Origin of the sequence: Streptomyces flavofungini (genome assembly GCF_014650815.1) — a bacterium.
Taxonomy (GTDB): Bacteria; Actinomycetota; Actinomycetes; order Streptomycetales; family Streptomycetaceae; genus Streptomyces; species Streptomyces flavofungini.
Genome location: NZ_BMVR01000001.1, coordinates 690626 through 802149 on the forward strand (window position 1 = coordinate 690626; position 111524 = coordinate 802149).

Sequence of the window (111524 nt, forward strand, 5' to 3'; positions counted from 1 at the left end):
GCCCGGCCGGGCCCACCCGCACCCCGGCCCCGTACGCCACCCGCGAGCACCGGCTCCCGCCGCACCACCGCGGCCCCGAGCGGTACGCCCGTCGTGCCGGACGCCGCCGCCATGTCCTGGGGGTCGTCACGGAAGAGCAGGTGGACGGGGATCTCCATGGTGGCCTCGCTGTGGATCAGGCGGGGCGAGCGGGCGGCCGGTCCCGGGCCCTCGCCGGACTCCGGCGGCCGCTGTGTCGTCGTACTCATCCGTGCCTCCGTCATGAGTTCCGTACCGCACGAGGGCTCCTCATGCGAAGAGCCGCCGCCACGTCTCCGGCCCCGGCATCCCGTCGGCCGCCCCGCCCCGCCACCCCTGCGCCCGCTGGAACGCCTCGACCGCGCGCCGGTCCGCCTCGCCCCAGCGCGGCCCGGGACCCTGCGCGTAGTACTTGCCGAACCCCGCGCGCACGAGCTGCCGCCCGAGCCGGGTCACGTAGGCGTTGGACTGCCCCGGCCGGAAGTACGCCTTGCCCGGGAAGGCCGGAGCGGCCGGGGCTCCGGGGGCACCCGGGGTGCCCTTGGGGGCGGGAATGTCCTTGCCCTTGCCGCCCACCAGGTACGCCCACGTCGTGGGGCCCGGCAGGCCGTCCGCGTCGGCGCCGGACCAGCCCTGCGCCCGCTGGAAGGCCCGCGTCGCGGCCCGGTCGGCCTCGCTCCAGCGCGACCCGGGGCCGGTGCGGTAGAAGCGGGCGCCGCCGCGCGCCACCAGCATCTCGCCGAGCCGGGTGACGTGGTCGTTGTCGGCGCCGGGACCGAAGTACCCGGCCCCGGGGAACCGCGCCGACCCCGGCCCCGAGCCCGCCTGGCCGGTCGGCCGCAGCCCGTTGTAGCGGTACGCCAGATAGCGGTCGCCGTGGTTCCAGTACGCGTACGGCGTGGCCTGCCTGCGGGCGTGCGGGCGGGCCTGTTCGTAGGCGAGGTAATAGCCGCGGGTGTAGTCGGTCCAGCCGCCGAAAATGGTCACGTGCGAACCTCTCTCCGGGTTCGCCGGATTGTGGAAGAGGAGAATGTCGCCGGGCTTCAGTTCTTCCTTGGAGATATGCGTCGCATACCGGTCGAGGCTCCCCGTCCATTCGTTTCCGCCGAGATTCCAGGCCATCGACACAAAGCCCGAGCAGTCCTGCCGGTAACCGTCGGCCGTGAACTTCTGCATGCTGTACGGCACCTTCGCCGCGACCCACCGCTTGGCCCGGGTGATGATCTCGGCGCGGCTGGTCGTGCGGGCCGCGGCGCTCTTGCCGGGCGCTCCGTGCAGGGCGCTCCGTCCGCCCTGCGGGGTGTCGGGGCCGTCCGCTCCCGGCAGGCCCGCGGGGCCCCCGGCCGGGGTGGTGCGTGATGGCTCGCCCGGCTGCGCGGGACGCTCGTCCACCTCTCCCACCTGCTGGGACGCCGCCGCGGGCAGGGTGTGGGCGGAGCCGAGGACGGAACCTGCGGCGGCCGCGAGGACGAGGGCGCGGCGGGCGCCGCGGGCGGCCGGGTGGCCGCCGAGGCGGGGCGGCAGGGCGTGTGTCTTGGAGCGCCGCCGATGCACGCACCCCGGGCAGTCGCAGTCGTTCGCGGGCTCGAATTCCTCGAATACAGGAGCAGCCTCCATGCGATTCCCCTCACACTCCGGCGCATTCCCGATGACGTCGGGGAACGGGCCCGGGAAAGTCTCTCCGCGCGTCTGCACATCCGTCAGCTTCTCAACTGTCGGGAGATGGCGCATGTTGACGGTCCGAATGATGCAGCGGCCGTCCCCGCCACCCGCCCCGGACGCTCCGGCCCCCGCCCCGACGCCTTCCGCGCGCCGCACCCGGGGTGGTCAGGAGCACCCCCGGGAGTCCGGTAGAGTTATCCGCGTCAGCAGGCGCCGCTAGCTCAGTTGGTTAGAGCAGCTGACTCTTAATCAGCGGGTCCGGGGTTCGAGTCCCTGGCGGCGCACGACACCGACAGCGAGGCGTGTCCACGGAAAACGTGGACCGGCCTCGCTGTCGTGGTTTTTGCGCGGCTTCGCCGCGCGTTGTGGGGGCTTCGCCACCCACACCCCCCTCCCGGTCGGCCGGGGTCGACGTGAATCTTTCCGCCGGGCGGGGGCGACGGGGGCCTTTCCGTCAGCCGGGGCGACACAGACCCGTTCCGTCGACCGGGGGCGACGTAGGCCTTTCCGTCGACCGGGGTCGACGCGGGTCTTCTCGTCGGGCGGGGGCGACGCGGGCCTTTCCGTCAGCCGGGGCGACACAGACCCGTTCCGTCGGCCGGGGGTGACGTAGGCCTTTCCGTCGACCGGGGTCGACGCGGGTCTTCTCGTCGGGCGGGGGCGACGCGGGCTTTTCTGTCGGCCGGGGCGACACGGACCTTCCCCCCTGGCGGGAGCCTTCGTGCTGCTCACGCCACCGCTCGGTGCCGCTGGCGCCCCCGCACACCCCTGGGTCCGGGCGGGCCGGGCCGCTACGGTTGCGCCATGCCACGCGACCTCCAGGAGCGGATCAAAAAGCTCATCATCGACCAGCGGCTGCCCTCGGGAGCCGTGCTGCCCACCGAGCCGGAACTGATGGAGCGGCTCGGCGCCAGCAGGAACTCGGTGCGGGAGGCGCTGAAGGCGCTGCAGGCGATGGGCATCGTCGAGATCCGGCACGGCTTCGGCACCTACGTCGGACCGATGTCGGTGGCCCCGATGATCGAGGGCCTGACCTTCCGCACCGTCGCGGGCCACTACCGGGGCGAGGACAGCCTGCTCCAGCTCCTGGAACTGCGCGAAGCCGTGGAGGCCGGACTCATCGCCCGCCTCGCCGGCTCCCTGCCCCCGGCCGACCTCGCGGAACTGGACGCCCTCGTCGACCGCATGGACGCCGAGGCCGCGGGCCCGGACGGCGCCGTGCGCGCCGAGACCGACCGCGCCTTCCACGCCACCCTCTACAGATGCCTGGGAAACCCCCTGCTCGGCGAGGTCCTGGAGGCGTTCTGGGACGCTTTCCACCGAGTTCGCACCGACCTCGTGGACATCCCGCAGGACCCCAAGGTCACCTGCCGCCAGCACCGCGAGATCCTCGACGCGGTGCGCTCCTCGGACGTGCTCCGCGCCGAGCGGGCGATACGGGAACACTTCGGTAACATTCGCACCCGCCTGAGCGCACCCGCCTCAACTGCCCTCCCGCACCCCAGTTATGACCGGTAAACTGCTTGTTTCGCTCTTGCGATCATGCTTAACCGCATAGAACCCTGACGGGAGGCTCGGGCACCGGCCCGGCTCTCAGCAGGCGCGCGGCACGGGGCAGTTGGGGGGCCCGGACGCCGGCGCACGAGAGCCCGCGTGAACGCCTGGACGGGGGTCCCCGCGTTCATGAACGGATGCCGAGGGGGGCATCATGCAACCGGAAGGTCTCCTTTCGCTGTCCTAGGGAAAGGTGGCCTGCCACTGATGCGTCCGCGAAGGTCGAGGGGGACCGGGCGGGCGGAGACCGACGAACACGCGGGCGATCGCGTGCGGGGGGATGACTCATGACGTCGCAGCCGACGGGCCAGGGCCACAACGACCCGTCCCAGACGACCCAGCTCAGGGTCCTCTCGAACCGGACCGGCGGCTTCAGACGCATCAAGAAGTCACTGCCACGGTACGACTACGAGCATTACAGCCGACTCGCGGGTCCCCTCACCCAGCCGGACCCTTCGAAGCCGTACAAGGTCCAGTACCGCTCGCTGCTGTCCCAGGAACCGCACCGCCTGCGCGCCGCGCTCATGCTCGGCGCGGCCCCGCTGCTCTCCCTCGTCCTGCTCGCCTGGCTGCTCCAGCCCGAGCACTGGACGGAGCGCGACTACGTGGCGAACGACTGGCTGCCCGCACTCGACATCGTCATGCTCGTCTCGATCGGCCTGATCGAGTTCTTCCGCTGCATGAACGTCCTTTCGAACGCGCACGCCACCCTCGTCGCCCGCGACCCGGTCCCGGTGGTGCCCGAGAACGGCACCCGCGTCGCCTTCCTCACCTCGTTCGTGCCCGGCAAGGAGCCGCTCGAGATGGTGACGAAGACACTGGAGGCGGCGGTGAAATTGCGCCACCGCGGCCTGCTGCACGTCTGGCTGCTCGACGAGGGCGACGACCCCGCGGTGAAGGAGGTCTGCGCGCGCCTCGGCGTGCACCACTTCTCCCGCAAGGGCGTCGCCAAGTGGAACCAGGCCAAGGGCCCGCACCGCGCCAAGACCAAGCACGGCAACTACAACGCCTGGCTGGACGCGCACGGCGACGGCTACGACTACTTCGCCTCCGTGGACACCGACCACGTCCCGATGCCCAACTACCTGGAGCGGATGCTCGGCTTCTTCCGCGACCCGGACGTCGGCTTCGTCATCGGCCCGCAGGTGTACGGCAACTACGACACGTTCGTCACCAAGGCCGCCGAGTCCCAGCAGTTCCTCTTCCACGCCCTGATCCAGCGCGCGGGCAACGCCTACGGCTCCCCGATGTTCGTGGGCACGTCCAACGCCGTACGCATCAGCGCGCTGAAGCAGATCGGCGGTCTGTACGACTCGATCACCGAGGACATGGCGACGGGCTTCGAGATCCACCGCCACAAGAACCCCGCCACGGGCAAGAAGTGGAAGTCGGTCTACACCCCGGACGTGCTGGCCGTCGGCGAGGGCCCGAACGCCTGGACGGACTTCTTCACCCAGCAGCTCCGCTGGTCGCGCGGCACCTACGAGACCATCCTCAAGCAGTTCTGGAAGGCGCCCTTCTCGCTGCCCCCGGGCCGTCTCTTCAACTACACGATGATGGTCATCTTCTACCCGATGTCCGCGATGAACTGGATCCTCGCGGCCCTGAGCTGCGCGCTGTTCCTGGGCCTCGGCGCGTCCGGCGTGAACATCGACCCGACCATCTGGCTGATGCTGTACGGCAACGCCTCGGCGCTGCAGATCGGCCTGTACATCTGGAACCGCCGCCACAACGTCTCGCCGCACGAGCCCGAGGGCTCCGGCGGCATCGCGGGCATGGTGATGTCGGCGCTGTCCGCGCCGATCTACGCCCGCTCCCTGATGGACGCCGTGCTGCGCCGCAAGTCCTCGTTCGTCGTCACGCCCAAGGGCGACTCGGCGAGCCCGGACACGCTGTTCGGCACGTTCCGCATCCACTTGTTCTTCATCCTGGTCTTCGCCGGGTCGATCGCGGCGGCGTACGTGTACGACCACGCGCATCCGGCGATGATCGTCTGGGCCACGTTCGCGCTGCTCGTCACGGCCGCGCCGATCTTCGCGTGGCGGCACGGCATGCGCCAGGACAAGAAGAAGGCCGCCGCCACCGCGAGCCAGGCCGACCAGCACGTCCCGCAGCCCCGGCACGCCGCCCCGACCGTGTACGCGCCGCAGCCCATACCGCAGCAGGCCGCCCAGCACGGACAACACGGGCAGCACGGACAGCACGCCCAGCCCCAGCAGTCGTATCCGCAACAGCAGTACCCGCCGCACTCCGCGCCACCGCACGCGCGGCCGGCACCGCACGCGCCGCAGCAGAAGCCCAGTTGGGCCTCGAATGACGAGACCATGCAGACCGCCCTCGGGAGCCACGAACAATGAAAGACCCGTCCAGCCGCCGCCGCGTCCGCCGGATCGCTATAGGTACGGCGGTGGTACTGGCCCTGGCCGGAATGAACGGCCCCTGGCTGTGGCGCGTGGGCTCCGAGAAGTACCACAACTACAAGATCAATCAGCCGGAGTACAAGGCCGACAACGGCAAGTGGGAGGTCATCGACTTCCCGGAGGAGTACCGGCAGAACACGATCCACGCGTCGCTGCTGCACACCGGGAAGATCCTGATGGTGGCCGGGTCGGGCAACAACCAGAAGAACTTCGACGACAAGAAGTTCGACACCCGGCTGTGGGACCCGGTCAAGAACACCGTCAAGAAGATCCCGACACCCGTCGACCTGTTCTGCACCGGCCACACCCAGCTCGCCGACGGCAAGCTCCTCATCGCGGGCGGCACCAAGCGCTACGAGAAGCTGAAGGGTGACGTCACCAAGGCCGGCGGCCTGATGATCGTGCACAACGAGAACCCGGACAAGCCGATCACGCTGCCCGCGGGCACCAGGTTCACCGGCAAGAAGAACGGCAAGACGTTCGTGTCGAAGGACGCGGTCGTGGTCGAGCGCGCGAAGAAGGTCTTCGACAAGGAGACCGGCGCGTTCCTGCGCAACGACCCGGGCCTCGGCCGCATCTACGTCGAGGCGCAGCAGAGCGGCTCGAAGTACGAGACCGGCACGCAGGACAACTATCGCGTGCAGGGCCTCAGCGGCGGCGACACCCGCAACACGTACGGCATCGCACAGAAGCTCGCCCTGGACAAGAAGGACTTCCAGGGCATCAAGGACACCTTCGAGTTCGACCCGATCGCCGAGAAGTACATCAAGGTCGATCCGATGAACGAGGCCCGCTGGTATCCCACGCTGACCACGCTCACCGACGGCAAGGTGCTCAGCCTCTCCGGCCTGGACGAGATCGGCCAGCTCGTGCCGGGCAAGAACGAGGTGTACGACCCGAAGACCAAGAAGTGGACGTACACCAAGGGCATCCGGCAGTTCCCGACCTACCCGGCGATCTTCCAGATGGCCGACGGCAGGCTCTTCTACTCCGGCTCCAACGCCGGGTACGGCCCCGACGACGTCGGCCGCAAGCCGGGCATCTGGGACCTGGAGACCAACAAGTTCCAGAAGATCCCGGGCATGAGCGACCCGAACCTCCTGGAGACCTCCAACACCGTGGAGCTGCCGCCCGCGCAGGACCAGCGGTACATGGTGGTCGGCGGCGGTGGCGTCGGCGAGTCCAAGGACTCCTCGTCGAAGACCCGCATCGTGGACCTCAGGGAAACCGCCCCGAGGTTCCGGGACGGCCCGGAGCTGGACAAGGGCACCCGCTACCCGCAGGCGTCCGTCCTCCCCGACGACTCGGTCCTCATCTCCGGCGGCTCCGAGGACTACCGCGGCCGCGGCGCCTCCAACATCAAGGAAGCCCGCCTGTACGACCCCACGTCCAACACCCTCGACAAGGTCGCCGACCCGCTCGTGGGCCGCAACTACCACTCGGGCTCGATCCTGCTGCCCGACGGCCGCGTGATGTTCTTCGGCTCGGACTCCCTGTACTCCGACAAGGGCAACACGAAGCCGGGCGTCTTCGAGCAGCGCGTGGAGATCTACACCCCGCCGTACCTGTACCACGGCTCCCAGCCCACCCTGGGCGCGGGCCCCAAGAAGATCGCCCGCGGCGGCTCCGGAACGTTCCCGACGAGCCACGCCGCCTCGATCAAGAAGGCCCGCCTGATCCGGCCGTCCGCCACGACCCACGTGACGGACATCGACCAGACGTCCATCGCCCTCGACATGAAGAAGACGGCGAAGGGTCTGACGGTCACCATCCCGAAGAACCGCAGCCTGGTCGAATCGGGTTGGTACATGCTCTTCGTCACGGACGACGAGGGCACCCCGAGCAAGGCCCAGTGGGTCCACGTGCCCTAGCCCCGTCCGGGGCCGGGTGACGTACCCCGTAAGGGGAGCGGGGGGTCGCACACTCGGTGTGCGACCCCCCGCTCCCCTTACGGGGCGCCCTACTTACTGGCCTTCGCCAGCGCGAGCGCGTACTCCGGGTACCACTGCCCGGCCTGCGGGCCACCACGGCACGTCCCGTCGGACTCCCCGGGCCGCTTGACCCACACATAGGCGTCGACCAGGTCGTCCCCGGTCTTCGTGGTGGGCGCTTCGCCCAGGGCCCGCCCCGGCGGGTTGCACCAGGGGTCCTTGCCCTTGCCGGTGTACGGCCCGTTGCCGTTGCGGCTGGTGTCGATGATGAACGGCTTGCCCCCGACCTTCGAGGACAAGGTCTTGCCGTAGGCCTTGCTCGCCTCCGTGGTCTGGAAGTTGGAGACGTTGACGGAGAACCCGTCCCCCAGCTCGACTCCGGACCGCTTCAGCGGGTCGTGGAGCGAGTCCGGCTGGGACCACCCCGCGTTGCCCGCGTCGAGATAGACCTTCGTGTTCTTCAGGGACTTGAGCTTGGTGACGGCGCCCTTGAGGAGGTCGTACCGCTCCTCGTGGAACTGCTCGGGCGTGCACTTGTCGACCATGTGCAGGACCGCGTCCGGCTCCAGGACGACCGTGGCGTGCCGGTCACCGATGCCCTTGGCCACGCCGTCGATCCAGGCGCGGTAGGCGTTGCCGTCGGCGGCGCCGCCCTTGGAGAACTGGCCGCAGTCGCGGTGCGGGATGTTGTAGAGGACGAGGAGGGCGTCGCGGTCGGCCTTCTCGGCGGCCTCCGTGTACCCGCGGGCCTCCTCCTCGGGCTTCTCGGGGCCGATCCACTCGCCGACGGGCTGCTCGGCGATCTTGCGGATCTGCTTCGCGTCGTCCTTCTTCCCGTCCTTGTCGTACGCGGCGACCTGCTTGGCGGCGTTCCCCTCGGGGTTGACCCAGAACGGGTCCTTGCCCTTGGGCTGTTGGCTGACTCCGCTGCCGGAGCCCTCCTCGTCCTTGCCGTCGCCGTCCGACGAGCAGCCGGACAGCAGCAGCGCGGCCCCCGCGAGTGCCACGGTCACCGACACCCCCCTGGCCGCGTAGCCCCGCGCGCGACCTGTGTTTTTGCGGTACATCCACTCCCCCTAGGGTGCACTGTCCGGTGCTCAATCCTGACATAACTGCGTGCGGCCCACGAGGCCGGACCGGCGCGGCGACACACCTATTGATGACCTGTTACAGCCTGCCGATGCGGGGTAGGCGAGGAGCCGTGGGGGGCGGGTAAGGAGGGGAGGGTCATGCTGGACCGCACCTCTGCGCGCAGGCTGGCACAGGTCCTGGTGGAGGCCGCCGACACGGCCGCCGACGACTTCGACGCGGAGCGCCACCTGCGCCGCTTCTCCCAGCACTGCGCCGAACTCCTCGGTGTCCTCGGCGCCGGTGTGATGTACGCCGACGCCGGCAGCGCAGTCCGCCTCGCCGTCAGCGACAAGGGCGGTGAGCTGGCCCAGGACCTCCTCGAAGCACAGGCGACGGACGGCCCCTGCCTGGAGTCCTACGGCACCGGCAGCCGCGTGCCGCCCGTCCGGCTCACCACGGCCGACGCGCTCGCCCGCTGGCCGGACTTCACTAAGCGGGCCCGCGCGCGGGGTGTGGTCGCCACGTACGCGGTGCCGCTGCGGGCCCGGAAGCGGGTCCTGGGCGCGCTCAACGTGTTCACGGCACCGGAGCCGAACGGGAACCGACCCGACGGCTCTCCGCAAGAGGGCGAAGACGACAGCGCGTTGGCGCTCGCGCAGGCGCTCGCTGACGCCGCCGGGGTCGGGTTGCACAACCACCGCGCGTACGCCCAGTACCGCGACCTCTCCCAGCAGCTGCAAGCCGCCCTGACCAGCCGCATCCGCATCGAGCAGGCCAAGGGGATACTGGCCGAGCGCTGGCGGACCGAACTCGACGTGGCCTTCGAGGCGCTGCGGCGGCACGCGCGCCGGGAGCGCCTGGTGATGGACGTGGTCGCCGGAATGGTGATCGAAGGTGCCCTGGACGACGCCACGTTGCTCGGCTAGGAGCCGTAACCGCCTTGGACACGTGGTGGACTTGGCGTCAAAGGCCCTCTAGGCCACGGCCGCCTTCCGCTCTAGAGTCTTCCCTACGGCCCAAGCCCCCGGCCGGAGTTGCCTTTTTCCACAGCGTTGGGACCATCCACACCGTTGGGACCATCCAAGGCCTCCCGTGCCGGCGCCGGGTTTCTCCCGCAGCTCGAGCGCGCGCGGTCGAGGACCAGCCCGGTCGACGGCTCCGGGGGGAGCGGGTCGTTGGCCGGGCCAGGTTGCGTCTTGGGCGCGCCGTGGGCGCCGAGGGTATGCGGCGCGTTCTCCGGCGCGTGGGCACGGAGGGGGCGCGAGGTGCCCGTTCACGCTCCGAAGGTGCCTGTCAGGGGCACGAGACCTGGTTGACAGTGTCCATGACCACCTGGGACTCTCCGGGCGACAAGTCCATACATCGAGGCGACGGTTGCCAGGAACCCGGTGCGACTCCGGGACGGTCCCGCCACTGTTACCCCGCGCGAGCCACCGCTCGCCCGCGCGAGGAAGTCAGGAACTGACCCGTCGTCCTCCTGCCATGGGGCGTGGAAACCCCAGAAGGAGAAAAACGGTATGTCCACAGCTACGCCTGCGCACAGCTCGGCACAGTCAGGTACCGCGGCGATACAGTCCGCGACGATCGAGACCCGCGACTGGCTGATCGCCGCGGCCGCCGCGATCGTCGCCCTGATCGCGCTGTACGCCGTCTTCATGGACAACGGTTCGCTGATCTCGGCGACCGGCGACTACCTGCACGAGTTCGCGCACGACGGCCGGCACCTCTTCGGTGCTCCCTGCCACTGATCGGGGCCGCACGCACCATGCCGACGTCCCCGAATTCCCCGAACTCCCCTACCGCTCCCCGCACTTCCCCCTCGTCATCGTCATCGCCATCATCCTCGGCGACCGGCGATTCCCCTGAATCCGCCGAGTCCCCCGACTCCACCAACTCCCCCAAGTCCCCCGACATATCCGACACCCCTGCCCCCTCCGGGCCCGGTGGCTCCCCCGTGCTTCCGCTGCTCGGGCGCGGGATGGTCGCCGGGGCGCTCGGCGGGCTCGCCGCGGGCCTGTTCTCGCTGCTGCTCGCCGAACCCCTGATGGACAAGGCGATCCGCGCCGAGGAGGCCCGTTCGCACGAGCACGAGCCCGCGGGCGGTGCCGTGCAGCACCACGAGGAGCTGTTCTCGCGCTCCACGCAGCACGCGGGCCTGGTGATCGCCCTGGTCGTGGCGGGTCTCGCGATCGGTGTGCTGTTCGCCGTCGCGTACGCGCTCGTGCACCGGCGTGATCCGCGGGGCAACCCGTGGCCGCGGGCGCTCGCGTTCTGCGCGGCCGCGTTCTGCGCCGTCTCCCTGTTCCCCGCGCTGCGCTATCCGGCGGCCCCGCCCGGGGTCGGGGACGCGGGCACGGTCGGCGACCGGCAGGAGATGTGGCTGGGCTCGGTCGTCCTCGGCGTGCTCGGCATGTTCCTGGTGTGGCAGGTGTACGTACGCCTCGCCGCGCGCCCCGTTCCGGTACGGCAGTGCGCGGCTGCCGTGACGGCGGTGGCGGTCCTCGCGCTGCTCTGGGCGCTGCCCGACAACCCCGATCCGGTACCGGTCAGCGCGACGCTGCTGTGGGACTTCCGGATGCTGTCCCTGGCGTCGCACGTGCTGATGTGGGCGGTGTTCGCGGGCGTCTTCGGCGGTCTCGGGCTGCGCGCGCTGCGCACGAAGGCGCCGGTCACGGCCGCCGCGACGGGCTACGCCTCGGCGGCGCCCGTGCGCTGACGGCTACGGCCCCGCGGCCCCCGTGAGGTAGGCGGACACGACGACGTTGGCCGAGTAGGTGCGGCTGGCGCGGTCGAAGGTGCCGCCGCAGGTGATCAGGCGCAGTTCGGCCCGGCCCTCCTCACGGGGGCCGTAGGCCGTGCGCGCGCTGAAGTCGTCGCGGCCGAGGACCTGCACGTCGTCCACCGTGAACTCGGCGATCGAGCCGTCGTCCCTGGTCACGCGCACCTTCTCGCCGGGGCGCAGGGCGCTGAGGTGGTAGAAGACGGCGGGCTTGCTCTCGGTGTCGACGTGCCCCACGAACAGGGAGGTGCCGCGGGCGCCGGGGCGCACCCCGCCCCCGTACCAGCCCACGACGCCCGGCTGCGCGAACGGCGGCGGGTCGATGGCGCCCTCCGCGTCCAGGCCGCGGGCGACGACGGGGGCGCGGACGCCGAGGCCCGGTACGTCGACGCGCTGCGGGCGGGCGGCGGGCAGCGGCTTGTGCGCGGGTGGCAGGTCGACCCCGGCGGGGCGGCCGACGGCGGCGACGTCGCCGGTCGTGGGGTCGGAGAGGCCGCCGCGCACGTCGGTGAGCTCGTTGCCCCACAGCCAGAGGCCCACCAGCAGGAGCGCCCAGGCCACGCCCATGACGAGGCGGCTCGACCCGGGCGGGTGCGGGGCGGCGTCCGGGTCCGGGCCGGTCACCGCGTCACTCCGGGTGGCGGCGGCGGACGCTGCGCAGGGCCACGGCGACGGCCGCGACGCCCGCGAGGACCAGGCCGACGACCGCGTGCCGGGTGCCGGGGCCCGCCTCGTCGGCGGCGGCCGAGGTCAGCGGGGCGGTGCCGCCGCCTCCGGCGCGGACCGGGGCCGTCGGGGTCTGCCCCGTACCCGCCCCCGCGCCCTTGACCTGGACGGTGCCCACGCCCTGGTGCGGGTGCCCGTCACAGGTGACGGTGATCTCGTACGTCCCCGAAACGCCCTGCCGAACGCGGGTCGTCCCCGACAGCACGCCCTTCCCCCCGTCCCGCCCGGTCAGCTCGACGTCCCGCACGAACGCCCCTGACCCCGCCGCGCCGGTGGTCCCGTCGCACCCCTTGACCCGCACGTCGACCCGCGCCCCCGGGGCGGCGCTCTCGGGGGTGACCTGCGCCTTCACCTTGTCCTGATCGTGCGCGAGGGCTGGCCCCTGGGCCAGTGCGGCGACGAGGACGGCGGCCCCCGTGCCACGCACGGCAACCGAACATATACCCATCGTGAACCTCCTGTACCAGCAGGTTCCCGCCCTCCCCGGGCCCACGCATCCCCGAGACGCCCGTCCGGGCAGGGGGCGGCGCGGGGGCGGGGTGGTGCGCCCCGTCAGGGGCGCGGGGAACTGCGCGCTCAGCGCGGGAAAAGCCGCAGACGCGTCTGCGGAGATCCCGGCAGATGCGTCTGCGGCTTTGCGGTGGCTGGTCGCGCAGTTCCCCGCGCCCCTGACGGGGCTCCCCTCAGCCCGAGCGGAAGGGCGCCCCTGACGGGGCTCGGTCAGACGCGGTCGACCAGGTCCGCGATCGAGTCGACCACGTTCGACGGGCGGAACGGGTGCCGGTCGATGTCCGCGCGGGTCGTGAGACCCGTGAGGACGAGGAAGGTCTCCATTCCGGCTTCCAGTCCGGCGAGGACATCCGTGTCCATGCGGTCACCGATCATCGCGCTGGTCTCGGAATGGGCCCCGATCGCGTTCAGGCCCGTCCGCATCATCAGCGGATTCGGCTTGCCCGCGAAGTACGGCTGCTTGCCGGTGGCCTTGGTGATGAGGGCGGCGACGGCACCGGTGGCGGGCAGCGGCCCCTCCGTGGAGGGACCCGTCTCGTCCGGGTTGGTGCAGATGAAGCGGGCGCCGCCGTTGATGAGCCGGACGGCCTTGGTCATCGCTTCGAAGCTGTAGGTGCGGGTCTCGCCGAGGACGACGTAGTCGGGGGCGTGGTCGGTGAGGACGTACCCGATGTCGTGCAGGGCGGTGGTGAGTCCGGCCTCGCCGATGACGTACGCGGTGCCGCCGGGCCGCTGGTCGTCGAGGAACTTGGCGGTGGCGAGCGCGGAGGTCCAGATGTTGTCGACGGGCACGTCGAGGCCCATGCGGTTGAGCCGGGCCTGGAGGTCGCGGGCGGTGTAGATGGAGTTGTTGGTGAGGACCAGGAACGGCTTGCCCGAGTCGCGCAGCTTCTTGATGAACGCGTCGGCGCCGGGGATCGGCACGCCTTCGTGGATGAGCACGCCGTCCATGTCGGTGAGCCACGATTCGATGGGCTTGCGCTCTGCCATGGGGTGCACTCCTGCGGTCTGCGCGAACTGATGCTGCTGGGGGCGCCGGGACGACAGTGTGCCGACGCCCCCAGCCTAATCACGATGCGCTGATCTTCACCCCGTCGATCACCCAGAACCAGTTGTTGCCGCCGGTGTAGCGGAACCGGACCTGAGCGGTCCGCGCGTCCGCGGGGACCTGGAGCCGCAGCGACTCGACGACGGAGGGGGTGTCGGCGGCGTACGTCTTCACGACGACCGGCGTCCCGCCGTCGTAGGAGACGAGCACTTCGCCCTTCTGCGGTGCCTCGTGGCGGTAGAAGGTCGTGTAAGTGAGGGTCGCCGCGGCCCCGCCCCGCACCTCGTACGCGGGGCTGATCAGCGTCGAGTCGAAGGTGCCGGTGACGGCCTTGTCGGACCACTCGTCGCCGTCGGCGACGGCGAAGACGTTCCGGGCGCGGATGTTGAGTTCGCGCTGCTGGTCGCGCTGGGCCTTGGTCCAGAACTCGTCGGTCGTGAACGACCAGCCGCGCCACTCGGTGACCCCGCCGCCGCCCATCCGCGCGTTGTCGACGGACCAGCCGCTCGGCGGGGCGTGCGTGAACCCGATGACCCCGGATCCGATGCCCGTCTCGTCGACGGGCGGCTTCAGACCGGCCCGCAGCGCGTCGAAGTCGTCCGGCGTCGGCTGCTGGACCGGGCGGCCGTCGAGCCCCCAGGCCGGGTCCACCGGGACACCGAGGTGGACGAGCGCGCTGACGGCGACGTCGGGCATCCGCACGTCGTGCCGCACCGACCCGGCCGTCGCCCCGCCCCCGCGCGCGATCAGGAACGTCTGCCGCTCGGGCCAGCTCGACCCGCCGTGCCCGCCCGCGTCGGTGTGCCCGTGGTCGGCGGTGATCATGATCAGCCAGTCCTCGTCGCCGTACGAGGCACGGGAGGTGACGGCGGCGACCAGCTGCCCGACCTGCCCGTCGGCGGTACGGATGGCGTCCAGGTACTGCTGGCTCGCGGCGCCGTCGCTGTGTCCGGCGTGGTCGATGTTGTCGAGCTGCACGAACACGGCGTCCGGGTCGGTGTCGCGCAGCCGCGCGACGGCCCGCGCGGTGGTGCCGGTGTCGTACTCGGCGGCCGGGGTCGACACCCGGGTGTCGACCTTCGGCGAGAAGATCGTGTCGGTGATGGGTGCCCAGGAGGACACGGCGTAGGTGTTCAGGGACGGCTTCGCGGCCTCGGCGCGGGTCATGAAGTCCGGGTAGCGGGCGAGGTCGTGGCCCGTGAAGTCGTTGTTGAGGACCTTGTGCTTGTCGGGCCAGACGCCGGTGAGGAGCGTGGACCAGCCGGGTCCTGACGAGGTGGGCGCGAGCGGGTTGGCGTAGAGGGCGCTGGGGGCGGTGAGCCCGTCGGCCATCAGGGACTTGAGGGTGGGCGCTGCGGCGTCCTTGATCCGGCTGAGGAGTGCGCCGTCGAGGCCGATGATCAGGACCTTGGGCCCCCGCGCACCGGCGTGGGCGACGGCGGCCAGTGGCCCGGTGGAGACGGCGACGGCCGCACCGAGGGAGGCGGCGGAGGCGAGGAGCGAGCGGCGAGACGGACCGTGGGACACGGTTCCTCCAGAGAGGTCGCGACGGGAAACAGCTCGGGAACGGGGCGTGCAGGCATGCCAACGCCCCTGGCGGTGCAGGGGCGTTGGTCCGGACTCGTTGCCGTCGGAGGCGACGGCGGGGGTGTTCAGCTGCCGGTGGCCGACTTCCAGTCCTCGACGTACGACTTGAGGTTCTTGGAGATGTCGTCCCAGTCCGGTTCGAAGACCTCGACGCCGTCCATGAGCTTGTCGAGGGCGATGGCGTTGGCGTCGGTGGCCTTGATGTCCTTGCGGGCGGCGAAGCCCCCGCCGATCTCGCTGACCTGCGCCTGTGCGGTGCGGCTGAGCAGGTGGTCGAGGAACTTCTTGGCGTTGGCGCTGTGCGGCGCCTTGTCGACCAGACCGGCCGCGTACGGCAGCGCGAAGGTGGTGGGCTTCTTGCCCTTCTTCGCCGGGAACCAGATGCCGAGGTTCGGCATGTCCTTGGACTGCGCGTAGTTCATCTGGACGTCGCCGTTGGCGACGAGCAGTTCGCCCTTGTCGACCTTGGGGGCGAGCTTGCCGGTGGAGGCGGACGGGCCGACGTTGTTGGACTGGAGCTTCTCCAGGTACTTCATGGCGGCTTCCTTGCCGCCGAAGTCGTGCATGGCCTTGATGAGGACGGCGGTCCCGTCGCCCGCGACACCGGGCGTGGAGTACTGGAGCTTGTTCTTGTACGTGCCGTCCGTCAGCTCGTCCCAGGTCTTGGGCGCCTCGGCGCCGCCCAGCTCCTTCTTGTTGTGGATGAACCCGAAGTAGTTGTTCACGACGGAGGTCCACTTGCCGTCGGCCGCCTTGTTCGCGCCGTCGACCTGCGCGGACCCCTGGGGCTCGTACGCCTGCAGCAGGCCCTTCTCGTCGGCCTGCTGGATGAACGGCGGGAGCGTGACGATGACGTCGGCCTGGGTGTTGGACTTCTCGCGGACGGCGCGCTGCACCATCTCGCCGGAGCCGCCCTCGACGTACTTGACCTTGATGCCGGTCTTCTTCTCGAAGTCCTTGAACACCTGGTCGTACCAGCCGTCGCCGTTCTCGCCCTTGAGGCCGTCGGCGCTGTAGACGGTGACGACCTTGGCGTCGGACGCGGCGGAGCTGCCGCCGCAGGCGGTGAGCGTACCGGCGAGGACGAGGCAGCCGGAGAGGGCGGCGAGCGCGCGGACGGGGACGCGGGGGTGGCGGGACATGACGTGTCGTACTCCTAACGGGTCGGGGCGGGGCGGTAGTTGGTGACGCGGGGAATCGGGTATTCGGGGAACTGGGGAATCGGGGAGTCGCGGAGGGGTCAGCGGTACGGGGCCTTGGTGCGGATCCGGGAGACGGCGAACAGGACGAGCAGCGTCGCCGTCATGAGGACCACGGCCAGGGCGGCGCCGGTGAAGGTGGCGCCGCGGTCGGTGGCGGCGTAGATCCGCACGGGCAGCGGGGTCCAGTCCGGCGGGTAGAGCATCATCGTGGCGCTCAGCTCACCCATGGACAGGGCGAAGCAGAGCCCGGCGGCGGCGGTCAGGGACGGCAGCAGCAGGGGCAGTTTCACCCGCCACAGGACGTACGCGGGCCGGGCGCCCAGGGACGCCGCGGCCTGCTCGTACGCCGGGTCGAGACGCACGATGGCGGCCGCGACCGACTGGTAGGCGAACGCCGTGACAAGAATGGCGTGCGCGAGGACGACGATCGTGGACGTGCCGTTGAGGATCATCGGCGGCTTGCTGAAGGCGACGAGGACCGCGAGTCCCACGACGACCGACGGCACGGCGACGGGCAGCATGAACAGGGTGTCGAGGGTCCGCCCGCACAGCCGCGAGAGCCGGGTCGTGCCGTCCCCGCGCTGCTTCAGCCGGGCGGCGGCGAGGGCGGCCCAGGTGCCCGCGGTGAGCGCGATGAGGCTGGCGCCGAGGGCGGTGAGCAGGCTGGTGGTGAGGGCCTGGAGGGATTCGCCGCGGGTGGCCGCCGAGTAGTGCTCGCCGGTGAAGCCGGACGGGAACGCCCCCGACCAGTGCCCGGCGAACGACGCCGCGACGATCACGAGCAGCGGCAGCGCGAACAGCGGCAGGAACAGCACGAAGAAGAGGGCCCAGGTCGCCCACTTGCCCTTGCGGCTATGCACCAGCACGACGGCTCACCACCCGGTACAGGCCGTACAGGCCCACGGAGATCGCGATGTTGACGACGGCGACGACGCAGGCCGCCGGGTAGTCGGACTCGAGCATCGCCTTGCTGTACACCAGCATCGGCAGCGTCGTGACGTCCTTCGCCCCGGTGAACAGCACGATCCCGAACTCGTTCAGGCACATCACCAGGACGAGGCTGCCGCCGGCGGCGAGCGCGGGCAGCGCCTCCGGCAGGATGACCTGCCGCACCACCCGCAGGGGCCGTGCCCCCAACGAGGAGGCGACCTCCAGCTGGGCCGTGTCGATCGCCGAGAACGCGGCGAGCAGCGGCCGCATCACGAACGGCGTGAAGTACGTGATCTCGGCGAGCAGCACGCCCCACGGCGTGGTCAGGAACTGGAAGGGACCGTCGCCGGTGGACCCGGTCGCGTCCGTCCACAGCCCGTTGGCCATGCCCTTGGTGCCGTAGATGAACAGCAACGCGAGCGTGATCAGGAAGGACGGGAAGGACAGAAACACGTCGATGAACTTGGCGACGGCCTTGCCGCCCGGGAACGGCACGAACGCGATCACCAACGCGAGCGCGAACCCCAGCACGAGACACCCGACAGTGGCCCCCACCGCCAGCCACACCGTCGTCCCGAGCGCCTCCCGGAACGACTCGGAGGCGAAGACGTCGGAGTACGGCTGCAGCGAGGTCCCGCCGGTATCGGGCTGCACGGACTGCTGCACGACGAGGGCGAGGGGATAGAGAAAGACGAGCCCGAGGAGGGCGACGGGTGGCAACGCCCAGACGAACGCCGGAACCTTCCATCCCCGCTGTGGACAATCGTCCCGCGGGGCGGGCTCCCGACCCTCAACTGCAGCCCCGGGCCGACGGCCACTGTCAATCGAGGGCTCAGCGGGACTACCCATCGGTCACCCCTGCGGCCAGCAGCACGGCGTCCTCCGGCGCGAAGTGCAACGTGACCTCGCTGCCAAGCGCAGGCGGCTCCCGAAGCTCCCGCAGGTCCGCCTTCACGGAGTGCCCCGCCACGTCGACGTACACCCGGTGCGTAGCGCCACGCCACTGCACCTCGGTGACCTTCCCGCCAAGGGAGTTGGGCCCGGCCCCGAGCCCGACAAGATGCGGCCGCACGCACAAGGTGGCAGAAACCCCCGAGGCCACCTCCCCGGTATCGACCTTCAACTCGGCCCCACCCAGGGAAACCGACCCCACCCCCACAGAAACCGGCAGGAGATTCGCATTGCCCACGAACGAAGCCGTGAACTCGTTCCGCGGCCTCCGATACAGCTCCTGCGGAGTCCCGCAGTCCTGCAACCGAGCCCGATCCATCACGGCGATCCGGTCGGCGAGGGTGAGCGCCTCGACCTGGTCATGGGTGACGTACAGAATGGAGACGTCGGGCAACTCCCGGTGCAGCCGGGCGAGTTCGGCCAGCATCCCGGACCGGAGCTGCGCGTCGAGCGCGGACAGCGGCTCGTCGAGAAGCAGCACCCCCGGCCGGATGGCAAGAGCCCGGGCGATGGCGACACGCTGCTGCTGCCCGCCGGACAGCTCACGGGGAAACCGCTTGGCGTAGGCGGCCATGCCGGTCATCTCCAGGGCGTCGGCGACCCGCCCGGGAATCTCGGCCCGCGAAACCTTCTGCGCCTTGAGGCCGAAGGCCACGTTGTCCTCGACCCGCATGTGCGGGAACAGCGCGTACTGCTGGACGACCATGCCGATGCCCCGCCGGTGCGGCGGCAGCGCGGTGACGTCCCGGTCGCCGATGAGCACCCGCCCGGACGCGGGCCGCACGAACCCGGCGACGGCCCGCAGCGCGGTGGTCTTCCCGGAGCCGGAGGGCCCGAGCAGCGCCATGACCTCGCCGGGCTCGACGGTCAGGTCCAGCGAGTCGAGCACTGTGTTCTCGCCGTTCCTGCCGTACGCGACCGACACCGAGTCGAAGCGTATGCCGCTGCTCATCGGCCGAAGCCCCGCAGCAGCGCGGGCAGTTCGACGACCGAGCCGAGGACGTGGGTGGCCCCGGCGTCCGCGAGCGCGGCCGCGTCGTGGGCGCCGGTGAGGACTCCGGCTACGACCCCGGCCCCGGACCGCACCCCGCTGCGCATGTCGTACGCGGTGTCACCGGCGACGGCGATCTCGCGGACGTCGGCGGCGGCGCCGGTGCGCAGGAACGCGGCGAGGACCATGTCGGGGTAGGGCCGCCCGCGGCCGCCCGCGTCGGCGGGGCACAGGGTGAGGGCGACGAGGCCGCGCCAGCCGAGGGCGTCGAGGATGGCGTCCTGGGTGACGCGGGCGAAGCCGGTGGTGAGGGCGACGGTCAGGCCGTCGGCCCGCAGTTCCTCGATGGCTTCGCGCGCCCCGGGGACGGGGGCGATGCGGCCGCCGTCCACGAGCTGCCCGTACGCCTTCTCGAAGGCCACGTTCGCCCGCTGCGCGAGCGTCTCCTCGCCGAACAGGTGCCGGAAGACGGAGATCTTCGACTCGCCCATGGTGGCGCGGACGTACTCCAGTTTCGCGGCGTGGTCGGCGGAGCCCTCCGCGACGCCGAGTTCGCGCGCGGCGGCGGCGAAGGCCTGCTCGACGAGCCCGCCGTCGGCGACGGTGGTCCCGGCCATGTCGAGCACCACAAGTCGGACGTTGTCAGTCACTGTGTTCACCATCCCAGCTCGTCGGCGGTCTTCTCGGCGATGGCGGGCGAGCAGGTCATGCCGCGCCCGCCGGGCCCGGTGACCAGCACGACGCCGTCGCGCACCTGCTCGCGGTGCACGACCCGGCTGGTGTCGACGCACTGCGCGTACACCCCGGCCCAGCGCCGCTGGATCTTCGGCAGCGGGCGGCCCAGGAAGCCCTCGACGACCTCGGTGAGGTGGTCGTAGGGGTCTTCGAAGGTGTCGAAGGCGAAGGGGTGCTCGTACTCGTGGGTGTCGCCGATGGTCAGGCCGCCGTCGGCGCGCTGCACCATGAGCAGCTGCATCTTGTGGGCGGCGGCGGTCGGTGCCTGCGCCTGCCCGGCGTTGAGGGCGTCCAACTCCGGTGATCTGTACGCCGGGTAGTAGCGGAAGCTGTCGGCGTCGGCGACGGACGTGGTGAGGGGCTCGCCGAGCGGGGCGGTCTGCATCATCTGGAGGCGGACGCGGCGCACCGGCAGCTCCGGCGCCAGCTCGCGCACGAGCCCGCCGAGCCAGGCGCCGGTGCACAGCACCACGACGTCGCCGCGGTGCACCTCGCCGTGGTCGTCGCGCACGGCGCCCGCGCCCACGACCTCACGGACCTCGCGGCCCGGCAGGAAGGTGTAGCGGGGCGACTTGAGCAGCTCAGCGCGCAGGTGCAGCTGTGCGGTGCGCGGCTCGACGGCCGCGTCCCGCTCGCACCACAGGGCGGCGGTGAACGCGCCGCGCAGCGCCGGGTTGAGCGCGCGGGCCTCGTCGGCGCCGAGCAGCTTGTAGCCGCGGGCGGCCGCGTCGGGGCGGGCGAGGGCGGCCTCGGCGACGGCCCGCTCGCGCTCGTTGCGCACGAGGGTCAGCGAGCCGATGGCGCGGAAGCCGAGGCCCGGGACGCGGGCGCCGATCTCCTCCCACAGCTCACGGGCGCGCAGCGCCGTGTCCAGCTCCTCGCCGCCCGCGCGGCCGCTGACCCATATCTGCCCGAAGTTGCGGAGCGACGCCCCGCGGGCCTCGCTCTCGCGCTCGATCTGTACGACCTCGTGGCCGCGCTCCACTGCGTGCCAGGCGTGCATGGTTCCCACCACGCCGGCTCCTACGACGATGACTCTCACGACGGCAACGCTCCTGTCGACGGGTGACCCGGCGGGGTCCGGTTGGCAACGGGACGGTGAACGGCCTCTCAAGCTTGGACTAGACCCGTTACCATTCCGTAATCGTCACGGACCAACTGGCGTACGGGAAGGGGCGGTTCGGCCGGTTTTCGGCCCGCGTGCCGCCGGAGCGGGCCGCCGGGCCAGGTCAGCCCTCGCTGGCCAGGTGCGCCGTGAAGGAGAAGCGGTCGCCTCGGTAGAGGGTGCGCACGCGCTCCAGGGGCCGCCCCTGCGTGTCGCGGGACACGCGGTGGATGAGGAGCATGGGCAGCGCGGGCGGCGTCCCGATGAGCAGGGCCTCGCGGGGGGTCGCGAGCACCGTCTCGATGCGTTCGTCGGCGTCGCCGAAGGGGATGCCGAGTTGTTCGCGCAGGTAGGCGTAGAAGGACGAGTCGGGCTCGAAGTCCCGGTCCAGGCGCGGCACCCGCGCCACGGAGACGTACGTGGACTCCAGGCCCACCCGCTCCTCGTCGGCGAGCAGCACCCGCTCCATGTGCCACACGGGCTCGCCGACCGGCACTCCTATGTCGGCGGCGAGCGCGGCCGGGCACGGGAAGCGGTCGAGGGAGATGAGGGTACGGCCGGGGGTGCGGCCCTGCCTGCGGACGCCCTCGGTGTAGCTGGCGAGCGACAGGGGCTGTGCCAGCTTGGGCCCGGCGACGACGGTGCCGCGGCCCTGGCGGCGCAGGCGGCCCTCCAGGAGCAGTTCACGCAGGGCCTGCCGGACGGTCTCGCGGGCGACCTCGTACCGCTCGGCGAGGTCCCGCTCCGTGGGCAGGGTCCGCCCGTCGCCCAACTCGTCGATCAGCTCCGCGATGCGGGCCTTCACGGCGTAGTACTTCGGGATGCGGCCGTGCTCGGGGATGCCGGAGCGGATCGGGGCTCCGGGGGCCTGGTCGCGCAGGTGGTCGGGCGGGGCGGCGTTGGGCTTGTCCACGGGCAGATGTTCGCACGTCGCGGGGGTGGGGGGGCGGCGGGCGTACCCCGCTCCGCGCCCGCGCGACCGGGAGCACGAGGAAGGCCGGGCCCGTGCCGCCGGGTGTTGCTCGGCTGGGGCGGCACGGACACGGCCTTTCCGGAGGCGGCGGGACGGCTGTGTCAGCTCCCTCTGGCCCGAAGGCGCCGAGATCCCACCACAAGGGCCACGCCGCCGAGGAGGAGGGCGGCGGCGGTGACCCCGAGCCCGGGCAGGTGTCCCGGGCCGGTCTTCGCGAGTTCGGCGGCGGTCGGGCCGGTGGGCCCGTCCGCGCCGACGAGGTCGAACGTGTAGTCGTTGGAGGCGCCCACCCAGTCCCCGTCGTCGTCGCGGCGCCGCACCACGGCGGCGCTCGCCACGACCCGGCCGGGCGCGGCGTCGGAGCTGAAGGCGAGCCGGAGGCCGACGGTGCGGGTGCTGCCGGGGGCGAGGGTGAAGCCGGGGCCCGCGTGCGCCGCGTCGCCCCCGCCGAGGACGCCGACGTTCTCGTCCCGGTCCGTCCGCTCGAACCGCACCGGCCGCCGTCGCGTCCCGTCGTCGAACTCCAACTGGACCTGACCGGGCCGCAGGGACTTGGCGCGGTCGACGAGCACCACGACCGGATGGACGTTTCCGCAGGTGTCGTCCGTGGTGTTGGTCAACTCCAGGGACCAGGCGCGGAAGCCGCCGCCGCGCTCGTACGTGTCCGGGCCGCCGCTGATGCGGGTGCTGATCGGGAACCCGTCACCGGCGCCCGTCGCACAGCTCGGCCGCAGCGCGCCCGGACCGCTCGCCCCCGCCGGGTCGCCGACCGCCGCCGCCACCCCGGCCCCGGCGGGCACGAGGGTGACGGCGGCGGCGACGGCGACGCCTGCCGAACGGGAACTGCGAAGTCGCATGGGGGTCCTTGCTGGTGGCCGGGTGCGCGGGGCGCCGGGGACGGCCGAACTGGCGGCGGGACAGCGCCCGTTGAGATGTCCGGCGCACGGCCGGACGGCACAACGGGGCACGGCCCAGACCCTGCCACGCGCGCGCGACCCCGCACCCGCCCCACCGCCACCGGGGACCCGTTCGGCTGGCCGATTCCCCCCTAACAGCCGATTCTTCGTCAAGTCCGATTGGCGGGAAAGGCGGCACTCTCCCGGCCGAACAGCGGGGCGAGGACGAGCTGCGCGGCACCCTCCGCGACCCCCCGGTCACCCCCGGGCGCGACCCGCACCCCGACGGCCGCCCGCGCCCCCTCCCGCCGGGCCCGCTCGGCGACGACGGCACCCACCCCCCGTACGAACAACTCCTCGGCGGCACCGACGGTCCGCCCGCCGAGCAGCACGAGGTCGATGTCGAGCAGCGCGACCAGGTTGCCAGCGGCGGTCCCGAGCACCCGCGCGGCCTCGTCGAGGTCCCCCCGCGCGACGGCGGCCAGGCACAACGCCTCGACACACCCCCGGTCCCCGCACTCGCAGGGCGGCCCGTCCAGTTGCACCACCTGGTGCCCGAACTCCCCGGCCCCGGTCCGCGCCCCCCGGTACAACCCCCCGCCCAGCACGAGCCCGGCCCCGAGCCCGGTCCCCAGATGCAGATACGCGAACGACTCGGCGGCCCCGCCCAGCGCGAGCCCGAGCGCGGCGGCATTGGTGTCCTTGTCCACGGCGACGGGCAGCCCGAGCCGCGAGGCGAGCACGTCCCGCAAGGGGTACCCGTCCCACTCGGGAAACCCGGTGACCCGCTGCAGCACTCCGGCGACGTGGTCGAGCGGCCCGGGGAGGGCGACGCCGACGCCGAGAACTACGCTCCCCGCTGTGGGCAGCCGCTCTCCGGCCGCAACCGCCGTGTTCGCTGTATCCGCTGTATCCGCTGTGGGCAGTTGTTCCGCAGGGCGGAACGGGTGGGCACAGCCCCCGGTGCCGGGTGCCCCTGCTTCCAGGCCCACCAAAGTCCCGCTGACCAGCGCGGTCACCGCTTCCGCGGCAGCCTCGACGACGGCGTCGGCCCCGCCCGCGAAGTCCACCCCGGCCCGCCGCTCGGCGACCACGACCCCACTCAGGTCGACCAGCACGGCCACCAGGGAGTCCCGCTCAAGGTGCACCCCCACGGCGTACCCCGCCCCGGGAACGAGCCGGAGCAGCGTCTGGGGCTTGCCCCCGGTGGAGGCCCGGCGTCCCGCGTCGGCGACCAGACCCTCCTCCCGCAGCCGGGCGACGATCTTGCTGACGGCCTGGGGCGTGAGCCCGGTCAGCGACGCCAGCTCCAGCCGCCCCACTCCCTCGCCCCCGGCCCGCCGCAGGAGATCAAGCACAAGCGCCGCGTTGTGCCCCCGCAGCGCCCGCAGATTCACCCCGGTCCCGCCGGGAACCCCCGGCCTCTTCTCGCTGTTCACACCCCCATTGTGGGCATCGCTTGCACTTTGGCAACACCGTTGCCAAAGTAGAGGGCATGACTCAAGGCACGCATGACCTCCGCGTGGGCCTGATCGGCTACGGCCTCGCGGGCTCCGTCTTCCACGCCCCCCTGATCGCCGCGACCGAGGGCCTGGCCCTGGACACGGTGGTCACGTCGAACGCCGAGCGGCAGGCGCAGGCGCGCGCCGAGTTCGGCGCGGACCTGCGCTGCGCGGCGGACGCCGACGAGCTGTGGGCCCGCGCGGACGACCTCGACCTGATCGTCGTGGCGTCGCCGAACAAGACGCACGTACCGCTCGCCACCGCCGCGCTGAAGGCGGGCCTGCCGGTCGTCGTGGACAAGCCGCTGGCGGGCACCGCGGCCGAGGCCCGCGACCTGGCCGCCCTCGCGGACGAACGCGGCCTGCTCCTCTCCGTCTTCCAGAACCGCCGCTGGGACAACGACTTCCGCACCCTGCGCAAGCTGATCGCCGACGGCGAGCTCGGCGACGTACAGCGCTTCGAGTCCCGCTTCGAGCGCTGGCGCCCGCAGCCGAAGGGCGGCTGGCGCGAGTCCGGCGACCCCGAGGAGATCGGCGGCCTGCTGTACGACCTGGGGAGCCACGTGGTCGACCAGGCCCTGGTCCTCTTCGGCCCGGCGGTGCGGGTGTACGCGGAGGCGGACGTGCGCAGGCCGGGCGCGCAGGCCGACGACGACACGTTCATCGCCGTGACGCACGCGAACGGCGTCCGCTCGCACCTGTACGTGAGCGCGACGACGGCCCAGCTCGGCCCGCGCTTCCGCGCGCTCGGCTCGGCGGCGGGCTATGTGAAGTACGGCCTCGACCCGCAGGAGGCCGCGCTCCGCGAGGGCCGGCGACCGGCGGCCGGGGACCCGTGGGGCGTGGAGCCGGAGGCCCTGTGGGGCCGGGTCGGCTCGGGCGAGTCCCCGCTGACCGGCGGCGGCCGCCCCGAGCCCACGCTGCCGGGCGACTACCCCGCGTACTACGCCGCCGTGGCCGCCGCCCTGCGCGGCGAGGGCGCGAACCCGGTCACCGCGCAGGAGGCCGCCGCGACGCTCGACGTCCTGGAGGCCGCGCGGCGCTCGGCCCGCGAGGGCGTGGCGGTGACCCTGTGACCACGCGCCCCGCCACACCCACGGAAGCCCCCGCCGCCCCCGCCGTCGCCGAACTGGAGGAGCAGGAGCGCCGCCTGACGCTCCCCCGCTTCACGTACGACGACGCCTGGGCGCTCGGCTCCCTCCTGGTGGACATGGCGCGGGAGCGCGAGGCGCCGGTCGCCATCGACATCCGGCGCGGCGGCCAGCAGCTCTTCCACGCCGCGCTGCCCGGCTCGACGCCCGACAACGACGCGTGGATCGACCGCAAGCGCCGCGTCGTCGAGCGGTACGGCTGCTCCTCGTACCTGGTGGGCAGCAGGTTCCGCGCCAAGGGCACGACGTTCGAGGAGTCCTCGCGCCTCGACCCCGACCGGTACGCGGCGCACGGCGGCGCCTTCCCGATCACGGTCGAGGGCGCGGGCGTCATCGGCACGGTGGTCGTCTCGGGCCTCCCCCAGCTCGCGGATCACGCGCTGGTGGTGGCGGCCCTGGAGCGCTTCATCGCGTCCTGACGGCCCGGAGGACCGGGCGGGCCGCCCCGCGCGCTCAGCACACGGGGCGGCCCGCCCGGATCGACAGCTCCTCGGTTCGGTCCGCTCAGTCCGCCTGGTCCTCGGCGCGGCGGCGGATCATCACCACGAACCCGACACCGGTCCCGACGAGGGCCGCGGCGATCGCGCCCACCAGCGCCAGCTCACCGGACGAGGTGCCGGTGTGGGCCATCTCGTCGCTCTTGCTGGGGCTGGGCTGCGGGTGGGGGTGCGTGGGCGAGTCGGACGGGGACGGACTCGGGCCATCGCTGTCCGACGGGGACGGGCTGGGGCCGTCACTGTCCGAGGGCGAAGGGCTGGGCCCGTCACTGTCGGAGGGCGAAGGACTCGGGCCGTCACTGTCGGAGGGCGAAGGACTGGGCCCGTCACTGTCCGACGGCGAAGGACTCGGGCCATCGCTGTCCGAGGGCGAAGGACTGGGCCCGTCACTGTCGGAGGGCGAAGGACTCGGCCCGTCACTGTCCGACGGCGAAGGACTGGGGCCGTCACTGTCGGAGGGGGACGGACTCGGCCCGTCACTGTCGGAGGGGGACGGACTCGGCCCGTCACTGTCGGAGGGTGAAGGGCTCGGGCCGTCGCTGTCCGACGGCGAGGGGGACGGCGCCGTGCACGACGGCAGATCGCCGGTGAACGGGTACGCGTGGATCTCCTGGCCGCCCCCGGCCAGCGAGGTGTGGGTCAGCGAACCCACCGTGAAGAAGCGTCCGTTCATGCCGGGCAGCGTCACCGTCGTCGAGCTGCCGGGCGACCCGACGAGCACGCTCCCCTGGAACTGCCCGCTGCCCCCGAACCGCACCGAGGAGGCGTCCGGCACGTTCCACAGCAGCTTCTCGCGGCTGACGCCGGACAGCAGGCCGCTGTAGGTGCGCACCGTGCGGGCGTCGCCGACGAGGTTGACCAGGACGGTGGCGTCGTCCGGGATGTTCCGGAACGAGATGCCCTGGTCGCCGCCGGTGCGGCTGACCATGTCGAAGTCCACGTTGAAGACCTGGATCTTGGAGGTGCCGTCACCGGTGAAGACGGTCTCGCTGCCGTTGTTGACCGCCGTGCCGGTGGTCTCACGGGGCGAGCCGTTCTCGTACGCGTAGCACTGGCTGGCCTCGGTCAGCTGGGCGGGCAGCATCGCGTACTTGTCGGTGGCGTTGGCGTCGTACACCGGCGCGGGGATGACCCGGCCGCTGAGCACGGCACCGCCGTACCGCACGACCCCGGAGACGCTGCCCTCCTCGGCGAGCAGCCGCTGCCCGGTGGCGACGGTCAGGTCGCCGCCGACCGTCAGGAAGTCCGAGCCGTTGGGCGGCGGCACCCGGGAGCCCACACCGGCGACGCCCACGTTGTAGATCTGCGAGGCCCCGGCGCGCTTGTTCTGGTCGAACTCGCCGAGGACGACGACCTTGCCCTCGGCCTCCGCGGCCGCCTCGCGCACCAGCATGTTCTCGCCGACGAAGACGTTGATGTTCTCGTCCCGGCCCGCCACCGGGCCGTTGTTCACCTCCGGGTACCCGTTCTCCGGACAGGCCGCGCCCTTGCAGGGGCCGAGCCCACCGGGCAGGGGATCGGCGACACCAAGACCGGCCAGACCGCCGACGATGGCGGCGGCCGCGACGGTGACTGCCGCCGCCACATACGCTGAACGTTTTCTTCGCATACTCGGAAATATGCGTAATTAAGACAAAAGTAATGGGAGACACGCTCACCGCTTCCCCCATTGGCCTACGCCCGCGGACGCGACCCGGACCGGACCCGACCCCGGGCCCGGCCCCGGACCGGACCCGGCCCCACGGCACCTGACCGGACGTCAGGCCCCCTTCAGCTCCTGCCGCTGCCGCCCCAGACCGTCGATCTCCAGCTCCACCACGTCCCCGGCCCGCAGATACGGCTTCGGCTCGGGCCGGCCGAGGGCGACCCCGGCCGGCGTACCGGTGTTGATCACGTCGCCCGGGTACAGGGTCATGAACTGGCTGACGTAGCGCACCACTTCCGCGACCGGGAAGATCTGCTGGGCCGTCGTCCCGTCCTGCTTCAGCTCGCCGTTGACCCACAGGCGCAGCCCGAGCGCCTGCGGATCGGGCACCTCGTCGGCGGTGACCAGCCAGGGGCCGAGCGGATTGAAGGTCTCGCAGTTCTTGCCCTTGTCCCAGGTGCCGCCGCGCTCGATCTGGAACTCGCGCTCGGAGACGTCGTGCGCGACCGCGTATCCCGCGACGTGCGCGAGCGCCTCCTCGTGCGACTCCAGATAGCGCGCGGTGCGCCCGATGACGACGGCCAGCTCGACCTCCCAGTCCGTCTTCACCGAGCCGCGCGGTACGAGCACGGTGTCGTCGGGGCCGACCACGGTGTCCGCCGCCTTGAAGAACACCACGGGCTCGGCGGGCGGCTCGGCGCCGGTCTCGGCCGCGTGGTCGTGGTAGTTCAGGCCGATGCACACGACCTTGCCTATGCGGGCGAGCGGCGGCCCCACCCGCAGCCCGGCCGGGTGCAGCGCGGGCAGCGTGCCCGCGTCGGCGGCGGCGCGGACGCGGGCGAGCGCGGCGTCGTCCGCGAGCAGCGCGCCGTCGATGTCGGCGACCGTGCCGGACAGGTCGCGCAGGGTGCCCCCGGCGTCGAGCAGCGCCGGGCGCTCGGCGCCTGCCGTACCGACTCGCAGCAGCTTCATGGTCTGACTCCCTGGGGTCGAGCGGGGTCCCGGATGGTGTGCGGCCATCGGAGGTGTCGCCGATGAGTGTGAGCACCGGCGATTTGGCCGATCCTCCAAGCTCGGCGTCCGCTCCGCAAGACCCCGTTCACGTACTGGACCGTCACACCCCGTGCCCGGTGGGCGTCGCATCCCGGGCCCGGTGGCGTCGCGTCCCGCGCGGCAGAACCGTCACAGCACGGCCGCCGCCCCCATCGCACCGGCCCCGGTCGGCATGTCCCGGTACAGCACGGCCCGCTCGACGGCGCTCCACGTCGTGCTGGTCACCACGTACAGCGCGGCGGCCAGCGGCACCACGGCCACCGTGAACAGCGTCATGAAGGACATGAACGGCATGAACTTGCCCATCGCGGCCATGGCGTTCGCGCCGGGCGCCTGCTCGCCGCCGGGCGCGGCCGGCGGGTTCGCGGCGAGCTGGCGCTTCGTACGCCGGTAGTTGAAGGTCGCGACGGCGGTGACGAGGGCGAACAGGGCGAGGTAGAGCAGCCCGGCCGCGCCGAAGAGGCCGCCGTCGCCGAGGGCGTCCGCGAAACGGCCGCCGAGGGGCGCCGCGAACAGCTTGTGGTCGAGGAGTTCGTTGGCCTTGCCGCCGATGTCCGAGCTGGAGAACAGGTGGTAGAGCAGGAAGAAGGCGGGCAGCTGGAAGAGGCCGGGCAGGCAGCCGGACAGCGGCGAGACCTGCTCCTCGCGGTGCAGCTCCATGACCGCCTTCTGGAACTTCTCCGGGTTCTTGCCGTGCTTCTCGCGCAGCGCGGCGATCTGCGGCGAGAGCTTGGCGCGGGCCTTCTGGCCGCGGGCGGCGGCCCGCGACAGGGGGTGGACGAGCAGGCGCACGCAGGCGGTGACCAGGACGATGGCCGCGGCCATCGCCGAGCCGTGGAACAGCGGTGCGAGCAGGTCGGCGAGGTCGGCGACCAGGCTGGCGAAGAAAGACATGGGTGAGCCCTCCGGGGGTCTCGTCGTGCCGGAATGCCTCAGCGGGAGGCGGACGTGTCGGCATGACGACCCGCGCGGGGTCAGGGAGCCGGACTCGTGGAGGTCCGGAAGATCCGGGAAACCCGGAAGTCCCCTACGCGGCCGTCAGGAGGGGACGGCCGGGTGCTCGCGGCCGGGTGCGGCCGCGGGCGTCGGGGTCGCGCTGCGGCAGGAACGCGGTGCGTTGCTCGCGGTCGCGGATGGCGGTGCGCACCCGGGTGCGGGGCACGGCGGGCGCACAGCGCGCGGCGAGCAGCGAGCACAGGGCGAGGGCGGAGCCCGCGGCGGCGGTCGCGGCGAGCGCGACGGCGGCGGAGAGGCTGCCGGTGTCGGCGAGGACGGTCTCGACGAGGAGGAAGAGGAACAGGGCGGCGGGGCGCAGCGCGGCGAGCCACTTGCCGAGCACCCGCTTGGTCAGATCCTTGACCACGTCGCCACCTCCCCTCGTCCCGTCGCTCGCTCAGATGTCCTGCTGCTGTTTATACAGGATCGATCCGGACGGGCTGAAGGAGCCTGCGCGGTCCGAGCATCGCCCGGCTGACCGGGTCGGCCGGGTCGGGGTCGAGCCCGGGTCCCGGCGGCATCTCCACGTCCTCCAGCGGTACGAGGCCGCCGCACCGCGGGCACTCCCCGGCGAGGCCGAGTTCGGTGCCGCAGGCGGCGGGCCTCGCGGTGGTGGCGGCGGTCAGCGTCGTCCTGCTGCGGGAGCGCCGCCCGGGGCGGGGGTGACGCCTTCGTCGGGGCCGTCCCCGAGGTCCTCGTCGGCCGGGTCCCGCGCGAGCACTTCCCCGTCCGGCCGGGTGTCCCGGTCGGCAGGACCGGCGTACGAAACCGCGAGCGCCACCGCCAGATTGGCCGCGAGCGCGACGATCCCCGCGTTCACGCCGAACACCGGGTCGCGCTCGGTGAAGACGAGCCCGCACACGATCGCCACCCCCACGACGAGCCCGCTCACGGCCCCCACCAGCGTCAGCCGCCGCCAGACCAGGCCGAGCAGCAGCATCGGCAGGAGCTGCGCCATCCCCTCGTACGAGATCAGCGAGAGCCGTACGAGGGTGTTGGGCGCCGCGTACGTCATGACGAGGGCGAGCGCGCCCGCGACCACGACGACGGTCTGCGAGGCGCGCTTCTGCCGCGCGGGCGCCCGCAGCGCCGGCAGCAGCGACAGCACGCTCCGCCCCCACATCGTCCCGATGACCAGCATGAACACGGCCATCGGCACGATCGACGACAGCGCGGCCGCGACCCCGACGAGCCCCACCACCCACGCGGGCAGCGAGTCCACGACCAGCTTGAACAGCGCCAGGTTCGACCCGGCCCCGGTGAGCCCCGGCACCACGAACAGCGCGGCCATGCCGAGCAGCATCGGCACGAACAGCAGGATGTTGTACGCGGGCAGCAGCACGGCGTTGCGGCGCAGCCCGTCGGCACTGCGGGCGCCCAGATAGCCCGCGACGGTGGTCGGGAAGATGACGACGGTGAGCGCGTTCAGGAAGGTGGTCGTGGCGAACCACGCCTGCCCGTACGGACTGTTCCCGCTGCCCGGCAGCGTCAGCCAGTCGCCCTTCTCCCGCACGACCCGGTCGAGGAAGTCCCCGTACCCGTCGAAGTAGTGCAGCGGCACGTACACGACGAGGAACGCGAGCGTGCCGATGACGAGGACGTCCTTGAGCACGGAGACCCAGGCGCTGCCGCGCAGCCCGCTGACGACCACGAACCCCGTGGTGACGGCGAAGCCGATGAAATAGGCCCAGTTGAGGCTGATGGCGCCGTACGAGATCGTCGAGACGACGACGCCCATGCCCGTGATCTGCAACTGGATGTACGGCAGCAGGAAGACCGTCACCATGACGGCGACGGCGGCACCGAGCCACGGCCGCCCGTAGCGGTGCGCCACCATGTCGGTGATGCCGACGAGCCCGTGGCGCCGCGCGTACGCCCAGAGCATCGGCCCCACGACGTACCCCACCGCGTACCCGCAGGACATGTACGCGACGACGTACAGGACGGGCGCGCCGTAGTTGTACCCCCAGCCCGCGGCACCCAGATAGCTGAAGCTGGTGTAGCCCTCACCGGCCATCAGCACCCAGATGAGCACGGTCCCGAGGGAGCGCCCGCCGACGGACCACTCGGCGAGGGCGCCCTTCGGGGAGCTCTCGGCGTCCCCTGCCCTCCGCCCTCGTACGGCCAGCAGCCCGAGGCCGACGGTGGCCACCATGAAGACAGCGAAGATGCTGGTGGCGATGGTGGCGTTCACGAGACCCGCCGCCGCGTGTTCTTGTCCCCGCGGTAGGCGAGCCAGACGGCGACCGGCGTGACGAGGGTGGCCGCGAGCAGCCAGGCGAACAGGAACGGCAGCCCGAGGACGAGGGGCCGTACGCGATTGACGAAGGGCAACGCCCCCACGTACAGCACGAAGGGCACGAGGAGCCACAGGAGGTGGGGGCGGCGCTTGATCACGGGGCAGCAGCTTAATCGGGCCGCTCGGCCTGGGTGGGGGCGCGTCTCCCGGGTGGAGCCGCGTCTATGGGTGAGGCCGCGTCCTGGGTGGGGCCGCGCCTCGCTCAACGGGGCCGCATGGCCGTCAGCTTCCCCCACACCACGAGGCGGTACTTGGAGGTGTACGCCGGGGTGCAGGTGGTGAGCGTGACGTAGTACCCGGCGCGGTCGTACCCGTGCCCCGGCCGGACCGCGCTGCGCGGCACCGGCGCGATGACGCCGCCGTCGCGCGGGCTCGTGCGGTCGAGGGTCTTGTCGACGGTGTACGTGTAGACGGCGTCCCGCGTCCCGACGGTCATCCGGTCACCGGGGCGCAGCCGGTCGAGGTGCCGGAAGGGCTCGCCGTGGGTGTTCCGGTGCCCCGCGAGCGCGAAGTTCCCGGGGCGGCCGGGCCGGGCGGTGCGGGGGTAGTGGCCGACGTACCCCTTGTTGAGCACCCCGCCCTTGCTGACGCCGTCGGCGACGGGGACGCGGAGGCCGAGGCGGGGGATGCGGAGGACGGCGTAGGCGTGCTGGGTGGGGGGTCCGGCGGGGGCGCCGCGGGTGGGGATGTGCGGGGGCGGGGGTGTGCCGGGGGCACCGCGGGGTGTGCCGCGGTCGCGGACGGCACCGCCCTCGCCGGAAGATCCCCGAGCGCGCGCCGCACCCTCCCCCGCCTTCTCCTTCCACTCCCGCTCCAGGGAGTCGGCCTTCTTCTCGGCGGCGGCGCGGGCCTGCCGGTTGGTCCACCAGAGCTGATGGGCGACGAGGAGGAGCAGGACGAGGCCGAGGGTGAGGACGGCTTCGGCGGCGTACCAGAGGAGGCGGGTGAGGGGGCGGCGGGCGGGGGCCTGCCCGTGGACGACAACGGGCACCCGTGTCCGGGCCGGACGTACCACTGGTCCACCTCCCTGCTGGCCGGGCAGCCGCAAGATAGGGCCGGAGCCCGCAACAGACCAGACCCGCGCTCGCCCGGACCCGCGATGACGCGACCGCGCCACACCCCATACACCCCACCCCGGGAACGGCAGTACGGTGTCACCCATGCGCCCCGACACGCCTGCCGACCACGTCGACCACATCGCCGAAGCGGAGCGCCTGGAGCGCACCGCGGGCCTCTATCCGGAGGACGCGGAACACCTGCTGCTGCAGGCCGCGGCCCACCTTGAGCTGGCCGACGCCCGTGACCGCGCGACGACGCTCTACGACGGCCTGCTGTCGCCGTCGGCGTCGCACCCGCCGGAGAACCCGACCCTGATCCGCGCGCTGAAGGCGGCGAACCTCTGGGAGTACGGCCACGAGGCGGAGGCGCGGGCGATCATAGACGGCGTCCGCGGCACGGCGCCGGCGGACGCGGCGCCGTGGGTGATCGTGGCGGAGGCGCTGGAGGCCCACGACGAGCTGGACCAGGCGCACGAGACGTTCACGCAGGCACTGACGCGCCTGCTGCCGCCGGCGAGCGCGGACGCGGGGGCCGAACCGCCTTACCCCACCCACCCGTTGCTGTTCGGTCGCCACCGGGTACGCCGCCTGCTCGGCGCGGAGCACGACGCGTGGGACGGCCTGGCGGACCAGGTGCACCGCTCGCGCGCGGCGGCGTCGGGCCGGGCGCCGGTACCGCTGGACGAACTCCACGACCCGAAGCGGGTCTGGGCCCTCGGCTCCGAGAACCCCGAGGACCTCCGCGCCGAAATCGCCCGCCTCCAGTCCGAGTTGGGCTCGTACCGCGAGGCCCTCTCCCGCCCGTTCCCGGTAGCGGTCCTGCACTGGCCGTCCACAGAACTGACGGAACTCCTCACGGCGTACCCGTCCCTCTCGACGGAATACCCCTCCGAAGAGGCCCACTTGGCGACCATAGAGTCATCGCTGCGCGAGCTGGCAGCCTCCGGCACGCCCAACTTGGGCATCGTGACGGGCACGGTCCCCTCCTACGAGGCTTTCGCCGCCTCGGAGGGCGCCTCTCCCGACGACCCGCTACTGCTGCCGCAGTACGCGACGACGCTGGCTGCGCGGGGGCGGGCTGTGGGGTGGCCGCCGGAGCGGGGGGATGGGTGTTGGTGTGGGTCGGGGCGGGCTTATGGGGAGTGTCACGGGGCTGGGTAGGCGCTGAGGGCGCGAACCCCACGTCCGGTTTCGTCGAGCCCCCGTGCGCACTCGCTGCACAACGGTCAGACTCGCTTGGTTGACCTGCATGGCCACGATTCCCGCCACGGCCATGTCCGCATATGACCGAGGACGTTCATGCGCAGCAGCACACGCACCGGCATAGGCTTCACCCCGTTCCCCCACCAGAAGGACATGCTGGAGCGCTTGGAGGTCGAGCGCGCAGTACGTGGCCGTCGCCGCAACCTTCTCGTCGCCGCGACAGGGACGGGGAAGACGGTGATGGCTGCGCTCGACTACGAGCAGTTGTCGCGCACAGCACGCCGTAGGCTACGACTCCTCTTTGTCGCGCATCGCAGGGAGATCCTGGAGCAGTCACGGGACACCTACCGACGCGTCCTGGGGGACACGGACTTCGGCGAGTCGTTCCACAGCAGCGAACGTCCCGAGGAGTGGGACCACGTCTTCGCCAGCGTGCAGTCGCTCAACTCGCGCGCGTTGGACCGGTTCTCGCCTGACCACTTCGATGTGATCGTCATCGATGAGTTCCATCACGGTACGTCCCCTACGTACCGGAAGATCCTTGACCACTTCACGCCCACGGAACTCCTCGCGCTCACCGCGACACCCGAGCGCATGGACGGAAAGAACATCCAGGACGAGTTCTTCGAGGGGCACATCACAGCAGAGATGCGCCTGTGGGAAGCCCTGGAGAACGAACTACTCAGCCCCTTTCGGTACTTCGGGATCAGCGACGAGACCGACTTGAGCACAGTGGAGTGGAAGCGCGGAGCATACGACTCAGGGCAGCTCAGCAATATACTCACCGGAGACCACGCACGCGCCCGACTGATCGTGAAGTCCGTGCGCGAGAAGGTCACGAATCCGAGATCCATGCGCGCGCTCGGGTTCTGCGTTTCCGTATCGCACGCCCACTTCATGGCCGAGCGCTTTACCAGGGATGACATTGCCGCCGTCGCCCTCTCCGGCGAGAATCACCGCGATGAGCGCAAGCAAGCCCTCGATGATCTCAAGGACGGAAAGATCCAAGTGATCTTCTCTGTCGACCTGTTCAACGAAGGACTCGACATCCCCGACGTCGATACGCTGCTCCTCCTCCGCCCCACGGAGAGCGCCACGCTCTTCTTGCAGCAGCTTGGCCGCGGCTTGCGTCGAACACCGGACAAGGACGTACTAACAGTCCTCGACTTCATCGGCCAGCACCGCAAGGAATTCCGCTTCGAGAATCAGTTCCGGGCGCTGACGAACCTGACGAGGAAGCGCCTACTGAACAGCCTTGAGCATGGGTTCCCCATGCTGCCGTCCCGCTGCCAGATCATCTTGGAGCCCAAGGCCAAGCAGACCATCATCGGCAACATCAAGGCGCAGCTCAAGGTCAACTCAACTACTCTCGTCCGCGAGGTATCCGCGTACGGCGAGTCGCGACTGGCTGCCTACCTGGAAGAGAGCGGCCGGGAGATCAAGGAGATCTACCGCGGCAATGGCAACTCGTGGACCAAGCTCCTACGCGGCGCCAAACTCCTCGCCGATGCTGCACCTGAAGGTGAGTCGAACCTGCTGAAGCGCGTCCCTTCCTTCCTTCACGTCGATGACAAGGAACGCATCGAGGCCTACCAGCGGCTCCTGGTCGACGATGCACCCGCATACGACGCCTTGCCCCCGCGGGAGCAGACATACGCCCGCATGCTCTTCTTCAACATCTGGGACAAGGCCGGTGGTCACTCCACCTACCAGGCCGGGCTCTCCTCACTTCTCAAGCACAAGCCCGTTCGCGAAGAACTCCGCCAGGTCCTTGATCACTGTCTCGCCCACGCGGATCATTTCCCCTTGCCTCTAGAGGGGCCGCACCGCGACCTCCCCTTGAAGGTACACAGCTCGTACAACCGGTCCGAGATCCTCGCCGCCCTCGGCGTAGCCCGCTTCGGCGGCCAGATGCCAGGCTCCTTCGCCCAAGGGGTAGTTGAGGTGAAGGACATCAGCACCGACGCCTTGCTCATCACCCTGGAGAAGGACGAGAAAGAGTTCTCGCCCACCACGCGGTATCAGGACTACGCCATGAGTCCGACCCAGTTCCACTGGGAGTCGCAGAACGCGACCGCCGAAGAATCCGCCACAGGGCGCCGCTACCGCGAGCACGTCCAGCGCGGAAGCCACATTCTGCTCTTCGTCCGCCGCTACAAAAACACCGACATCGGCGGCGCCGAGCCTTGGATGCTCCTGGGGCCCGCGCGCTACGTCGCGCATGAGGGCAGCAAACCCATGGCGATCACTTGGGAGCTTGAGTACGAGATGCCAGCGGATGTGTGGACGTACGCGTCGATCCCATCCAGCTGACTGGCCGAGGCAACTGTTCCCTCAGCTCCCCGCTTCCACCTCCGCCTCGAAGTGGATCTGTGCTCGATCTAGCGCTTCGTCGGGGTCACAGCCGTGAGCCTGGAGCCAGTGCAGGAGGTCGGCGATCAGATCGATCGCCGCCTCCTCGGCCACAGCTACGCCAAGCCGCCCTGAGCGGGAAAACAGCCCAACGCGCTCGGCGCCATACAGGGCGAGATGCCCTTCCACCCGCGCCGCCCGTGAACCTTCGGCATGGCCAGCCGACGGGACAAGGTCTGTCGCCAGCTCACACCACACCACCTTCGCCGCCTCTCGCACAGACACGCCCCAGCGATGGTCAGTAATCGCATCGACGAGGGCCATGCCTCGGCCCGATTCCGCGTCGCGCCCAGGGGCGAGAAGCGTCGGCAGTGCTCGCGCATCAGGGTCGAGCATCTCGATGCGGACGAACGTGCCAGCCATGGAGATCGTGAGCGTTACGGGCGTACCCGCACCCACGTGCTTGATGACATTTGAGGTCAGTTCTGTGACACACGTCTGAGCCGCCTCAACCACTTCCTGCAGTCCCCACAGAGTCAGTTGCATCCACACCGCTCGCCGCAGGCCTGCGACTTCGCGCGGCTCTGCCGTGAAGGACCGCCCCCAGGGGTCCCGCCTGCCGGTTTCGCTGGCGTAGATCATCGCCCCTACCTCCTGCGCACCACGTCGTGCACTGCGTGACCATCGATCACTCTTAGTGAGAGAGTTGCAGCGCTCATCCCGCCGTGCAACATGCATAGCGAGATTCCCCCGATGGAGTGATTGGCCTTTCGCGTCACTTCCGATGAGATAGAACGTCCGCTACAGCAACAGGAGTTGACATGGCAGGCTCCCCCACCGCGCGCCGCCGTCGATTGGCCATCGAACTCAAGAGGCTCCGCGAAGAGAACGGCTTCACCTGCAACCACGTGGGCAAGGAGCTGGACTGGAGCAGCTCCAAGGTCAACCGCATGGAGACAGGACAAGGCCGCGTCCAACCGTCCGACGTCGAAGCTCTCTGCCGCTTCTACGCCACCTCCGACGAACTGCGCGATCTACTCAAGTCCTTGGCCAAGGAGTCGAAGACCAAGGGGTGGTGGCACGCCCACGGGGACGCCGTCCCCTCCTGGTTCTCCGTCTACGTAGGCCTGGAACAGGCGGCATCCAGCCTGCGCAGCTACCAAGGCGAGTTCATCCCCGGCCTGCTCCAGACACCCGCGTACGCAGCGGAGCTGAGTCGAGCCTGGGCCGACCACACACCCGAAGACGTCCAGCGCATGGTCGACGTCCGGATGCGACGACAAGAACTGCTGCGGAGCGACAGTGCACCGGATCTGTGGGTCGTCGTGCACCAGAGCGCGCTCATGCACGTCATCGGATCTCGCCAGGTCATGGCGGGCCAGCTCGAACGTATGCTGGAAATGGCGGAGTTCAGGAACGTGACGGTGCAGACCCTGCCGTTCGACGCGGGCGCCTACCCCACCGCGGGATCGTTCACGGTCCTTGGCTTCCCGGAGCAGGAGGACCCGGACATGGTGTATCGAGAAGGGCTGACAGACTCCGTCTACCTCGAACAACCTCAGGACGTGGACCTCTACGCGAAGGCGTTCGATCACCTCAGGGCGCTGGCCCTGAGTCCGCAACGATCAGCCCTGCTGATCAGGAGAACTCTGGAGGACCACTCCCGATGACGCTGCCCCCAACTATCCGGTGGCGGAAGAGTAGTTACAGCAACGGTATGGGCGGAGAGTGCGTTGAGGTTGCGTTGCTCCTTGGTGACATAGCCGTGCGGGACTCCAAGGCCGTGCCGGGGCCCTGGATCACTGTTGGCACCGGTGCCTGGGAATCCTTCGTGGGCGCTGTCCGCGTGGAGAGCCCCGCCAGAAGCGCGACCAATTGACGAGTCGCGGTTCCTAGACGACGGGCTGGTTGGGGTCGCGAAGAACCTCACCCGCTCGATCAAGGAACTGCGTACGCACGTCAGTTACGTGCTCACTCCTTTCCAACCAGTCCCGCCAACGAGCCTCCGATTCCGCAGCCCCCTGGCCCGCACCCTGCTCCGCGAGCTTCAGCGTTTGCGCCGCATCAGCCGTCGCCGCCCTGAGTACCTGAGCCAACACCACTACGGCTTCCGGTCCCCAGAGGGCGAGTTGGCTCGTACACGACTGCATGGCGGAGACCTGGCCACGGAATGCGTCCCGTTCAGCAACGGGGAACTCGTCACCTCTGCGTATGGCAACGGCCGCCCGCTTCAGCGTGTCCTCGGCCGCTGAGTGCGCATCCAGCAGCTTGGCGCAAGCCTGCTGTCGCTGCTCCTTGACCCACTGCTGGTGCCCAGTCGCGGCTTGTCGATCTGCTTGCGCAAGCGCCGCTTCCACGCCCGCCTCACCACCAATGCGTGCACCGCGCACACTGGCGAGCCCACCTACAGCCGCTCCGCCCAGCGCACCGGCCACCCCAATAGCTGCGGCAACTATCGCCGCCATTCCGCCATCCATACGGCCATCATCCCGCACAGCCCCTCCCCCTCACGGGCAACCGCAAGAGTCTCAGGCACATCAGGCGAGTTGAGGTGCTACGTGTCAACGCCGCCTACTAGCCTGTGCACATGTCAACTGTTGCTCCCTCCTTCCAACCTGGCGACATCCTCACGCGAGCGGAAATTCGCAAGGAGTTGGGAGGCAGCCCGCAGGGCGGCATCTGCCCATCTGTGGAGAAGAAGACGGTAGTCCTCTACTCCGACATCAAGTCGGGGGAGCAGTACGGCTACCACGACGGCTGGCGCCGGGAAGAGGATCGACTGGGTCCCATCTTCGAGTACACCGGAGCCGGAACCGAGGGGGACCAGACGTTCACTGGCGCCACTGGTACGGGCAACGCCGCGATACTCCAGCACACTCTTGACGACCGCACTCTCCACGTGTTTATCGGACATGGGAAAGTCCCTGGCACAGGCATTAGGACGCATCGCTACATAGGGGCTTTCGAGGTGGACCACGAACGCCCCTATGTCATAAGACAGGCCCGTGACAAGTCCCAACAGGATCGCGACGTCATCGTCTTTCGGCTGCGCCCACTTGGGATTTACCAACGCTCCGAAAGTGATGTAATACCGCCGGTCGCTCAGACTAACGTCAGGTTTGTTCAGTCTGGAACCAGGCGGCGCCCAGAGGCTCCAGCTCGCCTCCGGGAATCATGGGAACGAGATCGATCGGCAGCAAGGGCGACCTACCGGCGCGAGCAAATAGCAGCCGAGTTCGGCGACGTACTCACCAACCGCCAACACCGCGTCGGCCGGTTGGAAGTGCAGGTGAGAGGCATGGAGGAGGCAATGGAAGCAACCCTCTACGACCAGAGCGAACGCACCATCTATGAGCCAGCAGACAGCAACTCACGGCAAGCGCTGAGGGATGCCCTGATGCAACTCATGGACCTCAGAATGCACTTGAGCAGGATAGAGAACGGCATGCCGATCCGCTGCATGGTGCTCGCACCTGGGATACCCAGCGAGGATACGCGCCAGCTGCTAACAGAGTACGGCGTGGGAATTGTCTACCGTAACGCAAACGGTGACTTCAGCGAGCTGCCAGGAGAAGGACAGAACCCTCCGGCGGACGGAGTACCGAGCCGCTTCCCTTGCGCCAACTGCCCATCCCGATCGATCTAAACGAGCCATTCCGAAGCCAGCCCCTGGAGCGAAATCGCCAACATGGAGGGTGCTGGGGAAATGATCGGTTCCGGCCCCGTGGAAAGCCCTCGTTCAGACGCGGCGTAGCCTCGGATCCGACCATACTCACGACGGAGGTTGTTGACGCCATGGCCCGTACACGACGCATTCCCAGCACCCCCATCGCTGCTGCCGGGCTCGTCGGCGGGTACGCCGTCGCCCGGTTCACGAAGAACCGCCCCCTAGGCGGAGCCGTCCTCGCCCTCGCCGGAGCCGCCGCCGCGTACCAATGGCGCCAGCAGGCCGGGCCGAAGACCGCCGCCGCGCTCAGCGCCGCGTACGTCGCCGGGTTCGCCGGGTCTCATCCGTTGGCCAAGAAGGTCGGCGCCTGGCCCTCCGTCCTCGGGGTCGCCGGGAGCGTGGCGCTCGCGTCCTGGGTGGTCGTCGACCGGCGCCACAGCTGACGCAAGCCGCCACAGCCGCCGCACGCGCCGCACACCGACGCACGCCGCCGCACACCGAGGCACGCCGCCGCACGCCAACGGCCCCGCACACCACCCGGTGTGCGGGGCCGCGCCTCCCCCAGGACGCCAGGACCTCAAGACGCCTGGCCGTCAGACCGTCACGCCGACTCGAACAACCACTTCTGGTTCCGCTCTCCCACCCACTCCTCCAGGTTGAGCTGCGTGCCCTTCCTGTTCGACGGGAGGGTGATGACGCCGTTGGCGTAGACGAAGGCGATGCGGAACAGGTTTTCGCCGACTGGTTCGATCGACCACTGGAGCGGGACGGGCTGGCCCGCGATCAGGGGCGGGTAGATGCGGATGTCGCTCTGCGAGATGAACGACTCGCCCGCGGCGCTCTTGATGATGTACTGGTTCACGCCGTTGGTGGTCGTGACGCGCCACTTCTGGTTGGCACCCTTGTGCAGCTCCCAGCCGCTGATCGGCGTGTTCGGGGCGGTGGAGCTGCCGCTCAGGTCTATGTACAGATCCTCGAACGCCGCGTTCCTGATCCAGTAGTCGCCGTCCGGGATGATCGGAGCCATGCGTCAGCCTCCGTACGAGTTACGAGATACGAGAGAGGGGCGGCGCCCAAGCGGGCAACGCCCAGCGGGCGGACCTCAACGTAGGCGGCGCACACGGGTCATGTAACGGGCCCTTCCGGTCGTAGCGCGGGACTTGGGGACGGCCTGGTCATCGCGGTACATGTCCAGCCATTCGGCCAGAGGTGGGCGTAGGGGTGTGAGGTGGGCGGGGTGCCCCTCACCTCGTCGGGGCCGGGACCTTTCCTGGTACGGGAGCGCCGTGCGGGTGGACGGGACGCGGCGGGGTCGGCAGGGGCGCCGGTCTCGGATTCGTCAACTGCCCTGAACCGTAGGCCCCGTACGCCCCCGGGCAGCCACACCCCCGCGTCACCCGGCGGCCGACCCTAGGCCACCCGCCCGTCCCCCCGGAACTGCCGCGCGAACCCCGCCACCGCCAGCACCACACCACCCCCGGCCATCACCATGACCAGCCACGCCACCGGCCAGGCAGCAGCGAGCTCGGTGCGTTCATGTGTACGGCGGTTACGGTCCCGGCGCGACCGTGCCCGAGTGCGCGTACTCAGCCGCCTATGCGTACAGGGCCACGGTCACCCACGTGTGCCCAACCGCCCCCTGAACGTCGCCCGATACGCCCCCGGCGACACCCCCACCCCCGCCTGGAAGTGCGCCCGCAGCGACGCCCCCGTGCCGAAGCCGCACTCCGCCGCGATGCGGTCGACCGTATGGTCGGTCTCCTCCAGGAGCTGGCAGGCGCGGTCCACGCGGCGCTGGGTGAGCCACTGGACCGGGGTGAGGCCCGTCTCGTCGCGGAAGCGGCGGCTGAAGGTGCGGACGCTCATCGATGACTGGGCGGCCAGTTCGGCGAGGGGCAGGGGCTCGGCGAGGCGGGTCAGGGCCCAGGCCCGCGCCGCGCCCGTCGATGTCGACTCGGGCTCCGTGACCGGGCGTTGGATGTACTGGGCCTGGCCGCCCTCCCGGTGCGGCGGCACCACCGTCCGGCGTGCCACGGCCGCCGCGACCGCCGCCCCGTGGTCCCGGCGGATGAGGTGCAGGCACAGGTCCACCCCGGCCGCCTCGCCCGCCGAGGTCAGGACGGCGCCCTCGTCGACGTACAGGACATCCGGGTCGACCGTGACGGCGGGGAAGGCGCGGGCGAAGAGGTCCGCCGACAGCCAGTGCGTCGTCGCCCGGCGGCCGTCCAGGAGGCCCCCGGCGGCCAGGACGAACGCGCCCGTGCAGATCGAGGCGATACGGCGCGCGGAGGAGGCCAGGGCCAGGGCCTCGGCCAGGGGGGCGGGCAGTTCCCCGGGGCGCAGCGACTCGTCCTCGCGGTGCGACGCGGGCACGATCACCGTGTCCGCGCCCGCCAGGACCTCGGGGCCGTGCGGCGCGCGGATCGGGAAGTCGGCGTCCGTGTCGACCATGCCGGGGCGCAGGGCGCAGGTCAGGGGCGTGTAGAGGGGAGCGCCCGCGGCGTCGCGCGCGCTGCCGAACAACTGGTGGACCAGGCCGAGTTCCATGGGCAGGACGCCGTCGCGGACGAGGACGGCGACGGTGCGCCGCTCTGTTTCCGGTTCCCCGGCCGCGTATGCCTCCTGGATCGCCATGGCCAGATACTTGCACATCCTGGCCATCTGGCCACTCGTCGCGATCACCCCGGCGGACGGACGCTCGGTTCATGAGTACGTCGCCGAGCACGCCGACCAGGGGGACCGGGCCGACGGCCACGGGGAACACGGGGCGAACACCCCGCCTCCCCCGCACCCCTTGGACCATCGCCGCCACCGCCGCCCTCGCCATCATCACGGCGGGTGCCTTCACCACCCTCGCCGGACTCCTCGTCGGCCCGCTGCACGCCGAACTCGGCTGGTCGCGCGGCGCCATCGGGGTGGGCAGCGCGGTGAACATGGTCGTGTACGGGGCCACCGCGCCGTTCGCGGCCGCGCTGATGGACCGGTTCGGGATGCGGTACGTGACGACGGGCGCCCTCGGCCTCGTCGGCGTCGGGGCCGTGCTCACCGCCACCGCGATGACGGCGGCCTGGCAGTTCGCGCTCTACTGGGGCGTCCTGGTGGGGCTCGGCACCGGCGCCACGGCGATGGCGTTCGCGGCCACCGTCACCGAGCGGTGGTTCGTGGCGCGGCGGGGCCTGGTCACGGGGCTGCTCACGGCGGCGAGCGTGGTGGGGCAGTTCGTGTTCCTGCCGGTGCTTTCGGAGGTGGTGGGGCGGTACGGGTGGCGGGCGGCGGCGCTGACGCTCGCGGGCGCGGCCGTGCTCGCCGCGCCGCTGGTGTGGCTGACGCTGCGGGACCACCCGGCGGAGGTGGGGCAACGCCCGCACGGGGCGGTGGAGTTCGTGCCGCGGCCCGCGCCGGTCCGGGGAGCGGCACGGCGCGCCGTCCGCGTCCTGCTCCGCGCGGCCCGCACCGGCCCCTTCTGGCTGCTCGCCGGGACCTTCGCGATCTGCGGGGCATCGACGAACGGCGTGATGTGGACGCACTTCGCGCCCGCCGCGCACGACCACGGCATGCCGATGACGGCCGCCGCGTCGCTCCTGGCGCTGATCGGGATCTTCAACGTGGCGGGCACGGTGGCCTCCGGTTGGCTCACCGACCGCCGGGACGCGCGGCGGCTGCTCGCCGCGTACTTCGCCCTGCGCGGCCTCGCCCTCCTCGCGCTGCCGCTGCTGCTCACCGCGACCGTGCGGCCGCCGCTGGTCGCCTTCGTGGTCGTCTTCGGGCTGCTCGACGTGGCGACGGTGCCGCCGACGATCGCGCTGTGCCGCGCGCACTTCGGGCCCGACGCGGCCGTCGTGTTCGGCTGGGTCAACTCCGCACACCAGGTGGGCGCGGGCACCGTCGCGTTCCTCGGCGGCGCGGCCCGGGACGCGTTCGGATCGTACGACCTGGTGTGGGTGGGGACGGCGGCGCTGTGCGCGACGGCGGCGATGCTGTCGCTGGCGAGCCCCGGCGCCCACCGGCCGGACCGGCGCTAGCCCCCGAGCGCCCGCGACACCGTATAGATCAAAAGCCCCGCCAACGACCCGACCACCGTGCCGTTGATGCGGATGAACTGCAGGTCACGGCCGATGTGTGCCTCGATCTTCTTCGAGGTGTGCTCGGCGTCCCAGCCGGCGACGGTGTCTGTGATGAGGGAGGTGATCTCGTCGCGGTACGTCGTCACGACGTACACCGCGGCGCCCTCGACCCAGCCGTCGACCTTCTCCTGGAGGCGGGCGTCGGTGGCCATGCGCTGGCCGAGGGAGAGCAGGGCGGCGCGGACGCGCAGACGCAGTTCGCTGCGCTCGTCCTCGGCGGCGGCGACGATCATCTGGCGGACCGCGGACCAGGCGGAGGCGATGAGGTCCTGGACCTCGCCGCGGGCGAGGACCTCGCGCTTGAGGTGCTCGACGCGGGCGCGGGTGTCCGTGTCGGACTGGAGGTCGGAGGCGAAGTCGGTGAGGAAGCGGTCGAGGGCGCCGCGGGCCGGGTGGCCCGGCATGTCGCGCATCTCGGTGACGAAGCGGAGGAGTTCCTTGTAGACGCGCTCGCCGACCTTCTTGTCGACGAAGCGCGGGGTCCAGCCGGGGGCGCCGCCCTCGACGGCGTCCATCACCGAGTCCGCGTGCACCACCAGCCAGTCGTGGGCGCGTACGCAGACGAGGTCCACGACGCGCTTGTGGCCGCCGTCGGTGACGACCTTCTCCAGCATCTTGCCGATGCCGGGTGCGATCTCCTGGGCGTCGGCGCGGCGCGTGATGGCCTCGCCGACGACGGCCTGGACGTCCGAGTCGCGCAGGACGGTGAGGGCGCCGCGCAGCGCGGTGGCCAGCTCGGCGGTGACGCGGTCGGCGTGCTCCGGCTCGGCCAGCCAGGTGCCGAGGCGGCTGCCGATGCCGACGGCCCGCAGGCGCTGGCGCACGACCGTGCGGGAGAGGAAGTTCTCGCCGACGAATTCCCCGAGGGAGACGCCGAGCTGGTCCTTCTTCTTCGGGATGATCGCGGTGTGCGGGATGGGGATGCCCAGGGGGTGGCGGAACAGGGCCGTCACCGCGAACCAGTCGGCGAGCGCGCCGACCATGCCCGCCTCGGCGGCCGCCGCGACATATCCGGCCCAGGCGCCGGCGCCCGTGTTCTGCGCCCACTTCGCGAGCACGTACACGACCGCGACGAACAGCAGCAGGCCCGTCGCGGTCAGCTTCATCCGGCGGACGCCGCGCTGCTTCTCGGCGTCGGCCTCACTGAAGGCGCCGGGTCCGGCGAAGCCGCCGCCCGCGTTCGGGGAGCGGCCGTCGCGGGCATGCTGTTCCCTGCCCGCCTCGGCCGTTTCCTCCGTGTTCGTACCTTGCATTGCTGAAGCCCCGTTTTCGCGTCGCTGTCGGTGCGCGTACCTCGTGATCCGTACGCCCTCGTCATACGCCTCGGCCGTACGCCTGCGCCGTACGTCCTAGCCGTACACGTTCGTCGAGCGCGTCACTCGTACACATCGCCCGTACGCATTGTCTCTTCCAGTCCTACTCCTGGAACGAACCACAAGTTCCCGGCGTCTGAGTGAGCGGAGGGGGGCAGTGTCGGCCCTCTCGCGGCCCATGACGCATCATGGGGTGTTCACACCGGAGCCTCGGGCTCCCCCTGCCCGAGGAGAAACAGCCCGCATGACCAAGCGTCACGGTTATGCACTGCTGGCCGCCGTGCTCGCGGTCATCGTGGTCGTCTCTGCGGCCATATACATCGGCGTCACGGGCGCCGACGACGACACGAAGGACCAGCTCAGCGCCTCTCCGCGCGGGCCGCGCAACTCCGCGGCGCCGGCCTCGTCGGGCACCTGGGTGGGCACCTGGTCCGCCTCCCCCGCGGGCGCCGAACCCGGCACCGAGGCGCGCGGCATGGCGGGCCGTTCCGTACGCAACGTGGTGCACACCAGCGTCGGCGGCGAGAGCACCCGGATCACCCTGTCGAACCTGTACGGCACCCGGCCGCTCACCGTCACGCACGCCTCCGTCGCCGTGGCCACCGCCTCGAACAACCCGACGGCTGCCGCCGGTACGCTGCGGCGGCTCACCTTCCGCGGTGACACGTCCGTGGTGATCCAGCCGGGGCAGCAGATCGTCAGCGACGCGGTCCGGCTGCGCGTGCCGCACGACTCCGACCTGCTCGTCACGACGTTCTCGCCGACGGCGTCCGGGCCGGTGACGTACCACCCGCACGCGCGGCAGATCTCGTACGTCGCCGACGGTGACCACACCGAGGACCCGAGCGGGTCGGCGTACCACGAGCAGAGCCCCTACTGGCGGTATCTCGCCGCCGTCGACGTCCTCAGCAGCGAGACCGACGGCACCGTCGTCGTCATCGGTGACTCCATCACCGACGGCATCACCTCCACCATGGGTGCCAACCGGCGCTGGACCGACGTCCTCGCCGACCGGCTCCGCGAGGACTCCGGCGCGCCGCGCTACAGCGTCGTGAACCAGGGCATCAGCGGGAACCGCGTCCTGTCCGACGGGAGGCCCGGCGCGCGGGGCGGGCCCGGGGCCAACCCGAGCGGGCTCGCCCGGTTCGACCGGGACGTCCTCGGGCGCACCGGCGTGAAGGCCGTCGTCATCGCCCTCGGCATCAACGACATCCTGCGCAATCCGCAGGAAACCGATCCCCGGCGCATCACCGAGGGGCTGCGGGAGCTGACCCGGCAAGCCCACGCCCGTGGGCTGCGGGTCGTCGGGGCGACCCTGATGCCCTTCGGTGGACACCGGGGCTACACGCCCGCCCTGGAGGGTGTGCGGCAGGCCGTCAACAAGGAGATCCGCTCCGGCAAGGTCTTCGACTCGGTCGTCGACTTCGACAAGGCGCTGCGGGATCCGTACGACCCCCGGGCGCTGCTCGACCGGTACGACTCCGGGGACAACCTTCACCCCAGCGACGAGGGGTTCCGCCGGATGGCCCAGGCGTTCGACCCGGCCGACCTGAAGGGGTCGTCGGCCGCGGAGCTCTAGCCCGCCGGGGCGCGCGCCGGACGGGCTGAAACCCGGCCCGTCCGGCGATTGGGGACGAGGCGCGAAGCGCCGATCAGCCGGGGTCCAGGGGGCGCGGCCCCCGGTTTCGGAGAAGGGGCGGGCCCGGGGCGCCCCGCGAAGGTCAGTTCGGCCGCCGCCGTTCCTCCCTGCGCCGCTCATGCAGCGCGCGCCACTCGTCCCTGCGCTGCTCCTGCAAGGCACGCCGTTCCTCCCGCCGCCGCGCCTGCAGCTCCCGTCGCTCGGCCTTGAGCCGCGCCCGCTCCCGCTTGCGCAGCTTCCGTTCGACGCCGACCCCGCCCATGAGGGCGAAGCCGGTGACGACGACGCGCGGCGACCCCGGTGTGCCGGGCCCGGTGGCCTCGTCGCTGAAGCCGCCCATGATCCCGAAGCCCTTGACGGTGACGTTGAGTTCGGGCGGCACGGTGACCTGGATGCCGCCCATGAGGGCGAAGCACCGGATGACGACGTCCCGCTCGGCGAACCGCGCCTCGCGCAGGTCGATGTCCCCGCCGCCCCACATCGCGAAGGACGTGAAGAGGCGCCCGACGGTCCAGCCGCCCTTGCGGTTGAACCCGCCCCAGATCGCGATGGCCCCGCTGGACGAGGGCTCGCCGCCGACGATCCGCTCGTCCCAGTCGATCTCGTCGCTCTCCTCGCCCTCGGAGCGCTTGACCATGGACACCTTGGGCGCGGGCGCGACGGCGGACGGCAGGTCGCGGGTGAGGGGGGCGAGCTCGCCGTAGGTCCGGGCCTGGAGCGCCGCGTCGAGGCGCTCGCCGAACTCCTCCATGTCGAGCCGCCCCTCGGCCAGCGCCTCGCGCAGCGCGTCGGCGACCTTCTCGCGGTCGGCGTCGGAGGCGCGCAGCTCGGCGGGGCTCAGCTCGGCGGACGGCCTCGGAGCGGCGGCGGAGGACGGCTCGGCGGTGGAGGACGGCTCGGCGGCGCCGGAGGGTGACCCGGAGGCGGCGGAGGGTGACCCGGGGGCGGCGGGCGGCCCAGCGGTGCCCCGCCCGGCAGCTTCGGGCAGTTTGTTCGGCGGCGTGGGCTCGGCGTCCGTCATACCAGCAGCCTACGAGGTCCCCCGGTCCGCGTACATCTTGGCAATCACGGCCTCGATGTCGGGCTCGCGCACGGAGAGGTCCACGAGCGGATAGCGCGCGGCGATCGCGGCGAGCAGCGGCGCGGCCGACGCGGCGGCCGGGAACGCCAGCCACTGCCGGGGCCCGTCGACCTTCACGACCCGCGCCGACTCGACCTCCAGGGGCGGAAGTTCGCGTTCCAGGTCGACCACGAGGGTGCGCTCGCTCTCACCGACCTCGTGCAGCCCGGCCAGCGGCCCGTCGTACATGAGGCGCCCGTGGTCGATGACCATCACGCGTTTGCAGAGCTGCTCGATGTCGGTGAGGTCGTGGGTGGTCAGCAGGACGGTCGTGCCGGACTCGGCGTTCAAGTCGCGCAGGAACGCGCGGACCTTCGCCTTGCTGACGACGTCGAGGCCGATCGTGGGCTCGTCGAGGTACAGCACCTCGGGGTCGTGCAGGAGCGCCGCCGCGATGTCGCCGCGCATCCGCTGCCCGAGCGAGAGCTGCCGCACGGGCACGTCCAACAGCTCGCCCAGGTCGAGGAGTTGGACGCAGCGGTCGAGGTTCTCGGCGTAACGCCTGTCGGGGATGCGGTACATGCGGTGCATCAGCCGGTACGAGTCGATGAGCGGCAGGTCCCACCACAGGGTGGTGCGCTGGCCGAAGACGACGCCGATGCGGCGGGCGAGCCGGGTGCGCTCCCGGGCGGGGTCGACGCCCGCGACCCGGAGGCGGCCGCCGCTGGGGGTGAGGATGCCGGTCAGCATCTTGATCGTGGTCGACTTGCCCGCGCCGTTGGGGCCGATGTAGCCGACCATCTCGCCGCGCGGCACCCGGAAGGTGATGCCGTCGACGGCGCGCACCTGGTGCCGCTCGCGGCGCAGGAAACCGGTCTTCCGTCGCACGTCGAAGATCTTCTCGACGCCATCGAGGGCGATGAAGTCGGCGTCCACCACGTCGGCCGCGGTCTCCGTGTGCTCCATGGCGTATCAGCTCCCTGTGCTGCGGTACGAGCGGAGTCCCGCGCGCCACGCGAGGCCCGCGAGCGCGCAGCACGCCACGGCCACCAGCGGCGGCGTGAAGGCGGCCCACGACGGCAGGCCGAGCGGATAGGGGCGGCCGAGCACGTACAGGCCGGGCAGCCAGTTCACGAAGGCGATGGGGACCAGGAAGGTGGCGCCGCGCACCAGGTCCTTGCCGAAGACGGACGGCGGGTACTGCAGAAGCGTGTTGCCGCCGTAGGTGAAGGCGTTCTGCACCTCGGAGGCGTCCTGCGCGACGAACTGGAAGGCCGCGCCGACGACGAAGACGGCCATGAAGATCCCCGCGCCGCTGACCAGCATCACCGGGACCAGGAGGACCTTCAGCGGCGTCCAGTCGACGTCGACGGCGGTGACGGCGTACCCGAGGACCAGCAGCCCCTGCACCACCCGGCCCAGCCTGCGCAGCGCGAACTGGTCGGCCGCGACCTGCGCGAGCACCGGCGCGGGCCGCACCAGGAGGGTGTCGAGGGTGCCGTCGCGCACGCGTCTGCCGAGCCGGTCCATGGAGCCGATGGCGAGATCGGCGATCCCGAAGGCGCAGGCCGCGGCGCCGTACAGGAAGGCGACCTCGGGGAGCCGGTAGCCGCCGAGGACGTCGACCTGGGAGAACATCAGCAGGATCGCGGCGAAGTCGAGAGCGGTCGCCGTGAGGTTGCCGAGGGCCGTCATGACGAAGGACGCGCGGTAGGCGAGGGTGGAGCGGATCCACATCGCGGTGATCATCCGGTAGGCGCGCAGGCCGTCCCGGACGCGGTCCACCGGCCCGTCGGAGGTGCCTTCGCGCAGGCCGGACGGACGCGCCGGACCGGCCGGGCCCATCGGACCCCCGCCCCGCCCGTCCCCGCGGTCCACCGGACCCGCACCCCGCCCGTCCCCGCGTCGGCCCTTTTCAGCCACCTTGCACCACCACCCGGCGCGTGGCCACGGCCTGCAGCAGCCGCCCGGCGGCGAGCAGCACGACGGCCCACCCGGCCTGGAACGCGTACGCCCCCGCGAGATCCGCGCCCGAGCGCTCGCCCAGCAGCACGTCGGCGGGCACCTGGATCAGCGCCGACCAGGGCAGCGCGCGGGCGATCTCGCCGAGGGCGCCGGGGAAGACGCTCAACGGCAGCAGCATCCCGGAGAAGAACGTGCTCGCGAGCCACGAGATCTGCGCCACGCCCGTGCCGTCGAGCAGCCAGAAGGCGCTGAGCGCCACCAGGAAGCGCACCGCGAAGCTGACGACCACCGCGAGCAGCACGGCGAGCGCCGTGGCGAGCCACGTCAACACGTCGCCCGGAAGAGCCAGTTGGAAGAGGAGCGCGCCGAACATCATGGGCGCGGCGCCGCGCGCCAGGAGCTGGAACAGCGCCCGGCCCAGGTCGCCCGCCAGCCACCAGGCCTGAAGATCGGCGGGGCGGTACAGGTCGATGGCGACGTCGCCGGTGCGGATGCGCCGCATCAGTTCGTCCTCGAAGCCGCCGCCCATCACCGCGACGGTCGTCAGGAGCGCCTGCCCGAGCCACACGTACGTGAGAGCCTGCGCCTGGTCGTATCCTCCAAGTCCAGGCTTCTCGTCCCACAGGGCAATATAGGTGTAGGTCAGGATCACTCCGAAGACAGTGTTGGTGAACACACCGGCCAAGGTCGCGATCCGGTACGTGGCGTATCGCCGGAAGCTGCCGGCGGCGACGGCCGCGTACAGGCGGAACCGTCCTGATCTCACGAACATCCCTTTCAGAGGGCCTCGTACCGCTCCAGGCCACCGCGCCCGGGCTCGTGCCCGGACCAAAGCGCAGGAGCCTAGTGCGGTCAGGGCCGCCCGTGCCAGGCAATTTCGCCCCACGGAGCGTGCCTGGCCGGAAAGGCATACGGCGACAGTGTGCAATGGGTCGTACGAGGCGTACTGGATGTATGAGGCGTACGAGATGTACGACGCGAACTGGGAGTTCCGCGAGACATGAGCAGCGACGAGCCACAGCGGCAGCCGGGCGACGGGCCCGAGGAGCCCACCGCCCGGCCGAGCGAACCCGCTGCCCGGCAGGACGGGCCCGCCGAGGGACCGGACGAGCGGGCCTCCCGGCCGAGTGATCCCACACCGGGCCGCGAGCCGGGCGACCGCGCTCCGGACAGCCACCCGACCCCTCCGAAGGGCGCCCCCGGCGTCCCCGACGGCGGCCCCTCCACGACGCAGCTCCGCCCGGTCGGCCGCCCGAAGGCCCCCGACCCCTCCACGCAGCAGCTCCGCCCCATTCCCCCGGGACCGGGGCAGGGCCAGAGCCAGAGCCAGGGTCCGGGTCAGGGGCAAGGTCCGAGCCAGGGCCAGCAGCACCAGGGCTGGGCCCCGCGCGAGCCCGAGCAGGGCGCCGCGGGCGCTGCCGCCTCCGTGGCCGCCGGTACCGCGGGTGACGGCGCACCGGGCGCGCCGGGCGGCGCGCCGACGAAGAAGGGCAAGAAGAAGCGCCCCAAGCGCAAGGGCTGGCGGCGCCTCTTCCCGACCTGGCGGATGGTGCTCGCCGGGTTCATCTTCGTGGTCCTGCTGCTCGCGGGCGGTTTCACCGCGGGCTATCTGCTGATCGACATCCCGCCCGCGAACGCGCTCGCCACCAAGCAGGCCAACGTCTACCTGTACGCCGACGGCAGCGAGCTGGCCCGCGACAGCAAGGGCGCGAACCGCGAGAACGTGCCCCTGTCCAAGGTCCCCAAGCACGTGCAGCACGCCGTGCTCGCCGCCGAGGACCGGGACTTCTACGGGGAGTCCGCCGTCGACCCGAAGGCGATGCTCCGCGCCGCCTGGAACACGGTCACCGGCAAGGGCAAGCAGTCCGGCTCGACGATCACGCAGCAGTACGTGAAGAACTACTACCTGGGCCAGGAGCAGACCGTCACCCGCAAGGTGAAGGAGTTCTTCATCTCGATCAAGCTGGACCGCGAGGTGAGCAAGGACGACATCCTCGAGGGCTATCTGAACACCAGCTACTTCGGCCGCAACGCGTACGGCGTGCAGGCCGCGGCCCAGGCGTACTACGGCAAGGACGTCGAGGACCTGTCCGTGGCCCAGGGCGGGTACCTCGCGACGCTCGTGAACTCCCCGAACGCGTACGACGTGGCGACGCACCCAGAGAACAAGGCCGCCGCGCAGGGCCGCTGGAGCTACGTCCTGAACGGCATGGTCAAGGAGGGCTGGCTGCCCGCCGCCGACCGCAAGAAGCAGAAGTTCCCGATGCCGGACCAGGCCAAGGGCACCCAGGACCTGTCCGGGCAGCGCGGCTATGTGGTCAAGGCCGTCGAGGACTACCTCATCGAGAACAAGATCATCGAGGAGGACGCCCTCAGCAAGGGCGGCTACCGCATCACGACCACCCTGCAGAAGCCGCGCCAGAACGCGTTCGTGAAGGCCGTCGACGACCAGGTGATGTCGAAGCTCGACAAGAAGGCCCGCAAGATCGACCGGAACGTGCGCGTCGGCGGCGCGTCCGTGGACCCGAAGACCGGCAAGGTCGTCGCGATGTACGGCGGCATCGACTACACCAAGCAGTTCGTGAACAACGCCACCCGACGGGACTACCAGGTCGGTTCGACCTTCAAGCCGTTCGTGTTCACCTCGGCCGTGCAGAACGGCTCGACCACGCAGTCCGGCACCCCGATCACGCCGAACACGATCTACGACGGCAACAACCGGCGTCCGGTGCAGGGCTGGGACGGCGGCCAGTACGCGCCCGCCAACGAGGACGACGGCCAGTACGGCGACATCACGGTGCGCGAGGCCACGGACAAGTCGGTGAACTCCGTGTACGCGCAGATGGCCGTCGACGTGGGCTCCGACAAGGTCAAGGACACCGCGGTCGCGCTCGGCGTGCCGCCGAAGACCCCGGACCTCACCGCGTCCCCGTCGATCGCGCTCGGCCCGTCCACGGCGTCCGTGCTCGACATGACGGAGGCGTACGCGACGCTGGCGAACCACGGCCAGCACGGCTCGTACACGCTCGTCGAGAAGATCACCAAGAACGGCGAGGACGTCGCGCTGCCGGAGCGGGGCGAGAAGACGGCGGTGAGCCGCGAGGCCGCGGACACCACCACGTCGGTCCTGCGCAGCGTCGTCGACTCCGGCACGGGCACCGAGGCGCTCGCCGCGGGCCGCCCGGCGGCCGGCAAGACCGGCACGGCGGAGGAGGACAAGGCGGCCTGGTTCGCGGGCTACACGCCGGATCTGGCGACCGTCGTCTCGATCATGGGCGCGGACCCGGCCACGGCCAAACAGACCCCGCTGTACGGCGCGCTCGGCGAGCGGCGCATCAACGGCGGCGGCTATCCGGCGCGGATCTGGGCGCAGTTCACCAAGGACGCCCTTGAGGGCAAGCCGGTCAAGGAGTTCGACCTGGAGCTAGAGCCCGGCGCGGACGTGCCGGTGCAGCCGGACCCGTCGGACAGCGCCGAGGCACCGGACCCCGACGAGGACACGGGCGGCGCGACCGACGGCGCCACTGACGGCGGCGCGGCCGACGGCGGTGCCGCGGACGGCGGCGCCGACCAGGGCGGCCAGAACCAGGGGCAGAACCAAGGCCAGAACCAGGGTCAGAACCAGGGCCCGACCGGCGGCCAGGACCAGGGACAGACCCAAGGCCCGACCGGCGGTCAGGACCAGGGGCAGACCCAGGGCCAGGACCAGGGGCAGACCCAGGGTCCGACCGGCGGGGCCGACGGGGGTGCCGACGACGGCGGCGCCGACCAGGGCGGCCAACAGGGCGCCCTGGCCGGGCTCACTCAGGGGACGACCACCGGGCCACGCGGCCGCGGCGACTGACCCGGCCGGGTCTCACCGACCCGGTCGGGCCGCGGTGCCCGCTCGTCGCCTCAGTGACCGCTCGTCGCCTTCAGGCCCACGACGGCGACGAGCAGCAGGCACACGAAGAAGATCCGGGCCGCGGTGGCGGGCTCGCCGAGCGCGACCATGCCGACCACCGCGGCTCCGGCCGCTCCGATGCCGACCCACACGCCGTAGGCGGTGCCGATGGGCAGGGTCTTGGCGGCGTAGGACAGCAGCAGCATGCTGGCGACGATGCCCGCGCCGGTGAACACACTCGGCCACAGACGGGTGAACCCCTCGGTGAACTTCATGCCGATCGACCAGCCGACCTCAAGCAGACCGGCGACGACGAGCAGGACCCAGGCCATGACGGCACCTCCGAAAATGGGACTTCAGGGGTGCGTCGTCTTTGCGGATCCCGGTACGGCGCGTCTCGTCGGGTTCCTTCCAAGGTAGCAAAGGGCACGCACAAGGGGCTGGTGACGATGGTCACCAGCCCCTTCTCGGCTGCGGCGGACCCGGGGCACCAGGGCCCCGGGGTGTTACAGGTACAGGCCGGTGGAGTCCTCGGACCCCTCGAAGCGGTCCGCGGCCACGGCGTGCAGATCGCGCTCGCGCATCAGGACGTACGCCACGCCCCGCACCTCGACCTCGGCGCGGTCCTCGGGGTCGTACAGGACCCGGTCGCCCGGCTCCACCGTGCGCACGTTCTGCCCCACGGCGACGACCTCGGCCCAGGCCAGGCGCTTGCCGACGGCCGCGGTCGCGGGGATCAGGATGCCGCCGCCGGAGCGCCGCTCGCCCTCCGCCGTGTCCTGGCGCACGAGCACGCGGTCGTGCAGCATCCGGATCGGCAGCTTGTCGTCGTGGGTCCTTGGTTCAGATGTCTTGGCGCTCACGCCCCGAACCTACCTGCCTCCGCGCGTCCTGTACGCCTCCGGGTCAGCCCTTGCGGCGCTTGGAGCCCGCCGCGAGGAGCCCCACGACGCCCACCACGACCAGGGCCACCGGCACGATCCGCTCGAGGCGGGGCGCGCCGTCCTCCGCGACGAACCGGCCCTTCACCTCGGAGACGAAGCGATTCGCCCCGACGTAGGCCCGCCCGAGCGACTGGTCGACACTTGAGGCGATCTTGGCCTTGGCGTCCCCGACGATCGTCTTCGGGTGGACCCGCACCCCGATCTCGTCGAGTGTCTCGGCGAGCTGGTCGCGCCGGAGCTTGATGTCCGCCTCGATCTGCGCAGGGGTCCTGGCATCCGCATCCGACACCGCGCTGCCTCCGTGGGTGTGTTCCGTGTACTGGGTACTGGTCGTCCACAGTCTGTCAGCTTCGCCCCCGTCGCACCCCATGGCACCCCCATTACCCTCGACTCCGTCACCACACCCCTGTGCGTGCGCGCCCCCGCGCGCGCTGTTGCGAGGAGACCGTAAATGAGCGAGCGACTTCAGCCCGGCGACACCGCCCCCGCCTTCACCCTGCCCGACGCCGACGGCAAGGACGTCTCCCTCGCCGACCACAAGGGCCGCAAGGTCATCGTGTACTTCTACCCGGCCGCCCTGACCCCCGGCTGCACCAAGCAGGCCTGCGACTTCACCGACAACCTGGACGTGCTCGCGGCCGCGGGCTACGACGTCATCGGCGTCTCCCCCGACAAGCCGGAGAAGCTCGCCAAGTTCCGCGAGAAGGAGAACCTGAAGGTCACCCTGGTCGGCGACCCGGCCAAGGAGACCCTGGAGGCGTACGGCGCCTTCGGCGAGAAGAAGCTGTACGGCAAGACGGTGACCGGCGTGATCCGCTCGACCGTCGTCGTGGACGAGGCGGGCAAGGTCGAGCACGCCTTCTACAACGTGAAGGCGACCGGCCACGTGGCCAAGATCATCCGGGACCTGGGGGTCTGACGTTCCCTGGCCCCGAGCCCTGCGCCCCCACCGCCTCGGCCCGCCCGGAGCAAACCGCTCCGCATTCTGTGTGTAACCGTACGATATTCGGTTCGTCACTCCGTGCGAGACCGCGAACGCGCGGCCGGAAACGGAGGGGAACCGATGGGGCCGAGCCCATACACACAGGAACGGCTGGCCGAGGCGGCGGCGTCTTCGCGGACGCTGTCGGAGGCGTTGGGGAAGTTGGGGGTTGATCCGAAGAGTTCGCGACGCGCTTACATCAGGGAGCGGATGAAGAAGCTGGGGGTGGACACTTCGCACTTCGTGCGGGAGAACGGCACACGCCGCATCAAGGCGTACGGAATCGATACATCGCACTTCGTCGAGCAAGCACGGACGGAGGCAATGCGGGACAACCGCAGGAGGCGGTCCCCCTCAGAGATCCTGGTCATCGACGCCCCCAGACGCGTGCCCAGCACACGGCTCAAACGGGCCATGACAGAGCTGGGCGCTGCCGAGCAGTGCGCGCTGTGCGGAATCGGACCGACTTGGCTGGGCGAGCCGTTAACCCTTGAGGTGGACCACATCGGTGGCGACTGGCGCAACAACCGGATCGAGAACCTGCGGCTGCTGTGCCCCAACTGCCACAGCACCACGGACACGTACCGAGGACGCGCCAAGAGGCGGCGGTCATGACGGAGCGGCCGGTCCGCTACACCCGGGAGCTGCTGGCGAAAGCGGCTGAGAGCTGCTCATCCATCGATGACGTCATCACATTCCTGGGGACGCGCCCTTACGAGAACCTCCGCCGCTACCCCGTTGGTGTGCTTGGCCGAGGAAATGGGAGACAGGTGCGGGACCCCGCCCGAATGGAACGGGAAGCCCATGACGCTGGAGATCGACCACATCAACGGTGACTGGAGCGACAACCGGCGCGAGAACCTGCGATTGCTGCGCCCCAACTGTCACGCGATCACCAGCACGTGGTGCGGAGGTGGACGTCGACACACCAGCGGCTCACGCGGCCCAGTAAAGTAGACGGAGCTGCGGGCCCGTACCCCAGCTGGTAAAGAGGGCGCCGGTTTAGGTCCGGTGTGTCGTGGGTTCGAGTCCCACCGGGCCCACCGTGAAGAGGCCCGGCTCGCGCACCCCGCCAGCCGGGCCTTCGCCGTACGGGCACGGGTTCAGCCCAACAACTCACGCACCACCGGCACCAGCGCCCTGAACGCCTTGCCTCGGTGGCTGATCGCGTTCTTCTCGTCGGCCGTCAGCTCGGCGCAGGTGCGGGTCTCGCCCGCGGGCTGCAGGACCGGGTCGTAGCCGAAGCCGCCGGTGCCCGCCGGGGCGTGCCGGAGGGTGCCGAGCAGCCGTCCCTCGACCACCCGCTCGGTGCCGTCCGGCAGCGCGAGGGCCGCCGCGCACGCGAAGTGGGCGCCGCGGTGCGGGTCGTCGATGTCGCCGAGCTGGGCGAGCAGCAGGTCCAGGTTGGCGCGGTCGTCGCCGTGGCGGCCCGCCCAGCGCGCGGAGAAGATGCCGGGGGCGCCGTTCAGCACGTCGACGCACAGGCCCGAGTCGTCGGCGACGGCGGGCAGTCCGGTGGCCTCGGCCAGGGCGTGCGCCTTCAGGAGCGCGTTCTCGGCGAAGGTGACGCCGGTCTCCTTGACGTCGGGGATCTCCGGGTAGGCGGCCGCGCCGAGCAGCTCGTGGTCGAGCCGGGCGGCGGCGAGGATCGCCGTCAGCTCGGTGAGCTTGCCTGCGTTGCGGGTGGCGAGGATGAGGCGGGTCATGGGACCAGTATCGCGGCCCCGTGACCGGCCGTTCGCGCGGTGCCCCGTCCCGTCCGGCGTGCCACGCCGTGCCGCCCGGAACGGGGCGCGCCGCGCGGTTGCGGTCAGTCGGTGCAGACCTTCGTCAGCTCCTTGGCCGCGTCGACGGCCGGGCTGAGGTCGGGCGACTTGTCGCCGCCCTCCTTGGAGGCGTCGCGGATGTTGTCGACGGCCTTCTCCAGGTGGTCGAGGGCCTTGTCCACGTCGGCGTCGTCGGACTTGTCGCGGATGTCGTCGAGGTTGTCCTCGACGTCGTCCAGGGCGTCGTCCGCCTTGCTCGGGTTCAGCGCGGCGTCCTGCGCGGCGTCCTGCATGTCCTGGACGTTGTCGTGGATCGCGTCGGCCGTCTTGACGCAGTCGACGGCCTTGTCGACGGGGTCGCAGGCCACGAGGCCGGAGACCGCCGGAACTGCGATCAGAGCGGTGATGATGGCGGTAACGGTACGGCGGTGGCGCGCGGCCATGCGGAATTCCCTCCCCGTTGCGGACGGACGCACGGCTTGGCCCGTACGCCCGCATCCGTAAGAACGCCCGTCCGGGCCCCGAGGGTTGCTTCCCCTGCTGGCAGGACCGAACCGCGAATCGCCCGCACTCCCACTCAACCCGCCCGCACCGCGCGCCACTTGGGCCGCGCCGGCGCCACGCCCTACTGGTCCGCCACGACCGCTTCGAGCGCTTCGCGCTGGTACGCGGCGAGGCTGGCGCAGCCGCCGACGGCCAGGTCGAGCAGCGCGTTCAGCTCCTCGCGGGCGAACGGCTCGGCCTCGGCGGTGCCCTGCACCTCGACGAAGCGGCCGTCGCCGGTGCACACCACGTTCATGTCGGTGTCGGCCTTCACGTCCTCCTCGTAGCAGAGGTCGAGCAGCGGTACACCGCCGACGATGCCGACGGAGACGGCGCTGACGGTGCCGGTGAGCGGCTTGCGCCCGGCCTTGATCAGCTTCTTGCCCTGCGCCCAGGCGACGGCGTCGGCCAGCGCGACGTAGGCGCCGGTGATGGCGGCGGTGCGGGTGCCGCCGTCGGCCTGCAGGACGTCGCAGTCGAGGACGATGGTGTTCTCGCCCAGGGCCTTGTAGTCGATGACGGCGCGCAGGCTGCGGCCGATCAGCCGGGAGATCTCGTGCGTACGGCCACCGATCTTGCCGCGCACCGACTCGCGGTCGCCGCGGGTGTTCGTGGACCGCGGGAGCATCGAGTACTCGGCGGTGACCCAGCCCTCGCCGCTGCCCTTGCGCCAGCGGGGGACGCCCTCCGTGACGGAGGCCGTGCAGAAGACCTTGGTGTCGCCGAAGGAGACGAGGACGGAGCCCTCGGCGTGCTTGCTCCACCCGCGCTCGATGGTGACGGGGCGAAGCGTTTCGGGGGTACGGCCGTCGATACGTGACATGCGCTTGAGCCTATCGGGACGGACACCCGCCTCGGGCCGGACGGGGGGCACCCCCGATCGGCCTGCGGCCTCGTCCGCAAACGCCGGACGTGCTGCTCCCCGTCCGAGGGCGAGCGGTGATCGGCGGCGCCCACGCACACGTGAGGGCTCCGCTCCGGGAACCGGAACAGAGCCCTCACGAGTCATGCACAGCGCAAGCGCTACATCATGTCCTCGATGTCCGCGGCGATGGGGTCGGCGTCCGTCCCGATGACCACCTGAATCGCCGTCCCCATCTTCACGACCCCGTGCGCCCCCGCGGCCTTGAGCGCGGCTTCGTCGACCAGGCTCGGGTCGTTGACCTCCGTGCGGAGACGCGTGATGCAGCCCTCGACCTCTTCGATGTTGTCGATGCCGCCGAGCCCGGCAACGATCTTCTCAGCCTTGCTGGCCATGGTGTTCTCCCTGCTCTGAAAAGGACGCGGCCACGACACCGTAGGTCCGCTTTGTCACGGTAACGCACGGTTGGCCCATCTTCGCGGGCGGTCACGGCACTCGTACCCAATCATGACGATCAAGGTGTCACCCCTTGCGGGGGCGGTGCCGACCACCGTCCACAACTGGTCTACACCAGTTTTCAACGACCGCCAAACCTGGCTGGTTCCGGGAGGAACGCCGATGAGTTCCACTGCCGCCGCGATACCCCAGAAGAAGTGGTGGAACGGCCTTTTCCAGGGCCTGCAGAAGATGGGCCGCAGCCTCCAACTGCCCATCGCCGTCCTGCCCGCCGCCGGCATCCTGAACCGGCTCGGCCAGCCGGACGTCTTCGGCGACGACGGCCTCGGCTGGACCAACGTGGCCAAGGTCTTCGCGGCGGCGGGCGGCGCCCTGCTCGACTCCTCGCTCGGCCTGCCGCTCCTCTTCTGCATCGGCGTCGCGATCGGCATGGCGAAGAAGTCGGACGGCTCCACCGCGCTCGCCGCGGTCGCGGGCTTCCTCGTCTACTACGCGGTCCTGCGCGCCTTCCCCGACGACTGCCCGGCGGGCGCCGACTTCGCGGGCGCCGGGATGTGGAGCGGGGTCTGCGTGGCCGAGGACGGCACCCCGGCGCAGGCCGCGTACCAGAATCCAGGGGTCTTCGGCGGCATCGTGATGGGCCTGCTCTCGGCCTGGTTCTGGCAGCGCTACCACCGCGTGAAGCTGGTGGACTGGCTCGGCTTCTTCAACGGCCGCCGCCTGGTGCCGATCATCATGGCGTTCGTCGGCCTGGTCTTCGCGGGCCTGTGCGTCTGGGTCTGGCCGCCCATCGGTGACGGCCTGACCAGCTTCTCCAAGTGGCTGGTCGACCTCGGCTGGCTGGGCTCGGGCATCTTCGGCGTGGCCAACCGCGCGCTGCTGACCGTGGGCCTGCACCAGTTCCTGAACACCTTCGTCTGGTTCCAGTTCGGCGACTACACCAAGGCGGACGGCACGATCGTCCACGGCGACATCAACCGCTTCCTGGCGGGCGACCCGACCGCGGGCCAGTTCACCTCGGGCTTCTTCCCGATCATGATGTTCGCGCTGCCCGCCGCGGCCCTCGCGATCACGCACGCGGCCCGCCCGGAGCGCCGCAAGGTGGTCGGCGGCATGATGCTCTCGGTCGGCCTGACGTCCTTCGTCACCGGCATCACCGAGCCGATCGAGTACTCGTTCCTGTTCATCGCGCCCGCGCTGTACGCGATCCACGCGCTGCTCACCGGCGTCTCGATGGCGGTCACCTGGGGGCTCGGGGTGAAGGACGGCTTCAGCTTCTCGGCGGGGCTCATCGACTACGTCATCAACTGGAGCCTGGCCACGAAACCCTGGCTGATCATCCCCATCGGGCTCGCCTTCGCGGTGGTCTATTACTTCTTGTTCCTCTTCGTGATCAAGAAGTTCGACCTGGCCACTCCGGGACGCGAACCGGAAGAGGAGGCAAAGGTGTTGGACGAGGAGCAGACCAAGGCGTAGGCACGGAAGCGGAACCTCCCGCGATACCCTTTGGCAGGCCCCCGGACCCTTCGGTCCGGGGGCCTTTCGCCGTGGCTGCGGTGTTATGGCCGACCCCACAGGAATCGCGGGTTCCTTATGTCGCCTTAACCGTGTTACAACAGGTCTACACCACTGAGTGGTGTAGACCACCTGGATGCTGTCGCACCCCTGAACTGTCCCCTGACAGCACCCGCACATGGAGGAAGTCATGAGTACGGCCACCGCCAAGGCGGCGCCCGCGAAGAAGCGGGGCTCAAGTCTGTTGCAGGGCCTGCAGAAGGTGGGTCGCAGCCTGCAGCTGCCCATCGCCGTCCTGCCCGCGGCCGGCATCCTGCTGCGCCTCGGCCAGCCGGACGTGTTCGGCGCCGACGGCCTCGGCTGGGGCAAGGTCGCCACGGTCTTCGCCACCGCCGGTGACGCCGTCTTCGCGAACATGCCGCTGCTGTTCTGCATCGGTGTCGCGATCGGCTTCGCGAAGAAGGCGGACGGCTCCACGGCGCTGGCCGCGCTCGTCGGCTTCCTGGTCTACAAGAACGTGCTGACCGCGTTCCCGGTCACCGAAGCGAAGATCACCAAGGGTGCGGACGTCGCCGCGACGTACAACGACCCCAAGGTCTTCGGCGGCATCATCATGGGCCTCATATCCGCCGTCGTCTGGCAGCGGTTCCACCGCACCAAGCTGGTGGACTGGCTCGGCTTCTTCAACGGCCGCCGCCTGGTGCCGATCCTGATGGCCTTCATCGGCACCGCCCTGGGTGTCGTCTTCGGCCTCGCCTGGGGCCCGGTCGGCGACGCCATCACCAACTTCGGCGAGTGGATGACCGACCTCGGCTCGGTCGGCGCCGGCATCTTCGGCGTGGTCAACCGCGCGCTCCTGCCGGTCGGCATGCACCAGTTCGTGAACACCGTCGCCTGGCAGGAGATCGGCTCCTTCACGGACTCCGCCGGTGGCGTCTGGCACGGCGACATCCAGCGCTTCATGCACGGCGACCCGACCGCGGGCCAGTTCATGTCCGGCTTCTTCCCGATCATGATGTTCGCGCTGCCCGCCGTGGCCCTGGCCATCACCCACACCGCCCGCCCCGAGCGCCGCAAAGTCGTCGGCGGCATGATGATGTCCCTCGCGCTGACCTCGTTCGTCACCGGCATCACCGAGCCGATCGAGTTCGCCTTCATGTTCATCGCGCCGGTCCTCTACGTGATCCACGCGATCCTCACCGCCGTCGCCATGACCGTCACCTGGGCCCTGGGCGTGCACCACGGCTTCACCTTCTCCGCGGGCGCCATCGACTACTTCCTGAACTGGAAGTTCGCCGAGAAGCCCTGGCTGATCATCCCCATCGGCCTCGTCTTCGCAGCGGTCTACTACGTCGTCTTCCGCTTCGCGATCGTCAAGTTCAACCTCCCGACCCCGGGCCGCGAGCCCGAGGAGGAGGTCGAGGACCTCACGAAGGCGTGAGCCTCTCCTGACGCAATGACGTGGGCCCCGGAACCGTTCGGTTCCGGGGCCCACGTCATGAGGAGGCGACTGACGCCTGCCATCCCTTCCGTCCCTGTCGTCCCTGCCATCCCTCAGATCTCGTACGTCGCCCCCGCGGCGGCGAGCTCCGTCGGACCGGTGGTGAAGACCTCCCGGGCGTCGGCGAGATTCACCGCCGGGTCCGTCCACGGCGGGATGTGCGTGAGCACCAGGCGCCGCGCGCCCGCGCGGCGGGCGGACTCCCCGGCCTCGCGGCCGTTGAGGTGCAGGTCGGGGATGTTCTCCTTGCCGTGCGTGAAGGCGGCCTCGCAGAGGAAGAGATCGGTGCCGGCGGCGAGTTCGTCGAGGGCCGCGCAGGTGCCGGTGTCCCCGGAGTACGTCAGCGACCGGCCGCCGTGCTCGACGCGGATGGCGTACGCCTCGACGGGGTGGCACACCTTCTCCGTACGCACGGAGAAGGGGCCGATGTCGAAGGCCCCCGGCTTGACCGTATGAAAATCGAAGACCTCGCTCATCGACGACGCGGAGGGCGTGTCGGCGTACGCCGTGGTCAGGCGCTGCTCGGTGCCCTCGGGGCCGTAGACCGGGATGGGGGCGCAGCGGCCGCCGTCATGCCGGTAGTAGCGGGCCACGAAGTACGCGCACATGTCGATGCAGTGGTCGGCGTGCAGATGGCTGAGGAAGATCGCGTCGAGGTCGTACAGACCGATGTGGCGCTGCAGCTCGCCCAGGGCGCCGTTGCCCATGTCGAGCAGCAACCGGAAGCCGTCGGCCTCGACGAGGTAGCTCGAGCAGGCCGAGTCCGCGGACGGAAACGACCCCGAGCAGCCGACGACGGTGAGCTTCATAGAGCTGGAACCTCCACGCTGGCGATCGGGGGAAACGGGGGCGTGCGGTCCGTCGAGCGTAAAGCGCGAAAGGGCGCCTCGCTCCTCCGTCGTGGGCCGTTGTGGGCGAAGTCACCGGTCACGTCACTCTTCCCCCGTAGTTCCACGGGGCGAGCGGCACTCTTCGCGCCCTGAGTCAGCACCGGGTCTCGGCAGCCCCAGGGAGCTGCGTCTCGTCCACGGCGGCGGACGGCACGGCCGGAAGATCAGCCCCCCCCGGAACGGGGACTCGCCGATGCCCCGCCCGGGAGCACTCGGGGGGCGCGTAGAGGCGAACGCCGATGACAGGGCATCCGGCCTCTGCTCTATTGAGGGCCTGCAAGGCGGGAGGGGCTTGGAGATGAGCGGTCACACATGCCCTGAGTGTCAACTGAATGACCGGGTCGCCAAGGTGTCGGCCATAGTGGCCGCCGGCACGAGCACGACCACAGGTTCCACAACAGGTTGGAGCCCAGGGATCTCCGCTGACGGGGACTTCACGTTCTCCCTGCCGTTCGGCAGCTCTGACCAGGTCACAGCGACGGAGCTGAGCCGGAAGCTGAGGCTGGCGGAGGAGCGCGGGGACGGCGCCGACGCCTTCGGAGCGTTCCTGTTCTTCGCGCTCTCCACGGGGCTGGTGGTGCTCTTCGCGTGGGGCGTCGGTGAACCCGATTTCAAAGCCTCGACGGCAGCTGTCGTGCTCCTCTCCGCTCTCGGGTGCCTGACCCTCTCGGTCATGCTCGCCGTGATTCATGACAAGAGCAGCCAGCGAGCCAAAGAGCGCAACCAGCGGGCCCGTGCCGTCTGGGAAACCCTCTACTACTGCCAGCGAGACGACGTCGTCTACGTCCCCCGTCAGCCGAGCAGGTGCGTTCCCTCTGACCGCATGTCTGATCTCTGGCGGGATGGGAATTGACCGTCAGTGGAATGGGCGAACGAATCCCCGGCCCAGGGACTGGGGTGCGGCGGCGCGGAGCGGGGGGCGCCGGTACCGTCGGGGCATGGACACGTCGTGGTGGCCGGCGCTGGCCGCCGTGGTGGTACTGGCCCTTCTCGTCGCCCTCGTGGACGGGTGGGCCCGCTCCGGGCGGCCGGCTCGGCGGCGTCGGCCGCCCGGGCGGCCGACGGGCCGGGAGCGGGGCGGGAAGCGGGGTGGGCGGCCGCAGGCCGGGGAGATCTGGTGGGCGCGGGTGCCCTATGAGGAGGGGGGCGGGGAGAAGGACCGGCCGTGTCTTGTGCTGGCGGTCCACGGGGACAGCGTGCGGGTCGCGAAGATCACCAGTAAGTACCGGGACGAGCGGGCCGGGGTGATTCCGTTGCCGCCCGGGGCCGTCGGGGACGCGCACGGGCGGGCCAGTTTCCTGGAGACGGATGAGTTGCGGGAGGTGCCGGTGTGGGACTTCCGGCGGCGGGCGGGGGTGGTGGATCCGGTGCTGTGGGATCAGGTGCGGTATCTGGCTGGGTAGCCCTGGCGGGGCATTCCCCAGTCCCGCCCCTTCCCGAAACCGGGGGCTGCGCCCCCGGACCCCCGCTGATCGGCGCTCCGCGCCTCGTCCTCAAACTCCCCCAAGCTCTTAAGGAGCAGGGGGACTCCCATGACGGGCTGATTTCAGCCCGTCCGGCGTTTGAGGCGCGGGGCTCCCAGCCTGGCTACGCCCATAGCTGCCCCTGCACCGTCGCGATGGCCTCCTCGTCCGTCGCCGCCGTGTAGACGCCGGTCGAGAGGTACTTCCAGCCCCCGTCGGCCACGACGAAGACGATGTCGGCGGGCTCGCCCGCCTTGACGGCCTTGCGGCCGACGCCGATCGCGGCGTGGAGGGCGGCGCCGGTGGAGACCCCGGCGAAGATGCCCTCCTCGCGGAGGAGTTCCCGGGTGCGGGTCACCGCGTCGGCGGAGCCGACGGAGAAGCGGGTGGTGAGGACGGAGGCGTCGTAGAGCTCGGGGACGAAGCCCTCGTCGAGGTTGCGCAGGCCGTAGACGAGGTCGTCGTAACGCGGCTCGGCGGCGACGATCTTGACGTCGGGCAGCTGCTCGCGGAGGTAGCGGCCGACGCCCATGAGGGTGCCGGTGGTGCCGAGGCCCGCCACGAAGTGGGTGAGGGACGGCAGGTCGGCGAGGATCTCGGGGCCGGTGGTGGCGTAGTGGGCGCCCGCGTTTTCCGGGTTGCCGTACTGGTAGAGCATCACCCAGTCGGGATGTTCGGCCGCCAGTTCCTTGGCGACGCGTACGGCCGTGTTGGAACCTCCCGCCGCGGGCGAGGAGATGATCTCCGCGCCCCACATGGTCAGCAGGTCGCGCCGCTCCTGGGAGGTGTTCTCCGGCATGACGCACACGATGCGGTAGCCCTTGAGCCGGGCCGCCATGGCGAGGGAGATGCCGGTGTTGCCGGAGGTGGGCTCCAGGATGGTGCAGCCGGGCGTCAACCGGCCGTCCTTCTCGGCCTGTTCGACCATGTGGAGCGCCGGCCGGTCCTTGACGGAGCCGGTCGGGTTGCGGTCCTCCAGCTTGGCCCAGATGCGGACCTCGGCGGACGGCGACAGACGCGGGAGGCGGACCAGCGGCGTGTTGCCGACGGCCGCGAGCGGGGAGTCGTAACGCATCGGTGAGCCGGGGCCCTCAGGCCATGCCGCCGGCGACGGCCGGCAGGATCGTGACGCTGTCGCCGTCGGCGAGCTTGGTGGAGACGCCGTCGAGGAAGCGGACGTCCTCGTCGTTGAGGTACACGTTCACGAAGCGGCGCAGCGCGTTGCCCTTGTCCTTGTCGATGAGCCGGTCCTGGATGCCCGTGTGCCGGGACTCGAGGTCGGCGAAGAGGGCGGCGATGGTGTCGCCGTTGCCCTCGACGGCCTTCGCGCCGTCGGTGTAGGTGCGGAGGATGGTCGGGATGCGGACCTCGATGGCCATGCGGAGGGCTCCTGTCGGGGAGTGGTTCTGGGGTGCGTTCGTGGATGGTGCGGCGGTGCGGGGTGGTGCTGCGCGGTGCGGGGTGGAGCGGGGTGGAGCGGTATGAGGCGGGGCTCTGCGGGAGTCCCGGTGGGGATGGTGGCACGGGGCGCGCCGGGCGGGGCGCGCGGCGGGGTGTGGGGCCGCGGGTACGGCGCCGCTGCTCACCGCCGCGCTGCGGCGGGCGGGGCGGCGCCCGTCAGGGCCGACAGATGGCGCTGGCGAGGCGGCACAGGTCGACGTGCAGCCGGCCGACGAGCAGGGCGCCCGGCGTCGTATCGATGCTCACGTCGTTCGAAACCATGCGGTCATCGTAACGATTCCCGGTCCGGGACCCGGAATGTGATCTCGGATGCCGGACGGATCGCGTTCGGTGGCCGGACGGGGTGGGGTGTTCCGGCCGTTCACGGCCCGCCTCAGCCCACCGCCCCCGGCAGATACGTCACCGTCGGCGCCCCCGTGGCCGGATGCACCGCCACCTCCGCCGCGACCCCGTACACCTCCGCCAGGAGCTCGCCGGTGAGGACCTCCCGCGGGGGCCCGGACGCGACGACCCGGCCCCCGTCGAGGACGTACAGGCGGTCGCAGTAGTACGCGGCGAGCGTCAGGTCGTGCAGGGCGAGCAGGTTGGCCGTGCCGAGGCCGCGGACCAGGCCGAGGATCTCCAGCTGGTAGCGGATGTCGAGGTGGTTCGTCGGCTCGTCGAGGACGAGTACGGCCGGTTCCTGCACCAATGCCCGTGCGGTCAGGACGCGTTGGCGTTCGCCGCCGGAGAGCCGCGCGAACGACCGCCCGGCCAGGGCGGCCGCGCCCACCCGCTCCAGGGCGTCGTGGACCAGCTCCTCGTCGGCGGCCGTGTCGCCCTCCCAGAAGCGTTTGTGCGGGGAGCGGCCCATGGCGACGATCTGGCGGACGGTGAGTTCGAAGCCCGTCTGGCCGTCCTGCGGGACCGTCGCGATCCGGCGCGCGCGGGCCTTGACGCCGGCGTCCGCCAAGTCGTCGCCGTCGAGCAGGACGCGGCCGCCGGTGGGCGTGAGCGCCCCGTACACACAGCGAAGGAGCGTCGTCTTGCCGCTGCCGTTGGGGCCGACCAGTCCCACCGTCTCGCCCGCGGAGACGCTGAGTGAGACGGCGTCGACCAGGCGGCGGCCCGAGCGGATCTCGTACGTCAGGTCCTCCGTGCGCAGCCTCATGCCGCCTCCTCCCGCGTCCGCCCCCGCCGCAGCAGCCACAGGAAGAACGGGCCGCCGGTGAGCGCCGTGAGCACGCCCACCGGGATGTCCTGCGGCGCCGCCACCGTGCGGGCCGCGAGGTCCGCCACCACCAGGAACACCGCGCCCATCAGCGCCGCCACCGGAAGCAGCGCCCGGTGTGCCGCGCCCACCAGCATCCGGGCCGCGTGCGGCACCATCAGGCCGACGAAGCCGATGGCTCCGCTGTGCGCGACCAGTACGCCCGTCACCAGCGAGGTGAGGACGAACACGGCCGCGCGGAACCGGGCCGTGTCCAGGCCGAGCACGGTCGCGCCCTCCTCGCCGACCAGGAGCAGGTCCAGTGGGCGGGCCAGCGCGATCAGCAGGGCCGTGCCGACGGCCAGGACCGTCAACGGCACCGCGAGCATGTCCCAGCGGGCGCTGCCCAGGCCGCCGAGGGTCCAGTACAGGACCTCCTTGAGGTGGTCGGCCCGGGCCGAGACGACCAGGATCAGGCTGGTCAGGGCGGCCAGGACGTAGGAGACGGCGACGCCCGCGAGGATCAGGCGGCTGGTGGTGAAGCCGCCGCCGGGCTCGCGCGCGAGGGCGTACACGACGAGCAGCGCGAGGAACGCCCCCGCGAAGGATGCCGCCGGGATCGTGACCGTGGTCGCCATGCCCGCGCCGATGCCCAGCACGATCACCGCTACGGCGGCGGCCGAGGCGCCGGAGGAGACGCCCAGCAGGAAGGGGTCCGCCAGAGGGTTGCGGACCAGGGCCTGGAGGGTCGTGCCGACCACGGCCAGGCCCGCGCCCACGGCTGCGCCCAGCAGGACCCTGGGGAGGCGGACGTCCAGGACGATCGTGCGGTACGGGGACGGGTCCGCGTTGCCCGTCAGGATGTGGACCACGTCCGCCGCGGGAATCCTTACGGAGCCCCAGGCCAGCGCGGCGATGGCGGCGGCCGCCAGGGCCAGGGTGAGCGTGGCCATGACGGCTGCGAAGCGGAGGCCGGTGCGTCCCTCGGGTGGCACGGGCCCCCGCCGATCGGCCTGCGGCCTCGGCCTCGTCCTCGAACGCCGGACGGGCTGGTCGGTCACCGCAACTGCTCCGCCAGCTTCCGCACCGCCCCTGGTGCCCGCACCCCCAGCACCACGTCCGACAGCGGCAGTACCGCGAAGCGCTTGTTCTTGATGGCGGGGACGTCCTTGAGGGCCGGGTCGTCCAGGAGGCGCTTCTTCTTCTGGGCGACCGTGGACGCGCCGTAGTCGTAGATCACGATGACGTCGGGGCGGCGGTCGACCACCGTTTCCCAGGAGGCGTCGCCGAAGGGCTTGTCGAGGTCGGCCATGATGTTGCGGCCGCCCGCGCGCTCGATGATGTCGTTGCCGATGCCCCGGCCGCCCGCGGTGAACGCGGTCTTGTCGCCGCTGTCGTAGACGAAGACGGCGGGTGCCTTGCCGCCCTTCGCCGACTTCTCGGCGGTGGCGGCCAGGTGCGCCCTGGCGTCGCGCACCCACTTCTGCGCCCGGTCGCGGACGCCGAAGGTGGCGCCCGCCTCGCGCACCTCGCGGTAGACGTCGTCCATCGTGACGGACTTCTTGGCGCAGCCCTCGATGTTGAGGCGGCTCTTGATGCCGGACTTGGCCAGGGCCTCGCGGGAGCGGCCGTCGCCCGCCGCGAAGGCGCTCGCGTAACCGCCGTAGACGAAGTCGGGGTTGGCGGCGAGCAGCTTCTCGTAGGAGGGGTACTCCTTGGCGAGGACCGGGCGGGAGTCGTACGCCTTCTTGTACTCGGGGAGCACCTTGTCGTCGAGGTAGGCCGTCCCGGCTATGCGGTCCTTCAGGCCCAGTTCGAGGAGGATTTCCGTCACGTGCTGGTTCATGGTGACCGCGCGCTTCGGGGGTGCCTCGTATGTCGTCTTCGTACCGCAGTTGGTGACGGTGTACGGGAATCCGGCGGCGTGGGAATCAGCTGTCCCGGAGTTCTCGTCGTCGGACGACGAGGACGACGAGCACGCCGTCAGGGGCAGCAGGATCGCCGCCGCGGCGAGCAGGGCGCGGGTACGCATGGGGATGCGGGCCTCCTCCAGGGGATTTCCGCGTCCCCTGTGCGAAGTGGAGGAGGCGGCAGGTCAGTTCCTGACTCCCGGGCGCGCGCCGCGGCCGGTCACAGTGGCGGGACCGCGCCGGATTTCCACCGGCTTCCTGGGTCCTGCCGCCTCGAAGGTCGGCATCAGTATGCCTGTACGACCTGGACCTCTTCCTCGGTGACCGTCCCCGCCACGATCCGGAACGAGCGGAACTGGAAGGGACCCGCTTCGTCGGTGTCGGCGGTGGAGACGAGGACGTAGTGGGCGCCGGGCTCGTTGGCGTACGTGATGTCGGTGCGCGAGGGGTAGGCCTCCGTGGCCGTGTGCGAGTGGTAGATGACCACGGGCTCCTCGTCGCGGTCGTCCAGGTCGCGGTAGAGCTTGAGCAGGTCGGCCGAGTCGAACTCGTAGAACGTGGGCGAGCGGGCCGCGTTCAGCATCGGGACGAACCGCTCGGGGCGGTCGCTGCCCGCCGGGCCCGCGACGACGCCGCACGCCTCGTCGGGGTGGTCCTGGCGCGCGTGCGCGACGATCTGGTCGTGGAGGGCCTGGGTGATGGTCAGCATGTCGGCCAGGATAAGCAGCAGGGCGGCCCCGTACCGAAGTGTGGTACGGAGCCGCCCGCATGCTGGACGAGGCCCGGTGCGGCCCGGGTCAGTCCTTGGTGACCGGGGCGGCCTGGCCGGCGTGCACGCGCTTCTTGAAGGCGGCGGCGTCCGGGTTGCGGCTCTTCAGGACCAGGTAGGACACGCACAGGATGGCGGCCCAGATCGGCGCGCAGTAGAGCGAGATCCGCGCGTCCTTGTCGATGCCCATCATCACGATGACCATGCCGATGAAGGCGAGGGCGAACCAGCTCGTGTACGGGGCGCCGGGCGCCTTGAAGGTGGACTGGGGCACCTCGCCGCGGTCGGCCTTGCGGCGGTAGTTGATCTGGGAGACCAGGATCATGATCCAGGCCCACATGCCGGAGATGGTCGCGAAGGAGACGACGTAGTTGAACGCCTCGCCCGGCCACTGGTAGTTGATCCACACGCCGACCAGCATCAGCGCGGCGGAGGCGGTGGTGCCGACCAGCGGCAGGCCGTTCTTGGTGAGCTTGGTGAAGAACTTCGGGCCCTGGCCGTTGAGCGCGAGGTCGCGCAGCATGCGGCCGGTGGAGTACATGCCCGAGTTGCAGGAGGAGAGCGCGGCGGTGAGGACCACGAAGTTCACGATCGCGGCGCCGACGCCGAGGCCCATCTTCTCGAAGGCGGCGACGAACGGCGAGACGCCCGGCTGGAAGGACGTCCACGGCACGACCGAGAGGATCATGATCAGGGCGCCGACGTAGAAGACGGCGATGCGCCACGGCACGGTGTTGATCGCCTTGGGCAGGGTCTTCTTCGGGTCCTTGGACTCGCCCGCGGTGACGCCGACCAGCTCGACGGCGAGGAAGGCGAACATCACGATCTGCAGGGTCATCAGCGTGTTGCCGATGCCGTTGGGGAAGAAGCCGCCGTTGTCCCACAGGTGCGAGACGGACGCGGTGTCACCGGCGTCGGAGAAGCCGATGGTGAGGATGCCGGCACAGATCAGGATCATGCCGATGATCGCGGTGACCTTGACCATCGAGAACCAGAACTCCAGCTCGCCGAAGAGCTTCACGGAGATCAGGTTGGCGCCGTACAGGATGACCGTGAAGATCAGTGCGTACGCCCATTGTGGAATGGAGTCATGTGTCCAGTACTGCATGTACTGGGCGGCCGCGGTGACTTCGGTGATGCCGGTGACGACCCAGAAGAGCCAGTACGTCCAGCCGGTCACGAACCCGAAGAACGGGCCGACGAATTCACGGGCGTACTCCGAGAACGAGCCCGACACGGGCCGGTACATCAGGAGCTCGCCGAGCGCGCGCATGATGAAGAAGATCACGAGGCCCGCGATGGCGTACGCGAGGATGAGGCTGGGCCCGGCCTTGTGGATGGCCTTGCCCGCACCGAGGAACAGGCCGGTGCCGATGGCACCGCCGATCGCGATCATCTGGATCTGCCGGGCTCCCAGCCCGCGCTGATAACCCTCGTTGTCGCCGGACGAGCCCTCCGTGGCCGCCGCGGCCTCATTGCCGTCGTGGTGTTCTTCGACCTGCACTGAGGTCATGGTGACGCCTTTCTCCATGCTGATCCGCGCCGCGAACTGCGGTTTCGCCGCGGACCAGGTCCTGATCCCCCCGGATGGTGATGGAGTGCCACCGGCGGTCTGCCGGCCTGAGCGCCCCCGGTGACATGGGTGGCGTCACCGAGCGGTCGTGAAGATTTATCACGACCGTCACAGTGATCGAATGAGTCATATGTGGCATACGACACAGGAAGAAGCGGACAAAAACGCCCTGCCGATATAAAGAGGGCGTGAAGGTGACAGGATCGTTATCCGGATTTGAGCGTCCGTTGAGCGAACGCTCATGATCTTCAAATCAACGTCACGCGAAGGTCAGAGAACCGTCACGGCATCAGCGTCTCGACGAGCGTCTCCTGCAGCCCGCCCAGCCACAAATAGGCCATCACCATCGGCTTGCGCGGATCGGAATCGGGCAGCCGGTAGAGGAGGTCGGCGTCCTCCTCGTCGGCCACGTCGAGCCGGGCGCCGATCGCGAGCCGCAGGTCGTTGAGCGCGCCGAGCCAGCTCCGCGACTCCTCCGCGGACAGTTCCAGGACGGCGCCGCCCTCGCCCGCGACGGTGAGCGCGTCCAGGGAGCGGATCACGGCGAGCGCGTCGTCGCGCTTGCGGGCCCGCAGGTCGTTCTCGGTGAAGCGCCGGAACTCGGCGGAGTACGCCCGCAGCTCGTCGGCCTTCTCCAGGGAGCTCGGCTCACTGCCGGGACCGCCGTACGCGTCCGGGAGCAACCGCTTGAGCACCGGGTCGGCGGGCGGCTCGCTCGGGCCCTCCGCGAACAGCTCCGCGAACAGGTCGCCGTCCTCGCCGGCCGGCTCCTCGCCCGGGCCGATCAGCTCCAGGAGCTGCACGGCGAGCGAGCGGATGATCGAGATCTCGACCTCGTCGAGGGCGACGGCCGCGCCGCCGCCCGGGATCGGTTCGAAGTGTCCTGGCATCAGTCGCGTCGCTACTTCCGGTCCTGCTGGAGCGTTGCCCACAGCCCGTATCCGTGCATCGCCTGCACGTCCCGTTCCATCTCCTCGCGGGAGCCGCTGGAGACGACGGCCCGGCCCTTGTGGTGCACGTCCATCATCAGCTTGGTGGCCTTGTCCTTCGAGTACCCGAAGTACGTCTGGAAGACATAGGTCACATAGCTCATCAGATTGACCGGGTCGTTGTGCACGAGCGTGATCCACGGAACGTCCGGCTCGGGGACCGCGAAGGTCTCCTCTTCCGCGTCCGGGCGTGTGATCTCTACGGGAGCAGCGCTACTCACTTGCCCCATGCTGCCACCCGGGGCGGCCCACCGCACAAACGGACCCCCGAAATCGTCAGAGTGACGAGATGCGGGGTAGCATTCTTGTCATGAACTCTGGGGAGCATGACCTGGGGCTGCCGGTGGACGTACCGTCCACAGCGCTGTTCACAGATCACTACGAGTTGACGATGCTGCAGGGCGCGCTGAAGTCGGGCACCGCCGACCGGCGCTCGGTCTTCGAGGTGTTCACCCGCAGACTGCCCGAGGGCCGCCGCTACGGCGTCGTGGCCGGGACCGGGCGGGTCCTGGACGCCGTCGAGAACTTCCGCTTCGACGCCGACGTCCTCGCCTTCCTGCGCGAGCGCGGCGTCGTCGACGAGCCGACGCTCGACTGGCTGGCCTCGTACCGCTTCAGCGGGGACATCTGGGGCTACCCGGAGGGCGAGACGTACTTCCCGGGCTCGCCGATCCTGCGGGTCGAGGGCTCCTTCGCGGAGTGCGTGCTCCTGGAGACGGTGATCCTCTCCATCCTCAACCACGACTCGGCCATCGCCGCCGCCGCCTCCCGCATGGCCTCCGCCGCGGGCGACCGGCCGCTGATCGAGATGGGCGCCCGCCGCACCCACGAGCTGGCCGCCGTCGCCGCCGCCCGGGCCGCGTACATCGGCGGCTTCACCACCACCTCCGACCTCGCGGCCGGGTTCCGGTACGGCATCCCGACCGTCGGCACCTCCGCGCACTCCTTCACCCTCGCCCACGACAGCGAGCGCGACGCCTTCCGCGCCCAGGTCGACGCCCTCGGCCGGGGCACCACCCTGCTCGTCGACACCTACGACGTCGGCGAGGCCGTCCGGATGGCCGTCGAGATCGCCGGGCCCGAGCTCGGCGCCGTCCGCATCGACTCCGGTGACCTGCTGCTCGTCGCCCACCGGGTACGTCAGCAGCTCGACGAGCTGGGCGCCACCAACACCAAGATCGTGGTCACCTCCGACCTGGACGAGTACGCCATCGCCTCGCTCGCCGCGGCGCCCGTCGACGCGTACGGCGTGGGCACGCAGCTCGTCACCGGCTCCGGGCACCCCACCTGCTCCATGGTCTACAAGCTCGTCGCCCGCGCCCGCTCCGCCGACCCCAAGGCCCCCCTGGAACCCGTCGCCAAGAAGTCCCTCGGCGGGAAGTCGTCCCTCGGCGGCCGCAAGTGGGCCGCGCGGCGCGTCGACGACGCCGGGATCGCCGAGGCCGAGGTCGTCGGCACCGGTGCCGTGCCCGGCGACCTCGCCGACCGGCAGCTCCTCGTCGAGCTGGTCAAGGGCGGGGACGTCGTCGCCCGCGAACCCCTCGACGCGGTCCGCGAGCGGCACGCCGCCGCACGCGGGCGGCTGCCGCTCTCGGCCACCCAGCTGTCGCGCGGGGAGGCGGTCATTCCCACCGAGTACCTGGCCTGAGTGCGCCGCCCGCCCTCTCCCGCAACGGAGTGGAAGTCTCTACGCTCGGTTCATCCAGCTAGCTGAAGGAAACCCGCCATGCGTCGCGCCCTGATCGTCGTCGATGTACAGAACGACTTCTGCGAAGGGGGCAGCCTCGCGGTGTCCGGCGGAGCGGATGTGGCTGCCGCCATCACCGAACTCATCGGCCAGGCCTCCCCCTGCTACCGCCACGTCGTGGCCACCCGGGACCACCACGTCGACCCCGGCGACCACTTCTCCGCCGCGCCCGACTTCGTCCGGTCCTGGCCGCCGCACTGCGTGGCCGGGACGGAGGGGGTGGGGTTCCATCCGAACTTCGCGCCCGCTGTGGCGTCCGGGGCGATCGACGCCGTCTTCGACAAGGGGGCGCACTCCGCCGCCTACAGCGGGTTCGAGGGGGTCGACGAGAACGGGGTCTCCCTCGCGGAGTGGCTGCGGGCCCGGCAGATCCAGGAGGTCGACGTCGTCGGGATCGCCACCGACCACTGCGTGCGGGCCACCGCGCTCGACGCCGTACGCGAGGGTTTTCGCACCCACGTCCTCCTCGACCTCACCGCCGGTGTCGCCGAGGAGACCACCCACCGGGCCCTGGACGAGCTCCGCGCGGCGGGCGCGGAACTGACCGGCAAGCCGGTGGTGTAGCCCTGGCGGGGGCGCCCCGGGCACGCCCCTTCTCCGAAACCGGGGGCTACCGCCCCCTGGACCCCCGCTGTCGGCGCTCCGCGCCTCGTCCTCAAACTCCCCCAAGCTCTTAAGGAGCAGGGGGGACCCCCACGACGGGCTGAGATCAGCTACGCGGCCGCGCTCCGCCTGAGCAGCGCCCGGATCGGGTGCCACAGCTCCGCCGCCGCGTCCGGCGCCGTGCGCCATATGAGGCCGTCGGGATGGTGCAGGACGGCGGTCACCTCGTCCGGAGTGGGAGGCTCCGCGTTGCCGCGGAGGTAGACGGCGCGCAGGCCGAGGTTGCGGAGGCGGGTCAGGGCACGGGCCCGGTTCGCCGCCCGTACGAGCACCCGCACACTGCCGCCCCCGGCCCCGGGACTCGGCAGGGTCAGCGCCACCACCACACTGCCGTTGGGCAGCTTGCAGAAGCCTCCTGCGGCCATGGTCTGTCACACCCCCGTGAGACGTCGTGTCAATAAGAGAACCACAGCACGCACTCAAACACGATCGGCCGCCGCCCGCTAGAGGGCGACGGCCGATCGGCCAGAAACAGGCGCTTGACCTGCGTCAATGAGATTTACTTGGCGGACTTGCCCACCTGGAGCGTGATCGTCGAGCCGTCCTTGGGCTGCTTGAGGATCTTTATCCGGGTGTTGGTGTCAGTGACCTTGACACTTCCGGTGGGGTTCTCCGCGTACCAGTAGGTGCCCTTGCGGTCGTCGAAGACCGAGACGCCCTTCTGAGACTTGATCTTGAGCGCGACGTCGGCGTTGTGGAGCGTGAGCGCGTCGGTCGCGTACTTCGAGAACGGCGCGTCGAACGGCTGGATCTTGTTGCGCAGGAGCGAGCCGTCCTTCCACTTCAGCGGCTTGGCGTGGGCGTCGATCGGGAGGATCAGACCCTTGCCGGGGTGCTGGCTGACGTTGTTGTCCTTCTGGGAGGTGTCCCACTGCCAGATCATCAGGCCGGTCTGGTAGGGGTAGTGCTCGACCCAGTCGGGACGGGAGTTGGCGAAGCCGAAGTTGTACGGGCCGACCTTGAGGGTCTTGTCGTACGACACGTACTGCCGGTTCTCCGCGAGGTAGTACTGCTCGTACTGCTTGGTGAAGGACTCGCCGATGCGCGAGAAGCCCTTCGTCTTCCAGCCGTTGTCGTCGGCCTCGGCGCCGTCCTCGAAGAGCTTGGCGCCGTCCGCGGTCAGGGTGATCGCGTCGGCGGTGAAGCCCTTGAGCGCGGTGCCGCCGTCGGTGGCGTAGCGGAAGCGGACGTCGATCTTCTTGCCCGCGTAGGCGTCCAGCGGGAAGACCAGCTTCTGGTACTTCTTCGAGGAGCCGGTCAACGCGGGCTTGTCGCCGGCGTCGCGGGTGATCTGCTTGCCGTCGGCCGTGCCGTCGACGGGCGTCCAGTTGGCGCCGTTGTCGGTGGACACCTCGGTGTAGAGGTAGTCGTAGCTGGACTCGATGTCCCACCAACCCTGCAGGGACAGCTCGGCCTTGGCCTTGCCGGTGAGGTCGACGCTGCGGGTGAGCGTGTTCTTCAGGTCGTCGTCCTGACCGCTCCACCACTGCTTGGTGCCCTCGGCGGGCTTCACGACCGTCGTGGTGACCGGCTTCTTGGGCAGGTCGACGAGGAGCGCCTGGCGGTGCCGGGTGTTGTACTCGGACACGCCGAGCTTGTGCTCGGAGGTCGTCGCGGCCTTCGCCCGGTCGTAGTTGAGCCAGCCGAGCTGGAACTTGTCCCAGGCGGTCATGTCGCCGGGCAGGTCACCGATGGAGCCCTTGCCGGTGCCGAGCCAGGAACCGGCGGACATCAACGACCAGAAGCCCACGGAGTTCTCGGCCTTGCCGGTGGTGTCGTACAGGTCGGGCAGGCCCAGGTCGTGGCCGTACTCGTGGGCGAAGACGCCGAGGCCGCCGTTCTCGGGCTGCATCGTGTAGTCGCCGACCCAGATGCCGGAGTCACCGATCTGCGTGCCGCCCGACTTGTTGTCGGCGGGGCCGGTCTTGCCCGCGTCGTTGCCGTACGCGTACCAGCGGTGCGCCCACAGGGCGTCCTTGCCCTCGGCGCCGCCGCCCGCGGACTCGTCCTCGCCCGCGTGCACGATCTGGAAGTGGTCGATGTACCCGTCGGGCTCGTTGAAGTTGCCGTCGCCGTCGAAGTCGTAGCGGTCCCACAGGTCGTACTTGGCGAGGTCCGCCTTGATCTGGGCGTCCGTGCGGCCCTTGGCCTTCTGGTCCTTGACCCAGGCCGTGGTGCCGTCGCGGACCGCGTCCCAGACGTTGGCGCAGTTGGACTCGCCGCACCAGTTGGAGCCGTAGCGGGCCTCGTTGTAGTCGACCTTGACCCAGTCGGAGACCTCGCCGTCGACCGAGTACCGGCCCGACGACGTCTTCTCGTAGTAGGTCTTCAGGGAGTGCTTGGGCTTGCCCTTGCTGTCCTTGCCCGCACCGAAGTACAGGTCCTTGAAGTGCTTCTGGTTGTAGTCCGCCTGCCAGGCCGTGCTGTTGTCCTTCGCACGGTCCGGCTTGGCTATTTTGTTGTGCGCGGGGCCGGGCTTGCCGCCGTATTTCTTGATCGGCTGCTCGGGGCCGTCAGGACCGTCGGGGTCGTACATGGTGGTGTCGTCCACCTTGTCCCCGAACTCCACGAGAATCGTGAAGATCTTGTCGGTCTTCTCCCGGCCCAGCTCGACGTATTTCTTGTCGTCGAGCTTGACCACGTTCGACCCGCCGCGCTTGCGCACCTTGGCGTCGCCCGCGACGACCTGTTCCAGGGCGGCCTTGCGCTGCTGGGCCTGCTGCTTGCTGAACGGCCCCTCGAGGTCGTGGTCGGCGTGGGCCTTCGCGTCCGCCGGGTCCCGGCGGTCGATGGCGGCTGCCTTGCCGGTCGCGGACGCCTTGTCGCCGCTCCCGCCGTCTTCGGCCGCCGCCACTGAATACGCGGAGAACGTCGCGGTCGCCGCCGCGAGAGCGACCGCTGCCGCGGTTGCTCTGAACGTCCGTCTCTTGATGGTCACTTGATGCTGTCCTCCCCCGCGCCCGCATCACGGACCGAAATTCCCGGTCGAGGAGGTCCGCGCGCGATATGCGCGTCACAAGTGACGACATTCGACCGGAGAGAGGGAAGAAAAGACAGACCTTGACTTGAACAGGCCAAGTGCTCTATGCAGACTCGACCGACCGCTATCCGAACATGATCACGCGCGGGTGCGGCGGCGCACGCGCGTCATCCCCCGTCTCCTCAACAGGCGCGCCCCGCCGTCCAATTGGCGGGACGCATGAATCCATGCGCCCCCTGTGCACCGGCACCGTGGGTTAGGTCACGCTTACCGCACGTTCCCGTCGGGCATGCAGGCGAATAGAGTCATTTCGACGGTGCGCACGGGTACTCGGCGAAGCTTCCAAGTCGCCACCTTTGAGCACCCTTTGATTCGTATACGTCCACATCGTCTTGGATCTCCCCCGCATCTGCTGTCCCGAGGACGGATCACGCCATGCCTCGCCCCATGCCTCGTCCGACCGTCGCACAGCTCACCTACGGTTCCGCGACCGTCATCTGTTCGGCGCTCGCCATGCTGCTGCTCTCCCAGGCGAGTTCCGCGCCCGGTATAGCGGTCATCGCCCTCGCCGCGCTCGGCCTCGGCCTGCTCGTGGCGCTGACGGTGCCCCTGCCCAAACCGACCCCGGAGCCGCTGGGGACGCCGGCGGCCGCCACCGCGGTCCCGGTCCCGGCCGCGGTCCCCGCCTCCTCCCCCGTGGAGGAGCGGATCCCGGTCCAGCGCACGGTGATCGCCCCCGACTCCACCACCCCGCACGCCCCCGTGCCCGTACGCGAACCGGCGGGCCCCTGAGCGTCGCATGCCCTCGCATGTGACGCCCACGGACCCGCCGCAGGTACCGCCCGGCGCCGCCGCAGCGCCGGGCCGTACGCCTGCCTCCGTACCGCCCGGTCCGGGCCTCAGCCCACGCTGACCACCACGGTCTTGGCCGCCTTGTCGTGCAGCCCTTGCTTGTACGGCTTGTCGAAGAAGCTCCAGCCGCCGCAGATCGCCGTCCAGATGCAGGCACAGCAGAACGCGAACGGGATCCACAGCACCGCCGCGCGCACGAGCGCCGTCTGCAGCGTCGGGTTCGCCCCGTCGTTGAGGTTCGCCACCCGCAGCCCGAGCCACTTCTTGCCGAGCGTCTGCCCCGTCTTCGAGATCAGATAGCTGTCGTACGCCATGTACAGCACCGCGGCGAGCAGCGACTGCCCGAACGACCGCCCCGCGTCCACCTTGTCCGGGTCCAAGTCGTACTCGTTCGTCCCGAACAGCAGGGTGAGCAGGACGACGACCACGCCGATGAGGACCATGTCGATGATGCGGGCGAGGACGCGCTTGCCGCTGTCGGCGAGCGGGGGCATGCCCGCGAGGGGGTCCTGGCCGCCGGCACCGGCGCCGCCGTAGGGGTCGCCGCCGTAGGGCGGGGGTGGGGTGCCGCCGCCGAAGGGGGCGCCGCCGCCCGCGCCGTACGGGTCGCCGCCCGCGCCGGGTGGCGTCGGGCCGCCCGCACCCGGCGGGGGCGGGTCGTAGGGGGAGCCCGCGCCCGGGGGCGGGGAGCCCTCGGAGGACGGCGGATGCTGCTTCTTGAAGGGGTCGTTGTCGTCGGGGTCCGGGGGGCCGGGGTATTGCGGCGGTTCGGTGCTCATGGGGTGAGTGCACCTCGAAGTGGAGTGCGCCGCATGCGACGAGCGGCTGTCCGGGTTACGGCCCCCTGCGGGGACCTCTACCGAAACTAGGCCCGCGTCCGGCCCGGCGACAGCCCACAGACAGGCCGCACCCGCGCGGGCCCGGCCGCACCGGCGCGGCCCGGACAGGCCCTAGCCCGCCACGAACGTCCCCGCCGCCTTGTCGTGCCAGCACTGGCGCCAGGGCCGGTCGAAGAGGCACCACAGCACCCCGACGACCCCGACGAGCAGGACCCCCGGCACGCTGTACACCAGCCAGCGCCGCAGCGCCGCCCCGAACGACGGCGCCCCGTGCTCCTCGATGTCCCGCACCTCGATGCCGCACACCTTCTTGCCGAGGGTGCGCCCCCACTTGGCCGTGGGCAGCGCCTCGTACAGCACCCCGAAGAGCAGCAGCACCCCGAGCACGATCCCGAGGTACCCGGCCGTCGTCCCGTCGAGCAGCCACACCGTGGCCTTCTCGCCCGACAGCTTCGCCGCGTCGATCTTGCTGTCGATGTGGTCCGCGGCCCGCGTGCCGAGCGGCAGCGCGGCCCCCGCGGTCACCGCGGCGAGCACCACCGTGTCGACGAGCCGCGCGGCCAGCCGCTTGCCGAGCCCGGCGGGCCGCGCCTCCGACTGCGCCTGCACCACGGCCGCGAACGGGTCCGCCGCCACCGGCTTCCACGGCAGTACGGGGCCTTCGCCGCCCGGCGCCGACTGGCCCTGCTGGGGCGACTGGGCGAGCTGGTGCACCTGCTGGGCCCAGGAGGCCGAGCCGCCACCGGGGCCCGACGTCAGCGGGGAGGCGACCCCGGCCTGCGGGGGCACGCTCTGCTGCTGGACCTGGGCCTGCGGCGGCAACCCCTGCTGCGGGGGCACGGCCTGCTGCGGCACCACCGGCGCCTGCGCCGCAGCGGCAGGCGCAGAAGCAGCAGACGCGGAAGGAGAAGCCGCCGAAGCCGCAGCCGGAGAACCAGAAGAGCCCGCAGCCGTGCCGGAAGTGGTGCCGGTCTGCCCCGACTTGGGCCGCAAGGCCCGAATCGCCATCGTCCCCTCGGTCCCGCCGTCCGCGTCCGGTGTCCCGGCTCCCGCCGGCTTCACCGGTCCTGTCGGCCGCCGGAAGGTCACCGTTCCCTCGGTGGTGGCGGGTTTCGGTACGCCGGGCTTGACGGCCCGGATCGTCACCGTGCCCGGCCCGTCCGCGTCGGCCTCGTCAGGTCGGCCACCGGCCGCCGGAGCCTGCTCCCGCTGCCCCGGCTCCTGCCGCGCACCGGACTGCTGTTGCGCCGGTACGCGCCGCGCACCGCTCTCGGCCGCGCTCCCCGCGGCCGCCCCCGCCGGGGCCGCCGCGCCGGGCGCCGCCCCCTCGCCCCGCGCGCGCGGGTCCCGGGGGTCCGCCTGCCCGGGCGCACCGGTCGCCCCGGCCGATCCCCACGACACCCGCTGGTCCTGCTCGCCGCCGAGCCCCGTCTGCCGGGCCGCGTCCGCCTGCCAGGCCGAAGCGGGCTCGGGCTTGGCCCCGTGCTGCCCGTCCCCGGCGCCGACCCCGGCACCCGAACCAGCACCCGAAGCGGCCCCGGCGCCAGCCCCGGTGCCGCCGACGTCATGGCCGGGCCCGAAGCCCGGTCCGACCCCAAGACCGATGTTCGTGTCCGTGTCGGGCCCGGTCTGCGTCACCCCTCCCGGCTCCTCGTCGAAGAACACCGGCCCGGTCTCCTCGGCGGCCGCGGGCGCCGGGGGCGGGGTGGCCGAACGGGGCGGCGCGGGCAGGGGTTCGCCGTCGGACGGTGCGGGACGGCTCGTACCGGGCACCCAGGCCGCACCGTTCCAGTACCGGACATATCCCGGAATGGACGGATCGGGGTAGTAGCCTTCGCGGGGCCTGTCGTCGCCGGGGGCCGGGGTTGGGGCGCTCATGTCCGTCGTCCCGTATCTGCTCGGGGGTCTTGTAAGGCTCCACATCTATCAGACCCGCGCGCCGCGTCGGGCGGCTCCCGCCGCACCGCCCCCTTCCGTGCACGGTTCCTCCCCGCCGCCCGAACACGGTCTCCCGCCCTCTTGTCGTACCCGGCGAAAAAATCTTCCCGAAGTCGCGTAATGCCTGGCCGTCCGCACGCTCTCACTCTCTGCGGGCCCGAAACGGGTCCGGTGCACGGACCCGGTCCCGGGCCGCGTACAGAGCGAGAGAAAGGAAGCACACGCGCTATGCACACCGTGGTGGAACGCGAGCTGGAGCTCAAACTCGTCCTCTCGCCGGAACGGGCGATCCCCGTCCCGGCCCGGCTCAGCTACCGCACCGACGATCCGTACGCCGTCCACATCGCCTTTCACATCGGCTCCGAGAACCCGGTGAACTGGACGTTCGCCCGTGAACTCCTCGTGGAGGGGGTGTTCAGGCCGTGCGGCCACGGCGATGTGCGGGTGTGGCCGACGAAGGTCGACGGCCGGTCCGTCGTCCTGATGGCGCTCAGCTCGCCCGACGGCGACGCGCTCCTGGAGGCGCCGGCGCCCGCCGTGTCCGCCTGGCTGGAGCGCACCCTGCGGGTGGTCCCTCCGGGCTCTGAGGCCGAGCGGCTCGGCATCGACGACGGCCTCGCCGAGCTGCTCGCCCCCACCCCTGGCCGCGCGGACGAGCTGTGGCTGCGCGACCCGTGGCCGAGTGACGAGTCGAAGGACGGTGAGTGAGCACTGAGCACACGGGGGGTCAGAAGAGCTTGCCTGGGTTGAGGAGGTGGTGCGGGTCGAACGCCGTCTTGACGGCGCGCTGCATCTCCACGCCCACCGGTCCGAGCTCGCGTGCCAGCCACTCCTTCTTCAGGACGCCGACGCCGTGTTCACCGGTGATGGTGCCGCCGAGTTCGAGGCCGAGGGCCATGATCTCGTCGAAGGACTCGCGGGCGCGCCGCGACTCATCGGGGTCTGCCGCGTCGAAGCAGACGGTGGGGTGGGTGTTGCCGTCGCCCGCGTGCGCGCAGACCCCGATGGTCAGTCCGTACTTGTCGGCGATGCGCTCGACGCCGTCGAGCATGTCGCCGAGCCGGGTGCGCGGTACGCACACGTCGTCGATCATCGTCGTGCCCTTCACCGCTTCGAGTGCGGTGAGGGACAACCGCCGTGCCTGGAGGAGGAGTTCGGACTCGGCCGCGTCCTCCGCCGGGACGACCTGGGTCGCGCCCGCGGCCTCGCACAGGGCGCCGACGGCGGCGAGGTCGGTGGCGGGGTCCGGGGTGTCGAAGGCGGCGAGGAGCAGCGCCTCGGTGGTCTCCGGGAGGCCCATGTGGGCGATGGCGTTGACGGCGCGGATCGTCGTACGGTCCATCAGCTCCAGGAGCGACGGCACATGACCGCCCTCCATGATCTTGCAGACGGCCGCGCAGGCGGCGGCCGCCGAGCCGAACTCGGCGGCGAGGACGAGCTGTTGGGGCGGTTGCGGCTTGAGGGCGAGGACGGCGCGGACGACGATGCCGAGGCTGCCCTCCGAGCCGACGAACAGGCGCGTCAGGTCGTATCCGGCGACGCCCTTGGCCGTACGCCGTCCGGTGCTCAGCAGGCGCCCGTCGGCGAGGACGACGTCGAGGCCGAGGACGTACTCCGCCGTCACCCCGTACTTCACGCAGCACAGACCGCCGGAGGCCGTGCCGATGTTGCCGCCGATGGTGCACATCTCCCAACTGGAGGGATCCGGCGGGTAGAAGAGGCCGTGCTCGGCGACGGCGCGGGAGAGCGTGGCGTTGATGACGCCGGGCTCGACGACGGCGATCCGGTCGACGGGGTTGATCTCGATGATCCGGTCCATCTTGACGAGTGAGAGGACGACGCAGCCCTCGCTCGCGTTCGCCGCGCCGGACAGGCCGGTGCGGGCGCCCTGCGGGACGACCGGGACCTTCAGCTCGGTGGCGGTCCGCATGACGTGCTGGACCTCTTCGACGGTGCGCGGCAGGACCACGACGGCGGGCGTTCCCGCCTCGCAGAAGCTCGCCATGTCGTGGGCGTACGAGGCCGTGACGTCCGGGTCCGTGAGGAGCGCGTCGGCGGGGAGCCCGGCGCGGAGGCGGTCCAGGAGGTCGGCGGGTGCGGCGGGGGTGCCCGGCTTGCTGTGCGTGCCACTGCTCATGATCACAGCCTCGCACTCGGGGCCATCGGTGTGAACCCGTGTGCGACGCCGTTCACGTGCCGGGATGTGCTCTTCGTATTGACGCACAGTGAGCGCCATGGAGACCGAGAGGACGCCCCAGCACTCACCCCAGGACCCACCTGAGGCTTCGGCCCGGTCCGTGCCCGAGGCGTCGCCCGCCGCCCCGTCGACGGCACCGGCCGTGCAGAGCTCGGACGGCGTACGGATCCCTCGGCACGCGCGGACGTCACTGACCGCGGGGACCGCGCTCGGTGGCGGTCCCGGTCCGCGCCGCTCCCCCGCCCTGCGGCGCGCGCTCGTCGCCGCCGTCGCGGGCGGTGTCGTGCTCGGCGGGGTCCTGGTGCTGCTCCCCGACCGGAGCCGGGACTCCGCGCCGCCCGCGCTCGGCCCGGCCGGGCGGGCGGCGGCCGCGGTGGGCGCCGGGGCACCGGCCGCGATGCCCGACCTGACGGTCCTCATCGGTGCGCGCGAGGCGCATCTGCGGGCGCACCCCGGGGACGACCAGTCGTGGGCGGTACTCGGATCCGCCTACGTCGAACGGGGCCTCCGGACGGCCGACTCCGCGTACTACCCGAAGGCCGAGAACGCCCTGCGTACGTCGCTCCGCACCCGGCCCGAGCGGAACGTGGCCGCCCTCACCGGGCTCGCGAACCTCGCCAACGCCCGGCACGACTTCCGCGGCGCGAGGAAGTGGGGCGAACAGGCGGTGCGGCTCGCGCCGCGGCGGTGGGCGGCGCACGCGGCCCTGCTCGACGCCTACCGGGGGCTCGGGGACGCCAAGGGGGTCGGGCGGGCGCTGGCGAAGGTGCGGAAGCTCCGGTCCGGGGCGGCCGTCCGGATCCGCTCCGGCGCCGTCTACCGGGACCGGGGCTGGCGCGAGGACGCGGCGGCGGCGCTCACGGACGCGGCGGCGCTCGCGGAGACGCCCGCCGAACGGGCGGCGTGCCTGTACCGGGTCGGGGAGCTGGCCTGGGAGCGGGGTGAGCCCGGCGACGCGCTCCGCCACTACGACGCGGCGCTCGCGGCCGACCCCGACCTGCACCCCGCGCTGGCCGCGAAGGGGCGCGCCCTCGCCTCGGTCGGCCGGACGTCGGACGCCCTGCGCGCGTACCGGGCCGCGCTCGCCCGCCGCCCCGCGCCCGAATACGCCCTGGAACTGGGCGAGTTGTACGAGTCCCTGAAGCTGCGGCCCGCCGCGACCGCCCAGTACGACCTGCTGCGGGAGCGGGTGCGGCAGGGGGGTCTCGGCGGGGTGAACGACGAGCGGGTGCTCGGGGTGTTCGAGGCGGAGCACGGGGATGCGGGGGCGGCGGTGCGGAGGCTGACCGCGGAGTTCAAGCGGCACGCGTCGCCGGAGAACGCGGACGCGTTGGGGTGGGCGCTGCATCGCTCCGGGGAGTCCAAGGCGGGCCTCAAGCACGTCGAGTCCGCTGTGAAGAAGGGCCCCCGCAGTGCCCTGTTCGCCTACCACCGCGGCGAGATCGAACGCGCCCTCGGCCGCTACGGCGCGGCCCGCCGCCACCTGACGGAGGCCCTCCGCATCAACCCCCACTTCTCGCCTCTGAGGGCCCCAGCGGCCCACGCCGCCCTGAAGTCCCTGGGCGACCCCCCAGAGGGCGGCCCGGCCCAGGTGTACGCCCCCCGCGGGGCCCCCATCCCCAAACTCCCCCGCCCCACCAAGCCCTCCAGACAGTCCGACTGACCCCCCGTCACGGGCACCGCCGACCGGGGCTGTGCCCACCCTTCCCCAAGCTCTCGGCTTCGCTCAAGCAGGGGAGACCCCTGTCGCCCTGCGGGACGATTGCCCACAGGGTTGGGGGGTGGGGCGGCAGTCACCGGCAAGTCCCGCGCGCCTCAGTGACGCCAGAGCACCTGTCGCGGCACCGGTGCCCCGGGTGACCCGCAGGAGAGGCGGGCGGCCATCACGGATGCGGCCCGAGGCGCCGCGGTAGCGGCGGGGGCCGGGGCACCCCCGCCCCCGCCGCAGACGAAGGCGAAACCCCGGACTAGAGGTTGCCCCGCTTCTCCTGCTCGCGCTCGATCGCTTCGAACAGCGCCTTGAAGTTGCCCTTGCCGAAGCCCATCGAGCCGTGCCGCTCGATCATCTCGAAGAAGACGGTCGGCCGGTCCTGGACCGGCTTGGTGAAGATCTGGAGCAGGTACCCGTCCTCGTCCCGGTCGACGAGGATCTTCTGCTCGCGCAGGGTCTCCACGGGCACCCGGGTCTCACCGGCCCACTCGCCGAGGGTGTCGTAGTAACTGCCCGGCACGTCGAGGAACTCGACACCCGCGGCCCGCATGGCCTTCACGGTGGCCACGATGTCGTTGGTGGCGAGCGCCATGTGCTGGACGCCGGGACCGCCGTAGAACTCGAGGTACTCGTCGATCTGCGACTTCTTCTTCGCGATCGCCGGCTCGTTGATCGGGAACTTGACCTTCTTGGTGCCGTCCGCGACGACCTTCGACATCAGGGCGCTGTACTCGGTGGCGATGTCGTCGCCCACGAACTCCTTCATGTTCGTGAAGCCCATGACCTTGTTGTAGAAGGCGCACCACTCGTTCATCTTGCCGAGTTCCACGTTGCCGACGCAGTGGTCGATGGCCTGGAAGGTCCGCTTGGCGGGGGGCTCCACGATCGGCTGCGCGGGGACGAAGCCGGGCAGGTAGGGGCCGTCGTAGCCGGCGCGCTCGACGAGGGTGTGGCGGGTCTGGCCGTACGTGGCGATGGCGGCGCGGACGACGGTGCCGTGCTCGTCCTTCGTCTCGTAGGGCTCCTCGAGGCCGGTGGCGCCGTGCTCGACGGCGTAGGCGTACGCGGCGCGCGCGTCCGGGACCTCGATGGCGAGGTCGACGACACCGTCACCGTGCTCCGCGACGTGGCCCTCGAGGAAGCGGCCCCAGTCGGTGGAGGCCTTGATGACGGAGGTGAGGACGAAGCGGGCGGCACCGCTCTCCAGCACGTAGCTGGCGGTCTCGCGGCTGCCGTTCTCCGGTCCGGAGTAGGCCACGAGTTTCATGCCGAACGCCGTGGAGTAGTAGTGCGCGGCCTGCTTGGCGTTGCCCACGGCGAAGACGACCGCGTCCATTCCCTTCACCGGGAAGGGGTCGGCCTCGCGCGCGGTTTCGGGGGTGGTGTGTGTGGTCTGAGTCATAGAGGGAGGCTCCCGCCGAAGCGCAGGATGCGCAATAGTTCGCGTATTCGCTGGGCAATATGCGCAGCAGAACACCCAATCCAGCGGGCGTTCTGTACACGATGCTCATCATGGAGGCGGCATGGCGATCGATCATTTGGACGGCAGGCTCATCGTGCTGCTCGCGCGGGAGCCGCGGATCGGCGTCCTGGAGGCGTCCCGGCGCCTGGGGGTCGCGCGGGGCACGGTGCAGGCGCGGATGGACCGGCTTCAGTCGAACGGAGTCATCCGGGGTTTCGGCCCGGACGTGGATCCGGCGGCGCTCGGCTATCCGGTGACGGCGTTCGCGACGCTGGAGATCAAACAGGGCCAGGGCGCCGACGTACGGGCGCATTTGGCGACGGTGGCGGAGGTCCTGGAGCTGCACACGATCACCGGTCACGGGGACATGCTGTGCCGTCTGGTGGCCCGCTCGAACGCCGATCTCCAACGTGTGATCGACCGGGTGGTGGGTTTTGATGGCATCGTCCGGGCCTCCACGGCGATCGTCATGGAGAACCCGGTTCCGCTGCGCATCATCCCGCTGGTGGAGCAGGCGTCCGACGACACGGAACCTGGGTAGGGACGACGAGTACGGCACGCGGGTGCCGGGAGCCTCCCGGCGCCGTCCGAGCGCTCCCGGCGAGGTGAACGGCACAGATGAACTTCTGGGACTACCTCGGCAACCGTCACCAGCAGTTGCTGATGGACGCGTACCAGCACGCGAGCGCCGTCTTCCAGTGCATGGTCGTGGCCACGGCCATCGGCGTACTGATCGGCGTCCTGACGTACCGCAGCGAGTGGGCGGGGAACCTCGCCACCACCCTGACGTCCACGATCCTCACCGTCCCGTCGCTCGCCATGATCGGTCTGCTGATCCCGATCGTGGGTCTGGGGGTGGCGCCGACGGTGACGGCGCTGATCCTGTACGGCCTGCTGCCGATCGTGCGCAATTCGATCGTCGGCCTGCGCGGGGTCGACCCGACGCTGGTGGACGCGGCGAAGGGCATCGGGATGTCGCGGCTGCACCGGCTGGTCAGGATCGAGCTGCCGCTGGCGTGGCCGCCGATCCTGACGGGCATCCGGGTGTCCACGCAGATGCTGATGGGCATCGCCGCGATCGCCGCGTACGCCTCCGGTCCCGGCCTGGGCAATGAGATCTTCCGCGGCATCGCCTCGCTGGGCAGCAAGAACGCGCTCAATCAGGTGCTCGCGGGCACGCTGGGGATCATCGTCCTCGCGCTGCTCTTCGACGCCGCGTACGTCCTGATCGGCCGGCTGACGATTCCGAGGGGTATCCGTGTCTGAGACGTCCGATACGACCGCCGCCACACCCGAGGACCCGGCGCCCGCTCCCGCGACCACCACCGGCGCGACGATCGATCTTGAGAACCTCACCAAGCGCTATCCGGGCAGCGGCGACCCGGCCGTGGACAGCGTGAACATGGAGATCAAGGCGGGCGAGATCGTCATCTTCGTGGGCCCCTCGGGCTGCGGGAAGTCCACCACGCTGAAGATGATCAACCGCCTGATCGAGCCGACCAGCGGCCGCATCCGCATCAACGGCGAGGACGTCACGGACATCGACCCGGTGAAGCTGCGCCGCAAGGTCGGCTACGCCATCCAGTCCTCCGGGCTCTTCCCGCACATGACGGTCGCTCAGAACATCGCGCTGGTACCGAAGATGGTCGGCTGGGGCAAGTCGAAGATCAAGTCGCGGGTCGAGGAGATGCTGGACCTGGTGGGCCTGGACCCGGCCGAGTTCCACGGCCGCTATCCGCGCCAGCTCTCCGGCGGCCAGCAGCAACGCGTGGGCGTGGCGCGGGCGTTGGCCGCCGACCCGCCCGTGCTCCTGATGGACGAGCCGTTCGGCGCGGTCGACCCGATCACCCGCGACCACCTCCAGGACGAGCTGATCCGGCTCCAGCACGAGCTGCACAAGACGATCGTCTTCGTCACGCACGACTTCGACGAGGCCATCAAGCTGGGCGACCGCATCGCCGTCCTGCGGGAGCGCTCGCACATCGCGCAGTTCGACACCCCAGAGGCGATCCTCACCAACCCGGCCGACGACTTCGTGTCGGGTTTCGTGGGCGCGGGCGCGGCCCTGAAGCGCCTGAACCTGACGCGCGTACGCGATGTGGAGATGGCGGACGTGCCGACGGTGACCGTCGACGACCCGCTGCAGGAGATCTTCGACAAGCTGCGCGCGAGCGGCACCAACGAGCTGCTCCTGCTCGACAAGCGCGGCCGCCCCTACAAGTGGCTGCGCCGCGGCGACCTGATGCGCGCCAAGGGCTCCCTGGCCCGCGCGGGCACCCTCGTGCACGACACGGTGACCCGCGACGCGACCCTGCGGGACGCCCTGGAGGCGGTCCTCACCGACAACGCCGGGCGGGTCGCCGTCACCGGGCGGCGGGGCGAGTACACGGGCGTCGTCGACATGGAGACCCTGATGAACTCCGTGCACGAGATGCTGGAGGCCGACCGCCTCGAAGCGATGGAGCACCAGCACGAACTGGAGGAGCAGCGCGCCCAGTTGACGCAGGCGGCGCAGGAGGGCACCGCCGGGGAGGCGAAGGCGTGAGCCCGCCGCCCGGGGGCGAGCCCCGCATCCCCGAACGCAAGGCGGCGGCCAAGGCACCCGCGCGCCCGCGGGGCGAGCACGAGGTCAAGGGCCTGGCGTTCCGCGACGAGGGCGAGGCCGAGCAGGAGGCCCCCGCGCCCGCCGTCGCGGCGCGGCCGGCGCGCCGGATCACCTGGCAGAAGCTGACGGTGCTGCCCGCGGTCCTGGCGGCCGTGCTGCTCGCCACCTGGCTCTGGTTCGAGCAGGCGGACCTGGACTCGATCTCCGAGAACGCGCTGTCCAACGGGCAGGTCGGCAAGGCGCTGCGGCAGCACGTCGAGCTGACGGCGATCTCGACGTTCTTCGTCCTGATCATCGCGATCCCGCTGGGCATCCTGCTGACCCGGCGCGCCTTCCGCAAGGGCGCCCCGGTGGCGATGGCGCTGGCCAACATGGGCCAGGCGACACCGGCGATCGGTCTGCTCGCGCTGCTCGTCATCTGGCTGGGCATCGGCGAGAAGGCGGCCCTGACGGGCATCATCATCTACGCCGTCCTGCCGGTCCTCTCCAACACCATCGCGGGCCTGCGCGCCAACGACCCGACGCTCCTGGAGGCCGCGCGCGGCATCGGCATGTCCCCCCTGGGCGTCCTCGGGAAGGTCGAACTCCCGCTGGCCGTACCGCTGATCCTCGCGGGTGTGCGCACCGCCCTCGTCCTGAACGTGGGCACGGCGACGCTCGCGACCTTCGGCGGTGGCGGCGGCCTCGGCGTCCTGATCACGACGGGCATCACCAATCAGCGGATGCCCGTCCTGATGCTCGGCTCGATCCTGACGGTGGTCCTCGCCCTGCTGGTGGACTGGCTGGCCTCGCTGGCCGAGCTGGTGCTCAGCCCGCGCGGCCTGGAGGTGCGGTCATGAGGGTCGAGACACGCAGGCGTACGGGCAGGCGTACGTCCAGACATACCCGGACGAAGGCGCTCGTGGCCGTGGGCGGGGTGCTGCTCGTGGCCGCCGGGTGCGGTCTGACCAGCGGCTCGCCGATGGTGGACGACGTGAAGCCCGGCATCGTCGGGCAGGGCAAGCCGCTGGCGGGCGCCGACCTCACCGTCACGTCCAAGGAGTTCACCGAGCAGCTCATCCTCGGCGCCATCATGGGCATCGCCTTCCAGGCGGCGGGGGCGGACGTCCTCGACCGGACCGGCATCCAGGGTTCCATCGGGGCGCGCGAGGCGGTCAAGGGCGGGGACGCGGACGCCATGTACGAGTACACGGGCACGGCCTGGATCACGTACCTCGGCAACTCCGCCCCCATCCCGGACCCGCAGCAGCAGTGGGACGCCGTCCGGAAGGCCGACGCGAAGAACGGCGTGACGTGGCTGGCGCCCGCGGCCCTCAACAACACCTACGCCCTCGCCCTGAACGAGTCCAACCTCAAGAAGTACGGCACGAAGACCCTCTCCGACGTCGCCGCCCTGTCGAAGTCCGACCCGAAGGCGGTCACGCTCTGCGTGGAGGGCGAGTTCGCCAACCGCGCCGACGGCCTGCCCGGCATGCAGAAGAAGTACGGCATGAAGCTGCCGTCCGGGAACATCACGCAGATGGACACCGGGATCATCTACACCCAGGCCGAGAAGGGCAGTTGCACCTACGGCGAGGTCTTCACCACCGACGGCCGCATCAAGGCGATGAACCTGACGCCGATGGCCGACGACAAGCACTTCTTCCCCAACTACAACGCCGCCCCCGAGGTCAACAGCAAGGCCCTGAAGAAGTACCCGGCGATCGCCGAGGTCCTGGCCCCCGTCACCAAGAAGCTCGACAACAAGGTGGCTCAGGAGCTGAACGCGAAGGTGGACGTGGACGGGGAGGACCCGCACGAGGTGGCGAAGGACTGGATGGTGGCGGAGGGCTTCGTCAAGGAGTAGCCGCGCCGACCGCCCGGGGCAGGGCCGGGCAGCACTCCCACCCACGTACAAAGACTTCGTTGCAAAGAAAGTGTTGCAACGGAGTCTTTGCATGCGTAGGCTGCGGAGCATGACGGAAGAACAGCAGCCCGAGCCGGACGCACAGGCGCGCAAGGTCTTGAATCTCGACCCGCGCTCGCTGCGCGGGATCGCGCATCCGCTGCGGATGCGGCTCCTCAGCTCGCTGCGCCTGGACGGGCCCGCGACGGCCTCCCAACTCGCCCAGCGGCTCAGCGAGTCGAGCGGAGCCACGAGCTATCACCTGCGGCAGCTCGCGGAGTACGGATTCGTGGAGGACGACCCGGAGCGCGGCAAGGGGCGCGAGCGGTGGTGGCGCGCCGCCTATGCGGGCACGTATCTGGACAGCGAGCTCGGCCGGGACGCGGACCCCGCCGTGCGCGGCGCCTACAGCACCTACCTGCACCAGCACGCGACGAACCACGCCGAAGAGGTCTCCACCTGGATCGCCACCCGGCACGAGTGGTCCCAGGAGTGGGCCGAGAGCTCGGACATCAGCGACTTCACGCTGCGCCTGACGCCCGACAGCGCCGCGGAACTCAGCGCGAGGATGCACGAACTCATCGAGGAATACCGGACGTTGACGCCGGCGGAGGGCGCCCCCGACGCCGCCAAGGTCCGCCTCCACACCCACCTGATCCCGACCCGCCACACGGACTGAGAGGAAGCTGCGGCATGCACCCCGACGCACACCTGTACGTGCACCACGCCCGCGCGGCGGAATTACAGCGCGCGGCCACCGGCCCCCGACAGCCCCGGCATGCCCCGGTCCGCGCTCAACTGGGCTGGACGCTGGTCGAGTTGGGCCTGCGTCTGATCAGCAGCTCGGGACCTTCGCGCCCTTGTCCAGGGCTCGCAGCGCGTCGACCGTACTCGCCAGCGTAGTCACCGGCACGAGCCGGAGCCCCTTCGGCTTCTCGGCCTCGGCGTCCGAGCACTCGGCCTCGGGCACGAGGAAGACCGTGGCGCCGTCGCGGGCCGCGGCCTGGGTCTTCATGGAGACACCGCCGACCGGGCCGACCTTGCCGCTCGCGGAGATGGTGCCGGTGCCCGCGATGGTGCGGCCGCCGGTCAGATCGCCCCCGCTGCCGTCGCCGTCCAGCTTGTCGATGATGCCGAGCGAGAGGAACAGGCCCGCGCTCGGCCCGCCGATCTTGCCGAGGTCGGCCTTGACCTTGATCTTGCCGGTGCCGTCCACGCCGTTCGCCCGCAGATAGCCCAGGGCCGCCTTCGTGGCGTCGTCCTGCGACTCCCGCATGTCGCCGAGGTTGTGCTCCTCGACTTCCTTGACGTTGTCGCCCTCCGGGTAGACGGAGTCCTTCGGCATCACGGCCCGGTCCGTACGGAACCAGCCGTCGATGACGTCACCGAGCCGCACGTCCATCTGCGGCCCGGTCGCCACGATGGTCGTCATCCGCAGCTCGCCCTTGGTCTCCCGGGTCGGCGCTCCGCTGATCGTGAGGACGGTCTTGCCCTCGTACGTCCCGAGCACGTCGGCGGTGCCGCCCGGCTGGGCGACGGCGAACGGCAGCGGCGCGAGCCCGACGACGGCGAGCAGGCCGACGAGGGGTACGGCGGCGACAGCCAGGGCCTTGGGGCGGCTCAGACGAGCGAGACGAGACAGCACACGTCCAATCTAACGCGAGCCGAAGACGAGCCCGCGCGGCCTCAGCGCAACGCGTCGGCCACTTCCCGTGCGGCGTCCACCACCCGCGGCCCCACCCGCTCCGGCACGGAGTCCGCCAGCATGACGACCCCCACGCTCCCCTCTATCCCGGTCACCCCGACCAAGGGGGCCGCGGCGCCACTGGCCCCGGCCTCCAGCTCGCCGTGGGTGAGGGCGTACCCCGGGTCGGTCACCTGGGCCTGGCGTGCCGCCAGAATCGCCTTGCCCGCGGCGCCCCGGTCCAGCGGGTGCCGGAAGCCGGTGCGATAGGCCACGTGGTAGTCGGTCCAGGTCGGCTCGACGACCGCGACGGCGAGCGCCTCGGTGCCGTCGACGAGGGTGAGGTGCGCGGTGGCGCCGATGTCCTCGGCCAGGGCGCGCAGCGCGGGCAGCGCGGCCTCGCGGACGAGCGGGTGGACCTGCCGGCCGAGCCGCAGCACGCCGAGGCCGACGCGGGCGCGGCCGCCCAAGTCACGCCGCACGAGGGCGTGTTGTTCGAGCGTGGCGAGCAGGCGGTACACCACGGTGCGGTTCACACCGAGCTTGTTGGACAGCTCGGTGACGGTCAGACCGTGGTCGGTGTCGGCGAGCAGCTTGAGGACGCGCAGTCCTCGGTCGAGCGTCTGAGATGTCTCCGCTGTCACGACGCCCACTCCTTTAGTGGTGAGGGTCGACGGCCCCCTCTGGCGGCGGGCACCGGACGCGCTCCGGGGCGACGCTGCCACGGGGCGTTGTGTAGCGGGGACAGTAGCGAGGGCGTCCCGCTCAGCGGAAGACTCCGTCCAGAATCCGGTCAAGGGGAGGGAAAGAGAGACCGGAATGCCCCGATAGATCCCGTGCCATATGGACGCTGCGTACACAACGTCTACACGCGGAGCGCACGATTCCCCAGGAGGCGGAGTACGGACCCTTACGGGCGGGTGTACGCGCGGCGGTACGGGCGGGCGTACCGGCCGCCGCAGGGGCGGCCGCACCGGCCGGGCTACCGCATGCGGGTGGCCCACTCCTGCACCTTGGCGACCCGCTGCCGCAGCTGCCCGGCCGTGGCCTCCGCGCTCGGCGGCCCGCCACAGGTGCGGCGCAGCTCGGTGTGGATCACGCCGTGGGGCTTGCCGCTCTGGTGGGAGTACGCGCCGACCATGGTGTTGAGCTGCTTGCGCAGTTCGAGCATCTCCTTGTGGGAGACCACGGGCCGCCGCTCGGCGGGCAGTTCGAGGAGGTCGGCCTCCTCGGCGGGCTTCTTCTTGCTGTGGGCGATCTGCCGGGCCTGCCGCTTCTGGAGCAGCATCTGCACCTGGTCGGGTTCGAGGAGCCCCGGAATCCCCAGGTAGTCCTGCTCCTCCTCGCTGCCCGGGTGCGCCTGCATGCCGAACTCGGCGCCGTCGTAGAGGACCCGGTCGAAGACGGCCTCGGACTCCAGGGCCTCGAAGGAGAACTGCTCCTGCTCCCCAGTGTCCTCGTCCTGCTGCTTGTTGGCCTCGTCCATCTCCTGCTCGGACTCGGCGTAGGGGTCCTCCTCGCCGTGCTTCTTCGGCCTGTCGAGCACGTGGTCGCGCTCGACCTCCATCTCGTTGGCGAAGCCGAGCAGGTCGGGCACGGTGGGCAGGAAGACGGAGGCGGTCTCGCCGCGCCGCCGGGACCGCACGAAGCGCCCCACCGCCTGGGCGAAGAACAACGGCGTCGAAATGGTCGTCGCGTACACACCCACCGCGAGCCGCGGCACGTCCACGCCCTCCGACACCATCCGCACCGCGACCATCCACCGCTGGTCGCTGCCGCTGAAGTCGTCGATGCGTTTGGAGGCACCGGCGTCGTCGGAGAGCACGAGGGTGGCCTTGGTGCCGGTGATCTCGCGGATGAGCTTGGCGTAGGCGCGGGCGGAGTCCTGGTCGGAGGCGATGACGAGGCCACCGGCGTCCGGGATGGCCTTGCGCACCTCGCCGAGGCGCCGGTCGGCGGCCTTCAGGACGTTCGGCATCCAGTCGCCGCGCGGGTCGAGGGCGGTGCGCCAGGCCTGCGAGACGGCGTCCTTGGTCATGGGCTCGCCGAGCCGGGCGGCGATCTCGTCCCCGGCCTTCGTGCGCCACCGCATGTTGCCGCTGTACGACAGGAAGATCACGGGCCGCACGACGCCGTCGCCGAGGGCGCTGCCGTAGCCGTACGTGTAGTCGGCGGAGGACCGCCGGATGCCGTCGTTCCCCTCCTCGTACACGACGAAGGGGATGGGGTTGGTGTCGGACCGGAAGGGCGTACCGGTGAGGGCGAGCCGCCGGGTGGCGGGCTCGAAGGCCTCAAGGCACGCCTCGCCCCAGGACTTGCTGTCCCCGGCGTGGTGGATCTCGTCCAGGATCACCAGCGTCTTGCGCTGCTCCACCCGGTTCCGGTGCAGCATGGGCCGCACGCCGACACCGGCGTACGTGATCGCGACGCCCTGGTACTCCTTGCTGAGCGGCCCCGCGCTGTACTCGGGATCCAGCTTGATCCCTATCCGCGCGGCCGCCTCGGCCCACTGCTTCTTCAGATGCTCCGTGGGCGCGACCACGGTCACCTGCTGCACCACGTGGTGGTGCAGCAGCCAGGACGCGAGCGTCAGCGCGAACGTCGTCTTGCCGGCACCGGGCGTGGCCACGGCGAGGAAGTCGCGCGGCTGCTCCTGGAGGTACTTCTCCATCGCACCCTGCTGCCAGGCGCGCAGCTTGCTGGCGGTGCCCCAGGGGGCGCGGCCCGGGAAGGCGGGGGAAAGGTGGTGTGACGAGGAGGCGGCGGTAGTAGTCACGGTCTCCGGTTCGTTCGGGCTCGGCGGCACGGCTACGTATGACAACCGGGCCACCTTACCGGTGCGACCCCGGGGCACCGGGTTGACGACCCCGGGGACGGACAGGTGGGACACGTCTCACACCCGAGTACCGATTCAGCCCGTCCGGCGCTTGAGGACGAGGCGCGAAGCGCCGATACGGGGGTCCGGGGGCGGAGCCCCCCGGTTACGTGAAGGGGCGCCCGCGCGCGAAGCGCGCTAATGGACACTGCGGGGGCTGCGCAGCCGCGTCCCCAGCCACGCCCCCGCCAGAGCGACCACCGCCATCGGCAGGAACACGGCGGTGAACGCGGCCGGGTGGGACCCCGTCGCCTCGGCGGCGTGGGCGCCGCCGGTCAGCCCGCCCCCGAGGGCGGCGAACGCGGCACCGCCCGCAGCGAGGAGCAGGGCGTTGGACAGGCCGTCGGATATCTGGAGGGCGGCGGAGTTGGAGCCCGCTTCCTCGGGCGCCGAGAGGCGCAGCAGCAGGACGCTGGTCGAGGCGATCACCATGCCCATGCCGAGGCAGCCGAAGGCCCACGCGACGGCGATGGTCCACACCGGGACGGCGTCGATGAGGACGCTGGGCGCGGTGGCGATGGCGGCGGCCACGAGCACCATCCCGGTGACCACCAGCTTCTCCCGGTGCGCCTCCATGGCGGGCCGCGACTGAACGTACGAGCCGAGCGCCCAGGTCGCACCGCCCGCCGCCAGCGAGAGCCCGGCGAGCGTCGGCGAGAGGCCGCGCTCGGTGACGAGCATCAGCGGTACGAAGGACTCGGCGGCGATGAACGAGCCCGCGGCGACGCCGCGAAGGAGCACGACGGACGGAAGGCCGCGCGCCGCCCGGTAGGTGCCACGCGGCAGCAGCCCGAGCACGGCGGGCACGAGGACGGCGGCGCCGAGCACGGCCGGGAGCAGGGACAGCCAACGCAGCTCCTGCCCCGCGTACTGCAGCAGCGCGGCGCCGAGCGAGATGCCGAGTGCGAGGCGGACGCGGCGCCGGTCGAAGGCCTCGACGGGGGCGTCCGGGTCGACCGGCCCCGACGCCGTCCGCCGAATCGCGGGCAGGGCGAGTGCGAGCGGGACGGCGACGAGGGCGGGGATGCCGAGGAACACCCAGCGCCAGCCCGCGTGTTCGGTGACCGTGCCCGCGATCAGCGGGCCGATCACCGACGGTATGACCCAGCTCGCGGCGAACGCCGCCAGGATGGACGGCCGCAGCGCCTCCGGGTAGGCCCGGCTGACCACCACGTACAGCGCCACGATGACGAGCCCGCCACCGAGCCCCTGCACCGCGCGCCCCAGAATGAACTGCCACATCGCTCCCGCGGTGCCCGCGAGCAGCAGCCCCGCCGCGAACGCCCCGATCCCGCCCGCCAGCGCTCCCAGCGGCCCGCGCCGGTCGGCCCACTGCCCCGCCAGCACCATCCCGAACAGGCTCGTCGTGAAGTACGCCGAGAACGCGAAGGCGTACAGCGGGATCCCGTCGAGCTCCCGCGCCGCGACGGGCATCGCCGTCCCGACGGCCGTCGCCTCGAAGGCGATGAGGAAGACGACGGACACGATGCCGATGCTCAGCGCGCGGTGGGGTTTGCCGAGGACACCGCCTTGCGGCTCCGGCGATCCGGTCTCCACGGACAGGGCTTGGGCGACATCGGTGTCGCTGGGGTCGAGGGTGGTCATGCGAGCCACGGTAAGGGCCACGACCGAGTTTGACCCCTGTCCGGAGGAGGCCGCCCGCTGGTCCCTTGGTCGTACGACCCGGGGCCGGTGACGGGCGGGCACCGACTCCGCGCGCTCAGATCCCCTGGGACCCCGGGTCGCCGGAACCGGACCCCCCGGTCCCCGACCCCCCGGACCCGGAGCCGCCGCTCCCCGCGTCGCCCCCGCCCGCGCCGTCCTCCGACCAGTCCAGGAACCGCTTGTACGTCTCCTTCCCGGTCCTGCCCTGGTCCCAGGTGACGGTCAGGGTGTCGCCGCCGGAGAAGACGAGGTTCCCGTAGATCTCCTTCTTGTCGCGCTCGCACAGCAGCCCGATCCGGTACGAGCGGCCCGCCTCGATCACGCGCCGCAGGCCCGTGCAGCGGCCGTCGTCGAGCAGCGACACCGACGCCTTCTTCGGCTTCGTCGTGTCCGGGCTGTCCCGCAGCCCGAGGATCCCGCCGCCCGGCTTCTCCGACCGCCAGAACCCGACGAGGGTGGTCCCGGTGGGCCCGCCGCCGGGCTCGTCCTCGCTCTCCCCGGAGTCGGGGTCGGCGTACGGGTCGTCGGACTCCCCCGCGCCGTCCGACTCCTCCGCGCTCGGCGTCCCGCTGGGCCGGGGCTCGGCGTCGGCGGTCCCGCCGGCCTTGGCGGCGGGCTTCTTCGACTCCCCGTCGTCCCCCTTGCCAACCGCGAACCAGACCCCGCCGCCGATGACGGCTAACGCGGCCACGGCGGCGGTGACGGCCAGCCACCGCTTGGGCTTCGGACCGCCGTCGCCGAGGGTGGGGAACTGAGGCGGGTAACCGCCGTAGGGCGGTTGGGGGTTGGGGTGGGCGTAGGGCTGGGCGCCCGGCTCCGCGTAGGGCTGCGCGTTCGGCTGACCCCCGGGCTGCGCATTCGGCTGGCTCCCCGGCTGCGCGTACGGATTGTCGGCCGACGGCTGCTGTGCGCCGTACGGCCGCAGTCGTGGCGGCGCGTAGGGCCCCTGTGCCGCCGGAGGCGGCCCGAATCCCCCGCCCTGCCACGACTGCGGCTGGCCGGGCTGCTGCCCGGGCGGCTGCGTCATCTGTGGTTCCTCCCCCGTCACTCCGACAACAGACTGTCCAGCCAAGCGGCCGGTGTACGTACGTTGCAAGTGCAATTTGAGCCAGCCGGAACGCGCCTGCCCGCGCCCGGTTCAGGTCAGCGCCACGCTCGCCAGCACGTCGTCCACCGTGTCCTCGTCCAGCGGTCCCCTGTCCGCGTTCGGACCGGTGCCCAACCCCGGCGTCGCGATCCCCAGCAGGAACGCGGACCGGCCGCCGTCCAACGAGACGAGCGTCATCCGCAGATGGGCGGTGCCGCCCTCGCCGTCCCGCACCGCGAGCGCGACCGTGTGGGCGGGGCGGCCACCGACCGTGGTCGCCTCGGACTCCTTGACCTCCGACGATCCGTCCGGGTAGAAGAACTCCGCGTTGGAGCGCGCGGCCCGCTCCGTCTCGCTCTGCAGCGCGGACTCGGGCACCGCACCCGACCGCCCCGCGAGCGCGAGACCGCCGCGCTCCTCCTTGTTGCCTTCCTCCGCCGAGTCCCCGAGCCCCCTGCCCTTCGAGGCGATCGACGACGTGAACGCGCCGATCAAGTCCCCCTCCTTGTTGTTGCGTTCCCACCCCCCGGGAATCCCGTACGACACTCCCGCCCGGGCGTCCGTCACCCGCGGCCTGCCCGCGAGCGGCCCCTCGTCGCCGTCCCGCGTCCACCACCAGGCGCCGAGGCCCGCGGCGACCACCGCGAGGACCACGACCACGACGACCAGGGCGGTCCTGCCCCGGTGGCCACTGACAGGCCGCGGCGGCTGCGGGTACTGCGCGTGCGGCTGCGGGGGCGTCGGCGGAACCGGGGGCGTCGTAGTCATGCGCCAAGACTCGCCGCCCGGCCCCGCCCCCTCCTGAGTACGCCTACTCAAGGCCCTACTCACTCGCACACATACACCACGCACACCAGTCCCGTGCAGCTCTCGGACGGCAAGTTTTCCGGCCAGCTTTCCCCTGTGACCAGGCGCACCCGCCGTGGAGCAGACGTGAAGATCTTTCACGCTATCCTCACGTAAGGCGCAGGATTTGCGGTCTGAGCACCGCCAGGACGCATGGACAGCAGAATCCTGCTCGTCCAACTCTGCACTATTTACCCGCAGTTGTCCGTAATAAGGGGCAACTCTTCCCGCCGATTACGGCGCCGCGCCTTCCCCCCTGTACGCATGGCCTGGGCAGTCCGGCCGACCACCGGAACCGCCCCTTCACCACGCTCACTTGGGGGTTTTACGCATGTCCGGAATCACCCGCCGCCGGGCCATCGGCGCCGCGGCGAGCGCCGCCGCCGGTCTCGCCGTCGTCGGCGCCACCCGTGCCGCGGCGACGGCGGCCGAGCCGCACGCCCAGGCCCACCCGGGCGCCGAGCCCGACGCCTTCGACGAGGTGTACCTCGGGCGCCGCATCCAGGGCGGGCCGTCCCACGGCGGCGGCCACCACGCAGCCGGGCACGGGGGCCACGGCACCGGCTACTCCGTCCGCATAGACGGCGACGAACTCCACCTCATGCGCAACGCCGACGGCACCTGGATCAGCGTCATCAACCACTACGAGCCGCAGGCGTCCCCCCGCACCCTCGCCCGCGCCGCCGTGGTCGAGCTCCAGGGCGCGAGTCTCGTCCCGCTCGCCCCGCCCGCGCCCTCGTCGTCCCCGTCCGCCGCCTGACCCGGAGCCCCGCCGCCATGACCGTACGCAAGAACCAGTCCCAGCTCACCGCCGACGAGAAGCGGCGCTTCATCGGCGCCCTGCTCGCCCTCAAGCGCGACGGGCGCTACGACTCCTTCGTCAGCACCCACAACGACTTCATCATGAGCGACACCGACAACGGCGACCGCGTCGGCCACCGTTCGCCGTCCTTCCTGCCCTGGCACCGCCGCTTCCTCATCCAGTTCGAGCAGGCGCTGCAGTCCGTGGACCCGTCCGTCGCCCTGCCCTACTGGGACTGGACCACCGACCGCACCCCGGCCGCCTCCCTCTGGGCCCCCGACTTCCTCGGCGGCACCGGGCGCAGCCGCGACAGCCAGGTCACCGACGGCGCGTTCGCCTCGTCCGGCAGCGGCTGGCGCATCAACGTACGCGTGGACGGCCGCGACTTCCTGCGCCGCAGCCTCGGCGGGGGCGGCCGCCAGCTCCCCACCAAGGCCGAGGTCGACTCCGTCCTCGCCATGTCCACGTACGACATGCCGCCGTGGAACAGCGCCTCCGACGGCTTCCGCAACCACCTCGAAGGCTGGCGCGGCGTCAACCTCCACAACCGCGTCCACGTCTGGGTCGGCGGCCACATGGCGACCGGCGCCTCCCCCAACGACCCGGTCTTCTGGCTCCACCACGCGTACGTCGACAAGCTGTGGACCCAGTGGCAGTCCCGCCACCCGAACTCGCCCTACCTGCCCGCCTCCGGTACGCGCGACGTGGTCGACCTGAACGACACGATGCGGCCGTGGGGCGACGTCACGCCCGCCGACATGCTGGATCACACGCGGTACTACACCTACGACGTGGCCGCCTGAACGAAGTCACGCCAGGCCCCCGCCGCGAACGCGAGGTGGGGGCCTTGGCGGTTTTTGGAGTCGCGTACGTGGATGGTGGTGGGGGTGGAGGCGACTTCGACGCAGTCGTTGCCGTCACCGCTGCTGCTGTAGCTGCTCTTGGTCCACTCCAGCGCGACCTCGACGCAGTCGCCGGGTTCATTGCTGCTGCTGTAGCTGCTCTTGAACCAATTCAGCTCGCGGGCGTCCCTGGCAGTGGGCTTGAGGGTCATGTTTCTCCCAGCACTTCCTCGATGAAGGCCAGCGACTCCGGTGGCGTCAGAGCCTGGGCCCGGATCATGCCGTACCGCAGCTCAAGGATACGGAGTTGCTTGGGGTCCGACACAGGACGGCTGTTGAACGCACCCTCGGAGCGTCCGATCGCCGAGCCGTCCTCGAACTTCAGCACTTCGATCAGGCCGCCCATCCCGGCGTGCTCCTCACGGTCCGTAGGCATCACCTGAAGGGCCACGTTCCGCAACCGCCCCACCTCCAGCAGATGTTCGAGCTGTCGGCGCCATACCGTTTCGCCGCCGAGCGGGCGTCGCAGCGCCGCCTCTTCCAGGACGAAGCCGAACGCCGGGGCCGGTGACCGCTCGTAGATGGACTGTCGGCTGAGTCGCGCTTCCACCTCACGATCCACCACGTCCTCCGTGAGCGCAGGCTGCCTCATGTCGTAGAGAGCCCGCATGTACTCCTCCGTCTGCAACAACCCGTGCAAGTTGTGGTTGCAGTACAGGAGCAGCTCAACCGCCCGCTCCTCCATCTTCGCCAGCTCCCGGACCTTCTTCGGGTACCGGGCCTTGGTCATCTCCTCCTTCATCGCCGAGATGAACCCGCCCGCCCCGAGGACGCGGTCGGCCGCGTCCAAGTACTCCGGGCGCGGGATACGCGCCCCGCGCTCGACCTTGCGGACAAGGTCCTCCCCGTACCCGATCGCCTGGCCGAAATCCCCCGCGGTCAGCCCGGCCGCCTCGCGCCACCGCTTCTGCTGGTGGCCCAGCGCCTCGACCACCGAGGCGATCTCGTCCTCGGGCTCGACGTCCCAGCCCGCCTCGTCCACACCTTCGCCGTCCGCACTCATCATGCCCACCTCCGAAAAGCGCCGCCCCGCTCCAACGCGCAGCCGTACCCGTAAGGCACTCCGGACAGCCGGGACAGCACCGGACAGCGACCGGACAGTCACCGTACGTGCACCGCGCATCACGGTGCAGGGGAAGCGGCCGGCGTCACGCTGAGGTGCATGGACACGGAGACCACGCAAGCCCCCGCCGCCGTACGGACGTTCAGCATCCGGCTCTCCTCGACGCCGAGAGGCGCCCGCCTGGCGCGCAGAGCGGCGGTGGGCCAACTCCACGCGTGGGGTGTGCCGTTCGAGCCCGCGCAGCACATCGTGGCGGAGCTGGCGAGCAACGCGGTGCGGCACGGTCACGTACCGGGCCGGGACTTCCGCCTGACGCTGCGGCTCACGGCGGGCGGGGTGCTGCGCGTCGAGGTGACGGACACGTGCACGGAGCGGCTGCCCCGCCCGCCGGGCCCGGTGGCCCCGGACGCCGAGTCGGGCCGGGGCCTGCTCCTGGTCGAGGCACTCGCCACGCGCTGGGGCACCGAGGTGGGGCCCGCGCCGGGCAAGACGGTGTGGGCGGAGGTCGGCGACGGCTGAACCGTGCGGCTCAGGAGAAGGAGAGCTCCTGCGTGCGCAGGGTTCCCCCGCGTCGGCCGGGCGCTTCCTGGCGGTGCCAGTAGAGGTTGGTGTGCGCGATCACCAGGTCCGGGGACGGGGCACCGTACCCGCTCAGGTCCTCCGTGGTGTGGGCGTCGGCCACGAGGGTCGCGTCGTAGCCACGGGTGAGGGCGCCGTGGAGGGTGGAGCGGATGCAGACGTCGGTCTGGGCGCCGGTGACGACGAGGTGGCCGACGGCGTGTTCGGCGAGGACGGACTCCAGGTCGGTGGCCTCGAAGGAGTCGCCGTAGAGCTTGTGGACGAGGGGCTCGCCGTCCCGGCGGACCAGCTCGGGGACGTAGGCCCAACTCTCGCTGTCGCGCGGGAGTTCGTCGTCGGAGTGCTGGACCCAGATCACGGGCACGTCCGCCGCGCGCGCCTTGTCCACGACGGTGGCTATGTTCGCGATGACGGCGTCACGCTCGTGCGCCTCGGCCACCACACCGTTCTGCATGTCGATGACCAGCACGGCGGTACGGGTGCGGTCGGGCAGGGTTGTCATGGGGGTCTCCAGTTCCACGGTCCCCGGTCCACGGGGTCGCTGTCGCGGCGTTCCCTGTTTCGTGAACGCCGCATGGCAGTCGCGTTGCGGCGGCGGCCCGGCGCTTGAACGGCGCGGGCCGTGCCGCCTACGGTCGATACGTCACGTACGGCGAGAGCGTACGACGTGGCCGTGTGCCCGAGTGGCTTAGGGATTCGCCTGCAAAGCGAAGCACACCGGTTCGATTCCGGTCACGGCCTCCAAGCCCCCGTAAGAGATCACGCGTTCAGGGCGCTGCCCGCTCGCCACTCGTCCCACGAGACGTTCCAGTCGCCGTAGCCGTTGCCGGGGGCCACCGTCTCCTTGGAGCCGGTCACGCGGATGACGTCGCCGGGGATCACCTCTTCGTAGAAGCGGCGGGCCGTGCCGTCCGTGGCGAGGCCTATGCAGCCGTGCGTGACGTTGGAGTTGCCCGCGTACGTGTTGGCCTTCGGGTTCTCGTGGAGGTACGTGCCGGACGTGGTGAGGTGGACCGCGTAGCTGTAGTAACCGGCGTACGCGTCCGCGTAGCCGACCGTGCGGGAGTCCATGAAGACGCGGCGCTGCTTGTCGGAGACCACCATCGTGCCGTTCCAGGTGTCCATGCCGGGCGCGCCCGCGGTGATCGGCACGCGGCGCGTCACGCCGTCCTTGACCACGGTCATCGTGTGGCTGCGTACGTCGACGGTGGCGACCAGGGAGCGGGCCACCGTGAAGCCGCGGTCGATGCCGGAGCCCACCCGGACGGTGACCTTCGTGCCGGGCTTCCAATACGCCTTGGGGCGGTAGTCGACGCGCTGGCCCTCGTGCAGGTTGCGGTCCTTGACCCAGCTCCAGGAGCCCGTCGTCGGCGTGCTCGCGCGCACCTTCAGGCGCCGCTCCACCGCGGCCCGTTCGGCCTTCGGCACAGGGCGGTCGAAGGTCACGGACACCGGCATGCCGACGCCCACCCGCTGCCCGTCCGCCACGTTCACCCGCACCCCGCCCCGGCGCAGCGCCGCGGGCTCCACCACCGGCTTCGCCCGGGGCGAGGGCGTCCCGGCCGAGGCGGGCTTCCGGTCGTCCTCCGTCGGCGCCGCCGACCCGCTCTCACCACCCACCGAGCAGCCCGCGAGGACACCCGCGCAGAGCACGGCGGCCGCCGCCCCGCGTACGACGTGACGGATTCTGGTGCGCCTGGCCATCGGGTCCCCCTGTGTGGTGTTCCGGCCGGGGCCGGTGTGTTTCCATGTACGCCACCCATACGCACGGCGGAGACCGCCGGGTTGCATGGGGCGTGCGGGAGAAATTCGGGGCTGGTTGCGACGGGGCGCGGCGTGGGCGGCGGACGGTCGCGGTCGTGGACAGGAACGGCGGGGGCATGACGGAGGACGAGTTCGACGCGTTCTACGCGTCCGCGTTCCCGCGCGTCGTCGGCCAGGTCTACGCCTTCACCGGCGACCACGGACAGGCCCAGGACGTCGTCCAGGAGGCGTTCGTACGCGCCTGGGACCGGCGGCGCGACCTCGCGGCCGTGCACGCGCCCGAGGCCTGGGTCCGCACGGTGGCCGTGCGGCTCGCGGTGAGCCACTGGCGGCGGGCCCGGCGCTGGCTGGAGCTGGTCCGCAAGGAGCCGCCGCCCGAGCACACGGCGGGGCCCGGACCCGAGCACGTGACGCTCGTCGCGGCACTGCGGAAGCTGCCCGAGGCACAGCGGCTCGCGATCGTGCTGCACCACCTGTGTGACCTCAGCGTGGAGCAGGTAGCCTCCGAGACCGGCGCCCCCACCGGCACGGTCAAGGCGCGGCTCTCGCGCGGACGCGCGGCGCTGGCCAAGCACCTGTCCGGGGACGACGGAGGCGACGGGGGCGATGGCGTCCTCGGCGGGACGAGCAACGGGAAGGAGGGGGATCGGGATCATGTCCGATGAACCCTCGGCCCCCGGCCCGGCCCCCGACTCCGACCTCTCCGCCGCCCTGCACGCCCTCGCCGTCGACGCCCGCTCCCCCGCCCCCGGCCCCGGCGCCGCCGTCCGCCGCCGCGCCGTGTCCCGGCGCCGCCGCAGGCACGCGGCCCTCGTCGGCGGTGGCGCCGTCGCGGCGGCGGCCCTGGTGGTCGGCCTGGTCGTGGGCCTCGGCGACGACTCCGGCTCCCGGCCCGCCCCGCCCGCCGCCCCCACCACGTCCGCCGGGCCGACCGCGCCCGCCGCCACCGCCGACCTCGGGCGCCGTGAGCTGTCCGTGGCGGGCCGGAAGCTGCCCCTGTCGTCGGGCCGCGCGAAGTACCCGACGAAGCCCGGCCGCATGACGGTCGTGGCCAAGCACCGCTCGACGAAGCTGTCCGGCAACACCGTCGGCCTCGGCGAGACGTACGACGTGTACTTCCACTGGGTCCTCGAACTGCGCGACGCCGACGGCCGCACCAACTACGTCGTCGCCCTCACCTTCGACGAGGCCTCCGTCGGCAAACGCGATGTGACCCACGGCTGGCTCGGCCTGCGCGCGGCGGACGCCAAGTGGCTCTACGGGAAGCTCAGTCCGGGCTCGGTGGTCACCATCGAGGGGAAGGCGCCCGGGGCCTCGGGCTGACGCGAGCCGCCCGCGCCCGCGGCGTCCGCGGGCACGCGAAGAGGGGCGGTCCCCTGAAGGAACCGCCCCTCCGATACCGCCGGGATCAGCCCCAGCCCGTGTCGTTGTCATCCCCCATGACACATCTCCCCCGTAGTGACCGAGTTGTTCGGGACTCTTCGATGGTGCCCTGCAACTGGCCCTACCTAAAAGGGATTTATGGGCGGATCACATGCCTGGAGCGTCATCGCGACCCGACCGGCACCGGTCGGAGACATTCCACTCTCAGGCCACGGCCGCCTCGCGCAGGCGCGACAGAATCGCGTCCACCGTCTGATCCACCGTCAACTCCGAGCTGTCCAGCCACAGTCCGATACGTGGCGTGGTGGCACGCATCCCCTCGTCCAGGGCCTCTACCGTCCACTCGCCGTAGCCCGTCTTGCCGCGGGCCGCCTCGCGCTCGGCGACGGCGGTCGGGCGGGGGGCGAGCACGACCACGTGCAGCGGGCGCGTCCGCACCAGGTCGGCGTACCGCTTCAGCTCCTCGCCGAGGATCACGTCCTGGACGATCGCGGTGAAGCCCGCCTCGGCGTACGCGTCGGCCGTCGACGCCGACAGGCCGTAGCGGAGCCGGAGTTGGGCCTCCGCCTCGGCGCCCGCCCCGGGCTCGTACTCCTCCCGCCCGGAGACGACCATGCGCCGGAAGACGTCGCCCCGCACGTGTGCGGCGCGTGGGAGCCGTTCGGCGAGGGCCTGTGCGACCGTGGACTTTCCGGCGGCCATGATGCCGGTGATGACGATGACCCCTTCGGGGGTGGTGGGGGCGCTCATCTGCGCGAAGTTACCGGAGCCGGGGCTGGAGTTCCTCCCGGTTTTCCTGGGGTGGGGTGCGTGGGGGGGGGCCGCGTGGGACGCCCCAGTCCCACCCCTTCCCGAAACCGGGGGCGCTGCCCCCGGGCCCCCGGGGGGGGTGGGGGTCCCGGGCGGGTGGGACGGCCCCCGCCTCATCGCCGCTGCGCGGCTCGTCCTCAAACGCCGGACGGGCTGGAATAGGTGGGTGTCCCCTGCGGGTGGGACAGGCTGGAATAGGCGGGTGCCCCCCGCGGGTAGGACAGGCCGCCACCGATCGACCTTCGGCCTCGTCCTCAAACGCCGGACGGGCTGGAATAGGCGGGTGTCCCCTGCGGGTGGGACAGGCCGCCGCCGATCGGCCTCCGGCCTCGTCCTCAAACGCCGGACGGGCTGAAATCCCTCACGCTGCGCCGGACGGGCTGAATTGCCTCACGCTGCGCCGGACGGGCCGAGTCCCCTCATGCCAGTTCCGCCCCCACCGCCGCCTGCGGGCGGATCGGCAGGCGGTTCACGGGGCGGCCCGTCGCCGCCCGTACCGCCGCGGCGATCGCCGCCGGGGACGTCACCACCGGCACCGCGCTCGCGGCCTTCGCGCCGAAGGGGGCGACTACGTCGCGTTCCTCGACTAGTTTCACGATGCGGATGTCGGGGGCGTCGAGGGCGGTGGGCAGGGCGTAGCCGGTGAGGTCGGGGTGGCGGACGAGGCCGCGGGGGGTGCGGAGGTTCTCGGTGAGGGCGGCGCCGACGCCCTGGGTGACGCCCGCCTCGATGCGGACGCGGAGTTGCGCGGGGTTGAGGATGCGGCCGACGTCCTGGGCGACGGCCAGCTCCACGACCCGTACGGAACCGATCTCGATGTCCACGTCCACGACCGCGCGGACCGCGCAGAAGGCCATGCCCACGAAGGCGTCGCCCTGGCCGTCCGCGTCGAGCGGCTCGGTGGGGTGCGGGCGGCACTGCGCCGTGGCCCACAGCTCCTTGCCGTCCATCGCCTCCTCGACGGTGGTGGAGAGCACCCCGTCGTACGAGGTGATCTTGCCGTCGGCGATCTGGAGCAGTTCGGTCGACATGCCGAACTTGTGCGCCAGGGGCTGGAGGAGCTGGGTGCGCACCATCTTCGCGGCGCGCTCGACCGCGCCGCCGGAGACCCAGGTGTGGCGGCCGTGGCAGCTCGGGCCCGCGGGCGGCTGGTCGGTGTCGACGGGGGCGACGCGGACGTCGTCGATGCCCAGGGTCTCCTGGACGATCTGGCGGGCGAGGGTGGTGAAGCCCTGGCCGGTCTCGACGGCCGCGCAGATCACCGTGGCGATGCCGTCGTGCACCTTCACGGTGGCCGTGGACACCTCGTCGGTGCCCTCCGCGCCGAGGAGTTGGACCATGCCGAGGCCGTAGCCGACGCCGCGCCGGACGGCGGCGGGTTCGCCCGCGCCCTCGGGTCCGCCGGGCAGCAGCCAGTCCTCCTGCGGGGTGTCCTTGGGCAGGCCGGGCAGCGGGAAGTCCCGTACGGCACCGAGGAGTTCGGCGACCGGGGCCGGGCAGGTCACGGTCTGCCCGGTGGGCAGGATGTCGCCGGTCGCGAGGGCGTTGCGCAGCCGCAGGTCGGCCGGGTCGACGCCGAGCTTCTTGGCGAGCTTGTCCATCTGCGCCTCGTAGGCGGCGCAGACCTGGAGGGCGCCCTCGCCGCGGACGTGGCCGGACGGCGGGTTGTTCGTGCGGACGGCCCAGCCCTCGATGAAGGCGTTGGGGACGACGTAGGGGCCGCAGGCGAAGGAGACGGCCGCCGCGAGGGCGTCCGCCGAGGTGTCCGCGTACGCGCCCGCGTCGAGCAGGATCTGCGCCTCCACCTTCACCAACTGGCCCTCGGCGTCCGCGTGGTGGCGATAGCGCAGCAGAGTCGGGTGGCGGTGGGCGTGGCCGAGGAAGGACTCCTCGCGGGTCGCGGTGAGCTTGACGGGACGGCTGGTGCGCAGGGCGAGCAGCCCGAGCGGCAGCTGGAAGCTCGCGTCCTCGCGGTCGGCGCTGGCCCCGGGCACGCCGGTGACGACGACCTTGACCTGCTCGGGCGTGAGGCCGTAGCAGGCGGCGGCCATGTCCCGGTCGCCGTGCGGGTCGGTCGAGGCGATGTACAGCTCGACGCCGCCGTCCGGGCGCGGCACCGCGAGCCCGGCCTCCGCGCCGATGGGCGCCGGGTCCTGGCGCCCGATGCGGTACAGGCCCTCGACGACGACCTCACCGGCCGCCTCCGGGTCGCCGTGGCGCAGCGGGATGTGCCGGATCAGATTGCCGTCGGGGTGCAGCGGCGCGGCCTCGAAGGCCTGCTCGGGGTCGGTCACCGGGTCGAGCACCTCGTACTCGACGATGATCGCGGCGGCGGCCATCCGGGCCGTGTCCGGGTGGTCGGCGGCGACGGCGGCGATGGCCTCGCCGTGGTGGCGTACGACATCGGACGCGAACAGCGGCCGGTCCGCGGTCTTGCGGCCGTGCCGCGGCTTGCCCGGCACGTCCTCGTGGGTGATGACGGCGCGGACACCCGGCATGTCCTCGGCGTGCGTGACGTCGATGGACACGATGCGCGCGTGCGCGTGCGGCGAGCGCAGCACCGCCGCCCACAGCAGCCCCTCGGCCCACAGGTCGGAGGCGTACGGGAACGTGCCCTCCGTCTTGGCCCTGATCTCCGCCGACGGCAGCGACGAGCCGATGCCGTGCGGCAGTTGCTCGGCCCCCGGCGCGGCGGCTGTCTCGTTGCTCACGCCTGGGCTCCGTCCTGGCCGTACGGGCCCGACTGGTGCGGTACGCGGGGTCCGCCGGCGTCGGACTCGTCCCGCTGCTCGGCCGCGGCGCCCTTCGCCTCGCGCTCGGCGACCACGTCGCGGACCGCGTCGAGCACGCCCCGGTAGCCGGAGCAGCGGCACAGGTTGCCGCAGAGCGCGCGGCGGGTCTCGAGGTCGCTGGGTGCCGGGTTGCCTTCGAGCAGGTCGTGCAGGGTCATCGCCATGCCCGGTACGCAGAATCCGCACTGCACGGCCCCGCAGTTGGCGAGCGCGCGCTGCACGTCGGAGGGTCGGCCGTCGACGGCGAGGCCCTCGACGGTGCGCACCTCGCTGCCCGCCGCGGTGGCCGCGGGCACCAGGCAGGACGCCACGAGCCGCCCGTCCACCTGCACGTTGCAGGCCCCGCACTCACCCTGCGAGCAGCCGTCCTTGGCCCCCGCGAGCCCGAGCCGCTCCCGCAGCACGTACAGCAGCGACTCGCCGATCCAGGCGTCGGTGACGGGCCGGTCGGCGCCGTTCACCCGCAGGACGTAGGAGACGAGGGGGTGTTCGTCGTGCGCGAGAGCTGGCTCCTGAGCCTTGGCCGGGACGTCGGCGGCCGGGACGTCGGCCTCGACCCCGGCGGGGTCCGCCGCTGCGGGGTCCGCCTCCGGGGCGGAGTCCGGCTCGGAGGCCTCCTCCGGCTCGGAAGCCGGGTTCAGCTCGGCCGGTTCGTCCAGCTCCGGCGCGTCGTCCGCCTCGGGGGCGTCGTCCGCCTCGGGGGCCTGCTCCGCCGCTGCGGGGTCCGGCTCCGGGGTGTGGTCCGCCTCGGGAGTCGGGTCCACGGCGGGGATCGGCTCGGGCGCCGGGACCGCCTCGGCGGCGTGCGGCTCGGCCGCCTGCGCGGGGGCCGGTACGTGGGCGGGGTCGGCCTCGTGCGGAGGGATCGCGGCGGGGGCCGCGAGGCCGAACGAGGTCGCGGGTGCGGGCTCCGCCGGGTGGACGGGCTGCGGCGCGAGCGCCGGGTCCGGCTCGGCCACCGGGACCGCCTCCACGGCGTGCGGGAACGCGGGCGCGGGCGCGAGGCCCGCCGTCTGCGGGGGGTGCACGTCGTACGGCGCGTGCTCGTCGTACGCCGGGCCGTCCTCGTACGCGGAGTCCGGCG

107 protein-coding genes, 3 tRNA genes, 3 pseudogenes and 3 riboswitches (2 of these 116 running past the window's edge) are annotated in these 111524 nt (G+C 71.2%); of the genes and pseudogenes, 43 read left to right on the forward strand and 70 right to left on the reverse strand.

Annotation, left to right across the window (positions count from 1 at the left end):
- Positions 1 to 248: the start of an SPFH domain-containing protein gene (locus IE274_RS02865; RefSeq protein WP_190113896.1), read on the reverse strand. Its footprint begins 1027 nt before the window's first position; only the first 248 of its 1275 coding nucleotides appear in the window; it begins with the start codon at positions 246 to 248; the stop codon falls past the left edge of the window.
- A 40-nt stretch (positions 249 to 288) separates the two neighbouring features.
- A complete protein-coding gene (locus IE274_RS02870; protein ID WP_190113897.1) occupies positions 289 to 1635 on the reverse strand; it encodes a peptidoglycan-binding protein in 1347 nt (448 codons plus the stop codon).
- Between the two features lie 255 nt (positions 1636 to 1890).
- On the opposite strand from IE274_RS02870, the gene IE274_RS02875 reads away from it, so the two are divergent.
- The 4 genes from IE274_RS02875 (at position 1891) to glxA (ending at position 7525) form a co-directional block, all read left to right on the forward strand.
- Positions 1891 to 1964, forward strand: a tRNA-Lys gene (locus IE274_RS02875).
- Between the two features lie 520 nt (positions 1965 to 2484).
- Positions 2485 to 3198, forward strand: coding sequence for a FadR/GntR family transcriptional regulator (locus IE274_RS02880; RefSeq protein WP_190113898.1), 714 nt, complete (start codon positions 2485 to 2487; stop codon positions 3196 to 3198).
- A gap of 323 nt (positions 3199 to 3521) precedes the next feature.
- Positions 3522 to 5591, forward strand: coding sequence for a glycosyltransferase family 2 protein (locus IE274_RS02885; protein ID WP_190113899.1), 2070 nt, complete (start codon positions 3522 to 3524; stop codon positions 5589 to 5591).
- Positions 5588 to 7525: a radical copper oxidase GlxA gene (gene glxA / locus IE274_RS02890; RefSeq protein WP_190113900.1), complete on the forward strand. Its 1938-nt coding sequence runs from the start codon at positions 5588 to 5590 to the stop codon at positions 7523 to 7525. Before IE274_RS02885 ends, glxA begins: the two co-directional genes overlap by 4 nt.
- 89 nt (positions 7526 to 7614) lie before the next feature.
- Here glxA and IE274_RS02895 read toward each other — a convergent pair whose 3' ends face one another.
- The gene (locus IE274_RS02895; protein ID WP_233103797.1) at positions 7615 to 8652 is read right to left on the reverse strand and encodes a glycoside hydrolase family 6 protein; all 1038 of its coding nucleotides are present in this window, start codon (positions 8650 to 8652) and stop codon (positions 7615 to 7617) included.
- A gap of 162 nt (positions 8653 to 8814) precedes the next feature.
- On the opposite strand from IE274_RS02895, the gene IE274_RS02900 reads away from it, so the two are divergent.
- From IE274_RS02900 to IE274_RS02910, 3 genes are all read left to right on the forward strand, one after another.
- The gene (locus IE274_RS02900) at positions 8815 to 9582 is read left to right on the forward strand and encodes an ANTAR domain-containing protein (RefSeq protein WP_190113901.1); all 768 of its coding nucleotides are present in this window, start codon (positions 8815 to 8817) and stop codon (positions 9580 to 9582) included.
- A gap of 408 nt (positions 9583 to 9990) precedes the next feature.
- Positions 9991 to 10140: riboswitch (cobalamin riboswitch) on the forward strand.
- A gap of 33 nt (positions 10141 to 10173) precedes the next feature.
- Positions 10174 to 10404 (forward strand): CbtB domain-containing protein, encoded by a 231-nt coding sequence (locus IE274_RS02905; RefSeq protein ID WP_190113902.1) that lies wholly within the window; start codon positions 10174 to 10176, stop codon positions 10402 to 10404.
- Positions 10405 to 10610: 206 nt separating this feature from the next.
- Positions 10611 to 11372: a CbtA family protein gene (locus tag IE274_RS02910; protein WP_229909108.1), complete on the forward strand. Its 762-nt coding sequence runs from the start codon at positions 10611 to 10613 to the stop codon at positions 11370 to 11372.
- 3 nt (positions 11373 to 11375) lie between these two features.
- On the opposite strand, the gene IE274_RS02915 is transcribed toward IE274_RS02910, so the two are convergent.
- The 13 genes from IE274_RS02915 to IE274_RS02975 form a co-directional block, all read right to left on the reverse strand.
- A complete protein-coding gene (locus IE274_RS02915; protein ID WP_190114122.1) occupies positions 11376 to 12002 on the reverse strand; it encodes a class F sortase in 627 nt (208 codons plus the stop codon).
- 61 nt (positions 12003 to 12063) lie between these two features.
- Complete coding sequence (locus IE274_RS02920) at positions 12064 to 12588, reverse strand: hypothetical protein (protein ID WP_307822194.1); 525 nt, start codon at positions 12586 to 12588, stop codon at positions 12064 to 12066.
- Positions 12589 to 12881: 293 nt separating this feature from the next.
- The gene (locus tag IE274_RS02925) at positions 12882 to 13661 is read right to left on the reverse strand and encodes an HAD-IIA family hydrolase (protein ID WP_190113904.1); all 780 of its coding nucleotides are present in this window, start codon (positions 13659 to 13661) and stop codon (positions 12882 to 12884) included.
- Positions 13662 to 13740: 79 nt separating this feature from the next.
- Positions 13741 to 15246, reverse strand: a complete 1506-nt coding sequence (locus tag IE274_RS02930; RefSeq protein ID WP_190113905.1) for an alkaline phosphatase family protein — start codon at positions 15244 to 15246, stop codon at positions 13741 to 13743.
- A gap of 125 nt (positions 15247 to 15371) precedes the next feature.
- Positions 15372 to 16448, reverse strand: coding sequence for a 2-aminoethylphosphonate ABC transporter substrate-binding protein (locus IE274_RS02935; protein ID WP_190113906.1), 1077 nt, complete (start codon positions 16446 to 16448; stop codon positions 15372 to 15374).
- A 98-nt stretch (positions 16449 to 16546) separates the two neighbouring features.
- Entirely contained in the window at positions 16547 to 17374 is an 828-nt protein-coding gene (locus IE274_RS02940) for an ABC transporter permease (protein ID WP_190113907.1), read from the reverse strand.
- The gene (locus IE274_RS02945; RefSeq protein WP_190113908.1) at positions 17361 to 18287 is read right to left on the reverse strand and encodes a 2-aminoethylphosphonate ABC transporter permease subunit; all 927 of its coding nucleotides are present in this window, start codon (positions 18285 to 18287) and stop codon (positions 17361 to 17363) included. Before IE274_RS02945 ends, IE274_RS02940 begins: the two co-directional genes overlap by 14 nt.
- The gene (locus IE274_RS02950; RefSeq protein WP_190113909.1) at positions 18280 to 19341 is read right to left on the reverse strand and encodes an ABC transporter ATP-binding protein; all 1062 of its coding nucleotides are present in this window, start codon (positions 19339 to 19341) and stop codon (positions 18280 to 18282) included. The genes IE274_RS02945 and IE274_RS02950 overlap by 8 nt, the downstream gene beginning before the upstream one ends.
- A complete protein-coding gene (locus tag IE274_RS02955; protein ID WP_190113910.1) occupies positions 19338 to 20042 on the reverse strand; it encodes a phosphonatase-like hydrolase in 705 nt (234 codons plus the stop codon). Before IE274_RS02955 ends, IE274_RS02950 begins: the two co-directional genes overlap by 4 nt.
- Positions 20036 to 21157, reverse strand: a complete 1122-nt coding sequence (locus IE274_RS02960) for a TIGR03364 family FAD-dependent oxidoreductase (RefSeq protein WP_190113911.1) — start codon at positions 21155 to 21157, stop codon at positions 20036 to 20038. The genes IE274_RS02955 and IE274_RS02960 overlap by 7 nt, the downstream gene beginning before the upstream one ends.
- A gap of 187 nt (positions 21158 to 21344) precedes the next feature.
- Positions 21345 to 22133 (reverse strand): GntR family transcriptional regulator, encoded by a 789-nt coding sequence (locus IE274_RS02965; RefSeq protein WP_190113912.1) that lies wholly within the window; start codon positions 22131 to 22133, stop codon positions 21345 to 21347.
- 161 nt (positions 22134 to 22294) lie between these two features.
- Complete coding sequence (locus IE274_RS02970; protein ID WP_190113913.1) at positions 22295 to 23050, reverse strand: hypothetical protein; 756 nt, start codon at positions 23048 to 23050, stop codon at positions 22295 to 22297.
- Positions 23051 to 23259: 209 nt separating this feature from the next.
- On the reverse strand, positions 23260 to 24528 hold the full coding sequence (locus tag IE274_RS02975; RefSeq protein ID WP_190113914.1) for an ROK family transcriptional regulator: 1269 nt from the start codon (positions 24526 to 24528) through the stop codon (positions 23260 to 23262).
- 56 nt (positions 24529 to 24584) lie between these two features.
- On the opposite strand from IE274_RS02975, the gene IE274_RS02980 reads away from it, so the two are divergent.
- On the forward strand, positions 24585 to 25667 hold the full coding sequence (locus IE274_RS02980; RefSeq protein WP_190113915.1) for a Gfo/Idh/MocA family protein: 1083 nt from the start codon (positions 24585 to 24587) through the stop codon (positions 25665 to 25667).
- Complete coding sequence (locus tag IE274_RS02985; RefSeq protein WP_190113916.1) at positions 25664 to 26161, forward strand: heme-degrading domain-containing protein; 498 nt, start codon at positions 25664 to 25666, stop codon at positions 26159 to 26161. Before IE274_RS02980 ends, IE274_RS02985 begins: the two co-directional genes overlap by 4 nt.
- 85 nt (positions 26162 to 26246) lie before the next feature.
- On the opposite strand, the gene IE274_RS02990 is transcribed toward IE274_RS02985, so the two are convergent.
- From IE274_RS02990 to IE274_RS03020, 8 genes and pseudogenes are all read right to left on the reverse strand, one after another.
- Positions 26247 to 27824 carry a choice-of-anchor A family protein gene (locus tag IE274_RS02990; protein WP_307822193.1) on the reverse strand — a complete coding sequence of 526 codons (1578 nt, stop codon included), beginning with the start codon at positions 27822 to 27824 and terminating at the stop codon, positions 26247 to 26249.
- A 174-nt stretch (positions 27825 to 27998) separates the two neighbouring features.
- Positions 27999 to 28856, reverse strand: a complete 858-nt coding sequence (locus IE274_RS02995; protein ID WP_190113918.1) for a fumarylacetoacetate hydrolase family protein — start codon at positions 28854 to 28856, stop codon at positions 27999 to 28001.
- 210 nt (positions 28857 to 29066) lie between these two features.
- A complete protein-coding gene (locus tag IE274_RS03000; protein ID WP_190113919.1) occupies positions 29067 to 29831 on the reverse strand; it encodes a YidC/Oxa1 family membrane protein insertase in 765 nt (254 codons plus the stop codon).
- Between the two features lie 133 nt (positions 29832 to 29964).
- The gene (locus tag IE274_RS03005) at positions 29965 to 30300 is read right to left on the reverse strand and encodes a DUF6412 domain-containing protein (RefSeq protein WP_190113920.1); all 336 of its coding nucleotides are present in this window, start codon (positions 30298 to 30300) and stop codon (positions 29965 to 29967) included.
- 49 nt (positions 30301 to 30349) lie between these two features.
- Positions 30350 to 30538 (reverse strand): annotated as a pseudogene (locus IE274_RS39235) (winged helix-turn-helix transcriptional regulator); the annotation flags it as partial.
- A 17-nt stretch (positions 30539 to 30555) separates the two neighbouring features.
- Complete coding sequence (locus tag IE274_RS03010; RefSeq protein WP_190113921.1) at positions 30556 to 32127, reverse strand: sodium:solute symporter family protein; 1572 nt, start codon at positions 32125 to 32127, stop codon at positions 30556 to 30558.
- The gene (locus tag IE274_RS03015; protein WP_190113922.1) at positions 32124 to 32330 is read right to left on the reverse strand and encodes a DUF3311 domain-containing protein; all 207 of its coding nucleotides are present in this window, start codon (positions 32328 to 32330) and stop codon (positions 32124 to 32126) included. The genes IE274_RS03010 and IE274_RS03015 overlap by 4 nt, the downstream gene beginning before the upstream one ends.
- A 104-nt stretch (positions 32331 to 32434) precedes the next feature.
- A complete protein-coding gene (locus IE274_RS03020; RefSeq protein ID WP_190113923.1) occupies positions 32435 to 33223 on the reverse strand; it encodes a class E sortase in 789 nt (262 codons plus the stop codon).
- Between the two features lie 169 nt (positions 33224 to 33392).
- Here IE274_RS03020 and IE274_RS03025 point away from each other — a divergent pair, with 169 nt between their 5' ends.
- Positions 33393 to 34451: an SEC-C domain-containing protein gene (locus IE274_RS03025; RefSeq protein ID WP_190113924.1), complete on the forward strand. Its 1059-nt coding sequence runs from the start codon at positions 33393 to 33395 to the stop codon at positions 34449 to 34451.
- Between the two features lie 144 nt (positions 34452 to 34595).
- A pseudogene (locus tag IE274_RS03030) lies at positions 34596 to 36806 on the forward strand (DUF3427 domain-containing protein); the annotation flags it as partial.
- 21 nt (positions 36807 to 36827) lie between these two features.
- Here the strand turns inward: IE274_RS03030 and IE274_RS03035 are convergent.
- Complete coding sequence (locus IE274_RS03035) at positions 36828 to 37487, reverse strand: ATP-binding protein (RefSeq protein ID WP_190113926.1); 660 nt, start codon at positions 37485 to 37487, stop codon at positions 36828 to 36830.
- Between the two features lie 179 nt (positions 37488 to 37666).
- Here IE274_RS03035 and IE274_RS03040 point away from each other — a divergent pair, with 179 nt between their 5' ends.
- On the forward strand, positions 37667 to 38515 hold the full coding sequence (locus IE274_RS03040; protein ID WP_190113927.1) for a helix-turn-helix domain-containing protein: 849 nt from the start codon (positions 37667 to 37669) through the stop codon (positions 38513 to 38515).
- The gene (locus IE274_RS03045) at positions 38512 to 38724 is read left to right on the forward strand and encodes a DUF397 domain-containing protein (RefSeq protein ID WP_190113928.1); all 213 of its coding nucleotides are present in this window, start codon (positions 38512 to 38514) and stop codon (positions 38722 to 38724) included. Before IE274_RS03040 ends, IE274_RS03045 begins: the two co-directional genes overlap by 4 nt.
- Positions 38725 to 38737: 13 nt before the next feature.
- Here IE274_RS03045 and IE274_RS03050 read toward each other — a convergent pair whose 3' ends face one another.
- The gene (locus IE274_RS03050) at positions 38738 to 39322 is read right to left on the reverse strand and encodes a hypothetical protein (protein WP_190113929.1); all 585 of its coding nucleotides are present in this window, start codon (positions 39320 to 39322) and stop codon (positions 38738 to 38740) included.
- Between the two features lie 110 nt (positions 39323 to 39432).
- Between IE274_RS03050 and IE274_RS03055 the strand changes: the two genes are divergently transcribed.
- The gene (locus IE274_RS03055; protein WP_190113930.1) at positions 39433 to 40491 is read left to right on the forward strand and encodes an SRA domain-containing endonuclease; all 1059 of its coding nucleotides are present in this window, start codon (positions 39433 to 39435) and stop codon (positions 40489 to 40491) included.
- 149 nt (positions 40492 to 40640) lie between these two features.
- The gene (locus IE274_RS03060) at positions 40641 to 40955 is read left to right on the forward strand and encodes a hypothetical protein (protein ID WP_190113931.1); all 315 of its coding nucleotides are present in this window, start codon (positions 40641 to 40643) and stop codon (positions 40953 to 40955) included.
- Positions 40956 to 41113: 158 nt separating this feature from the next.
- On the opposite strand, the gene IE274_RS03065 is transcribed toward IE274_RS03060, so the two are convergent.
- Together IE274_RS03065 and IE274_RS03070 are read right to left on the reverse strand one after the other, a co-directional pair.
- Complete coding sequence (locus IE274_RS03065; protein ID WP_190113932.1) at positions 41114 to 41539, reverse strand: RICIN domain-containing protein; 426 nt, start codon at positions 41537 to 41539, stop codon at positions 41114 to 41116.
- Positions 41540 to 42126: 587 nt separating this feature from the next.
- Positions 42127 to 43146 carry a GlxA family transcriptional regulator gene (locus IE274_RS03070; protein ID WP_190114123.1) on the reverse strand — a complete coding sequence of 340 codons (1020 nt, stop codon included), beginning with the start codon at positions 43144 to 43146 and terminating at the stop codon, positions 42127 to 42129.
- Positions 43147 to 43217: 71 nt separating this feature from the next.
- Between IE274_RS03070 and IE274_RS03075 the strand changes: the two genes are divergently transcribed.
- Positions 43218 to 44534 (forward strand): MFS transporter, encoded by a 1317-nt coding sequence (locus tag IE274_RS03075; protein WP_190113933.1) that lies wholly within the window; start codon positions 43218 to 43220, stop codon positions 44532 to 44534.
- On the opposite strand, the gene IE274_RS03080 is transcribed toward IE274_RS03075, so the two are convergent.
- A complete protein-coding gene (locus IE274_RS03080; RefSeq protein WP_190113934.1) occupies positions 44531 to 45889 on the reverse strand; it encodes a DUF445 domain-containing protein in 1359 nt (452 codons plus the stop codon). The genes IE274_RS03075 and IE274_RS03080 overlap by 4 nt on opposite strands.
- A 304-nt stretch (positions 45890 to 46193) precedes the next feature.
- Here IE274_RS03080 and IE274_RS03085 point away from each other — a divergent pair, with 304 nt between their 5' ends.
- The gene (locus IE274_RS03085) at positions 46194 to 47528 is read left to right on the forward strand and encodes an SGNH/GDSL hydrolase family protein (protein ID WP_190113935.1); all 1335 of its coding nucleotides are present in this window, start codon (positions 46194 to 46196) and stop codon (positions 47526 to 47528) included.
- A gap of 142 nt (positions 47529 to 47670) precedes the next feature.
- Here the strand turns inward: IE274_RS03085 and IE274_RS03090 are convergent, their stop codons facing one another.
- The 4 genes from IE274_RS03090 to IE274_RS03105 all read right to left on the reverse strand — a co-directional run bounded on the left by IE274_RS03090 (position 47671) and on the right by IE274_RS03105 (position 51385).
- Entirely contained in the window at positions 47671 to 48609 is a 939-nt protein-coding gene (locus IE274_RS03090; protein WP_307822192.1) for a DUF1707 SHOCT-like domain-containing protein, read from the reverse strand.
- 9 nt (positions 48610 to 48618) lie between these two features.
- Entirely contained in the window at positions 48619 to 49614 is a 996-nt protein-coding gene (locus tag IE274_RS03095) for an ABC transporter ATP-binding protein (protein ID WP_229909109.1), read from the reverse strand.
- Positions 49615 to 49620: 6 nt separating this feature from the next.
- Positions 49621 to 50493 carry an ABC transporter permease gene (locus IE274_RS03100; protein ID WP_190114126.1) on the reverse strand — a complete coding sequence of 291 codons (873 nt, stop codon included), beginning with the start codon at positions 50491 to 50493 and terminating at the stop codon, positions 49621 to 49623.
- Between the two features lie 70 nt (positions 50494 to 50563).
- On the reverse strand, positions 50564 to 51385 hold the full coding sequence (locus IE274_RS03105) for an ABC transporter permease (protein WP_190113936.1): 822 nt from the start codon (positions 51383 to 51385) through the stop codon (positions 50564 to 50566).
- Positions 51386 to 52159: 774 nt separating this feature from the next.
- Between IE274_RS03105 and IE274_RS03110 the strand changes: the two genes are divergently transcribed.
- Positions 52160 to 54457, forward strand: a complete 2298-nt coding sequence (locus IE274_RS03110; RefSeq protein WP_190114127.1) for a transglycosylase domain-containing protein — start codon at positions 52160 to 52162, stop codon at positions 54455 to 54457.
- A 50-nt stretch (positions 54458 to 54507) separates the two neighbouring features.
- Here the strand turns inward: IE274_RS03110 and IE274_RS03115 are convergent, their stop codons facing one another.
- The 3 genes from IE274_RS03115 to IE274_RS03125 all read right to left on the reverse strand — a co-directional run bounded on the left by IE274_RS03115 (position 54508) and on the right by IE274_RS03125 (position 55729).
- Positions 54508 to 54828 (reverse strand): DMT family transporter, encoded by a 321-nt coding sequence (locus IE274_RS03115; protein ID WP_190113937.1) that lies wholly within the window; start codon positions 54826 to 54828, stop codon positions 54508 to 54510.
- Positions 54829 to 54857: 29 nt separating this feature from the next.
- A riboswitch (guanidine-III (ykkC-III) riboswitch) is annotated at positions 54858 to 54927 on the reverse strand.
- Positions 54928 to 55002: 75 nt separating this feature from the next.
- Positions 55003 to 55305, reverse strand: a complete 303-nt coding sequence (locus IE274_RS03120) for a GroES family chaperonin (protein WP_106967814.1) — start codon at positions 55303 to 55305, stop codon at positions 55003 to 55005.
- A gap of 97 nt (positions 55306 to 55402) precedes the next feature.
- On the reverse strand, positions 55403 to 55729 hold the full coding sequence (locus IE274_RS03125) for a DUF3618 domain-containing protein (RefSeq protein ID WP_229909112.1): 327 nt from the start codon (positions 55727 to 55729) through the stop codon (positions 55403 to 55405).
- Positions 55730 to 55891: 162 nt separating this feature from the next.
- Here IE274_RS03125 and bcp point away from each other — a divergent pair, with 162 nt between their 5' ends.
- From bcp to IE274_RS03145, 4 genes and pseudogenes are all read left to right on the forward strand, one after another.
- Entirely contained in the window at positions 55892 to 56359 is a 468-nt protein-coding gene (bcp, locus tag IE274_RS03130) for a thioredoxin-dependent thiol peroxidase (RefSeq protein WP_190113940.1), read from the forward strand.
- Positions 56360 to 56503: 144 nt separating this feature from the next.
- A complete protein-coding gene (locus tag IE274_RS03135; protein ID WP_190114128.1) occupies positions 56504 to 57037 on the forward strand; it encodes an HNH endonuclease signature motif containing protein in 534 nt (177 codons plus the stop codon).
- 153 nt (positions 57038 to 57190) lie between these two features.
- A pseudogene (locus IE274_RS39240) lies at positions 57191 to 57379 on the forward strand (HNH endonuclease); the annotation flags it as partial.
- 10 nt (positions 57380 to 57389) lie between these two features.
- Positions 57390 to 57465, forward strand: a tRNA-Leu gene (locus tag IE274_RS03145).
- Between the two features lie 60 nt (positions 57466 to 57525).
- Here the strand turns inward: IE274_RS03145 and rdgB are convergent.
- The 4 genes from rdgB to IE274_RS03165 all read right to left on the reverse strand — a co-directional run bounded on the left by rdgB (position 57526) and on the right by IE274_RS03165 (position 59988).
- On the reverse strand, positions 57526 to 58128 hold the full coding sequence (gene rdgB, locus IE274_RS03150) for an RdgB/HAM1 family non-canonical purine NTP pyrophosphatase (protein ID WP_190113941.1): 603 nt from the start codon (positions 58126 to 58128) through the stop codon (positions 57526 to 57528).
- 104 nt (positions 58129 to 58232) lie between these two features.
- The gene (locus tag IE274_RS03155) at positions 58233 to 58631 is read right to left on the reverse strand and encodes a hypothetical protein (protein ID WP_190113942.1); all 399 of its coding nucleotides are present in this window, start codon (positions 58629 to 58631) and stop codon (positions 58233 to 58235) included.
- 182 nt (positions 58632 to 58813) lie between these two features.
- Entirely contained in the window at positions 58814 to 59554 is a 741-nt protein-coding gene (gene rph, locus IE274_RS03160; RefSeq protein ID WP_190113943.1) for a ribonuclease PH, read from the reverse strand.
- Positions 59555 to 59754: 200 nt separating this feature from the next.
- Positions 59755 to 59988, reverse strand: a complete 234-nt coding sequence (locus IE274_RS03165; RefSeq protein WP_189730386.1) for a PTS sugar transporter subunit IIB — start codon at positions 59986 to 59988, stop codon at positions 59755 to 59757.
- A 223-nt stretch (positions 59989 to 60211) separates the two neighbouring features.
- On the opposite strand from IE274_RS03165, the gene IE274_RS03170 reads away from it, so the two are divergent.
- Complete coding sequence (locus tag IE274_RS03170; protein ID WP_190113944.1) at positions 60212 to 61525, forward strand: PTS transporter subunit EIIC; 1314 nt, start codon at positions 60212 to 60214, stop codon at positions 61523 to 61525.
- 229 nt (positions 61526 to 61754) lie between these two features.
- Positions 61755 to 63005 (forward strand): PTS transporter subunit EIIC, encoded by a 1251-nt coding sequence (locus IE274_RS03175; RefSeq protein WP_190113945.1) that lies wholly within the window; start codon positions 61755 to 61757, stop codon positions 63003 to 63005.
- 113 nt (positions 63006 to 63118) lie between these two features.
- Here IE274_RS03175 and IE274_RS03180 read toward each other — a convergent pair whose 3' ends face one another.
- The gene (locus tag IE274_RS03180) at positions 63119 to 63874 is read right to left on the reverse strand and encodes an MBL fold metallo-hydrolase (protein ID WP_190113946.1); all 756 of its coding nucleotides are present in this window, start codon (positions 63872 to 63874) and stop codon (positions 63119 to 63121) included.
- A 379-nt stretch (positions 63875 to 64253) separates the two neighbouring features.
- Between IE274_RS03180 and IE274_RS03185 the strand changes: the two genes are divergently transcribed.
- Together IE274_RS03185 and IE274_RS03190 are read left to right on the forward strand one after the other, a co-directional pair.
- The gene (locus tag IE274_RS03185) at positions 64254 to 64808 is read left to right on the forward strand and encodes a hypothetical protein (RefSeq protein WP_190113947.1); all 555 of its coding nucleotides are present in this window, start codon (positions 64254 to 64256) and stop codon (positions 64806 to 64808) included.
- Between the two features lie 85 nt (positions 64809 to 64893).
- Positions 64894 to 65358, forward strand: a complete 465-nt coding sequence (locus IE274_RS03190) for a type II toxin-antitoxin system PemK/MazF family toxin (protein WP_190113948.1) — start codon at positions 64894 to 64896, stop codon at positions 65356 to 65358.
- A gap of 184 nt (positions 65359 to 65542) precedes the next feature.
- On the opposite strand, the gene IE274_RS03195 is transcribed toward IE274_RS03190, so the two are convergent.
- The 10 genes from IE274_RS03195 to clpS all read right to left on the reverse strand — a co-directional run bounded on the left by IE274_RS03195 (position 65543) and on the right by clpS (position 73539).
- Positions 65543 to 66493: a PLP-dependent cysteine synthase family protein gene (locus tag IE274_RS03195; RefSeq protein ID WP_190113949.1), complete on the reverse strand. Its 951-nt coding sequence runs from the start codon at positions 66491 to 66493 to the stop codon at positions 65543 to 65545.
- Positions 66494 to 66509: 16 nt separating this feature from the next.
- The gene (locus IE274_RS03200) at positions 66510 to 66797 is read right to left on the reverse strand and encodes a MoaD/ThiS family protein (RefSeq protein ID WP_190113950.1); all 288 of its coding nucleotides are present in this window, start codon (positions 66795 to 66797) and stop codon (positions 66510 to 66512) included.
- A 238-nt stretch (positions 66798 to 67035) separates the two neighbouring features.
- The gene (locus IE274_RS40290; RefSeq protein WP_016638880.1) at positions 67036 to 67140 is read right to left on the reverse strand and encodes a putative leader peptide; all 105 of its coding nucleotides are present in this window, start codon (positions 67138 to 67140) and stop codon (positions 67036 to 67038) included.
- Between the two features lie 112 nt (positions 67141 to 67252).
- A complete protein-coding gene (locus IE274_RS03205) occupies positions 67253 to 68029 on the reverse strand; it encodes an ABC transporter ATP-binding protein (protein WP_190113951.1) in 777 nt (258 codons plus the stop codon).
- Entirely contained in the window at positions 68026 to 69021 is a 996-nt protein-coding gene (locus IE274_RS03210) for a FecCD family ABC transporter permease (RefSeq protein WP_190113952.1), read from the reverse strand. The genes IE274_RS03205 and IE274_RS03210 overlap by 4 nt, the downstream gene beginning before the upstream one ends.
- A gap of 104 nt (positions 69022 to 69125) precedes the next feature.
- Positions 69126 to 70106, reverse strand: coding sequence for an ABC transporter substrate-binding protein (locus IE274_RS03215; RefSeq protein ID WP_190114129.1), 981 nt, complete (start codon positions 70104 to 70106; stop codon positions 69126 to 69128).
- 38 nt (positions 70107 to 70144) lie between these two features.
- Positions 70145 to 70262: riboswitch (cobalamin riboswitch) on the reverse strand.
- 2 nt (positions 70263 to 70264) lie between these two features.
- On the reverse strand, positions 70265 to 70687 hold the full coding sequence (locus tag IE274_RS03220) for a M67 family metallopeptidase (RefSeq protein ID WP_190113953.1): 423 nt from the start codon (positions 70685 to 70687) through the stop codon (positions 70265 to 70267).
- An 88-nt stretch (positions 70688 to 70775) separates the two neighbouring features.
- On the reverse strand, positions 70776 to 72260 hold the full coding sequence (locus IE274_RS03225; protein WP_190113954.1) for an amino acid permease: 1485 nt from the start codon (positions 72258 to 72260) through the stop codon (positions 70776 to 70778).
- A gap of 341 nt (positions 72261 to 72601) precedes the next feature.
- Positions 72602 to 73210 carry a DUF2017 domain-containing protein gene (locus tag IE274_RS03230; protein ID WP_190113955.1) on the reverse strand — a complete coding sequence of 203 codons (609 nt, stop codon included), beginning with the start codon at positions 73208 to 73210 and terminating at the stop codon, positions 72602 to 72604.
- An 11-nt stretch (positions 73211 to 73221) separates the two neighbouring features.
- Positions 73222 to 73539, reverse strand: coding sequence for an ATP-dependent Clp protease adapter ClpS (gene clpS / locus IE274_RS03235; protein WP_030358347.1), 318 nt, complete (start codon positions 73537 to 73539; stop codon positions 73222 to 73224).
- 80 nt (positions 73540 to 73619) lie between these two features.
- Here clpS and IE274_RS03240 point away from each other — a divergent pair, with 80 nt between their 5' ends.
- Positions 73620 to 74957, forward strand: coding sequence for a nicotinate phosphoribosyltransferase (locus IE274_RS03240; RefSeq protein WP_190113956.1), 1338 nt, complete (start codon positions 73620 to 73622; stop codon positions 74955 to 74957).
- Positions 74958 to 75035: 78 nt separating this feature from the next.
- A complete protein-coding gene (locus IE274_RS03245) occupies positions 75036 to 75620 on the forward strand; it encodes a nicotinamidase (RefSeq protein WP_190113957.1) in 585 nt (194 codons plus the stop codon).
- 149 nt (positions 75621 to 75769) lie between these two features.
- Here the strand turns inward: IE274_RS03245 and IE274_RS03250 are convergent, their stop codons facing one another.
- Positions 75770 to 76084 (reverse strand): hypothetical protein, encoded by a 315-nt coding sequence (locus tag IE274_RS03250; RefSeq protein WP_190113958.1) that lies wholly within the window; start codon positions 76082 to 76084, stop codon positions 75770 to 75772.
- Positions 76085 to 76218: 134 nt separating this feature from the next.
- Positions 76219 to 78657, reverse strand: a complete 2439-nt coding sequence (locus IE274_RS03255; protein ID WP_190113959.1) for an immune inhibitor A domain-containing protein — start codon at positions 78655 to 78657, stop codon at positions 76219 to 76221.
- Between the two features lie 489 nt (positions 78658 to 79146).
- On the opposite strand from IE274_RS03255, the gene IE274_RS03260 reads away from it, so the two are divergent.
- A complete protein-coding gene (locus IE274_RS03260) occupies positions 79147 to 79491 on the forward strand; it encodes a hypothetical protein (protein WP_190113960.1) in 345 nt (114 codons plus the stop codon).
- A gap of 107 nt (positions 79492 to 79598) precedes the next feature.
- On the opposite strand, the gene IE274_RS03265 is transcribed toward IE274_RS03260, so the two are convergent.
- Together IE274_RS03265 and IE274_RS03270 are read right to left on the reverse strand one after the other, a co-directional pair.
- Positions 79599 to 80330 carry an RDD family protein gene (locus IE274_RS03265; RefSeq protein ID WP_190113961.1) on the reverse strand — a complete coding sequence of 244 codons (732 nt, stop codon included), beginning with the start codon at positions 80328 to 80330 and terminating at the stop codon, positions 79599 to 79601.
- A 171-nt stretch (positions 80331 to 80501) separates the two neighbouring features.
- The gene (locus tag IE274_RS03270) at positions 80502 to 82268 is read right to left on the reverse strand and encodes an RDD family protein (RefSeq protein ID WP_190113962.1); all 1767 of its coding nucleotides are present in this window, start codon (positions 82266 to 82268) and stop codon (positions 80502 to 80504) included.
- 288 nt (positions 82269 to 82556) lie between these two features.
- On the opposite strand from IE274_RS03270, the gene IE274_RS03275 reads away from it, so the two are divergent.
- The gene (locus IE274_RS03275; RefSeq protein WP_190113963.1) at positions 82557 to 83036 is read left to right on the forward strand and encodes an SsgA family sporulation/cell division regulator; all 480 of its coding nucleotides are present in this window, start codon (positions 82557 to 82559) and stop codon (positions 83034 to 83036) included.
- A gap of 19 nt (positions 83037 to 83055) precedes the next feature.
- On the opposite strand, the gene IE274_RS03280 is transcribed toward IE274_RS03275, so the two are convergent.
- Complete coding sequence (locus IE274_RS03280; RefSeq protein ID WP_190113964.1) at positions 83056 to 84465, reverse strand: FAD-binding oxidoreductase; 1410 nt, start codon at positions 84463 to 84465, stop codon at positions 83056 to 83058.
- Positions 84466 to 84562: 97 nt separating this feature from the next.
- Here IE274_RS03280 and IE274_RS03285 point away from each other — a divergent pair, with 97 nt between their 5' ends.
- Complete coding sequence (locus tag IE274_RS03285; protein WP_229909114.1) at positions 84563 to 86188, forward strand: tetratricopeptide repeat protein; 1626 nt, start codon at positions 84563 to 84565, stop codon at positions 86186 to 86188.
- A gap of 304 nt (positions 86189 to 86492) precedes the next feature.
- Here IE274_RS03285 and hppD read toward each other — a convergent pair whose 3' ends face one another.
- Positions 86493 to 87638, reverse strand: coding sequence for a 4-hydroxyphenylpyruvate dioxygenase (hppD, locus tag IE274_RS03290; RefSeq protein ID WP_190113965.1), 1146 nt, complete (start codon positions 87636 to 87638; stop codon positions 86493 to 86495).
- Between the two features lie 121 nt (positions 87639 to 87759).
- Here hppD and IE274_RS03295 point away from each other — a divergent pair, with 121 nt between their 5' ends.
- From IE274_RS03295 to IE274_RS03320, 6 genes are all read left to right on the forward strand, one after another.
- The gene (locus tag IE274_RS03295) at positions 87760 to 88239 is read left to right on the forward strand and encodes an Lrp/AsnC family transcriptional regulator (protein ID WP_190113966.1); all 480 of its coding nucleotides are present in this window, start codon (positions 87760 to 87762) and stop codon (positions 88237 to 88239) included.
- Between the two features lie 77 nt (positions 88240 to 88316).
- Positions 88317 to 88964 (forward strand): ABC transporter permease, encoded by a 648-nt coding sequence (locus IE274_RS03300; protein ID WP_190113967.1) that lies wholly within the window; start codon positions 88317 to 88319, stop codon positions 88962 to 88964.
- A gap of 70 nt (positions 88965 to 89034) precedes the next feature.
- Entirely contained in the window at positions 89035 to 90243 is a 1209-nt protein-coding gene (locus IE274_RS03305; RefSeq protein WP_190114131.1) for a betaine/proline/choline family ABC transporter ATP-binding protein, read from the forward strand.
- Positions 90244 to 90269: 26 nt separating this feature from the next.
- Positions 90270 to 91142, forward strand: coding sequence for an ABC transporter permease (locus IE274_RS03310; protein WP_190114132.1), 873 nt, complete (start codon positions 90270 to 90272; stop codon positions 91140 to 91142).
- A gap of 122 nt (positions 91143 to 91264) precedes the next feature.
- Positions 91265 to 92149 carry a glycine betaine ABC transporter substrate-binding protein gene (locus tag IE274_RS03315; RefSeq protein WP_229909182.1) on the forward strand — a complete coding sequence of 295 codons (885 nt, stop codon included), beginning with the start codon at positions 91265 to 91267 and terminating at the stop codon, positions 92147 to 92149.
- A 109-nt stretch (positions 92150 to 92258) separates the two neighbouring features.
- Positions 92259 to 92867, forward strand: a complete 609-nt coding sequence (locus tag IE274_RS03320) for an ArsR/SmtB family transcription factor (RefSeq protein WP_190113968.1) — start codon at positions 92259 to 92261, stop codon at positions 92865 to 92867.
- Between the two features lie 156 nt (positions 92868 to 93023).
- Here the strand turns inward: IE274_RS03320 and IE274_RS03325 are convergent, their stop codons facing one another.
- From IE274_RS03325 to IE274_RS03350, 6 genes are all read right to left on the reverse strand, one after another.
- A complete protein-coding gene (locus IE274_RS03325; protein ID WP_190113969.1) occupies positions 93024 to 93833 on the reverse strand; it encodes a S16 family serine protease in 810 nt (269 codons plus the stop codon).
- Between the two features lie 41 nt (positions 93834 to 93874).
- The gene (locus tag IE274_RS03330) at positions 93875 to 94516 is read right to left on the reverse strand and encodes an IclR family transcriptional regulator (protein ID WP_030358366.1); all 642 of its coding nucleotides are present in this window, start codon (positions 94514 to 94516) and stop codon (positions 93875 to 93877) included.
- Between the two features lie 338 nt (positions 94517 to 94854).
- Entirely contained in the window at positions 94855 to 96648 is a 1794-nt protein-coding gene (locus IE274_RS03335; RefSeq protein WP_190113970.1) for a DEAD/DEAH box helicase, read from the reverse strand.
- Positions 96649 to 96885: 237 nt separating this feature from the next.
- On the reverse strand, positions 96886 to 98352 hold the full coding sequence (locus tag IE274_RS03340; protein WP_190113971.1) for an MFS transporter: 1467 nt from the start codon (positions 98350 to 98352) through the stop codon (positions 96886 to 96888).
- Between the two features lie 115 nt (positions 98353 to 98467).
- Positions 98468 to 99439, reverse strand: coding sequence for a hypothetical protein (locus tag IE274_RS03345; RefSeq protein WP_190113972.1), 972 nt, complete (start codon positions 99437 to 99439; stop codon positions 98468 to 98470).
- A 111-nt stretch (positions 99440 to 99550) separates the two neighbouring features.
- Complete coding sequence (locus IE274_RS03350; RefSeq protein WP_190113973.1) at positions 99551 to 100267, reverse strand: hypothetical protein; 717 nt, start codon at positions 100265 to 100267, stop codon at positions 99551 to 99553.
- Positions 100268 to 100676: 409 nt separating this feature from the next.
- On the opposite strand from IE274_RS03350, the gene melC1 reads away from it, so the two are divergent.
- A complete protein-coding gene (gene melC1, locus IE274_RS03355; RefSeq protein ID WP_190113974.1) occupies positions 100677 to 101105 on the forward strand; it encodes an apotyrosinase chaperone MelC1 in 429 nt (142 codons plus the stop codon).
- Positions 101106 to 101122: 17 nt separating this feature from the next.
- A complete protein-coding gene (gene melC2 / locus IE274_RS03360) occupies positions 101123 to 101950 on the forward strand; it encodes a tyrosinase MelC2 (protein WP_190113975.1) in 828 nt (275 codons plus the stop codon).
- Here the strand turns inward: melC2 and IE274_RS03365 are convergent.
- Together IE274_RS03365 and IE274_RS03370 are read right to left on the reverse strand one after the other, a co-directional pair.
- Positions 101932 to 102201: a DUF397 domain-containing protein gene (locus tag IE274_RS03365; protein WP_190113976.1), complete on the reverse strand. Its 270-nt coding sequence runs from the start codon at positions 102199 to 102201 to the stop codon at positions 101932 to 101934. The two genes, melC2 and IE274_RS03365, sit on opposite strands and share 19 nt — an antisense overlap.
- Entirely contained in the window at positions 102198 to 103052 is an 855-nt protein-coding gene (locus IE274_RS03370) for a helix-turn-helix domain-containing protein (protein WP_190114134.1), read from the reverse strand. The genes IE274_RS03365 and IE274_RS03370 overlap by 4 nt, the downstream gene beginning before the upstream one ends.
- 159 nt (positions 103053 to 103211) lie before the next feature.
- Here IE274_RS03370 and IE274_RS03375 point away from each other — a divergent pair, with 159 nt between their 5' ends.
- On the forward strand, positions 103212 to 103631 hold the full coding sequence (locus IE274_RS03375; protein WP_190113977.1) for an ATP-binding protein: 420 nt from the start codon (positions 103212 to 103214) through the stop codon (positions 103629 to 103631).
- 10 nt (positions 103632 to 103641) lie between these two features.
- Here IE274_RS03375 and IE274_RS03380 read toward each other — a convergent pair whose 3' ends face one another.
- The gene (locus tag IE274_RS03380; RefSeq protein WP_190113978.1) at positions 103642 to 104193 is read right to left on the reverse strand and encodes an isochorismatase family protein; all 552 of its coding nucleotides are present in this window, start codon (positions 104191 to 104193) and stop codon (positions 103642 to 103644) included.
- A 167-nt stretch (positions 104194 to 104360) separates the two neighbouring features.
- Here IE274_RS03380 and IE274_RS03385 point away from each other — a divergent pair.
- Positions 104361 to 104435, forward strand: a tRNA-Cys gene (locus tag IE274_RS03385).
- A gap of 15 nt (positions 104436 to 104450) precedes the next feature.
- On the opposite strand, the gene IE274_RS03390 is transcribed toward IE274_RS03385, so the two are convergent.
- Complete coding sequence (locus tag IE274_RS03390; protein ID WP_190113979.1) at positions 104451 to 105395, reverse strand: L,D-transpeptidase; 945 nt, start codon at positions 105393 to 105395, stop codon at positions 104451 to 104453.
- Positions 105396 to 105571: 176 nt separating this feature from the next.
- Here IE274_RS03390 and IE274_RS03395 point away from each other — a divergent pair, with 176 nt between their 5' ends.
- The gene (locus IE274_RS03395) at positions 105572 to 106120 is read left to right on the forward strand and encodes a SigE family RNA polymerase sigma factor (protein ID WP_190113980.1); all 549 of its coding nucleotides are present in this window, start codon (positions 105572 to 105574) and stop codon (positions 106118 to 106120) included.
- Entirely contained in the window at positions 106110 to 106778 is a 669-nt protein-coding gene (locus IE274_RS03400; RefSeq protein ID WP_190113981.1) for a L,D-transpeptidase, read from the forward strand. Before IE274_RS03395 ends, IE274_RS03400 begins: the two co-directional genes overlap by 11 nt.
- 264 nt (positions 106779 to 107042) lie before the next feature.
- Here IE274_RS03400 and IE274_RS03405 read toward each other — a convergent pair whose 3' ends face one another.
- From IE274_RS03405 to IE274_RS03415, 3 genes are all read right to left on the reverse strand, one after another.
- Positions 107043 to 107588, reverse strand: a complete 546-nt coding sequence (locus IE274_RS03405; RefSeq protein WP_190113982.1) for an AAA family ATPase — start codon at positions 107586 to 107588, stop codon at positions 107043 to 107045.
- Between the two features lie 479 nt (positions 107589 to 108067).
- Positions 108068 to 110359, reverse strand: a complete 2292-nt coding sequence (locus IE274_RS03410) for a xanthine dehydrogenase family protein molybdopterin-binding subunit (protein WP_190113983.1) — start codon at positions 110357 to 110359, stop codon at positions 108068 to 108070.
- Positions 110356 to 111524, reverse strand: the 3' portion of a protein-coding gene (locus IE274_RS03415; protein ID WP_190113984.1) for a (2Fe-2S)-binding protein. Its footprint extends 1123 nt past the window's final position; only the last 1169 of its 2292 coding nucleotides appear in the window; its start codon lies beyond the right edge, outside the window — the gene reads right to left on this strand; the stop codon is at positions 110356 to 110358. Before IE274_RS03415 ends, IE274_RS03410 begins: the two co-directional genes overlap by 4 nt.

Excerpts from the sequence above, each read along its gene's own strand:
- IE274_RS02870 (WP_190113897.1), bottom strand. The coding sequence starts at position 1,635 with ATGGAGGCTGCTCCTGTATTCGAGGAATTCGAGCCCGCGAACGACTGC.
- IE274_RS02880 (WP_190113898.1), top strand. The coding sequence starts at position 2,485 with ATGCCACGCGACCTCCAGGAGCGGATCAAAAAGCTCATCATCGACCAG.
- IE274_RS02885 (WP_190113899.1), top strand. The coding sequence starts at position 3,522 with ATGACGTCGCAGCCGACGGGCCAGGGCCACAACGACCCGTCCCAGACG.
- glxA (WP_190113900.1), top strand. The coding sequence starts at position 5,588 with ATGAAAGACCCGTCCAGCCGCCGCCGCGTCCGCCGGATCGCTATAGGT.
- IE274_RS02895 (WP_233103797.1), bottom strand. The coding sequence starts at position 8,652 with ATGTACCGCAAAAACACAGGTCGCGCGCGGGGCTACGCGGCCAGGGGG.
- IE274_RS02900 (WP_190113901.1), top strand. The coding sequence starts at position 8,815 with ATGCTGGACCGCACCTCTGCGCGCAGGCTGGCACAGGTCCTGGTGGAG.
- IE274_RS02905 (WP_190113902.1), top strand. The coding sequence starts at position 10,174 with ATGTCCACAGCTACGCCTGCGCACAGCTCGGCACAGTCAGGTACCGCG.
- IE274_RS02915 (WP_190114122.1), bottom strand. The coding sequence starts at position 12,002 with ATGGGCGTGGCCTGGGCGCTCCTGCTGGTGGGCCTCTGGCTGTGGGGC.
- IE274_RS02925 (WP_190113904.1), bottom strand. The coding sequence starts at position 13,661 with ATGGCAGAGCGCAAGCCCATCGAATCGTGGCTCACCGACATGGACGGC.
- IE274_RS02935 (WP_190113906.1), bottom strand. The coding sequence starts at position 16,448 with ATGTCCCGCCACCCCCGCGTCCCCGTCCGCGCGCTCGCCGCCCTCTCC.
- IE274_RS02945 (WP_190113908.1), bottom strand. The coding sequence starts at position 18,287 with ATGGGTAGTCCCGCTGAGCCCTCGATTGACAGTGGCCGTCGGCCCGGG.
- IE274_RS02950 (WP_190113909.1), bottom strand. The coding sequence starts at position 19,341 with ATGAGCAGCGGCATACGCTTCGACTCGGTGTCGGTCGCGTACGGCAGG.
- IE274_RS02955 (WP_190113910.1), bottom strand. The coding sequence starts at position 20,042 with ATGGTGAACACAGTGACTGACAACGTCCGACTTGTGGTGCTCGACATG.
- IE274_RS02970 (WP_190113913.1), bottom strand. The coding sequence starts at position 23,050 with ATGCGACTTCGCAGTTCCCGTTCGGCAGGCGTCGCCGTCGCCGCCGCC.
- IE274_RS02980 (WP_190113915.1), top strand. The coding sequence starts at position 24,585 with ATGACTCAAGGCACGCATGACCTCCGCGTGGGCCTGATCGGCTACGGC.
- IE274_RS02995 (WP_190113918.1), bottom strand. The coding sequence starts at position 28,856 with ATGAAGCTGCTGCGAGTCGGTACGGCAGGCGCCGAGCGCCCGGCGCTG.
- IE274_RS03000 (WP_190113919.1), bottom strand. The coding sequence starts at position 29,831 with ATGTCTTTCTTCGCCAGCCTGGTCGCCGACCTCGCCGACCTGCTCGCA.
- IE274_RS03025 (WP_190113924.1), top strand. The coding sequence starts at position 33,393 with ATGCGCCCCGACACGCCTGCCGACCACGTCGACCACATCGCCGAAGCG.
- IE274_RS03035 (WP_190113926.1), bottom strand. The coding sequence starts at position 37,487 with ATGATCTACGCCAGCGAAACCGGCAGGCGGGACCCCTGGGGGCGGTCC.
- IE274_RS03040 (WP_190113927.1), top strand. The coding sequence starts at position 37,667 with ATGGCAGGCTCCCCCACCGCGCGCCGCCGTCGATTGGCCATCGAACTC.
- IE274_RS03045 (WP_190113928.1), top strand. The coding sequence starts at position 38,512 with ATGACGCTGCCCCCAACTATCCGGTGGCGGAAGAGTAGTTACAGCAAC.
- IE274_RS03050 (WP_190113929.1), bottom strand. The coding sequence starts at position 39,322 with ATGGATGGCGGAATGGCGGCGATAGTTGCCGCAGCTATTGGGGTGGCC.
- IE274_RS03055 (WP_190113930.1), top strand. The coding sequence starts at position 39,433 with ATGTCAACTGTTGCTCCCTCCTTCCAACCTGGCGACATCCTCACGCGA.
- IE274_RS03060 (WP_190113931.1), top strand. The coding sequence starts at position 40,641 with ATGGCCCGTACACGACGCATTCCCAGCACCCCCATCGCTGCTGCCGGG.
- IE274_RS03065 (WP_190113932.1), bottom strand. The coding sequence starts at position 41,539 with ATGGCTCCGATCATCCCGGACGGCGACTACTGGATCAGGAACGCGGCG.
- IE274_RS03070 (WP_190114123.1), bottom strand. The coding sequence starts at position 43,146 with ATGGCGATCCAGGAGGCATACGCGGCCGGGGAACCGGAAACAGAGCGG.
- IE274_RS03075 (WP_190113933.1), top strand. The coding sequence starts at position 43,218 with ATGAGTACGTCGCCGAGCACGCCGACCAGGGGGACCGGGCCGACGGCC.
- IE274_RS03080 (WP_190113934.1), bottom strand. The coding sequence starts at position 45,889 with ATGCAAGGTACGAACACGGAGGAAACGGCCGAGGCGGGCAGGGAACAG.
- IE274_RS03085 (WP_190113935.1), top strand. The coding sequence starts at position 46,194 with ATGACCAAGCGTCACGGTTATGCACTGCTGGCCGCCGTGCTCGCGGTC.
- IE274_RS03090 (WP_307822192.1), bottom strand. The coding sequence starts at position 48,609 with ATGACGGACGCCGAGCCCACGCCGCCGAACAAACTGCCCGAAGCTGCC.
- IE274_RS03095 (WP_229909109.1), bottom strand. The coding sequence starts at position 49,614 with ATGGAGCACACGGAGACCGCGGCCGACGTGGTGGACGCCGACTTCATC.
- IE274_RS03100 (WP_190114126.1), bottom strand. The coding sequence starts at position 50,493 with ATGGGCCCGGCCGGTCCGGCGCGTCCGTCCGGCCTGCGCGAAGGCACC.
- IE274_RS03105 (WP_190113936.1), bottom strand. The coding sequence starts at position 51,385 with ATGTTCGTGAGATCAGGACGGTTCCGCCTGTACGCGGCCGTCGCCGCC.
- IE274_RS03110 (WP_190114127.1), top strand. The coding sequence starts at position 52,160 with ATGGTGCTCGCCGGGTTCATCTTCGTGGTCCTGCTGCTCGCGGGCGGT.
- IE274_RS03115 (WP_190113937.1), bottom strand. The coding sequence starts at position 54,828 with ATGGCCTGGGTCCTGCTCGTCGTCGCCGGTCTGCTTGAGGTCGGCTGG.
- IE274_RS03120 (WP_106967814.1), bottom strand. The coding sequence starts at position 55,305 with ATGCTGCACGACCGCGTGCTCGTGCGCCAGGACACGGCGGAGGGCGAG.
- bcp (WP_190113940.1), top strand. The coding sequence starts at position 55,892 with ATGAGCGAGCGACTTCAGCCCGGCGACACCGCCCCCGCCTTCACCCTG.
- IE274_RS03135 (WP_190114128.1), top strand. The coding sequence starts at position 56,504 with ATGGGGCCGAGCCCATACACACAGGAACGGCTGGCCGAGGCGGCGGCG.
- rdgB (WP_190113941.1), bottom strand. The coding sequence starts at position 58,128 with ATGACCCGCCTCATCCTCGCCACCCGCAACGCAGGCAAGCTCACCGAG.
- IE274_RS03155 (WP_190113942.1), bottom strand. The coding sequence starts at position 58,631 with ATGGCCGCGCGCCACCGCCGTACCGTTACCGCCATCATCACCGCTCTG.
- rph (WP_190113943.1), bottom strand. The coding sequence starts at position 59,554 with ATGTCACGTATCGACGGCCGTACCCCCGAAACGCTTCGCCCCGTCACC.
- IE274_RS03165 (WP_189730386.1), bottom strand. The coding sequence starts at position 59,988 with ATGGCCAGCAAGGCTGAGAAGATCGTTGCCGGGCTCGGCGGCATCGAC.
- IE274_RS03170 (WP_190113944.1), top strand. The coding sequence starts at position 60,212 with ATGAGTTCCACTGCCGCCGCGATACCCCAGAAGAAGTGGTGGAACGGC.
- IE274_RS03175 (WP_190113945.1), top strand. The coding sequence starts at position 61,755 with ATGAGTACGGCCACCGCCAAGGCGGCGCCCGCGAAGAAGCGGGGCTCA.
- IE274_RS03180 (WP_190113946.1), bottom strand. The coding sequence starts at position 63,874 with ATGAAGCTCACCGTCGTCGGCTGCTCGGGGTCGTTTCCGTCCGCGGAC.
- IE274_RS03185 (WP_190113947.1), top strand. The coding sequence starts at position 64,254 with ATGAGCGGTCACACATGCCCTGAGTGTCAACTGAATGACCGGGTCGCC.
- IE274_RS03190 (WP_190113948.1), top strand. The coding sequence starts at position 64,894 with ATGGACACGTCGTGGTGGCCGGCGCTGGCCGCCGTGGTGGTACTGGCC.
- IE274_RS03195 (WP_190113949.1), bottom strand. The coding sequence starts at position 66,493 with ATGCGTTACGACTCCCCGCTCGCGGCCGTCGGCAACACGCCGCTGGTC.
- IE274_RS03200 (WP_190113950.1), bottom strand. The coding sequence starts at position 66,797 with ATGGCCATCGAGGTCCGCATCCCGACCATCCTCCGCACCTACACCGAC.
- IE274_RS40290 (WP_016638880.1), bottom strand. The coding sequence starts at position 67,140 with ATGGTTTCGAACGACGTGAGCATCGATACGACGCCGGGCGCCCTGCTC.
- IE274_RS03205 (WP_190113951.1), bottom strand. The coding sequence starts at position 68,029 with ATGAGGCTGCGCACGGAGGACCTGACGTACGAGATCCGCTCGGGCCGC.
- IE274_RS03210 (WP_190113952.1), bottom strand. The coding sequence starts at position 69,021 with ATGGCCACGCTCACCCTGGCCCTGGCGGCCGCCGCCATCGCCGCGCTG.
- IE274_RS03220 (WP_190113953.1), bottom strand. The coding sequence starts at position 70,687 with ATGCTGACCATCACCCAGGCCCTCCACGACCAGATCGTCGCGCACGCG.
- IE274_RS03225 (WP_190113954.1), bottom strand. The coding sequence starts at position 72,260 with ATGACCTCAGTGCAGGTCGAAGAACACCACGACGGCAATGAGGCCGCG.
- IE274_RS03230 (WP_190113955.1), bottom strand. The coding sequence starts at position 73,210 with ATGCCAGGACACTTCGAACCGATCCCGGGCGGCGGCGCGGCCGTCGCC.
- clpS (WP_030358347.1), bottom strand. The coding sequence starts at position 73,539 with ATGGGGCAAGTGAGTAGCGCTGCTCCCGTAGAGATCACACGCCCGGAC.
- IE274_RS03240 (WP_190113956.1), top strand. The coding sequence starts at position 73,620 with ATGAACTCTGGGGAGCATGACCTGGGGCTGCCGGTGGACGTACCGTCC.
- IE274_RS03245 (WP_190113957.1), top strand. The coding sequence starts at position 75,036 with ATGCGTCGCGCCCTGATCGTCGTCGATGTACAGAACGACTTCTGCGAA.
- IE274_RS03250 (WP_190113958.1), bottom strand. The coding sequence starts at position 76,084 with ATGGCCGCAGGAGGCTTCTGCAAGCTGCCCAACGGCAGTGTGGTGGTG.
- IE274_RS03260 (WP_190113960.1), top strand. The coding sequence starts at position 79,147 with ATGCCTCGTCCGACCGTCGCACAGCTCACCTACGGTTCCGCGACCGTC.
- IE274_RS03265 (WP_190113961.1), bottom strand. The coding sequence starts at position 80,330 with ATGAGCACCGAACCGCCGCAATACCCCGGCCCCCCGGACCCCGACGAC.
- IE274_RS03270 (WP_190113962.1), bottom strand. The coding sequence starts at position 82,268 with ATGAGCGCCCCAACCCCGGCCCCCGGCGACGACAGGCCCCGCGAAGGC.
- IE274_RS03275 (WP_190113963.1), top strand. The coding sequence starts at position 82,557 with ATGCACACCGTGGTGGAACGCGAGCTGGAGCTCAAACTCGTCCTCTCG.
- IE274_RS03280 (WP_190113964.1), bottom strand. The coding sequence starts at position 84,465 with ATGAGCAGTGGCACGCACAGCAAGCCGGGCACCCCCGCCGCACCCGCC.
- IE274_RS03285 (WP_229909114.1), top strand. The coding sequence starts at position 84,563 with ATGGAGACCGAGAGGACGCCCCAGCACTCACCCCAGGACCCACCTGAG.
- hppD (WP_190113965.1), bottom strand. The coding sequence starts at position 87,638 with ATGACTCAGACCACACACACCACCCCCGAAACCGCGCGCGAGGCCGAC.
- IE274_RS03295 (WP_190113966.1), top strand. The coding sequence starts at position 87,760 with ATGGCGATCGATCATTTGGACGGCAGGCTCATCGTGCTGCTCGCGCGG.
- IE274_RS03300 (WP_190113967.1), top strand. The coding sequence starts at position 88,317 with ATGAACTTCTGGGACTACCTCGGCAACCGTCACCAGCAGTTGCTGATG.
- IE274_RS03315 (WP_229909182.1), top strand. The coding sequence starts at position 91,265 with ATGGTGGACGACGTGAAGCCCGGCATCGTCGGGCAGGGCAAGCCGCTG.
- IE274_RS03320 (WP_190113968.1), top strand. The coding sequence starts at position 92,259 with ATGACGGAAGAACAGCAGCCCGAGCCGGACGCACAGGCGCGCAAGGTC.
- IE274_RS03340 (WP_190113971.1), bottom strand. The coding sequence starts at position 98,352 with ATGACCACCCTCGACCCCAGCGACACCGATGTCGCCCAAGCCCTGTCC.
- IE274_RS03345 (WP_190113972.1), bottom strand. The coding sequence starts at position 99,439 with ATGACGCAGCCGCCCGGGCAGCAGCCCGGCCAGCCGCAGTCGTGGCAG.
- IE274_RS03350 (WP_190113973.1), bottom strand. The coding sequence starts at position 100,267 with ATGACTACGACGCCCCCGGTTCCGCCGACGCCCCCGCAGCCGCACGCG.
- melC1 (WP_190113974.1), top strand. The coding sequence starts at position 100,677 with ATGTCCGGAATCACCCGCCGCCGGGCCATCGGCGCCGCGGCGAGCGCC.
- melC2 (WP_190113975.1), top strand. The coding sequence starts at position 101,123 with ATGACCGTACGCAAGAACCAGTCCCAGCTCACCGCCGACGAGAAGCGG.
- IE274_RS03365 (WP_190113976.1), bottom strand. The coding sequence starts at position 102,201 with ATGACCCTCAAGCCCACTGCCAGGGACGCCCGCGAGCTGAATTGGTTC.
- IE274_RS03370 (WP_190114134.1), bottom strand. The coding sequence starts at position 103,052 with ATGAGTGCGGACGGCGAAGGTGTGGACGAGGCGGGCTGGGACGTCGAG.
- IE274_RS03375 (WP_190113977.1), top strand. The coding sequence starts at position 103,212 with ATGGACACGGAGACCACGCAAGCCCCCGCCGCCGTACGGACGTTCAGC.
- IE274_RS03380 (WP_190113978.1), bottom strand. The coding sequence starts at position 104,193 with ATGACAACCCTGCCCGACCGCACCCGTACCGCCGTGCTGGTCATCGAC.
- IE274_RS03390 (WP_190113979.1), bottom strand. The coding sequence starts at position 105,395 with ATGGCCAGGCGCACCAGAATCCGTCACGTCGTACGCGGGGCGGCGGCC.
- IE274_RS03395 (WP_190113980.1), top strand. The coding sequence starts at position 105,572 with ATGACGGAGGACGAGTTCGACGCGTTCTACGCGTCCGCGTTCCCGCGC.
- IE274_RS03400 (WP_190113981.1), top strand. The coding sequence starts at position 106,110 with ATGTCCGATGAACCCTCGGCCCCCGGCCCGGCCCCCGACTCCGACCTC.
- IE274_RS03405 (WP_190113982.1), bottom strand. The coding sequence starts at position 107,588 with ATGAGCGCCCCCACCACCCCCGAAGGGGTCATCGTCATCACCGGCATC.